The sequence below is a fragment of the Dyella sp. 2YAF14 genome (assembly GCF_052114725.1).
Classification (GTDB): Bacteria; Pseudomonadota; Gammaproteobacteria; order Xanthomonadales; family Rhodanobacteraceae; genus Dyella.
The window spans coordinates 1-115,343 of sequence record NZ_JBFRFH010000011.1 but is presented as its reverse complement, the minus strand read 5'-3'; the positions used below and the strand labels follow the sequence as shown (position 1 = coordinate 115,343).

Genomic DNA, 115,343 nt, shown 5'->3' with positions numbered 1-115,343 from the left:
CGCTGCAGGAACAGCTGGTCCAGCGCGATATTCCGCTCTATCTCAAGCTCAATGGCACCGAGGCCAAGGTGGCCCTGGCCAAGGGCCGCGGACGTTACCTGTGTCCGCGCAATCTGGCGATGGCGAGCAACAGCCTCAATGAAACCGCGCAGATGGGCCTGGGTTTCGATGCCGATCTCGCGCTGTGGAGCAAGCCGCCGCAGGAGCGCGACAAGAAAGCGCTGACCAAGCTGATGGACTTGTTCGACCGGCACGAGTGGGACGGCGACATCGACGTGGCGCCCGAACCCATCAGCGACGTGCTGCGTCCGATGATCACCACCAGCGCCGGCGGCTGCACCAGCCGCAAGTGCGCGCATTTCATGCAGTGTCCGTTCTTTGCCGCGCGCCGCGCGGTGGGCGATGCGGAGATCATCGTGGCCAACCAGGATCTGGTGCTGGCCGATCTCACCATGCCGCGCGAAGAAGACGGTTTCGGTGGCGTGATCCTGCCCAAGCCCGATGAAACGCTCTACATCTTCGACGAAGGCCACCACGTGCCGGCCAAGGCGATCGATCGCGGTGCGGCCGAGGTCTACATGAACGTGGCGGTGCGCCAGCTGAGCCGTCTGGGCCGGCAGACCCACGCCGCCTATTCGCTGACCGACAAGGAAGTGATCGGCAAGCTCTCGCTCGACGCCGGCGACCAGAAGCTGCAGGACCTCAGCAATGGCCTGGAGGAACTGGAGCGCGAGATCCGCCTGAGCTGGCTGCCGTCGCCCGACGATCAGGAGCCGATGTACCGCGGCTCGCTCGGTCAGTTGCCCGAGGCCTGGGTGGAACACGCGCGCGCACTGTATGTCTTCACCGGCGAGATCGAACGCTGGGTCGGCGCCGTGCGCCGCGCCGTGCTGGAGATGACCGAGACCGGCCCCACCCATGAAGCGCTGTCGCGCGAACTGGGCATGGCGCTGGAGCGCATCGACCGCCAGGTGCGCACCTGGCGCGCGTGGTCGGCGACCGATGGCGACAACGCGCCGCCGCTCGCCCGCTGGGTCACGCTGAGCGGCGACCAGCAGCTGGTCTGCCATGCCTCGTCGGTGTCCGCCGGTGGTCTGCTGCGCAGCGTGCTGTGGGGCAATGCTAGCGGCGTGGTGATGACCTCGGCGACGCTGAGCGCGGGCGGCAATTTCCGCGGTTTTGCCGACTCGGTGGGCTTGCCCGACGATGCGGTGACACTGAGCCTGCCTTCGCCGTTCGACCTGGCCATGCAGGCACGCCTGGAAGTGCCGGCGATGCGCTCGCTGCCCGATGCTCGCGAGGAACACGTGCAGGAAATCTGCGACTGGCTTGCCGAGCATCTGGACTGGAGCGCCGGCAACCTCGTGCTGTTCACCTCACGCGTCAAACTCGACCGCGTGCTGCAGAAACTGCCCATCGAATTCGTACGCAAGGTGCGCGCGCAGGGCTCGCTGGGCAAGGCGCAATTGGTCGCCGAGCACATCGTCGACGTCGAAGCCGGCAAGGGCAGCACGCTGTTTGGCCTGGCCTCGTTCGGCGAAGGTCTCGACCTGCCCGGCAAGCTGTGCGAAACGGTGGTGATCACGCAGCTGCCGTTCGCCGTGCCGACCGATCCGGTGGGTGCGACCTACGCCGAATGGCTGGAATCGCGCGGCCGCAATCCTTTTATCGAAGTCACCGTGCCGGAAGCGACGCGGCAGCTCACGCAATATTGCGGCCGCCTGATCCGCACCGAAACCGACCGCGGCCGCATCGTGCTGCTCGACCGCCGCGTGGTGCTCAAGCGTTACGGCGAGCGCATGCTGCGCGCGCTGCCTCCGTTTACCCGTGTCATCGAGAAAGTTGCATGAGTTTCCGCATCCTTCGTGCCGCCGACATGAAACCCCAGCCGTGGAAGAACGGCATGGGTGTCACGCGTGAAATCGCCCGCTTTCCGGCCGATGCCGGCAGCGATGATTTCATCTGGCGCATCAGCGTGGCCGAGGTGAACAGCGCCGCGCCGTTCTCCATCTTTCCCGGTATCGACCGCCAGATCGTGCTGCTCGATGGCGACGGCTTCACCATGACGCTGGATGGCAAGCAGCAACACGCGCTGACCACGCCACTGGAGCCGTTTGCTTTTGCCGGCGAAGCACAGGTGGATGTGGCGATGGCCGGCGGTGCCACGCGCGATTTCAATCTGATGGTGCGGCGTGCGGCGGCCAGCGGTCGCATCGAGGTGATTGCCGGACTCTGCAGTCACGTGATGCCGCCCGAGGGCATCCTGGTTTACCTCGCCCGCGGCACGGCGGACACGCTGGACGGGCCGTTGAGTGCGGGCGACGCGTGGCAGCCCGATACCAGTCCCATTGAGTTGCATGAGGGCTCGGTGGCGCTCGTCGCCTGCGTCGTCCAGCAGGGCGGCTGACAGCTCAACCTTCGGCGCATGCGGCCGGCCCTCGATGCGTGCCATGATCGGAACACTCCGCCCGTCTAGGTGATCCGCATGGCACTGCTCATCCTCGGCCTGGTGTTGTTCCTCGGCGTCCACTCCCTGCGCATTTTTGCCGACCCATGGCGCACGCAACGTCGCGCGCAGCTGGGCGAGATGCGCTGGAAGGGGCTTTATTCCGTCGTATCGATCATCGGTTTCGTGCTGATCGTGATGGGCTTTGGCCTGGCGCGACAGCAGCCCGTACTGCTCTACGTGCCGCCGCTGTGGCTGCGCCATCTCAACGCGCTTTTCACTTTGCTGGCCTTTGTGCTGGTCGCGGCAGCCTACGTGCCGGCCAATCACTTCAAGGCCAAGCTCGGCCATCCGATGCTGGCGGGCGTGAAGGTCTGGGCGTTCGGCCATCTGCTGGCGACCGGCATGTTGCATGACGTCGTGTTGTTCGGCGCCTTTCTGCTGTGGGCCATCGTGGATTTCGTCAGCGCGCGCCGCCGCGATCGCGCCGCGGGCGTGGTTTACCCGGCCGGCACGGCCAAGGGCGACATCATCACCGTGGTGGCCGGCGTGGTGGGCTGGTTCGTATTCGCCTGGTGGCTGCACACATGGCTGATCGGCGTGAATCCCATGGGGTGAAACTAGTCATCTACGCCGCCCAGGCGGGCTGAGCTAGAGTGGCGCTGTTTTCGGCATGAGGATCGGGCCATGGTTGCCTTCCTGCTTTGGCTGTTGCTGCTGGTGTTCTGCTGGCCGCTCGCGCTGCTGGCGCTCGTGCTCTATCCCATCGTGTGGCTGATTGCGCTGCCGTTTCGCCTGGTGGGCATCACCGTGGGCGCCGTATTCGCCTTCCTGGGCGCCATGTTGATGCTGCCCGCTCGCGTGCTGCGCGGGCGGCCCGCCTGAGTGGATAAACCCAACGCGCCCTCCTGCGAGCGCAATCGCGCCCCCATCCTCGAGGTATTGCGCACGCATTTCGCCGGCTGCCGGCAGGTGTTGGAGATCGGCAGCGGCACCGGACAGCATGCGATCCACTTTGCATCGGCCATGCCAGATCTGCTGTGGCAATGCACGGATCGCAGCGAGTACCTGCCCGGCATCCGGCTATGGCTGGACGAGGCGCAGCTTCCCAATACACCCGCTCCCTTGGTGCTGGATGTGAATGGGCCGTGGCCGCCCCGTCGCTATGACGCCGTGTTCAGCGCCAACACCTTGCACATCATGAGCTGGGACGAAGTGGAGCTGCTGTTCTCGCGTCTGCCTGAGGTAACCACGGACGACGCGACGCTGGCGATCTACGGTCCGTTCAACTACGACGGCCACTACACCAGCCAGAGCAACGCCGCGTTCGACGACTGGCTGCAGGAGCGCGGCAGCCATATGCGCATCCGTGATGCCGAAGCGGTGGATGCGCTGGCCGAGATCGCCGGCTTCGAGCTGATCGACGACGTCGCCATGCCGGCCAATAATCGCCTGCGCATCTGGCGGCGCGCCCGCTGAACGGATTGGCCGTCCAATCATTGGCATTTTTGCCGCGATCGCGTCAGGATGCGCATCAGAGGGCGCCCCTGCTCGCGCCCGCCCCACGCCATGCGCCCTTACGTCCAAGCCATCGACACGCTCACGCCCTGCCCCTGCGGCAACAACGACGGCTATGCGCGCTGCTGCGGCCTGCTTCATGAGGGTGCCGCGGCCACTACTGCCGAACAACTGATGCGCTCGCGTTACAGTGCCTACGTGCTCAAGCGCGAAGACTATCTGCTGGCCACCTGGCACCCCAGTACGCGCCCCGCCCATCTCAAGCTCAGTGCGCAGCAACCGGCGCCGACGTGGCTGGGTCTGGCCATCAAGCGGCATGAGAGCGACGGCGATCAGGCGGTCGTCGAATTTGTCGCCCGTCTTCGCCTGGGCGGCGGCAAGGCACAACGCATGCATGAGGTCAGCCGCTTCGTGCGGGAGCAAGGGCGCTGGTATTACGTAGACGGCGAGTTTCCCGAGAAATCGGGCGAGTAACGACGCCGCGCTGTGTGTGTGGGAGCGCACCCTGTGCGCGACAATCCAACGGAGCAATGCACCCAGGCGTGGCCGTCGCGCACAGGGTGCGCTCCCACAGAGAGTGGCTAGAACGGAACCGCAGTCTCGCCCTCGTCGCTTCCATTCGGACCAAACCGCCGCTCCACTACTAGACCGCGCCCGTCGTGGCCGATCGCCACCACGGTGCTGGCACGCGTGCCATAGCGATCACCGCGGATGAAGGCCGACGACAGCCAGCGCTCGCGTTCCACGCCAACACCGGTATCAGGCAGCTGATCATCCGGATACACATGCGGATCGGCCAGCGCGGCAAACAGCGGCGCGAATTCATCATCCTGCCCCGCCGCTATCCACGCGCTCAAATGATCCATCAAGGCGCGCGTCTTCGGCCACGGTGTATTGAAGTCGGCATTGGACAGCCCATGCACGCCGGGTTGCACCGCTTGCGCGCGCGAATCCGGACGGTTGCCGATATAGAACGCGTGGGTGGCGTCGAACGTCAGCAGATTGAACGGCCGATAGTCGGCCGCTGTGTGCAGCAGCGACGCGGCGTGGGCTACGGCATCGTCGCGGCCGGCGAGATAGTCGAGCGCGAGCAGGCCGCGGGATCGTCCCAACTGCGGGTCGCGCGGATCGCGCACATTGGTCACCACGCTGCAGCGTCCGTCGTCGGCCACGCCCAGCCAGGTGCCCCCGGCTTCCAGATCCTTTCCGGCGACGATGGACGGCTGTTCCCAGCGCGCCAGCGGCAAGCTGGGACGCGCATGGAATTCATCGCGGTTGCCGATCAGAACAAGCCGCCAGCGCGGATGCGCCTGCCAGGCGAATGCAATCACGCACATGGGAATACCTGCTCCACGATCACGACGCGACGAGTGCGCCAGTATGCACCCCTCACCGATCAGCGGCTCGCTCGCCGCTCCACGGCGGCGGCCCAGCGCGCTGCGACCTTGGGTGTGGTCATGCAGACTGCGTCGTCGGTTCGCGTGGTGACAGCACGCTCGAGCAGCTGGATGTCGGCTTCATGCTGGCGTGCCACGTGCGGGTCTTCAAAAAAGATCGCGCGCTGGCAGCGGCGTTCGAGCACCAGATCGGCAATCTGCGCGTCGCCGCCCAGTGGGCCGCTCTGGTAACGCTCCACCCATGCCTGGTCCTGCGGCCAGCCGCGGCTCCACGCCAGTTCATTGAGGCGCTGGCCGGTGGTGCCGGTAGCCACGCGATGCACAAAGCGCGACAGCACGTCGAAGTGTTCGGCGGCATAGGCCAGCATCTGCGGCTTCATGGCGTCATGTGCAATCAGCGCCAGCGTCTGCGATTGGAGATCGTGAAATATCTGGGCGCCGGGGTCAGGCAGAAGTCCCGCGTGGATGCGCTCCATCTCGATCCAGTCGCGTGCCGTGGCGACGGTGGAAATAAAGGGCTTGCCGTGGATCACGCACTGGCGCTTGAGCGCGATCGCCTCGGGAAAAATCGAAGACGGGTCGACCGGATCGATCAGGTAGATGGCGCCATCGAGCACGCGCTCATCGCCCAGACCTACGACCTCGGCCACCAGCTTCATCAGGCCGCCTTCGCGGCCATAGGGATAGCGCCGCAGCGGAAGATAGCGCTCCAGGTAACCGGCGCGATGAATCGCATCGTAGGTGCGTCCCACCGCATGCAGGCCCAATTCCAGTTCGCGGATGCCCGCCTCGCACGCATGCAGCCAGCGGAACAGCGCGGCGTTGGCGTGGGCGTGGTGCAGCTGGTTGGCGGCTAGGCCGAGGCGCATGAGTGCTGTTCCGTGACGAGGTCGCCGCGCAGTGTCGCATTGGGGTGTTGCGCTGCGCTACATCGATGCCGTGCCGATGCACCCTTCCCTGTGGGAGCGCACCCTGCGCGCGACTGACATTGCCCCGAGGCAACGGGCGTCGCGCACAGGGTGCGCTCCCACAGGTGGGGGGTGAGGGGTTAATGGTCAGGCGTGCGCGAGCGCCGGCGCATCGACCTGCTGCAACAGACAGACGATCGATCCGGCAGCTTCTCGGCCGTCGTACACGGCACGCACCACCAGATCCGCGCCACGCACATTGTCGCCCCCGGCAAAAATCTGCGGATGACTGGTTTGCAGCGGCAGCGCACCGTTCGCGCCGGTGATCACGCGGCCGGTCCTGTCCAGCGCCACGCCATGCGTGCGCAGCCAATCGGGCGGACTGGGCAGGAAACCGAACGACTGGATCACCACGTCGGCGTCGATCACATACTCCGTGCCCGGCACGTTCTGCGGACGCATGCGCCCATCGCCGTCATCGAGCAACGCCGTTTCCACTACGCGCACGCCGCGCACATTGCCGCGCGCGCCGCCCAATATCTCCAGCGGCTGGCGCTGGAACAGGAAGTTCACGCCTTCCTCGCGGCTGTAGTTCACCTCGCGCGCCGAGCCGGGCATGTTCGCCTCGTCGCGGCGATACACGCAGGTCACGCTGGCGGCGCCAAGGCGGATCGCCGTGCGATTGCAGTCCATCCCGGTATCGCCGCCACCGAGCACGACGACGTGCTTGCCGCGGAAATCGAAGGCCGGCGAGACCGCGCCATCGCGCAGCAGGCGTTCCGTGTTGGCGATCAGGAACGGCAGTGCATCGTGCACACCATGCAGCTCGCGGCCCGGCAGTTGCGCATCGACATAGGTGTACGCACCGGTGCCGACGAAGACCGCGTCGTATTCGTCCAGCAACTGACCGAACTCGATATCGCGCCCCACCTCGCGGTTGAGCAGAAAGCGCACGCCCATGCCTTCCAGCAATTGGCGACGCGTGCGCACCACACTCTTGTCGAGCTTGAAGGGCGGGATGCCGAACGTGAGCAGGCCGCCGATTTCGCTCTGGCGGTCGTACACATCGGCGGCGATGCCGGCGCGGCGCAGTCGATCCGCACAGGAGAGGCCGGCCGGTCCGGCGCCGATGATGGCCACGCGCTTGCCGGTCTCGCGCACGGCGGAGAGATCCGGCTTCCAGCCTTGGCGCAACGCTTCGTCGGTCACCCAGCGTTCGATGCTGCCGATGGTGACCGCACCGAACGCGGTCTGCTCCAGCGTGCACGCGCCCTCGCACAGACGATCCTGCGGGCAGACGCGTCCGCAGATTTCCGGCAACGGATTGGTTTCGTGCATCAAGGTCGCCGCTTCCATCAGGCGACCGTCCTGCACCAGCTTCAACCAGTTCGGAATGTAGTTGTGCACCGGGCACTCATGCTCGCAGTACGGATTGCCGCAATCGATGCAGCGCTCCGCCTGGGTGCCCGCCTGCGACGCGCCGAAATCGCCGGAGATCTCGCCATAGCCGAGCACGCGGATCGACACCGGCACCGTGCGCGGCGTCTGTCGCTGCACGTTGAGGAACTGGAAGGTCTTGGAGTCTGCGCTCATGCAGCGCTCCTCAGCTCTTCGGCCAATGCCGCCAGGCTTGCCGCCTTGGGTTTGACCAGCCAGAACTTGTATTGCAGGCCGCGGAAGTCCGCCAGGATCCGACGACCCCAGTCGCTGCCAGTCAGCTCGACATGACGTGACACCAGGGAACGTAGGTGCTGCATGTAATGCTCCATGCCTTCCGGCGAGATGCGCAGGATGTCGACCAGCTCGTGGTTGTAGCAGTCCACGAAGCTGCGCTCGATATCGAGCACATAGGCGAAACCACCGGTCATGCCCGCGCCAAAGTTCAGGCCCACCTTGCCCAGCACAGCGACGACGCCGCCCGTCATGTATTCGCAGCAGTGATCGCCGGCGCCCTCGACCACGGCGAGCGCGCCGGAATTGCGCACCGCGAATCGTTCGCCGGCCCTACCGGCCGCAAACAACTCGCCATCGGTGGCACCGTACAAACAGGTGTTGCCGATGATGGAGGCATCGTGACTGGCAAACGGCGAATCCGCTGGCGGACGCACCACGATGCGTCCGCCCGCCATGCCCTTGCCCACGCCATCATTCGCCTCGCCCACCAGGTCGATATGCACGCCGCCGGCGTTCCAGGCGCCAAGACTCTGCCCGGCGGCACCGCTGAGTTTCAGCAGGATCGGGCTTTCGTCCATGCCGTGGTCGCCATGCAGGCGCGCCACTTCGCCCGACAGCCGCGCACCAATGGCGCGATCGGTATTGGCGATCTCGAAGGCGAACTCGCCACCTGCCTTGCTCGCCACGACCGCGCGCGTCGCCTCATCGATGCGCGTCGCCAGTGCGGCGTCATCGCGCATCGGATTGCGCGGCAGCGTACAGGCGAAGTCCACGTTATCGGCCAGCGCTCCCGAGCCGAGTAGCGGCGCAAGATCGAGCTTGTGCTGCACCGGCGTGGTGCCGTCCACCTGTTCCAGCAGATCGGCGCGACCGATGATGTCATCCAGGCTGCGCGCGCCCAGCGAAGCCAGATGCGCACGCACGTCCTCGGCGAGGAAACCGAAGTAATTCATCACCATCTCGGGCAGGCCGATAAAGTGTTCCTTGCGCAGCACCGGATGTTGCGTTGCCACCCCGGTGGCGCAGTTGTTGAGATGGCAGATGCGCAGGTACTTGCAACCCAGCGCCACCATCGGGCCGGTGCCGAAGCCGAAGCTTTCCGCACCCAGCATCGCCGCCTTGATCACGTCGAGACCGGTCTTGAGGCCACCATCCGTCTGCAGGCGCACGCGGCCGCGCAAGTCGTTGCGGCGCAGGGTCTGCTGCGTTTCCGCCAGTCCCAGTTCCCACGGCGTGCCCGCGTACTTGATCGAGGTGAGCGGGCTCGCACCGGTGCCGCCGTCGTGGCCGCTGATGGTGATGAGATCTGCGCCGGCTTTCACCACGCCGGCCGCCACCGTGCCGACGCCGGCGTGACTGACCAGCTTGACCGACACGAGCGCGTCGGGATTGACCTCCTTGAGGTCGTGGATCAGTTCGGCTAGGTCTTCGATCGAATAGATATCGTGGTGCGGCGGCGGCGAAATCAGGCCAATGCCGGGCTTGGCGTAACGCAGTCGCGCGATCGTGCTGTCCACCTTATGGCCCGGCAGCTGGCCGCCTTCACCGGGCTTGGCGCCCTGCGCGATCTTGATCTGCAGCACCTCGGCATTGACCAGATACTGCGGCGTGACGCCGAAGCGACCCGAGGCGACCTGCTTGATCTTGGACGTCTTCTCGGTGCCGTAACGCGCCGGATCTTCGCCGCCTTCGCCGGAATTGCTGCGCGCACCAAGCCTGTTCATCGCGATGGCCAGCGCCTCGTGCGCTTCGGGCGACAACGCACCCAGCGACATGCCGGCCGAATCGAAACGACGCAGGATGCTTTGCGCCGATTCCACTTCCTCGATCGGCACGGCATTGCCTAGCGGCTGCGGCGACAGCAGGTCACGCAGTGCCGACGGCGGACGATGGTCGACGAAGTTTGCGTAGTTCCGATAGTCGGCCTGACTGCCCGTGCGCACGGCCTTTTGCAGCGTACCGATCACGTCCGGGTTGTACATGTGGTACTCGCCGCCGTACACGAACTTGTACAGGCCGCCCGCACGCAACGGCGAGGCATCGCTCCATGCTTCGGCAGCGAGGATCTGCTGGTCGTGTTCCAGTTCGGCAAAGCCCGCGCCGCCGATGCGCGACGGCGTGCCCGGGAAGCACAACGCCACCACGCTCGGGGCGAGACCGACGATCTCGAACAGCTGCGCACCGCGATAGCCGGCCACGGTGGAGATGCCCATCTTGGACAGGATCTTCAGCAGTCCTTTGCGGATGCCGCGGCGATAGCTGCGACCGATCTCGAAACGGTCGCTGGCGATATGCCCTTCGCGACCCAGCTCAAACAGGCTCTGATAAGCCAGCCACGGATAGATCGCGGTCGCGCCAAACCCGAGCAGACAGGCGAACTGATGCGGATCGCGCGGCGTCGCCGTTTCCACCAGGATGTTGCACTGGCAACGCAAAGCCTGATCGATCAGATGCGCATGCACCGCACCCACCGCCAGCAGCGAATGGATCGGCAACAAGTCCTGCTGCGGATAGCGGTCGCTTAGGAAAACCAGCTGGCAGCCCTCGCGCACCGCCTTCTCCACCTCGCGGCAGAGGCGCTGCAGCGCGGCTTCGAGGCCTTCCTCGGGCGCATACATCAAGTCGAAGCGTGGCGTGCCCACGAACTGCGGCAGTCCCAGCAACTGCCGCAGCTTGCGCTGCGAAAGCACCGGCGAATTGATCAGAATCTGCTTCGCGTTCTCCGGCGTGAGGTCAAATACATTGCTCTCCGGACCGATCTGCGTCACCAGCGACATCACCAACTTTTCGCGCAACGGGTCGATCGGCGGATTGGTGACCTGGGCAAAGCCCTGGCGGAAGCGATCGAACAGCGGACGCACCTGGCGCGACATGGCGGCGATGGGCGTGTCATCGCCCATCGAACCAGTCGCTTCCTGCTCCAGCTCCACCATCGCCTTGAGCACGGTTTCGCGCTCTTCGCGTGAGAGGCCGTAGAGCTTCTGGTAACGGCGCAGTTCGTCGGCCGGCAGCGGCTCTGCAGCGAGCGAAGGATCGATCAGGTCCGACTCTAGATAACTAACTCCCGCACGTAGCCAGTCGCGGAACGGTGCGCGCTTGCGGTTGATATCGTCGATGTCGGCGTCGCGCAGCAAGCGATGCTGCTGCAGATCCACCGCAATCATTTCACCGGGGGCGAGGCGGCCCTTGGCCACAACCTGCGAGGACGGCACATCCCACAGGCCTGCTTCGGAGGCGACAATGAGGTGATTGTCCGCCGACAACGCCCAGCGCGCGGGACGCAGGCCGTTGCGATCGAGCGTGCACGCAGCGTAATGCCCATCGCACATCACCAGACCTGCAGGGCCATCCCACGGCTCGCTATGCAGCGCGTAATACTCGTAGAACGCAGCGAGGTCTTCATCGATGCCCTCGCGCGCGGCAAACGCCGGCGGCACCAGCACACGCATCGCGGCAAGCAGATCGAGGCCGCCGGCGATCAGCACTTCCAGCGCGTTGTCGAGGCTTTCCGAATCCGAGCCCGTCTGGCGTACCAGCGGGCCGATATCGGAGAGGTCGACCAGCGGCGAATGCAGGATGGATTCGCGCGACTGCATCCAGCGGCGATTGGCGCGGATGGTGTTGATCTCGCCGTTGTGCGCCAGCAGGCGGAACGGCTGGGCGAGCCGCCATTGCGGCGTGGTGTTGGTGGAGAAGCGCTGGTGGAACACCACCGCATCCGCGCTCAGCGCCGGATGCACGAGATCGGCGAACACTTCGCGCAGGCGACCAGGCGCCGCCATTGCCTTGTAGCCAATAACTTGCGCGGACAGCGTCACCACATAGAAATGCTCGTCGGCCGCAAGCGCCGCTTCGGCACGACGGCGCGCGCGGAACAGCGCACGCTCGAACACGCCCTCGTCCATCGATGCCGCCGGTTCCACAAAGACCTGGCGCACGCGCGGCTTCGCTGCGGCAGCGAGGGGACCGCAGGCCTCGGCATTCACCGCCACATCGCGCCAACCGGCAACGTGCAGCCCTTCTTCGCGCAGATAGTCTTCCAGCGTAGAGGCCGCGGCGTCATCGCCCTTCGGATCGAGGAACACCACGCCCGCAGCGAAACGCTCGCCCAACGCGATGCCCGCTTCATCGGCAAGCGCTTTCAACCAGCCCAGCGGACGATGAAAGAGCACGCCGCAGCCGTCGCCGCTCACGCCGTCGGCATTCACGCCGCCGCGGTGGGAAAGTTTGGCCAACGCATTGAATGCGGTGTCCACTACCCATGCGCTCGCGCGACCGTCGATCTGTGCGACCAGACCAAACCCACAGCTGTCGTGCTCGAACGCAGCGTCGTATAGCGTCGCTGGACCTGCCTGCGCCATCTTGCCTCCCCGGCCGATGGTGGGAGACGCGTCGTCCCAACGGTGCCGAGGGCGCCGCTGTCACGCATCCATAAGTGTGGCCTCGACTAAAGCACATATGGTGCGTCGCGTCAAAGACATCTTTACGTCCAAATGAAAGTTTCAACTGGAAGCTTTTTTTGTCGGCAAGACATCGCGCGCACCGCGAAGACACCATGTATCCATCGATGACGTCGTCGCTGCTTGTTGCCGGTGCACGCACTTGTATCAGCGTGCGCATACACCCGATCGATCGTCGCGGGCATACCAGTGATCGCACCGGCCTTGCGATGAAGAGCACATGACCGGGACCAGCGGGCGATGCAGACCCGCTCGCACGCCGTCATCGCGCTCTGTGATAATCGCCCGATGCCAATACCACTCCGTCGTGCCCGCCCCCTTGCCTGCGCCGTGACCGGCGCGCTCGCCCTCGCCATCGCGGCCCAGCCGGCGTGGGCCCTGCAGGACAGCAAGACCAAGGCCGAGCAGGCCGAGGCTCAGAAAAAGCTGCAGGAGCTGCACAGCAAGATGGATGCGCTGGCCAAGGAACAGGCCGAGACCGCCGCCAAGCGCGACAGCGCCACCGCCGAGCTGGCCAAGCAGGCCAATGCCGTGGCCGGGGCCGCCAAGGCCGTGCGCGAGACCGACACCCAGCTCTCAGCCAAGCAGAAGGAGCTGGCCGACCTGCAGGCCCAGCGCGCCGAGCTGCAGAAGAACCTCGAAGGCCAGCGCGCCGCCATCGCCGACTTGCTGCGCGCCACCTATGCCCTGGGGCGCGGCTCGGACCTGCGCCTGCTGATGGGCGACGACGACGTAACCCGCATCGCCCAGGCGCTGGCCTATTCGAAGTATTTCCAGGAAGACCGCGTGGCCCGCGTGCAGAAGCTGATGGGCGACCTGGCCAAGCTGCAGGACCTGGAAACCGAGATCACCGCCCAGCAACAGGCCCTGCAGGCCGCGCGCGCCGAGCGCGAGACCCAGGCCAAGGCATTGGAGCAACAGCGCGCCAGCCAGGCCAAGCTGGTGGCCGAGACCGATGCCCAATACAAGGACCAGGCCGGCAAGCTGGCCGCCCTCAAGCAGAACGAGGCCTCGCTGAACTCGCTGGTCGCCACGCTTCAGAAGGCGATCGATGAGGCCGCCCGCGAGGCCGAACGCGCCGCCAAGGCCAGCGAAGGCAAGGCCGCGCCGCCCGCCGGCAAGGGCCTGGCCAATATCCGCGGCAACCTGCCCTGGCCCGCTGCCGGCGTGGTCAACAGCTACGGCAGCGGCGTGCTGATCAAGGCGCCGGGCGGCAGCGAAGTGCGCGCGGTGGCAGCGGGTCGGGTGGTCTATGCCGCCTTCCTGCGCGGCTACGGGATGCTGGTCATCGTCAGCCACGGCGGCGGCTGGATGAGCATGTACGGCAACAACGAGACCGTCCTGCACGGCGTGGGCGACCAGATCACTGCCGGCGAGGCCGTGGGCACGGCCAGCGCGCCCACCGGGGTCAATACCGGCGTCTACTTCGAGCTGCGCCAGAACAACCAGCCGGTGGACCCGCGCACCTGGCTGGGCAAGAAAGGTTGATCCAGGGATGTTCTGATCTATTCCACGATTGACGCCGCCTACGCAGCGTCGCAGGCTAACCTGCGTACCATGTTGAATTTTGGCGACATCCGGCGGTCAAAGCGGCAACGCGGCCCGCTGCCGGGCACGCCCCCACGGCTATACCGGAGTCCCCCATCCATGCGGTTTCCCACCTTGAGCCTGGCCGTCCTGCTGCTGGCGGCGCCGCTGGTGCAGGCGCAGACCGCGCCCACCCCGGCCAGCCCCGCCAAGAAGGCCGCCGACGTCGCACCGGCCAAGGCCTCGTCCGCCCCCGACCGCGTAGACCTCGACGACGTGCGCAACTTCAGCCGCGTCTATGAAATTGTTCGTCAGGCCTACGTGGAGCCGGTGGACAACAAGACCCTGATGAAGGCCGCCATCAGCGGCATGCTCAGCGGCCTCGATCCGCACAGCGAATACCTGGACAAGGCAGGCCTGGACGAACTGAGCGAGGACACCACCGGCCAATACGGCGGCCTCGGCATCGAAGTGCTGCAGGTCGACGGCACGCTGCGCATCATCGCCCCCATCGACGACACACCCGCCTCGCGCGCCGGCATCAAGCCGGGGGATACCATCGTGAAAGTCGATGGCAAGGTGGTGGACCCGGAGAACATCGACGACATGTTCAAGGCGCTGCGCGGCGATGCAGGCAGCAAGGTGACGCTCACCATCCTGCACGAGAAGAGCGACAAGCCCATCGACATGCCGCTGGTGCGCGAGAAAATCTCGGTCACCAGCGTCAAGACGCGCGAGATCCAACCCGGCTACGCCTATATCCGCATCAGCCAATTCCAGGATGACACCGCGCCGGATCTGGAAAAGAAGCTCGGCGAGCTGATCCGCAAGAACGGCACGCAAAAGGGCGCCATCCTGGATCTGCGCTCCAATCCGGGCGGCCTGCTCACGGCAGCGGTGGGCGTGAGCGATGATTTCCTCAACGCCGGCACCATCGTCACCACGCGCGGTCGCCTGCAGGATTCCAATCTCAGCTTCGAGGCGCACGCCGGCGATTTGCTCAATGGCGCGCCCATGGTCGTACTGGTGGACAACGGCACCGCCTCGGCCGCTGAAATCGTGGCTGGCGCACTCAAGGACAACCGCCGCGCGCTGATTGTCGGCCGCCGCACGTTCGGCAAGGGCGTCGTGCAGACGGTACTGCCGCTGGACAACGAACACGCGGTGAAGATCACCACCGCCCGCTATTACACCCCCAACGGCACCTCGATCCAGGCCGAAGGCATCAAGCCCGATATCCCCCTCGCCGACCTCGCGGTGAACAAGGCCGACAGCGCCGCCGTGCTGGTGAGCTCGGAAGCCGACCTGCCCAATCATCTTGCCAACGAAGATTCGAAACTGGGCAAGGACATCGACAACGACGGCAGCGCCGAGAATGCGAAGCTGGCGACGCAGGACTATGCGTTGTCGCAGGCGTTGAATGTGTTGAAGGGGTTGGCGTTGAATCGCGGGCCCTATGCGGCGCCGGTGCCGGCGACGGCTGCGCCGAGCAAGCATTGATCCGTCTTAGCTGATCGTTTGTGGGGATGACCTGTGAGGGTTGTTCCTGGGTGGAGCGAACGATGTGGATGTTCTGGAGGAGCCGCCTTGTTTGAGGCGGCTTTTCTTTTTGGGCGGTGCGGGGTGGATCGGTTTTGATCGTCATCCCGGTGCGGGGACGCCTTCGCTTTTCATCCCTGCGCCATAACACCCGCAGCATGGTGCTGGGATAAGCCCGAACGCTCGAGGCGAGTCGTTGTGGGACAACCTTCGAGGGTACAGAGGGGGTACTTCAAAGCGCTGCGCAACGCGCCCGAGTCGCTGAGGACTTAAAGCCGGGCCTCGCTGCGCATCGGCTTTAGTCGTCCCGCATTCCCTTTGCCACGCGTGCTTGTCTGTGGGAGCGCACCCTGTGCGCGACAGCCACGCTGCGGTGCACCGCTCCGTAGGTTTGTCGCGCACAGGGTGCGCTCCCACAAAGAGCCGATCGGTACCGGCCTGCGCGATCCCTTGTAGGAGCGCACTTGTGCGCGACCGCAGCGCATGGGTGTAACGCTCCGTCGGCTGGTCGCGCACAAGTGCGCTCCTACAAAAGAGGCGCGCGGCAACGGCGGGCGTTGTTTGGCTCGTGATGTAGCGCTTGCCGCCCGGGTGCCCGTCTGACGCGACGGGCGAGGCAGATCGCGACAACGTTACAAACAGTACAACCCGCCAGCGATCTCCCCCACATCCCCCATGCGATCGATCAACGCCCCATCCTCCTCGCACAGGACAATATGGCTGACCTCATCGTCTGGATCCGCCGCCTGAGGCGCCACGTCGGCCGCCATCAGCAGGGCGCCCTTCGAACCCACGACACGCGAGACATAGCGCTCACACACATCCATGGCGCAATGAGCCGCGTATTCGCTCAAATGGATGTTCTCCACCCGCGATACATCGCCGATTCGATCGGCGATAGGCGGCAATTCGCGCGCCGCGAATTCCAGGCTGCTTCCAATCCTGTGCTGGGTCCAGGCGAACGCCGCGCCACCCAGGATCATCAGTACCGCCAACACCACCAGAGATGCTTTCACGAACTTGCTCACGCCTAGCCACTCCTTGCAGACCCAACCGGGCACGGGACATCACGTCCGCAGCCCTTCGGACCCAAACTGCAACTATGGAGCGACCATCCGAGGCAGACCATCGGATCAGTCTTGGAAGTAGATCGAAGCTCTCTTCGTCGCGAAGACGAGCAACCGCACGTGGCCGCTCAGGACAGCGGAATTTCCGGAGCCAGGCCCGCCAGATGACCAGCCAATGTGGCGTCCTCGGAGAGGATCTCAAAGCCCTCATATTCGAACGCAGGCGCCACCAGGCAAGTCACCAGGGTGTAACGGCCGAGCGGTCGAGCTGCCTGCCAGGCGCCGGCCGGTACGACGGCCAGCGTGTCCACGCCTGGCGCCAACGGCCCGAGACAGCAACGCTCCAGGCGCTTGTTGGCCGCGTGGTAGATCAGCAGCTCCAGCGGTTCGCCTTCGACGAAGTGCCAGGCTTCCTCGGCATCGACCCGATGCCAGTGGCTGAATTCGCCCGCCTCGAGCAAGTAGTGGATCGCGCTCAATGCGTGCCGGGCGCCGGCGCCGTCGCCACCCGCCTTGGGCGGATGGATGCGGCGATAGTGGCCGCCTTCCACGTGCGGCTGCAGCTGCAGCGCCTCTTTCAGTTGAGCAGCGCGGGCAGCGGCATCGCTCATGTGGCTGGCGCGTCGGTGGGCTTGATCAACCAGCGTACCGCCAGCATGCCCAGCTCATAGAGCAGGCACATCGGAATGGCCAGCATGATCATCGAGGTGATGTCAGGCGGCGTGATGAAGGCGGCAATGGCGAACGCGCCGACCACGGCATAGCGACGACCGTTGCGCAGCTGCTCCAGGTTCACCACGCCGATCGCGGCGAGGATCACCACCGCCACCGGCACCTCGAAGCACAGGCCAAACGCGAAGAACATCAACATCACGAAGTCGAGGTAGTGCGTGATGTCGGTCATCATTTCCACGCCCTGCGGCGTCACCGCCGTGAGGAAGCGGAACGCCGCCGGCAGCACCAGGAAATACGCGAAGGCGCAGCCGAGATAAAACAGGAACAGCGCTGCCACCAGCAGGGGGCGCGCCAGTCGCTTCTCGTTGCGGTACAGGCCGGGGCTCACGAAGGCCCACAGCTGGTAGACGATCATCGGCATGCTGATGAACAGCGCCGCATAGAAGGCCAGCTTCAGCGGCGTGACGAACGGACTGGCCACCTCGGTGGCAATCAGATGGGCGCCCTGCGGCAGGCGCGACACCAGCGGCGCGGCCAGCTCCGTGTACAAGCGGTTGGCGAATGGCACGAGGGCGCCAAGCACCAGCAGCACGGTCACGATCGCGCGCATCAGGCGCGAGCGCAGTTCGATCAGATGCGAAAAGAGACCTTGTTCCAGGTCATCGGCCCCGGGGCCTTCGAGCTCAGGCGCCGCCATGCGGAGCTTCCTTGGTCGCGGTGGCGGTGGCGGCGGCCACGTCCGCTACCGGCTCGGCAACGGGTGGCTCGGACGGTTTGGACGGCACGCCTTCAGGACGCATCTTGCGCAACGTCTCGTCCAGCTCGGCCTGGGCGGCTTCGGCTTTGGAGGCCACTTCGCGCGCCTGGCGGCGGATCTCTTCCACCTGCAGCTCGCGCTCCACTTCCGCACGCACGCTGTCCCAGCCGGTACGCACGCGCCGCAGGAACACACCCGCGGTGCGAGCGGCATGCGGCAGCTTTTCCGGGCCAAGCACGATCAGCGCGACGAGCGCGAGCAAGACCAGCTTGCCGAAGCTGATTTCGATCATGACCCTCGAGCCGCCTTACTTGGGTTCGGTGGTGTCGTGCTGGTTCTGCGTCTGGCTGGGGCCAGCGGGCGGCGGATCGGCGCGCAGGGTCGCGTTCGGATCGTTCGGCTTGGGGGCTTCGTCGCCGCCATCCAAACCCTTCTTGAAATCGCGGACGGCGCCGCCGATGTCGCCGCCGATATTGCGCAGCTTCTTGGTGCCGAAGATCAGCACGACGACGACCAGCAGGATGAGTAGATGGGTGATGCTCATTAGAATCAGGCCTCGAATGGTAAGCGGCGGAACGAAACTGTCACGCCGTCGCGCCGCCGCTCCCTATCATCGCTGAGTGTACTCCTCAAGGCGATCCCTGAAATCGACCACCTGGGTCGGCACGTTGCCCACGCCACCCTCGAAGATGCGGCGCGGGGTGATGCCCTTGCCGTAAATGGCCTCGTTGGCGTCGTAGTCGATGCGCAGGGCCGAGCCGTCCAGGGCCACGCCCGCAAACAGGCCGCGCGAGCGGGAATAGGAGTAGATCTCGGCCTTGAAGTCGCTGTCGGTGGAGGCCTGGGCCGTACGGCCCACCGGGCCGGCCGCGGCGGCGGCGTCCGCGCCGATCGTGAATTTGCCGTTGACGATGCTGTCCACGCCGCGCTGGGTACGGAACACCAGGATCACGTCGGTCGACGAGGCGCCGGCCTGGAAGCCCACGCTGCCGCCTGTCATGGTGATGAAGCTGGGGTTGGACCAGGTGCCGTCCGGCCCCTTCACCGAGATCAGGCCCTCGCCGCGACGGCCGCCGAACACGAAGCCCACCTTGAGCAGGTCAGGGATCACGGCGATGGCCTTGGCTTGCTTGAGCAGGTCGGTCGGGATCGACTTGTCCGGCGCCTCCATGATGTCGCTCAACACGCGCACGGCGTTCTGGGCGCGCACCAGCGGCGGGTCTTCCGCATGCGCGGCCATGGCCGGCAGCAACAGAACCAGGGACGCGAGCAACAGACGGTGCAGCGATGCTTTGAACATGGACGACTCCTTGGCTTGAATTCGGGGTGGCAGCCTGCGGCGATGATGTCCACGGCGGCTTCTTTGGCTTGTGGCAGACTTGCGGCGGATTTCTTCCGTCTGAGCCACGATGCCACGCAGCGATGACTATACCGGCGTTGCCGGCGCTTCCCGAGACCTTCCCGTTCAGGCTGCAGTGCTGTTGGTGAACCTGGGCACACCAGAGGCGCCCACGGCCAAGGCGGTGCGCCCGTATCTCGCCCAGTTCCTGGGCGACCGCCGAGTGATCGACTATCCGCGCTGGCTCTGGTGGCTGATCCTGCACGGCGTGATCCTGCGTGTGCGCCCTGCGCGTTCGGCCCACGCCTACCAGCGCATCTGGACGGCGCAGGGCTCGCCGCTGCGCGTGGGCAGCGAGGCACTGGCCGCGCGACTGCAGGACAAGCTTTCGGAGACATGTGCGGAACCCGTGCGCGTGGCGTTGGCGATGCGTTATGGCCAGCCCTCGGTGCCCGCGCAAATCGAGCGGCTGCAACGCGAGGGCGTGCGTCACCTGTTAGTACTGCCGTTGTATCCCCAATATTCCGCCACCTCCACCGGCTCGGTGATCGACGCCGTGGCCGAGTCCATGCAGTCGTTGCGCTGGCCGCCCGAGCTGCGGCTGGTCAACGACTATCACGACGACCCGGGCCATATCGAAGCGCTGGCGCGCAGCATCGAGCAATGGTGGGCGGCGCACGGTCGCGGCGACAAGTTGCTGCTCTCCTTCCACGGCATTCCCGAGCGCTATGTGCGCGAGGGCGATCCCTACTTCGACCAGTGCCAGGCCACCGCACACGCGTTGCGACAGCGACTGGCGCTGGAGGAGCCGCAGCTGCTGGTGAGCTACCAGTCGCGGGTGGGACGCGAGTCCTGGCTGCACCCCTATACCGACGCCACCGTGCGCGAGCTGGCGGCGAGCGGCATCAAGCGGCTCGACGTCGCCTGCCCGGGTTTCGCCGTGGACTGCCTGGAGACGCTGGAAGAAATCGCCATGCAGAACCGCGATTTTTTCGTCGAGGCCGGCGGCAGCGAACTGCGTTACATCCCAGCGCTCAATGACACGCCCGAGCAGATCGACAGCCTGGCCGCGCTGGTGAGACGCCACACCGGCGGCTGGTCCGCCTTCGCCCCACGCGTCGGCACGCCGGCATGAAAGCCCCGGTCGAGCGCGAGGTACGGCTGCCGCATCTGCGCCTGAGCGCGCAGGTGTGGGGCGACGAACAAGCGCCGCCGCTGCTGGCCCTGCACGGCTGGCTGGACAATGCGTGGAGCTATGCGCGACTCGCTCCGCTGCTGGCCGAACGCTGGCAGGTGATTGCGCTCGAACTGCCGGGTCATGGTCATTCCGATCATCTGCCGCCCGGCATGCAATATCACCTGGTCGACTACGTGCGCTCGGTGCTTGGCGCGATCGATGCGCTGGGACTGACGCGTTGCCACCTGATGGGCCACTCGCTGGGCGCGGGCATCGGTTCGATGGTTGCCGCGGCCAAGCCGGAGCGCATCGACCGACTGCTGCTGATCGAAGGGCTGGGCCCGATCGCCGACGATGGTCACCACACATTGCGCCAATTCCGCGATGCGATGGCGAGCGAGGCCACCGGCCGTTCGCTGCGTTCGTTCCCGTCCATCGACATGGCGATCAGCGCGCGCACCATGGCCAGTGGCCTGCCCGCCGATCAGGCGCGTCCCATCGTCGAGCGTGGCCTGCACAAGAGCGAGCACGGCTGGTACTGGCGCAGCGATGCACGAGTCAATCGCCCCTCCTCCATCCGACTCACCGAAGAACAGGTGCGCGCCATCCTGCGCGGCATCGAAGCGCCCACCGCGCTGCTGCTCGCCCGACCCGACACGCCCTACCTGCCCGGCCCCCGCATGCAGGCACGCGCCGCCTGCGTGGCCGATATCGCGGTGACGCATCTGGATGGCGGCCACCATCTGCAGCTGGAACACCCCGAAGCCGTCGCCCGCTGGGCGAACGCGCATCTGGACGGCGAGCACGCCTGACCGACGGCACATGCCCCGGCGCGGCAGCGGTCTAGACTGGCGCCATGCAACATCTACAACGCGCCAACTACGGTCAACCCGAACGGCTGCGGCAACTCGGCGACCTGCAGGTGTCCGCCACGCCGTATGCCGGCGGCAGCGCCTTGCCGTGGCATGAGCACGACGAGGCGTATCTGTGCCTGGTCGCTACAGGCGGCTATACCCAGCAAGCGGGCGAGCAGGAACTCGAATGCCGACCGGGCGCGCTTCTGACGCATCCGCAGGGCCATCGACACGCCAATCGCTTCGGGCCCGAAGGCGCGCGCTGCATCAGCATCTTTCTCGACGATATGGCCGGCGACGGGGTATCGCGTCTGCTTGGCGAACATCGCCAACTGCGACTGCCCGATGCGGATCGCCTGCTCGCCCGCATCGAACGCGAATTGCGCGCGACCGATGATGCCGCCGCGCTCGCTTTGTCGTCAGCCGTGTTGGAGCTGGTGGCGCTCGCCTGTCGTGCTGACGACCAGCGACGCCCCGCCTGGCTGCAGCGCGTCCTGGATCGCCTGCACGATGACCCCCTCGCCACGCCGTCATTGCAGGAACTGGCGGCTTTGGCAGGCGTCCATCGCTCTCATCTCGCGCGCGGCTTTCAGCAGGCCAAGGGCACCTCGATCGGCGAATACCAGCGCGGCTTGCGCATCGCGCTCGCGCGCAAGGCGCTAGGCGAGTCGCAGCGCTCCATCGCCGAAGTGGCCGCCATGGCCGGCTTCAACGACCAGAGTCATTTCGCTCGCGTGTTCCGTCACCTCACCGGTGAAACGCCGCGTGACTACCGGCACAGAACGCAACGCACGTGCTGATACGCCACGCACGTCCTAGACCGGGCGCGCCAACCGACGGACCATGACGACACCCGACCACGGAGTGTCCCCCATGCTGCATCGCGCCCGTCCCCTGCTCGTGTTGTTGCTCGCCGGTGCGCTGAGCCAGGCTTTCGCTGCACCCGCTGATGACAGCGCCGCCGTACTTGCCAGTCTGCGCCAGGCCCACGGTGGCGACCGCTGGCAACACGTCGCCGCACTGCAGGCCGAAGGCCGCGAAGCAGGCGACGGACTGACCGGCCCCTGGCAGGCCACGGTGGACCTGCGTAGCGGCCATTACCTCACGCGCATGCACAACGATGTGTTCGGCACTGCCGAGGGCATCGATGCGCAAGGCCACTGGCGCGAAGACATCACCGGCATGATTCATCCGTTGGATTCGGATGAGGCACGCACCGTCGACGTCACCGCTAGCTGGCTGCGCCGCTACGGCTTTCTCGATGCGGATTCCTCCGTCCAATACCATCACCTGCCCGACGCCCAGGACAACGGCCACACCTATCAGCGCATCGAAGCCACGCCGGCCGGCGGGCGTCTCGTCACGCTGTGGATCGATGCCACTACGCATCGGCTGGATCGCGCGATCTACGCGACTTCCTTCCTGATCGCCACCGAACGCTACAGCGACTACCGCGATGTGGACGGCCTGCCGCTACCCTTCCGCATCGCCAGCTCGCGCGCCAACCTCGCCGGCAATGCCGATGGCGAGAGCGTGGATACCGTCGAACGCTATCGCGTACTCAGCAATGTTCCGACAACCGATCTGCAGCGTCCCGATGGCAAGGTCCGCGACGTCACCATGGTCAACGGTGCGACGGAGGCGGTGACGCCCATGCAGCTCGAAGGAGGCATCCTGATCGTCGATGTGAGCATCGACGGGCGTGCGCCGATGCCCTTCATCCTCGACACCGGCGGCCATGCGATTCTCACCAGCGACGCGGCCAAACAGCTGGGTTTCCAGACACAGGGCCAGGGCGTGAGCGGCGGCTCGGGATCAGGAACGATGAGTACGTCGTATACCAAGGTGCATGACACTGGTCTGGGTAACGCGCATATCCGCGATCTCACCTATACCGTGCTGCCCTACCCCTACAGCTTCTACGAGCGCGGCAACGGTGCGCCGATCGCCGGCATTCTCGGCCTGGAAATGTTCGAGCGCTTTGCGATCACGTTCGACTACGACCACCATCAGCTGCACCTCAAGCCGTATGACCTGGGCGAAGCACCGCCGATCAAGCAAGGCGACGTCGTGGCGCTGCGCTTCACCGATGACATGCCGCTGGTGGAGGCCAATCAGGACGGCCATAACGGCATGTTCGGCATCGACACCGGCAACGCCGGCTACGTGCTCACCTTCCCCCAGTGGGCTCAACGCAACGGCATCGCGGCACGCTACGAGCAGGGCCTGCCGATACCCACCGGCGGCGTCGGCGGCCTCTTCACCGCACACATCGCCCACGCCAAGGAGTTCACCCTCGGCACGCAGCGCATGGACAACGTCGTCGCCATGCTCACCCGCAACGACGCCGGCGCCACAGGCAACCCGAGCGAAGCAGGGAATATCGGCCAGGACATCCTGTCGCGCTACAACGTGCACTTCGACTACCGCCACCAGCAGATGGTGCTGATGCCACGCGACCCTGTCCCCGTGTGGCACTACGGCATGGCGGGCTTTCGCGCTGAGAAATCCCAGGACCATCCGGATCGCTTCAACGTCATCAACGTCACGCCGGGCAGCCCCGCGCAGCAGGCTGGACTCAAGAAGGGCGACGCGATCGTGGCAGCGAATGGAAAAGCGGCAGCGAGCATGAGCTTTGGCGCGCTGCGCGATCTGAGCATGCATCTACCTGATGGCACACCGTTGGCGTTGAAATTGGCGGATGGCCGGGAGTTGAAGATGGTGCTGAGGGATATCGCACCGCGGTAAGAGCCCCCTCTCCCTTGTAGGAGCGCACTTGTGCGCGACAACCCGGCGGAGCGATACATCCCAGCGCTGCGATCGCGCACAAGTGCGCTCCTACAGAGGGAATGGCGAGCTACAGCCAGATGCAATTCCAATAGGGGTAATCAAGCACGCTATCCACCAGGCCCGCGCGCAAGGGATTGGCAACGATGTACCGCGCCACCGTCCTGATATCGTCCTCATGACGAAGCGCGCGGTCATGGTAGCCGCGCCCCCATACGACCGCAGTCCGCGTGCAATTCAATTGCCGCGCCACGGCTGCCTTGAAGCGATTCATGACCATTGGCAGCGAATCGCGATGCCCGAGCTGCACGAGTCCATGCCAGTGATCCGGCATCAGCACCCAGCACAGCAGAGACGCATCGCCCCAATTCTCCCGCTCATGGATGCAGCGACAGGCGGATCTAGCCAGCTCGCTGTTCTTGAACAGCGGCCGGCGATAAGCCGTCACCGTTGTCAGGAGGTAGATGTGGCCCGGGTGGGAAATTCTTCCCGCGCGCAGAGCTCGATGTCCCGGAGGAGAGGTCATGCGCGGACGGTTGCATCGTCAGCGCGGGATGGATAGCGGGGCCTTCGCTGCCCTTTCGTAGGGGCGTGCCTGGCATGCAATAGACAACGACCTGGCGATGGGGCGGGTTGTGTTCGCGCACAAGTGCGCTCCTACAAGGTTGTCGCGTTCGTCAGGGTTTTTGCAGCCCCAACGTCTCCAACCCCTGCTCAAACGTTACATCCACCGGAATCTTCGCCTGATCCAGCCGCTTCAGATCACCAGCCAGCGCGGCGTCGACATTGCCCATGCGATCGGTCAGCTGCTTGGCGGCATCGTAATCACCATCGCCCTGGATGGTGAGCAATTTGGCGGACAGCGCGTTCATGGCAGCCGTCATCTTGTCGAAGTCGACGCGATAGCGCCCCGTCGTGGCGTCACGGCTGAAAGCACCCTGCTGCTGGAAGAAATTGAAGCGCACCATGTTGGCCTTGGCGTGCGCATCACTGGCGCCAAAACGCACCGAGCGCAGGATGCCGGCGAGGAAGGTGACGTAGTTGTCCATCAGCTTGGACTTGTCCAGCTCACCCTTGTCGGCGAGCTTGCTGACCATATAGAGGCCGAGGATATCGGCCTTGCCTTCCTCGAAGCTCGATGCCTGGTCCTTCAAGGCCGTGCGCACCATGCCCTTGCCGTTGAGCGTGTTCTTGATGCCCAGGCCGTGCGCGACTTCATGGAACATGGTGTTCTCGAAGAAGGCATCGAAGGTGAGGTGCGACTGCTGATCGTCTGCCACCAACGCCTTGGCGATCGGCAGCATGATCTTGTCGAACTTCGCCTGCATCACGTTTTCCAGTTGCAGGCGACGCGTGCCCTTTTTCAGCTGCACTTCTTCGTCGTTGGGCAGGTTGATCGCGATGGTCTTGGCGCCGACGTTGGCGTCGCCCGCGTAGTACACGGCGAAGTAGGCATTGAGATCGGCATCGGCGCCGGGCTTCTCGGCCTTGTATTTGTCGCCCACCGGCAGCTCGCGCTGCAGTTCGGGCAGGTATTTGGTGAAGCGCGCGAGCTTGGCGCTCCACGCCTGGTCCTTCACCAGCACATAGCTTTCGTAGCTGGCCTTGTAGCCGAACAGTTGGTCCTCATAGGTTTCGATGGGACCGATCACGATGTCGACCGGATTATTCTTCATCGACATCCAGGCGAAATCGCTGGGGCGATAATCGTCGCTGAGCAAGGCATCGGCGCGCTTCTTGAGATAGCCCGCGAATTCCTTGTCGGCTGACAGATCCGCCGCCTGGCGCAGCAGTCCGGCGGCGCGCTGCAGGTCGGCCTGGTAGGCCTCGTGATAAGGCACCACCGCCAGTGCGTTCTGGGCATTTCGACGCAGCACGGTGTAGAGGCCGGCCTTGTCCTTGAGATCGGACTTGTCGAATTCCTCTTTGGTCATGTCAGCCGGATAGAACTGGGCGCCCGGCGGGCGAGGACCCACGCCGGCGACGAAGGGCTGGTCGTTGTTCAAGCGATCCCATGGGCCGTAGTTGATCTGGGCGTACTGGCGCGTGACATCGTCGGGAATGCGCGCCATCAAGGCAGCCTTGTCGCCCCACGATTGCTGCCAGTAGATGTCGTTGGTGACATCGGCCGCCTCGATCAGCAGCGCGATCATCTGCTTCTGCTTGTCGTCGAAGCCGGAGAGATCCGCCGTGAGCTTGACCGACGCGTAGTTGGCCAAGCCCTGGGTGGCGATGTCCGCATCCGTGGACGGCGGCGGCACGGTCGGCGTGGTGCTGGCCGGCGCGGGCGCGGAAGCAGCTCCGGCAGGCGCGTTGCTATCGTGCGAGCTGCAGCCGGCCAGGATGGCGATAAGACTCAGGGCAAGCAGATGGCGACGCATGGCGCTTTCTCGATAGAAGGAAAGCGCCATGGTAGCGCGCGGCGAGTTACGCGCGTCTACCTCCATTTTCGTCATTCCGGCGCAGGCCGGAATGACGAGCTAAAAAACAGCGCCTACCTCACCCCGAAATCGCCAGCCGCTCGGACTGATACAAATGCGCCGTCGCCAGCACCCCCACAATGGAGGCGGCCAGGCTACCCGCCAGGCACAGGCCGAACTGGTCCGCCGTGACGCCATCGCCACGCAGCAATTGCATGATGCCCAGGTGCTGCCCGAGCAGCGGCACGGCGTACATCCATTCCTGTGCCTTGATGGGCATGGTGGACAGAAGGATGCTGGGCAGCACCGGCACGAACATCAGCAGCGAAACATAGGTTTGCGCTTCGCGATAGCTCTTGGCGAATGCCGCCACCATCGACTGCAGCGCGGCCAGCAACACGATCAGCGGCAGCATCAGCAACAACACCTGCCCGCTGAAGCGCAGGCCGAGATCCAGCTCCATGCCGAGTTTTTCCGTCGGAATGAAACGGCCCACCACGGCGAACGCCAACAGGCTGATCAGCAGGCTGATCGCCGAGAACGTGCAGATGGCCGCCAGCTTGCCGGCAAGAATCTTCCAGCGCGCCACCGGATTGGCGAACAGCGGTTCCAGCGATTGCCGCTCGCGTTCGCCCGCAGTGAGATCGATCGCCAGATACATGCCGCCCATGAACACGGTGAGCACGAAGAAGTACGGCAGGATCGAAAACACCAGTGCGGCACGCGCCTGCGCCGTGGCCTGGTCGCGCTTGGCGGCAACCACCGGCCACGCGGTACTCGGCGAAAGTCCGCGCGACACCAGACGCATCGCACCCTGCTGGCGTGCATAGGTTTCGACCACTTGCGACAAACGATCCACCGCAGCATTGGCATCGCGTTGCGAGGAGTCGTAGATCAACTCCACCTGCACGGCCTCGCCCTTGCGCCACGCCGTGGCATAGTCGGGCGAAATGCGCAGCACCACATCGGCATCCTGCTTGCGCACGGCCAGTTCGGGATTGGCGATGGGCGGCTTGGGTACGATGCCTTCGGCCTTCAAGGCGTTGATCAGGTTGGGGGCGTACTCGGCCCCGGCCACCGGCACCGGCAGCGGCTTCTCGGCCTTGTCCAGCTGACGGTTGAGAGTGATGTTGAGCAACATCACCATGATGATCGGCCCCAGCAGCGGACCGGTGAGGAACGCACTCATGATGGTGCGTCGGTCGCGCAGGTTCTCGCGCACCTCCTTCATGTACACGGTGAGGAAGGCGCGCGTGCGTGCCACCGGCGTGATAGTTTTCATGTTCATGCGGCGAGGCCCTCTTCGCTGCCGATGATCTTCACGAAGGCATCCTCGAGGTTAGCCTCGCCTGTCTGGTCGCGCAGCGCAGCCGGCGATTCGTCCGCCACGACGCGGCCGTTGGCGATGACCACGATGCGATCGCACAGCGCCGCCACCTCCTGCATGATGTGACTGGAGAACAGCACGCAGCGCCCCTCGCTTTTCAGCTGCTGCATGAACTGCCGCAGCGCTCGCGTGGCCATCACATCCAGGCCATTGGTCGGTTCATCGAGAATGACATTGCGCGGATCGTGGATCAGCGCGCGCCCGATCGCCGTCTTCACACGCTGGCCCTGGGAGAATCCTTCGGTACGGCGATCGGCGAAGTCGCTCATTTCCAACGCCTTCACCAGCGCCTCGCGGCGACTGACGATCAAGTCCTCGGGCAGACCGTGCAAGCGAGCGAAATAATCGATGTTTTCGCGCGCACTGAGGCGCTTGTACAGTCCGCGTGCATCCGGCAGCACGCCCAGCTGGCGTCGCACGGCAAGCGCGTCGCTGGCGGCATCGATGCCGTCCACCAGCACCTGGCCGCGATCGGGCTTCATCAGCGTATACAGCATGCGCAGCGTGGTGGTCTTGCCTGCACCGTTGGGACCGAGCAGGCCGGTGATCTCGCCATCGCGAGCCTTGAAGCTGACGCCATCCACCGCTTTGACGGTGCCGAACGCCTTGTGTAAATCCTTTACCTCGATCATGGCGTCGCTCCGTTGAAGTCGATGAAGGTCGGCGTGGGATGCATCCGCTCCAGACAGGTGGTGTCCAGTACCTTGGGCTTGAGGTCTTCGATGAAGTGCTTGACGATCTGCGGCGCGCAGCCCGCGTTGATCACGTTGTGACCCTGGCCGGCGAGCACGAGGTGGCGCGAGTTGGGCAGGTTCTTGGCCACCTCGTCGCCGTAGCGCGGCGGCGTGACCGGATCGAACTGGCCGGAGAACAGCAGCACCGGCGTATCGGTTTTCAGCGGCTCGTGGAAATCGGCCGGCCGCGAACCCTTGGGCCACACCGAACAGGTGTTGCGCAGCGTATCGACCATGCGCGTGCCCAGGATGCTGTGCGCATCCTCTTCGCGCGGCGTCAGCAGATCGGCATCCTCACTGCAGATCACCGCGAGCTGCATGCCGCCGTTCATGGTGTCGGAAAGATCGCCCGACAGCAGCTTGGCCTGCCCCAGCAGCGGGCCGACGTCGCCATGCGCCGCGGCATCGATGGAAAGCGGCAGCAGTGCGGCCGTGAGCGGTGAATAGGCGAACATGCGCACGACGCTGGCCAGCGAGTATTCGCTGAGGGTGCGCTGCACGCTCTGATAGGTTTGCGGATCGCGGAAGCTCACCTTGTGCGGATTGGCGCGCAGCGCGTCGCGCAGCTGGAACAGCGTCTGGTACGGATCGTTGAAACGCTTGCGGCAGGCCTCGTTGGCCGTGCACTGCGCGAACTGCGCCTTGAGCGCATCGTCGAGGTTGCGGGCAAAGTCTTCGCCGAGCACCAGTTCGTTCGGCACCACGCCATCGAGCACCAGGCTGCGCACGGCCTGGGGATAACGCATGGCGTACTGCTGCGCCATGCGCGTGCCGTAGGACACGCCGACCAGATCAAAGGTCGGCGAACCCAGCGCCTTGCGCACGTCTTCCAGATCCTGTGCGGCGATGGTGGTGGTGTAGTAGCGAGGATCTGCCTTGCCGTCGAGCTGCTTGAGGCAACGTTCGGTTTCCTGCTTCTGCCGCTCAGGACTGGCGTCGACATCTTCGGAGCCGCCTTCCGTGCCCTCGCCTTCATCCTTGCAGGTGAGCGGATTGGAGCCGCCGGTGCCACGCTGATCGAGCAGCGCCACATGGCGATGCGCGAGCAGCGGCTGCAGGGCCGTCGACACGCCCGGCCACGATTCCGTGGCCGCCTGTCCCGGCCCGCCCGCCAGCATCACCAGCATGTCCTTGCTGGCGACCTGTGCACTGCTGCGGATCACCGCGAGCTTGAGGTGGATCTTGCGGCTGTTCGGATCGTCGCGATTCTCGGGCACTTCGAACGGTACGCACCACGCGGCAGTGGAAAGCCCGCTGTTGGGCTCCCCCAGCTCGCACGGCGTGAGCGTGAGCGAGCCCAGCGTCCACGTCTGCGGTTTAGCGGCTTTGGCGGGCGCCTGGGTTGTGTCGGCGGAAGCGGCGGTGTCTTGCGCGCCTGCACTCGCCTGCGGATGAAATTGCTTCCAGCCCAGTATCGCCAGTGCGATGACCACGATGCCTAGGCGAAAGGCGGTTCGTCCTTTGCTTGCCATGGGTGTACTCCCCTCACTCCATTGGATGTCGCGAAATCGCCGGTAGCGTCACCGGCGGTTCCGGTTCGAAGATCGATTCGATGGAAAGGCCAAACAGCCGCGCAATCTTGAAGGCCAGCGGCAGACTTGGATCGTACTTGCCTGTCTCGATCGCGTTCACCGTCTGGCGCGATACATCCAGACGATCGGCCAGGTCGGCCTGCGACCAGGCGTGCTCGCCGCGCAGTTCACGGATACGGTTATTCACGGTACGCCCACCAGGGCACGACGATTCCGGTTAGTCATCGGGCAGCCCACGCGTGCGCCAGCGCGCCATGCCCAGCAGCAGCCCGAGCACCGCCGACGCGCCCGCCATGCCGCACAACAGCCCGATGCGGAAGCTGTCCCAGTCATGTCGCCATGCGTAAAGCGCTGCCACGCCCGTGATCAGGGCGAGCAGCAACAGACGACCGGCCGGCGCGAGGCCGCTCTCGCCTGTGCAGGCCGCGTCATGCCCATAGGCGCGCGCCACGTACCAGCGAGTGATTCCGTAGCTGGCCATCATCAGTGGAAAGACCCAGATCAGCACCGAACCATCCAGCGGCAGCACCTGCGCAATCGACAGGAAGCCACCCAACAAGCTCAGCGCCGCGGTTACCCCGGTCGCCACGCCCAAGGCGATCAGATGGGTGCGCTGCTCCAGCTCATCGCTGTCGCGGATAAGCCGGGCCAGCTGGGCCAGCACGTAGAACATGGGAAGCAGCGGCGCCAGCGCGAGCAGGATCTTCAGGGGCAGGCTGCCGACCGTATGGACGATCGGCCAGACGGACAGCATGAACACCGTATAGAGGGTGATCGCGAACAGCGTGCGCCGCTGGTATTGCCGATAGGTGAGGCGAGACATAGAGGCCCTGAGTCCAGTGTCAAGCTGACTTGACACAGGCTACGTCCAGCCCCTGAGGCGTGTCAAGCACGCTTTACACAGAGGCCTGTATCGGCCGGCCCGGCGCAAAACTTAACGGTCCTGGCCATCGGACATCTCCGAAAATGTGACCCAATTTGCACATTGAGCTGCCCATAGCGTCGGATGTGACCCAGCTCGACTCACAAAATTCGTCACTTGCATTTAACAACTACATCTCACTTTCGGCAGATTGCGGGGTTTTTAGCGTCTCGCTGTCGTTGGCACGGGGGTTGCTTTGAGGGCGGTAAGCGAACTGGAAGACCGACCCGAGGGGTGGGGGCCAGAAGCCTAAAAGGCGCTGCGGGGGGCGATGTCCCATTTGGTCCGAAAGCGCATGACTCGTTGCTTGCTCAAAAACTTACGTCAATCAAAGGACATCGTATGAAGAAGATTCTGGTTTCCGCCGCTCTGGCCGCCATCCTCGGCACCGCTGCCTTCTCGGCCTCGGCCGTCGACGGCACCATCACCATCAGCGGCAACATCAACGCCTCGACCTGCAAGATCAACGGCGCCAACAGCCCGGCCGCGATCGCCGTGACCCTGCCGACCGTGTCGACCACCTCGCTGAATGCCGCAGCCGCTGTTGCCGGCCGCACCCCGTTCTCCATCGCCCTGACCGGCTGCGGTTCGCTGACGAAGGCCACCACCTTCTTCGAGCCGGGTCCGACCGTGATGGGCGACGGCAACCTGAAGAACGCCACCGGCACCGCCACCGGCGTTGAAGTGCAGCTGCTCAATGGCGCTGATTTCTCGGCCATCGCGCTGAACAGCGCTTCGGGCGCACAGAACTCGACCCAGGCCACGCTGACCGGCGGCGCCGGCACGCTGAACTACTACGCCCAGTACTACGCCACCGCCGCTGCGGGTGCCGGTACGGTCGCCACCAGCGTCCAGTTCACGATGCTTTACCAGTAAGTCGCAACACGCGCCGGAGCCACCTGGCTCCGGCGCACTCCCGCTGACAACATCAGCGGCCCTGATCCCACTGAGGTAATTCCCGATGAGGAAGTTAGTCTGCGCAATCGGCGCGGGCCTGATGGCCCTGTGTCTCAGCGCTCCCCAGGCCCAGGCCAATGTGTTGATCGGCGGCACCCGCGTGGTGTTCCCCGCGAAGGACGGCGAAGTCACCGTCCGTCTGACCAACGACAACGACCACCCCGTGCTGGTGGAATCCTGGATCGACCGCGGCGACGTGCATTCCACGCCCGAGTCAGTCGATGTGCCGTTCCTGATCACCCCTCCTCTGTTCCGCATGGAGCCGAAGAAGGAACAGAGCCTGCGCGTTGTCTTCACCCATGAGCAGCTGCCGGCTGACCGGGAATCGCTGTTCTGGCTCAACGTGCTCGAAGTGCCGCCCAAGCCCACCGGCCCGCAAGCGGAAGGCCAGAATCTTCTGCAGCTGGCGCTGCGTTCGCGTCTGAAGCTTTTCTACCGTCCGACCGGCCTGCAGGGCGACCCGCTCAAGGCACCGGGCGCGCTTACCTGGAAGATCGTGGCCGACGGCAAGGGCTTTGCGCTTGAAGCGCACAACCCCACGCCCTACCACGTAACGATCTCCGAACTGTCCGTCGCCAGTGGCGGTAACAACGTCGGTGCCGAAATCGGCATGGTCGCTCCGCTGTCGGACCTGCGCCTGCCGCTGCATGGCAACAGTCAGAAGCCGGCGGCCGGTAGTGTCGTGTCGTTCTCGGCCATCAATGATTACGGCGCAGCCGACAGCTACAAGAGCACGGTGTCGCCGTGATTCATCTGCGCGCCTGCCATAGCCACCGCACGAGCACCAACGGCCTCGCCGTCGGCGCCCGCGTGGTGCTGAGCGTGGCTATCGCCGGCGTGCTATTTGGCCTGAGTGCTTCTTCCCATGCGGCTGCCGCCGCAGCCGCCTCCGGTGCCGATGCATCGGCAGCGATCGATGCGAACTTCGATCGCAGCCTGCTCTCCGGCGCCGGCAGCAACACGAACGACCTCTCGCGCTTCGAGCGCGGCAACGTGGTGATGCCTGGCGTGTATCGCACGGATATCTTCGTCAACAACGCCTGGATGGGCCGCGCCGACGTGCGCTTCGCTTCGCCCTCGGCGGATGCGCCGGCCATCGCATGCCTGACCAAGGCCATGTTCGAGCAGTTCGGTCTGCCGATGCAGAAGCTCAGCGCCGAACAGCAGGCGAAGCTGGCCAACGACGCGGGCAGCTGCGTGGCAATCGGCGACCTGATTCCCGCCGCCACGATGAATTTCGATCAGCCGAACCTGCGACTGGACGTGAGCATCCCGCAAGCCTGGCTGGGTACCCGCGCGCGCGGCTACGTCAGCCCCGAGAACTGGGACCGTGGCGTCAACGCCGCCCTGCTCAACTACAACTTCAACAGCTACCGCAATCACAGCAACGGCGTCACGCAGACCTCGTCGTTCCTGGGCCTCAATGCGGGTCTGAATCTGGCTGGCTGGCAGTTGCGCAACGATTCCACGGTGGTGATGCAGTCGGGCGGTGCCGCGGGCACGCCCTCGACCACGCACTGGCAGAACATTGATACCTACGTGCGCCGTGACATTCCTTCCATGCGCTCGCAGCTGACCATCGGCGATTCCTACACGAGTGGCGATCTGTTCGACGCGGTGAGTATCCGCGGTGTCCAGCTGACCACCGACGACCGCATGCTGCCCGATTCTCTGCGTGGCTACGCACCGACGGTGCGCGGCGTGGCCGAAACCAATGCCAAGGTAACCGTTCGCCAGAACGGCATCGTGCTGTACGAAACCACGGTGGCACCGGGCCCGTTCACCATCAGCGACCTGTACGCCACCGGTTACGGCGGCGACCTGGCCGTGACCGTGACCGAAGCGGATGGGCGTGTGCGTTCGTTCGCCGTGCCATACGCCTCGGTGCCGCAGTTGCTGCGTCCGGGCGTGATGCGCTTCTCCGTCGCCGCGGGCGAACTGCACGACGCTTCGATTCACGCACATCCGGCGCTGGTAGAGGCCACCCTGCAGCGCGGCATCACCAACATGCTCACCGGCTACGCGGGCGTGGTCGGCACGAATGGCTACGGCGCGGTGCAGATCGGCACCGCACTCAATACCAAGTACGGTGCACTGGCGCTCGACCTGACCGACGCACGCACGGAGATCCCGGGCCAGTCCACGCAGAACGGCCAGAGCGTGCGCCTGAGCTACAGCAAGATGCTGCCGGACACGAACACCTCGCTGACGGTTGCCACCTACCGCTACTCCACCAGCGGATACCTTGGCCTGCGCGACGCGATGACCATGCGCGACATCGCCAACGGTTATCGCTACGTCGACCCGTCCACGCAGACCACGATCGACGGTGTCACCACGACCAACCTGCTCACGCCGGACCAGATCCGCGCGCTGCAGGGCAACCAGGGCAACTTCAGCACCTACACCAGCCAGCTCGATCGCCAGCGCAGCCGTTTCGACATCAGCTTGAACCAGCGCCTGGGCGACCACGGCGGCACGATCTATGTCACCGGCTCGGCCATTGACTACTGGAACCGCAACGGCACGGATGTGCAGTTCCAGGCCGGCTACAACAATACGTTCCGCCGCCTGAGCTACACGATCTCCGCCACGCGTACCCGCGATGCGTTCTCGCGCATGAGCAACCAGATCTTCGCCAGCTTCACGCTGCCGCTCGGCAACAGCGTGCATGCACCGAACTTCGGCGCCAACCTCACCCACGACAGCACGGGCCATACGCTGGACCAGGCGACGATCAACGGGACCCTGGGCGTGGACAACCAGTTCAGCTACGGCGCCACGGCCTCGCACGACAACGGCCAGGGCGACGGTGGCAGCGGTGGCAATGCCGGTACGGTCTACGCGGGTTACCGCAGCCCCTATGCACAGTTCAACGGAAGCGTGGGTGCAGGCAACGGCTATTCGCAGGCGTCGCTTGGCGTGTCCGGCGCCGTCGTTGTTCACCCCGGCGGCGTCACCTTCGGCCTGCCGATGGGCGACACGGTAGCCGTTGTCGAAGCCAAGGATGCCGCCGGTGCGCGCGTGCTCAACTCCTCCGGCGTCCGCATCGACCGCTTCGGCTATGCACTAGTGCCGTACATGACGCCTTACGGCCTCAACACGGTGCAGATCGATCCGAAGGGCCTCCCGCTGAACGTGCAGCTGGAAGCCACCAGCGCCCAGGTTGCTCCGCACGCCGGCGCGGTGGTGATGCTCAAGTTCAAGACGGAAAACGGCCGCACGGTGCTGCTGCGCATCCGCCAGTCGGACGGCAAGGCCATCCCGTTTGGCGCCGACATTGTCGATGAAAAGAACCAGCCCATCGGCGTGGTAGGCCAGGGCGGTCGCGCGCTGGTGCGCGGTGCGAAGGACGAAGGCCGCCTCAACGTGCAGTGGAAGCTCGATGACAGCTCACCGATCAGCTGCGGCTTCTCTTATCACCTCAAGCCATTCGACAAGAAGAGCGCCAAGATGGACGGCCTGGAAACGATCGACGCCACCTGCTCGCCCATCGCTTCCAGTGGAAACGCGTCATGAGCCAACTTCGTTCCGCATTGACCCTCCTGGTTCTGCTGTCACTCGCGTTTCTGCCGATGACGTCGTTCGCCTCGTGCACGCTGACGGGCAACAAGGAACTGGTCAACATGACGCTTCCGGCCACGATCATCCTTGATCCCAGTGCCCCGGTAGGCACGGTGCTGGCCACCTCGCCCGCGGTCGACCCCAGTCCCAAGACCTCCTCGGTCGACTGCGGAAGCACAACGACAATCGGCGTGATCAATCTTCTCCCCGGCGGTCAGCCCAACGGCAGCTCGACGATCTATCCGACGGGTGTCGCTGGCGTGGGTTATCGCATCCTGCACCCCGACTCCAGCAAGTTCCTGCCCCCGTGGGGTTTCGACACCATCGCCTCGGGCACGTACGCGTTGTCGGTGCAGTCGGCCATCCAGTTGGTCAAGACCGCCCCTATCACCGCCGGGTCCACGCTCAACGCCGGAACGGTTGGCTTCTGGCAGTACCAGGGGTCACGCAACACTTTGCGCGTAGAGGACTTCGTCCTGGCCAACAACGTGAAGTTCGTGGCGCCCACATGCACGGTCACCACGCCGAGCATCTCGGTAACGCTGCCCACCGTCTCCAATACCGCGTTCAACGTGGCTGGAGCCACAGCCGGCGCCACTGCGTTCAATATCGGACTGAGCTGCTCCAGTGCCGCGTCTGGCCAGGACATCGCCATCCAGTTCGACACGAACAAACAGCCGAACGGAACCACTGGCGTAATCACACCGACTGGTACGGCGAAAAACGTCGGCGTGCAACTCGTTGACAGCAAGTTCAATCCCATCACCTTCGGCGCCGCTGCCGATGCCGGCACGACACCTACCGGCGCCCTCAACCTAACCTATTACGCGCGCTACTACGCCGTCACGACGGGCGTCACCGCCGGCACGGTGAATGCCACGGCCACTTTCACAATCAGCTATCCATAATTCGGTCGCAGGGGAAATCCTTCGATGCGCTAATAATGCGCGTCACGGAGGTGTTCTGATTTCCTGGAGGTTTGCGACATGTCGCCGTTACATCATGACCGGGGCCGGTTTGCGCATCGCGCCGTTTGGCTGCTGCTTGTGCTGCCCTGCCTCGGCTTCATGCCGAGGTATGCCGCGGCGGCGACCTGCTCGGCCAGTCCGGCCGGCGCAGCGCTCAGCGTTGCCGGCGTGACGGTCACCACGGGCACGCCCGTGGGCACGAAACTCGGTACGCCCGGTACCATCGGCATCACCTTCACTTGCAGTGGCCTGGCGACCTCGGACACGGCCACCATCCAGGTCGGCAACCTTGCGCCGCGCGATGCTTCCGATCCTCCGGCCGGTGGCGGCATCAGTTTCGCAACCAACGTTCCCGGCATCGCGCTCGTACTGACGGCGTCGCCAGTGCAGGCGTCAGACAACAGTTGCCTGCGTTGCGGCCCCGGATCCACGCCGGGTTGGGAGGCGGCCTCGATGACGAAGGCCCAGAACTCCACCACGGTGACGCTGACCGGACAATTCATGAAGACGGGGGCCGTGACAGCAGGCACGGTGTCGTCGATCCAGCTCGCGCAGTTCTGGTGGTACATCTACGGATCGACGAACAGCGTGGGGCCACTGTCGACGCTCACGCTCAACTCCGCGGCGATCGCCGTGCAAGCCTGCTCGGTCAATACCGATTCCACAAATCTCACGGTGACGCTGCCCACGGTAAGCACGCAGGCGCTGAAAACCAACGGCGCGGTTGCGGGTCGTACACCGTTCAAGATCAACCTGACGTGCCAGTCGGGCGCGAACGTATCGATCACCATGATCCCGTCCACGGCCGGCGTTGCCACGGGCACCATCGCCAATTCGGGTACAGCCGCCAACGTCAACGTGCAGTTGCTGGACGGTACGTTCAACCCGGTGACGTTCAATACCTCTAAGTCGCTGGGCGCGGCGCCAAACGGTACGTTGTCGTTGCCCTACTACGCGCAGTATTACGCGACGGGCGCTGTGGGCGCAGGCAGTGTGAAAGCCACGGCCACTTTCACCATGACATATCAATAGCGATGGCGCGCAATTGGCACTCAAGCGGTGCGGGTTGCCGCCGATAAATCAATCGTACGCTTGAGTGACCAAGTTCATGCGAGCGTCCGCATGGCCAGACGCTTTCACATAACCGGAAAAGTACCCGATCAGACGATCGGCGCTCAGGGAAGACGACTCCAGCGGCTCCACCGTCAACGTATAGGACGAGGGAAAAGCATGCGAGGCAGTGCCGGGCAAACCATCGCCACCGCATTCGAGTCGTCGACGCGATGTCGCCGCCTGTTGCGCTGGCAACATCGCGGTCATGCTCTCGCTGCTGGCGGCACAGGTGGGCGCCACCACGGCTCCGGAGAACGTGATCGTTCCCCCATCGGCGTGGGCCACCGGCACACCCAATGACACGGCGACAACGCAACCCATCCAGGTCTTGCGAATCCAGCCCTTCATAATCGCCCCTTCCCGTACCCCCTTTTTGGGGATACCTGATGGGATCTATCGGCGTGGGCCCCTTGCGCTTGATATCGAAAACCCGCGCAGGTCTTCGCAACGTGAACTGCGTCACGCTTTTGGCGGGTGTCGGGAAGGCGACCCGTGGAACGGCGGATTGGGCAGTGGCGAAGGGCGTCGCCGGGCTGATCCGGTTAGCGGCCGGTCTCAGCCGAACTTGAGCGTCTTGTTGGGCAACGGTTTAGGATCGGTTGCGCGACTTAACGTGAGGAGACGTACTTCTCGCGGCGGATATGCGCCACCGGCAGGCCGAAATCCTTCAGGGCGGTAAACGCCGCATCGACCATGTTCGGGTTGCCGCAAAGATAGGCGATGTCCCGCTCGGCGCTGGGCGCCAGCTCGGCCAGCACCTGCTGCACGTGGCCGGGGCGATCGTTCGGACGCGGCACCTCGCGGGGCTGGCGGCTCAGGCAGCCATGGAAGGTGAAGCCGGGGTTAGCCTGGGCAAAGGCCTCGAACTCCTCGCCGTACAGCAGCTCGGTTTCGTTGCGCGCGCCGTACAGCAGCACCACCTCGCGGCCCTGCTTCACCAGCTCGGTGATCTTGGGCAGCATGGCGCGATACGGCGTCACACCGGTACCGGTGGCCAGCAGCAGATAACGGCCATTGCTGTCGTTCGGCTGCAGGCAGAAGCGGCCGTAGGGGCCGCTGGCGCTGATTTCGCCGCCGATCGGCAGCTCGCCCAGCAACTTGGTGGCGGCGCCGCCTTCCACATAGCTCACGGCAATTTCGATGCGCTGCACCGGCGAGGAGCCATCGCCCACCGTACCCACCGAATAGCTGCGCTTGGTGGCGCTGCCATCGTCGTAATTGAAGTGGATCTGCAGGAATTGCCCCGGCGTGAAGGCCAGCGGCTGGCCGTCAGCGCGCTCGAAAGCCATGTGCCTGACGGTGGGCGCCAGCATGGTGCTGTCGACGAGACGGAGCTGAAAATGATCTGCCATGGGGTTTTCCGGGAAACAGTGCGTGCGTCGGCCGAGGCCGGGCGAGAGAGCAAGCCACGTATAATAGAAGGCTGGCCCCTTCGGTGCAGCCCATGTCCCCCTCTTCAACACCCGCGCTGGTAGTCGAAAACCTGCGCAAGACCTATAACAACGGCGTCGAAGCCCTCAAAGGCATCAGTCTCACGGTTCAGCCCGGCGATTTCTTCGCCCTGCTCGGCCCCAACGGCGCCGGCAAATCCACCCTGATCGGCATCCTGTCCTCGCTGGTGAACGCCACCGACGGCGACGCCAAGGTGTTCGGCGTCTCGGTCAACAAGCAGCGCGGCAAGGCCATGCAGCTGATTGGCCTGGTGCCGCAGGAAATCAACTTCAACCAGTTCGAGAAGCCCTTCGACATCTGCGTGAACGAGGCCGGCTTCTACGGCATCCCGCGCAAGGTCGCGATGGAGCGCGCCGAGAAGTACCTCAAGGAACTGCGCCTGTGGGACAAGGCCCACCATCAGGCACGCATGCTCTCCGGCGGCATGAAGCGTCGCCTGATGATCGCCCGCGCGATGATGAACGAGCCCAAGCTGCTCATCCTCGACGAACCGACCGCCGGCGTGGATATCGAGATCCGCCGTTCGATGTGGCAGTTCGTCAGTGGCATCAATGCCGCCGGCACCACGGTGATCCTCACCACGCATTACCTTGAAGAAGCGGAAACGCTCTGCCGCAACATCGCCATCATCGACCACGGCACCATCATCGAGAACACCTCGATGAAGCGCCTGCTGTCCTCGCTGGATGTGGAAACCTTCGTGCTCGACGTGAGCGACGCGCCGACCGACCTGCCCAACATCCCCGGCATCACCCTGCGCCGCGTCGACGACCACACGGTAGAGGCGGAAATGTCCCGCTCGCATGATCTCAACTCGCTGTTCGCGGGCCTGAGCGAGCGCGGCATGACGGTGACCTCGATGCGCAACAAGACCAATCGTCTGGAAGAACTGTTCGTGCGACTCGTCGAGAACGGCCGAAAAGACACCACGGAGAAGGCCGCATGAACGGCACGGGCAACCTCGTTGCACTCAACACCATCGTCCGACGCGAAATCGTGCGCATCATGCGCATCTGGACGCAGACGCTGATTCCGCCTGCGATCACGATGACGCTGTACTTCGTCATCTTCGGCAAGCTGATCGGCAGCCGCATCGGCCAGATGCACGGCTTCACGTACATGCAGTACATCGTGCCCGGCCTGGTCATGATGAGCATCATCACCAATAGCTACGGCAATATCTCCAGCTCGTTCTTCGGCGCCAAGTTCAGCCGCGCCGTGGAAGAAATGCTGGTGTCGCCCATGCCCAACTGGGTGATCCTGCTGGGCTACGTCACCGGCGCAGTCACCCGCGGCCTGGTCGTCGGCGCGCTGGTCTTGCTGATTGCGCTGTTCTTCACCGACCTGCACGTGGCACATCCCGTCATTACCTTCCTCTCGGTGCTGCTCGGTGCCACGGTGTTTTCGCTGGCAGGCTTCGTCAATGCGGTATTCGCCAAGAAATTCGACGACATCGCCCTGGTACCCACCTTCGTGCTCACCCCGCTCACCTATCTCGGCGGCGTGTTCTATTCGGTGGACCTGCTGGGCGAACCGTGGCGCAGCATCTCGATGGTCAACCCGATCCTCTACATGGTGAACGCCTTCCGCTTCGGCGTACTCGGCGTGAGCGACGTGCAGATCGGCGTGGCGTTCGCGGTGATGCTGGTGTTTGTGGTTGGCCTCGCGGCTGTTGCGCTGCACCTGCTCAAGCGCGGCATCGGCCTGCGTTCGTAATAGCGAAAACCTTGTAGGAGCGCACTTGTGCGCGACCGCAGAGTTGCGATGCACCGCTTCGCCTGGTTGTCGCGCACAAGTGCGCTCCTACAAAAGGAACCAAAGATCCATCCATGCGCGTCAACAAATACATCAGCGAAGCCGGCATCTGCTCCCGCCGCGAGGCGGACGAGCTGCTGCTGGCCGGCCGCGTCACCATCAACGGTGAAGTCGTCAGCACCGGCGCCAAGGCGCTGGAAGGCGACGAAGTGTGCGTGGACGGCGAGATCGTCAAGGCACGCGTGCTGGCAGCGACGCCGGCAGCCAAGCGCGCCGTCTACATCGCCCTGAACAAACCGGTCGGCGTCACCTGCACCACCGACCAGACGGTGAAAGACAACATCGTCGATTTCGTCGACCACAAAGAACGCATCTTCCCGATCGGCCGACTCGACAAGGATTCCGAAGGCCTGATCCTGCTCACCAGCAACGGCGATATCGTCAACGAAATCCTGCGCGCGGAGAACAACCACGAGAAGGAATACCTCGTGGCCGTAAACAAGCCCATCACCGACGAATTCCTCAAAGGCATGGCGCGCGGCGTACGCATCCACGGCCAGATGACCAAGCCATGCAAGGTGCGCAAGATCGCCAAGTTCGGCTTCGGCATCATTCTCACGCAGGGATTGAACCGGCAGATTCGTTTGATGGCTGCGGAGTTTGGCTATCGCGTGACCCAGTTACGGCGCGTGCGCGTGATCAACGTGAAGCTTGGGCACCTGAAGGTGGGCCAGTGGCGCAACCTGACCGAGATGGAGCTCAAAGGCTTGTTGCCAGGGCGGACGCAGTGGTGAGCTCGTTACACCGCAGCGCGGCGAGGATTTAAAGAAGAACTCGCTGCGCGCCGGCTTCGAAGCTCACCCTTTGTCGTGCCGGCTCGTCTGTGGGAGCGCACCCTGTGCGCGACAGCGACGCTGGGGTGTACCGCTCCGTAGGCTTGTCGCGCACAGGGTGCGCTCCCACAAAGAGCGATCGCAAGATTGAATGGGCGCCACAGCGTGCGAAATCCTTGTAGGAGCGCACTTGTGCGCGACCGTAGCGCCTGGGTGCTCCGCTCCGTCGGCTGGTCGCGCACAAGTGCGCTCCTACAAATAGCGGAACGGCACCCTCACTTCGCCGGCCGCGCCGCCTCCTCCACTTCCCTCGGCTTCCCCTGCTGCGGCGAATCCAGCTTCTTGATATCCACCGGCCGGATCTGCTTGATGAAGCACGGCGCATCGGCACCACCCGTGATGACGCGGTCGAACTTCGCCGACACTTCGCTGGCGCTCGAGGTCAGGGCGATGTGGTTTGTGAATTCGAGGTTGCGGCAGCGGCCGTCCAGATCGATCAGCCACGCTTCGTTCGAACGCGTATAGACGGCCAATTCCGTATCGCTCAACGGCTCCCACGACCACAGGCTGAAGTAGTGGAAACTGCTGACCGGTGCGCCGGCGGCAGCGGCGTAGGCCTGCTGGCGGGCTTGCATGCGCGAGGTGTAATCCTTGCCCACGCGGGTGCAGGCGCTGAGCGCTGCGATCACCGCGACGGCGGCAAGTAGGGATTTGGCTGCCATGATTTTCATCTCCATCAGTGCTGGTCTTGCAAACGCATGACGCGCAAGCGCGTGGACCTTATTTCTTTTTGCCGGACGACTTGCTGACTGGCTGCCACTTGGCCGGGTCGAAACCACCGGTTTCAAAAACCAGCGTCACCTTCTTCTCACCGTCCTGCAAGGTCACGTCCATGGTGATTTTCTTGGCCTTCTCCAGATGGGCGATGAAGCCCTTGTCGTCCTTGAACAACAAAGCCGGCTCACCCGTGGTCGGCGCAAACGCGGGGATGCTGCCGGGCTTGCCGTCGAAGGTGGCCTTGATCGAACACACGCCCTTGCACACGAAGCCATGCGGGCCGCCATTGAACAGGAAGGCATTCTGCCCCCACTCGGTATGACGGCGCAGCACCAGTCGCACGCGGTCCTCGCCCGCAGGCTGGCTGGTGTAGATGGTGGCGGTGGACTGCGTGCCGCCCTGCATCGGCGAGACCTGATACAGCCACAGGCCGGCGAGGCGGTTCTTCTCGCTGTTTTCCTTGTAGCGCTGTTCGATCGCCGGGAGGCTCTGCTGCACTTCCTTGGCCGCCTCGGTGTTGGGATAGCGCTTGAGGATCTCATTGCCCATCGTCACCGCCATCTCGTCGTTGCCGATGCGCTGCAGCTGGCGATAGGTGTCGAGCTTGCCCGCGGATTCGTCGGCCGGCGCCTGGGCCTGTTGCGGTGCCTGGGCCTGGTCGCCCGACTGGGAGCAGCCGGCAAGCATGAGCACGGTGCCGAAGGTGGTGGCGGCGAAGCGGAGGCGCTGGTTCATGGGCAAGGTCCTGTTGCGGTTAGGCGCTTAGAGTGGAACGAGGGTGAGTGGCGGCGCAAGCTGGGTGGCTTTGGGCATGACCGGGTCGCGCACAGGGTGCGCTCCCACAGGTGACAGGTCTCAGGCGCTGACGGGGGTGTCGCCGAAGCGTTCGCGCAGTTGGGTGCGGAAGCGTCGGCTGCACGGCAAGGTGGCGCCGTCGCGCATGGTCAGGCGCGCGTCGCCGGTTTCCAGCGGCTCCATTTCAGAGAGGTAGTCGAGGTTCACCAGATAGCTGCGATGCACGCGCACGAAGCGCGTGGGATCGAGCCGCTCCTCGATGCCAGCCATGGTGGCGCGCAGGGGATAGTCGCGGCCGCGCACATGCAGGTTCACGTAGTTGCCCGAGGCTTGCAGCCATTCGATCTCGCGTGCGGCGACAAGGAATTCCCTGCCGAGCTTGCGCACCAGGAAGCGTTCGGGGCGGTCGACTGGCTCGACCGGCGGGCCCTCGTCGGGTTCGGCCAGGAGGCTGGCCTCGCCCTGCAAGCGCAGGAGCAGCAGCCGATAGCCGCCGATGGTGGCCAGGAACAGGAAATAGGTGCGGATGTCCTTGAGGTATTCGTAGCCCAGTTGCCGCAGCCAGTCGTCACCGAAGTGGTACTGCCAGCCCAGCAGCGCCCGGTAGGCAACCATGCGCAGCACGATCATCAAACCGACATGCACCAGGCAGAACGCCACGCTCAGCGCCAGATGGATCTTCAGGTTCTGCCGCCAGTTGTCGAAGCGCAACGTCCAGCGGCGGCTGGCCATCACCACGAACGGCACCAGCGCCAGCATGACCAGGCTGCTGGTGGCCTCCCAGATCCACGGCTCGATGCTCTCGGCACGGTGGGTGCGATAGCTGTCGTCGAACCATGCGACGACCCCGTTGAACACGGTGTTGACGGTCATCATGACGACCCAGAAGCCGATCTCGAAGGGTCGGCGCCAGCGCTGGAAACGGGCGAAGTCGAAGGACGGCTTGGGTCTCATGTGCGGATTCTACGTGCACGGCGGCCGAACCCGCTCTTTTCGTCCCTCGCTGCCCCCTGCTCGTCCCTGTTTCAGGTCGATCAGTCACTTAGCGGCAGACGGCGACTGTGGCGCGACGGAGCATGCGTCATCCCGACCATGGAGTCCGCCGCTCATGAACCGCCGCCACGACATCGACGCCCTGCGCGTCCTGGCCTTCGGCCTGCTGATCCTCTACCACCTGGGCATGCTCTACGTGGGCCCTGCCGACGACTGGACGTTTCACCTTAAGAGCAGCTACATCGCCGACTGGCTGAAGTACCCGATGCTGGCCTCCAACTTCTGGCGCATGGATCTGCTGTTCCTGATCTCGGGCATGGCGATGCATTTCCTGCGCGGTCGCCTGAGCCTGCCGGCGCTTGCGTGGAAACGGACCGTGCGGCTGATGCTGCCCTTGCTGTTCGGCATGGCAGTGGTCGTGCCGATCCAGCCGTACGTGCAGGGCGTCGACAGAGGACTGGTGGCGCCGGGGTTCGGGCACTTCCTGTTGCACTACTGGACCGGTGGCCCATGGCCGGCGGGGGCGTTCGACGGCTGGCAGTACGGGGTCACCTGGAACCACCTGTGGTATCTGCCGTATGTGTGGAATTTCACGCTGGTGCTGATCGCGCTGATGCCGGCGCTGGAATCGGCGCCCGGGCAGCGCATGATTGCGACCCTGCACCGGCTCCGCGGCTGGCCGCTGCTGGTACTTCCCGCACTGCCCATGCTCGCTTTGAACCTGTTGCTGGCTGCCCGCTTCCCGCAGAACCACGCCGTGATCGGCGACTGGTACGCCCATGCCAGCTACGCCACGATGTTCTTCTACGGGTATGCCATCGGCAGGCATCCGGCGATGTGGGAAGAACTGGCGCGCCTGCGGCGTCGTTCGCTAGGCTTGGCCGCGTTCTGCTTCGCCGCCTTCGTGTTACTGGATCGGCTCGATGCCATCGTGGACATCAGCGGGTGGTCGTCCACCGTATTGGCCGCGGGGCATCACGTAGTCCGCGTACTGCGATTCATCTACATGTGGAGTGCCATCGCCGCAGTGCTTGGCTGGGGCCATCAATACCTCAACCGCCCTTTCCGCTGGCTGCCCTATGCGCGCGAAGCGGTGTTTCCCTGGTACATCCTGCATCAGAGCGTGCTGCTGGCAGTGGCTTACTGGCTGATCCCACTGAAGCTCGGTCCGGTGTTGGAGCCTACCCTGTTGCTGCTTGGCACTGTGGGTGGCTCCGCAGCGCTGCACGAGTGGGTGATCCGTCGCACGCCGTGGCTGCGTCCGTTGTTTGGTCTAGACGCTAGGCCGCGCACCGCACGATCGCAAGCGAATCTGGCGGCGCAGACGCAAAGCGCCTGAACCTGGTGCGGCAGCGGGAGCTCAGCTCTCGCTGCCCATCGAATCAAGATGCTCCACACGATGGATATCGCCCAGCCACAGGTAACACGTCCACGCCGGCGCATCGGGCCGCTCGAGGCGCACCACACCATTGATGCCCTCATTTTCCTGCGCATCGCGAAACACCTGCACATTCGGGCGTTCGCACACGACGCCGTCGTAGCTGGTGCCGTCCCTCATCTGCAAGACCACGTGGCCCTGGGTCGGCAATTGGTCGACCAGGTCTTCCAGGCGGCGGATCCTGGCGGGATCGGTGTATACGCGTTTGGCTAACTGGCCCATGCTTCACCTCAACGACTCGGTGACATCGCGACGCTAGGGCCGGCGTCGCCAACAGCCGGTCACACTCGTGTGAAGCTGCAGTGCTTTGCCTCGGCGCTTCAGCTGCCGATAATGGTCTCGCCCCCGCAAGGATCCCCTCATGCCCCCTGCTCCCGCGCAAGCTTCTGCGGAATCGCTGCGCTCGCACCCTGCATTCGTGCAGTTCTGGTTTGCCCGCATCTGTTCGGGCTTCGGTTTTCAGATGTTGTCGGTAGCGGTGGGTTGGCAGATCTACGCCATCACCGGCCGCGCGCTCGACCTGGGTCTCATCGGCCTGGTGCAGTTCTTTCCGTCGGTGATGCTGGCCTTGCCCGCGGGGCATGTGGCCGATCAATTCGAGCGTCGTCGCATCGTGATGTTCGGGCAGATCGTGGACATGCTTGCGATTGCCGTGCTCGCGGTGATCAGCCTGATGTACCTGGCGCAGGAGACGACGATACTCGCGCTGGTGTTCGTGATCGGCGTCGCCAAGGCCTTCGAATTCCCGGCACTGCAATCGATGCTGCCGGCGCTGGTGCCGTCGTCCATCCTGCCACGCGCGATGGCAGCCAGCGCATCGGCGGGACAGGCGGCGATGATCATGGGTCCTGCCGTTGGCGGCCTGCTCTATGTGGCGGGCGCCGGCGTCGTGTACAGCGTTTGCGCGGTGTTGTATCTGATCGCGGTCGTGCTGATGGCGCGCATGCGTTACGAGCAGGCGCAGCCCAGGCGTGAACCAGCCACGCTGAAGAGTTTGTTTGCGGGTGTGCATTTCATCCGCCGCCGGCCGGACGTGCTCGGCGTGATTTCGCTTGACCTGTTCGCCGTGCTGCTCGGCGGCGCCACCGCGCTGCTGCCGATTTTCGCCAAGGATATCTTGCATACGGGCCCCTGGGGATTGGGCCTGCTGCGCGCCGCGCCGGCAGTGGGCGCGCTGCTGATGTCGCTGTGGCTGGCACGCCACAGCATGGAGCGGCGCGTCGGGCCGATTATGTTTGCCTCGGTAGCCGGCTTTGGCGTGGCGACCCTGGTGTTCGCCTTGTCCAAAGTGCTGTGGCTTTCGCTGATCGCCCTGTTCGCGCTCGGCGCGTTCGACATGGTGAGCATGGTGATCCGCGGCGCGCTGGTGCAGCTGGACACGCCTGACGACATGCGCGGCCGCGTGAGTGCGGTCAATGCCATCTTCATCAATACGTCCAACCAGCTCGGCGAATTCGAGTCGGGCATGCTCGCCGCGTGGCTGGGTGCGATCAACGCCACGGTGATTGGCGGGATCGGCACGCTGGTGGTGGTCGGCCTGTGGATGGCGATGTTTCCCAGCCTGCGTCGTCGCCAGAGCCTGCGCGCCGAACCGCTGCCGGTGGTGGAGCCGACAAGCGCGGAGACGACCATCTAGGCATGCCCAGCGCCATCCGGCGCACCGTGCTTTGATCTACATCAAGTGCGGCCTGCAGCGGCTCCTTAGCATGGCGCTGTCTCCAGTCCGGCCCCACATCCCATGCACGTCGATATCGCGATTGTTGGCGCAGGCCCTGCGGGGCTGTGCTTTGCCCGAACGCTGGCACACCGGGGCCTGAGCGTCCTGCTGGTCGAGCAGCAGTCGCTGGCGTCGCTGCGCGACCCGCCGTTCGACGGGCGCGAGATCGCCTTGACGCAACGCTCCGTGCGCATCCTGCATGAGCTCGGCATCTGGCAGCGGCTGGGACCCGCGGACGTCTCACCGCTGCGCAGCGCACGCGTGCTCAATGGACAGTCCCGGCACGGCCTGCGCGTCTCGCCGAACTCCGAAGCTGAGGATGCTCTGGGCTATCTCGTCCCCAATCACCGTATTCGCCGCGCCGCCTACGCCAGCATCGAGCACGAACCGACCATCACGTTCGCGTGCGATACCTCGGTCGAAGCGGTGACGCTCGGTGATGACGCCGCACGCCTGCGCTTGTCGAACGGTGGCGAGGTGACCGCGAAACTCATCGTCGCCGCCGATAGCCGCTACTCGCGCGTACGACGCGACGTGGGCATCGCCGCCGACATGCATGACTTCGGCAAGACCATGCTGGTTTGCCGGATGGCACTGGAGAAGCCACATGGCGATGAAGCGCTGGAATGGTTTGGCCACCACCAGACGCTGGCTGCCCTGCCGTTGAACAACGCAGAGGCTTCGATCGTGCTGACCTTGCCCCCGCACGATATCCAGCGTGTGATGGCCATGGATGACAGGGCCTTCCAGGCCGACATGCGTCGCCGCTTCGATGGGCGCTTCGGCGAAATGCGGCTCACCTCCACGCGACATGCTTATCCCCTGGTCGGTGTTTATGCGCGCCGCTTCATGGCGCAACGCCTCGCCCTGATCGGCGACGCCGCCGTGGGCATGCATCCGGTGACCGCACACGGATTCAATCTCGGCTTGCGCAGCGTGGAGGCGTTGGGCGGTCTGGTCGCCCAGGCTGCTGCCAACGGTGGCGATATCGCCTCCGCCGATCTGCTGCGCCGCTATCAAGGCAGGCATCGCCGCGCCACCTGGCCGCTCTACGCAGCGACCACCGCCATCGTGGCGATCTACACCAACGAGGGACCTGCCGCGCGGCTCACCCGCACCGCGCTGCTGCGGGCCAGCCAGGCCTTGCCGCCCGTGCGGCGCGCCATCGCGCATGCACTGACCGCGGGGCATCCGGTCGCCGCTGAGGTGCGCCGACATCGCAGCTGAACAAACCACCTGATTATTTACGCATCGCTCACACCACCGCTGGCAACGTGAACCAACTTATTGCAGGAGGACGCCATGAGCCGTCACCACGACCTCGAAAATACCGTCAACGGCGTCCGTGACCGCGTACGCCACTACGCTGGCGAGGCCGCCGACCGCGCGGATGAGCTGGTGGAACGCGGCCGCGATGCCACCCGTCGCTTCGGTCGCAACCGCACGACGTACGCACGCCGCATTGGTCATGCCGCGGAAGATTTCGCCGACGAAGCCAACTACCAGTATCGCCGCCTGCGTCGCCACGTGAACCGCCATCCGGTGGCCACCACCGCCATCATTGCGGGCACGGTAGGCGCGTTCTTCCTGTTGCGACATCTGTTTCGCGGGGACGACGATTGAGGTTGCTCATCGCATAACAGGAACCCGCCGCAAGGCGGGTTTCTTTTGGATGGCCATTTGATCGATTCATTACCCCCTGTGGGAGCGCACCCTGTGCGCGACGCTCTGCATGTTGCGCCGTCGCGCACAGGGTGCGCTCCCACAGGGAGGAGATGAAAAAAAACGCCGCGGAATTCCGCGGCGTTTTTTGCTCAACTCAGCAACTTCAGACCGACTCAGGATTCGGCTTGTCCGGATCCAGCTTATAGGTCTTGATGGCGCGAGCGACGTCCTTCGCATTGACCTTGCCGTCCTTCGCCAGCGCAGCCAGGGCGGCGTGGGCGATCCAGTAGCGGTCGACTTCGAAGAAGCCACGCAGGTGCGCGCGCGTATCCGAGCGGCCGTAACCGTCGGTGCCCAGCACGGTGTAACGCATGCCGTCCGGCATGAAGGCACGGATCTGGTCGGAGTACTCGCGCACGTAGTCGGTGGCGGCGACGGCCGGGCCCTGACGGCCCTGCAGCAGGCCGGTCACGTACGGCACGCGCTGTTCCGCTTCCGGATGCAGGCGGTTCCAGCGCTCGGCGTCGAAACCGTCGCGACGCAGTTCGCTGAAGCTCGGGCAGGACCAGATGTCCGAGGTCACGCCGAAATCCTTCTCCAGCAACTCGGCGGCAGCGATCACTTCGCGCAGGATGGTGCCCGAACCCAGCAACTGCACGCGCGTCTCGCCCTTCTTCGGCTTGCCGGCGTCCTTGAACAGGTACATGCCCTTGATGATGCCTTCCTCGGCACCGGCCGGCATGTCCGGGTGCTGGTAGTTCTCGTTCATCACGGTCAGGTAGTAGTACACGTCCTGCTGTTCCTGCAGCATGCGGCGCGTGCCGTCCTGCAGGATCACCGCGACCTCGTAGGAGAACGTCGGGTCGTACGACTTCACGCTCGGGATCGCACCAGCGAGCAGGTGCGAGTGACCGTCTTCGTGCTGCAGGCCTTCACCGTTGATGGTGGTGCGGCCGGCGGTGCCGCCGATCAGGAAGCCGCGCGCACGCATGTCGCCCGCCGCCCAGGCCAGGTCGCCGATGCGCTGGAAGCCGAACATCGAGTAGTACACGAAGAACGGCAGCATCGGCTGGTTGCTGATGCTGTAGCTGGTCGCCGCAGCCATCCAGGCAGCCATGCCGCCGGCCTCGGAGATGCCTTCCTGCAGCACCTGGCCCTTCTGGTCTTCGCGGTAATACAGCAGCTGGTCGGCATCCTGCGGACGGTACTTCTGGCCGAACGGCGCGTAGATGCCGATCTGGCGGAACATGCCTTCCATGCCGAACGTGCGCGCTTCGTCGGCCACGATCGGCACGATGCGCTCGCCGATCTGCTTGTCGCGCAGCATCAGGTTCATGCCGCGCACCAGCGCCATGGTGGTGGAGATTTCGCGCTCGCCGGTGCCCTTGGTGATCTGCTCGAAGGCCGACAGTTCCGGCGCCTTGAGCTTCACATCGGAGGTACGGCGACGCTGCGGCAGCGAACCGCCCAGCGCGCGGCGACGCTCCAGCATGTACTGCACTTCCGGCGAGTCCTTGCCCGGGTGGTAGTACGGCACGTCGGCCAGCTGATCGTCCGGCACCGGGATGTTGAAGCGGTCGCGGAAGTGGCGCACGGCGTCGGCGTCCAGCTTCTTCTGCTGGTGCGTCGGGTTCTGCGATTCGCCGGCGGCGCCCATGCCGTAACCCTTCACCGTCTTGGCGAGGATCACGGTCGGCATGCCCTTGGTCTTCACGGCCTGGTCGTACGCCGCGTACACCTTGTGCGGATCGTGGCCGCCGCGGTTCAGGCGCCAGATGTCGTCGTCCGACAAGTTGGCGACCATCTCGCGCGTTTCGGGATACTTGTTGAAGAAGTGCTCGCGCGTATAGGCGCCACCGAAGGCCTTGCAGGCCTGGTACTCGCCGTCGACGGTTTCCATCATCAGCTTGCGCAGCACGCCCTTGGTGTCGCGCGCGAGGAGCGGATCCCAGTAGCTGCCCCACACCACCTTGATGGCATTCCAGCCGGCGCCGCGGAACACGCCTTCCAGTTCCTGGATGATCTTGCCGTTGCCGCGCACCGGACCGTCCAGGCGCTGCAGGTTGCAGTTGATCACGAACACCAGGTTGTCCAGGCCTTCGCGGCCGGCCAGCGAGATGGCGCCGAGCGACTCGGGCTCATCGGTTTCGCCGTCGCCCAGGAAGCACCAGATCTTGCGATCGGTCTTGGGCATCAGGCCGCGGTGTTCCAGGTACTTCCAGAACTGCGCCTGGTAGATCGCCTGGATCGGGCCCAGGCCCATCGACACCGTCGGCACCTGCCAGTAGTCCGGCATCAGCCAGGGATGCGGGTAGGACGACAGGCCACGGCCATGACCGGCCACTTCCATGCGGAACAGGTCGAGCTGGTCCTCGGCGATGCGGCCTTCCAGGAAGGAGCGCGCATACACGCCCGGGCTCGAATGGCCCTGGTGGAACACCAGGTCGCCCGGATGATCGGCGCTCGGAGCGCGCCAGAAATGGTTGAAGCCCACGTCATACAGCGTGGCCGACGAGGCGAAGCTGGCAATGTGGCCGCCCAGCTCGCCCGGCTTGCGGTTGGCGCGCACCACCATCGCCATCGCATTCCAGCGGATCAGCGTGCGGATGCGCCATTCCATCGCGGCGTCGCCCGGCATCTTGGCTTCGTTGGCCGGCGAGATGGTGTTGACGTACTCGGTGGTCGGGTTGAACGGCAGGTAGCCGCCAGCCCGGCGCGTCGAATCGACCATCTTCTCCAGCAGGTAATGCGCACGCTCGGTGCCATCGTGATTGATGACCGCGTTGAGCGATTCGACCCATTCCTGGGTTTCGGTGGGGTCGAGGTCTTGCTGGAGGATGTCGTCGAGCTGATCCATGGGGAGCTTCTCTCCGCGGCGCCGGGGGGATGGCGCGGCTGTAAGTGGACGTCTCCGCGGGGGGAGACGGGGAACCTTCCGAGTTTAGCTCCGACGGGGTTTTTCGCCAATTGGATCGAGACAATACGGGGGCGAATGGGGGTGGGGGAGGGGTTCGACTTTGGTCGGGAGGGGGTGGCAGGGTTTTGCTTTTGTTGGTCATTCCGGCACGGGCCCGCCTTCGCTTGTCATCCCTGCGCTGCACGAGAGGGGGCAGGGGTGCTCGTCGTTGCAGCGTAGGTGGCGTTTTGTTTGCTATGCCGACGCAGACCGGGGGCGCGCTTCAACAGCCGAATGGCTGGTCATTCAGTTTCGTCAGTCTTCGGTTGTTGCCTCGAGGCCAGCTTGCCGCCTACGCGGCGGGCGTTTCGATCGGCTGCCGCCGACCGAGTCACTTTTCTCTTGCTGGCCCAAGAGAAAAGTAACCCAAAGAGAATGGCCTGATGACGCCCGCAGCATTGTGTTGGGATAAGCCCGAGCGCTTGAGGCGCGTCGTTGTGGGACAACCTCCGAGGGTACATAGTGGGTACTTCCAAGCGCTGCGCAACGCGCCCGAATCCCTGAGGACTTAAAGCGGAGCCTCGCTGCGCTTCGGCCTTGGCCGTGCATCGCGCACTCGTGTCTCGCCTCGCGCTTGGCTTGTCTGTGGGAGCGCACCCTGTGCGCGACAGCCGCGCTGCGGTGTACCGCTCCGTAGGTTTGTCGCGCACAGGGTGCGCTCCCACAGAAGAGCCGACCGGCAAGGTTGATCCTCAACCCACGAACCTGCRTAACCCTTGTAGGAGCGCACTTGTGCGCGACCGCAGAGCTGGGATGTACCGCTCCGTAGGCTGGTCGCGCACAAGTGCGCTCCTACAAAAAGAGCCGCCCAACAGCGTCGGACGTTGCGTGGCTCTTGATCTGGCTCGCCGCTCTCCGCTCTTGGCTCTCCGCTCTTGGCTTTCCGCTCTCGGGGTCCCCGCAACCCGCCCGCGTACCTGGAGGGCCGCAGGCCCGGAAGGCGCGTCATCCGGGGGGCCCTTTCTTTTGGTTACTTTTCTTTGGGCAAGCAAAGAAAAGTAACCGGGCCGCGGCAGCGGCACGGAAGCCCGCGGCAGGCGAGCCAGATCGCCCTATCGCAACAATCGAAGCGCACCGCTACTGGATCCCGGCCTGCGCCGGAATGACGAACAGAAACGTTCCCGCGAGCACCCGCCCCTCACCCCAACCCTCTCCCCGGAGGGGAGAGGGAGAGAGTCGCCGGCACGTCATCGCAACCCGCACAAACGCAACCCAAACAACAAAAAACGGGGCCCTCAAGGCCCCGTTCTCAAACGCTCAAAAGCAAAGGCGAAACCTCAGCTGCGCCGCTCACCCTGCGCCTGACGAATCTGCGCATCCACCGCCGCAATCGCCGTCATATTCACCACACGACGCGGCGTCGCCGCCGGCGTGAGGATATGCGCGGGCTTATTGATGCCCATCAGGATCGGGCCAATCGCCACGCCGTCCGTCATCACGCGCACCATGTTGTACGTGATGTTCGCAGCGTCCAGATTCGGCATCACGAACAGATTGGCGCGACCGCTCAGCGTGGTATTGGGGAACATGCGCAAACGCAGTGCCTCATCCCACGCGGTGTCGGCCTGCATCTCGCCGTCCATATCGAGCTTGTGCCCACGCTGCACCAGGATCTCGCGCACCTTGCGCATCTTGGCCGCGCTGGCGTTCTCGTGGCTGCCGAAATTCGAATGCGACAGCAGCGCGATCTTCGGCTCGATGCCGAACAACTTCAGGCGATAGCTGGCCTGCAGCGTCGCTTCGGCAATCTGCTCGGCGGTGGGATCGCACTGCACGTGGGTGTCGAGGAAGAACCAGGCACCCTGGTCGTTGATCACGCCCGTCATCGCCGAGGTGCACGACACGCCCGGATCGAGGCCGAACACGCTGCGCATATAGCCGAGCTTCTTGTGGAAGCGCCCGACCAGGCCGCAGATCATCGCGTCGGCTTCGCCGCGCTCGACCATGATCGAAGCGATCAGCGTGGGACGCGAGCGCAGCAGGTTCTTCGCCGCTGCCGGCGACACGCCGCGGCGCTCGGTGAGTGCGTGGTACTGCTGCCAGTACTCGTTGAAGCGCGGATCGTCGTCGATATTGGTGAGTTCGAAATCCACACCCTGGCGCATGCGCAGGCCCAGGCGCTCGATGCGTGTCTCGATCACGCTCGGGCGGCCGATCAGGATCGGGAACGCCAGGCGCTCGTCGATCACCGTCTGCACCGCGCGCAATACGGTCTCTTCCTCGCCCTCGGCGTAGACCACGCGCTTGAGATCAGCGCGCGCGCGCTCATACACGGGCTTCATCAGCAGGCCGGTGCGATAGATGAACTGGCCGAGCTTTTCCTTGTACGCCTCCATGTCCACGATCGGACGCGTGGCCACACCGGAATCCATCGCGGCCTGCGCCACGGCCGGCGCCAGCATCACCAGCAGGCGCGGATCGAACGGACGCGGAATCAGATAGTCGGGGCCGAACGTCGGCACGTCGCCGCCGTAAGCGCTGGCCAGGTCGCCGGCTTCCATGCGGGCCAGCTCGGCAATGGCGCGCACGCAGGCGGTCTTCATCGATTCGTTGATGACGGTGGCGCCCACGTCGAGCGCACCGCGGAAGATGTATGGGAAGCACAGCGCGTTGTTGACCTGGTTCGGATAGTCCGAACGGCCGGTCGCGATGATGCAATCCGGGCGCACCATCTTGGCGTCTTCTGGCGAAATCTCCGGATTGGGATTGGCCAGCGCTAGGATGATCGGCCGCGCATTCATCGTGGCGACCATTTCCGGACGCAGGATGCCACCGGCCGAGAGACCGAGGAACACGTCCGCGCCAACGACGATGTCCGCCAGCGTGCGCTTCTCGGTATCGCGCGCATAGCGCTGTTTGTCCGGGTCCATGTGGTCGCGGCCGGTATACAGCACGCCTTCGCGATCGAACGCGAGGATGTTCTCGGGCTTGAGGCCCAGCGCCACCAGCATGTCCAGGCAGGCGATGCCCGCGGCGCCCACACCGGTGGTGGCGAGCTTCACGTCCTGGATTTTCTTGCCGACTACTTCCAGTGCGTTGACGATGGCCGCGCCCACGATGATCGCGGTGCCGTGCTGGTCGTCGTGGAACACCGGGATCTTCATGCGCTCGCGCAACTTGCGCTCGACGATGAAGCACTCCGGCGCCTTGATGTCTTCCAGATTGATGCCACCGAAGGTGGGCTCGAGCGAGGCGATGATGTCGACCAGCTTGTCCGGGTCGCGCTCGTTGATCTCGATGTCGAACACGTCGATGCCGGCGAACTTCTGGAACAGCACGCCCTTGCCTTCCATCACCGGCTTGCCGGCGAGCGGACCGATGTCGCCCAGGCCCAGCACGGCGGTGCCGTTGGTGATCACGGCGACGAGGTTGCCGCGCGCGGTCATTTCGCTGGCGGCGTTGGGATCCTCGACGATGGCCTCGCAGGCATAAGCCACGCCGGGCGAGTAAGCGAGCGCGAGATCGCGCTGCGTGACCATCGGCTTGGTCGCGCTCACCTTGATCTTGCCGGGGCGCGGGAGGCGGTGGTACTCGAGAGCGGCGAGGCGCAGTTCTTCGGTAAGGGCCATGGGATAGGAATCGAGTGATGGGGAGTCGGGTGCCGCGAGGCGGCATCTTCGAATGGTATCACCGCCGGCCACCCTTCCCCGACGATGCGCTGCAGCATGGTGACGTTATGGTTCACACAACTGGTATGCAGACGACAACCTGCCTGTTGTGGGAGCGCACCCTGTGCGCGACAAGCCAACGGAGCGATACATCCACGCGTGGCATGTCGCGCACAGGGTGCGCTCCCACAGGAGGTCAGTTACAGACTCAGCGAAAGCGCCTCCGCCTGCACCTTGCCCATGTGTATGCGATTGACGAACAACGAGAATGCCAGCTTGCCCGCGAGTCCGTGCGCATGCTGCATCCAGGGCGGCAGCCAGCGCGGCGCGGCAATCACGCCCGATTCGAAATACGGTTGCAGGCTGATGACATCGTGCAAGGCCAGCTTGCCCGCAAAAAGATGCCGCAGCATATCCATGCGACGTTGCTTCAGTGCCCAGCGAAAGAACGTGTGCACGGTGAGCAGGCCGGACAGATAGACGTTGTCCTTGGCGAACGCCGCGCCGCCGGTGAGCGGCACGCCGCGGAACACGCGCTGGGCGGAGTGGAAACTGTCCGCCGGGTACTGTCCGCACTCGCAGAAGAAGCGGTAGACCTCGACGAAATCCGCACCGCTCAAGGCCATGTCGATGGCCAGGATGCGCAGGCTGATGCGTTTGAGGCGCGAGATATCGATGGCGCCGGACATCAGCTCGGCAAACACGGCCAGCCCTTCCTGCGTCGCCGTGACGCGCGGCGAGGTGCGCCCGAACGACGCCAGCAGCGGCTGCGCACGGCCATTGAGCGCGGTGAGCGAATGCACCAGCGCTTCATGCGCCAGCAATTGATGGCGGTCGTAGTCGGTAAAGCGCGTGCCGCCGCGAAGACGGATGCGGGTGGCGCCAGCCGCCGCTTTGGCAGTCAGTTCCGGGTCCACTTCCACGGAAATCAGCGGTGCGCCGAAGAATTCGTCCAGCGTCTTGCTCAGGTCCGCGCGCAGATCCTCGGCAGAGATGGCCACCAGCACGTCGTCGGCAATCAGATCCGAACCGAGCTCGTCGGCGAGCTCCACGAAATAACGCGCCGCATCCAGGTTGCTGCGATCGCTGCCGGAAATCAGGTCGCCGGGGCGGCCATACAAGACGATGGAGGGCGCGGTGACCTGGTCGGTGCCAACCGCCTCGAGCATTTCGGCGGCGATGCGCCACGACTCCGCCGTGCGGGACAGGTACTCGCCCAAGGGATCGTCATAGCCCGCTTCGCGCTCGATCGCGGCCAGTTCGGCGCGCTCGGCGGAGAGGTCGGGCACGGTGTATTGCACCTCGGGCAGGCTGTACTGGCCCCTGGCGTAGGCCCCGATCATGCGGTCTTCCAGCGAGGCGGGCCACGCCACCGTGGACAGGATGCGGATGCCCCTCACTGCCGCCAGCAGGCGCTGGTCGAGGTCGGCGTAACGTTGCAGGTCCGGCGGAAGCGCGGCGCCATGGCTATTCATGCCGGCCTCCGTTGACGCACGCTGTCGATGCGCTGGATCAGCTCGGCGGCGATCGGGCTGGGCTTGAATGCCGCGAGCAAACTCGTACGCCCGATCGGCATGAAGCTGATGTCCTTGCCAAGGACGGGCGACTCCTGGCGCAGTGACAAGGTGATGCGCGGTGGGCTGACCATCACGGTGGCATTGACGTTGGTGACGTTGGCCAGTGGAACACGCGATTGCTCGCCCCTGTTCCTGACCAGCAACTGGTCGCCTTCGAGCCACACTTCATCGACCAGGCCAAACAGCAGCCACTTGAACAGTGCGTAGCCGAACAAGGCCATGATCAGCGGGCCGGGCAATACCGCCAGCATCTTCATGTCGTGCGTGACCAAGGCGCTGCCAGCCCATACCACCGTCCACAGCGCCAGGAAACCAAACCAGAACGCGGGAAACACCCGCTTAAAGAAGAACGTCGAACGCGACGACAGCCGCTGCATGCCCGCTTCCCCAACCAAGACGGTCCGATAGTAGTCCACCCGCTGGGCGAGGACAGCGCCCCGCTCGACTATTCGCGGTCGCGCGTATGGCGGTTCGTATGCGGCCGCGTGGCCGGACGCCCACCACGCTGGCGGCGCAGCTTGGCTTCCAGGGTGGTCGCCTGCTCTTCGCGTTCGTCGCGCAATTTCAAATAGTTGCGCCAGCGCTCGGCCGACAGGTCGCCGCTGTCGAGCGCTGCCTGCACCGCGCAGCCGGGCTCGCTGCCGTGGCCGCAGTCGGCGAAGCGGCACTGCTCGGCGAGTTGCTCGATATCGGCGAACAGGTCCAGATTTTCTTCGCCGGTGAGCTTGAGCTCGCGCATGCCGGGCGTGTCGATCAGGCAGCCGCCGCTCGGCAGCTGCAACAGCGCTCGATAGGTGGTCGTGTGCCGGCCGCGGCTGTCATGGCCGCGCACTGCGCTGGTGGCCATGCGCTCGCTGCCGAGCAGCGTATTGGTGAGGGTGGACTTGCCGGCGCCGGACGAACCTACCAGCACCGCGCTGTCGCCGAGCTGCAGATACGGCAGCAGCAACGCGATGCTGGCCGGATCCTTGCCGTTGATGGCATGCACGGGTGTGCCCTGGGGCAGGCGTTCGCGCAAGGCGGCCAGCACCGCGGCGGCATCCTCGCGCGTGTCGAGCTTGCTCAGCAGCACGACCGGCTGTGCGCCCGAGCCTTCGGTAAGCGACAGATAGCGCTCGATGCGCGCCGGATTGAAGTCGCCATCCAGCCCGGTCAGCACCAGCACGTAGTCGATGTTGGTGGCGATGAGCTGGCGTTCGTAACGCTCGCCGGCGGCGGCGCGGGAAAGCACGGTACGGCGTGGCTGCACTTCCACGATGTGCGGCGGCTTGCCGGCTTCGATTTCCACGAAGTCGCCCACCGCGGGCCGATCGGACGGATCCAGGCTGCGCTTGAGGAAATGGCCGGCCGGCTGGGCACCAAACAGGTGCTCGCCGTCGTGCAATTCGTAGCCGGCGCGGTGCTGCGCCACTACGCGTGCCAACTGCCGGCCTTCGGCGGGCAGGGTGTCCCCACGCCAGCCGATCCGGCGCAGTCGCTCGATGGTTTCGGGGTGCGTCATGGGTGGCCATTATGCCCTGCTCCAGGGCCTGCCCGAAAAATGCCCGAAACTAAGCGATTTTTGGCTCCCCAACCGCGCCGGGACGCTGTTAGCATGCAATGGCGGTCAGATTCTTGCGCCGCAACAACACCAAGACGAAGGACGCTTGCGTTGGCCTCGATCAAACCCAGTGCGCACCTGGCGGACGTGCGCTATGAAATCCGTGGCGCGCTCACCCGGCGATCCCGTGAGCTGGAGGCGGCTGGCCTGCCGATCATCAAGCTCAATATCGGCAATCCCGGCCGCTACGGCTTCGAAACGCCGGCCCATCTGCGCGAAGCGATCGCCCGGCATCTGCACGACAGCGAAGCCTACGGACACGAGCAAGGCCTGGAAGAAGCCCGCGAGGCCATCGCCGCCCAGCAGCGCCATCGTGGCGCGCGTGGCGTCGAAGTGGAGCGCATCTTCGTCGGCAACGGCGTGAGCGAACTGATCGACCTGAGCCTGCGCGCCCTGCTGGCGCCGGGCGACGAAGTGCTGCTGCCCAGCCCGGATTACCCGCTGTGGAGCGCCGCCACCATCCTCAACGACGGCAAGCCGCGCTATTACCGCTGCCTGGCGGAGAACGGCCACCTGCCCGATCCGGCGGAAGTCGAAGCGCTGATTACCCCGCGCACCCGCGCCCTGGTGCTGATCAACCCGAACAATCCCACCGGCGCCGTGTATCCGCGCGAGCTGCTGGAGCGCATGGTCGACATTGCCGCCAGGCATCGCCTGCTGCTGCTCTGCGACGAGATCTACGACGAGATCCTGTACGACGGCACCGTCTTCCAGCCGCTGGCCGAAGTGGCCGGCGACGTGCCCTGTGTCAGCTTCGGCGGACTCAGCAAAGTGCACCGCGCCTGCGGTTACCGAGTGGGTTGGATGAGCCTGTCGGGCGATCCCGCCCGCACGGCGGACTATCGCGACGCCCTGCAACTGCTCGCGGCGCTGCGCCTGTGCGCCAACGTGACCGCGCAGTGGGCCGTGCGTCCCGCGCTGGAAACTGCGCCGACCATCAACGCGCTCACCGCGCCGGGCGGACGCCTGCACGAAGCGCGTCGCGCCGTACTGGAGGGCGTCGCCGCCAGCGAATTCCTCGACCTGGTGTCGCCGGCCGGTGCGTTGTACGCCTTCCCCCGCGTTCGCGCCGATCGCCTGGCCGACTTCGACGACAACGCGTTCGCGCTGCGCCTGCTGGAAGAAGAATCTGTGCTGGTGGTGCCGGGCAGCAGCTTCAACGTGCCGCACAGCCGCCACCTGCGCCTGACGCTGTTGCCGCAACCGGAGCAGTTGCGCGAGGTGTTCGTGCGCATGGAGCGCGTGCTGGCGGGTATGGCCGCCACGCAGAAGCCCCGCACGGCCGCGATCGCCTGACAACGCATGCGTTATCTCGCCCTGGGTGATTCCTATTCGGTCGGCGAAGGCGTGCCCGAAGCGGGCCGCTGGCCGGTACAGCTGGCCGTGCGTCTGCGTCGCGAAGGCGTGGCGCTGGACGATCCCACCATCGTTGCCACCACGGGCTGGACTACGGACGAGCTGTCGGTCGCGATGGATGCAACGAGTTTTACGCCGCCATATGAGCTGGTGAGTCTGCTGATAGGCGTGAACAACCAGTACCGCGGACGCAGTGCGGACGAGTATCGCGACGAATTCCGCCGACTGCTCGAGCGGGCGGTAGATCTTGCCGGCAGGCGCAGCGGGCGCGTGCTGGTGTTGTCGATCCCCGACTGGGGCGTCACGCCGTTCGCGCATGGCAGCGGCCGCGACGTGCTGCGCATTGCCAGCGAACTGGATGCCTATAACGCGATCGCCCGCGAGGAAAGCGAGCGCCGCGGTGCGCATTTCGTGGATATCACCGGCATCTCGCGCCAGCATCCCGCCTTGCTTGCTGACGACGGGCTGCATCCTTCCGCTGCGCAGTATGCGTTGTGGACCGAGGCGGCCGTGCCGGTGGCCGTGGCCATGCTTGCCGGCTAACGATCCCCTTGTAGGAGCGCACTTGTGCGCGACCGCGACGCCAAATCCGGCCTCGGTCTCCGGCGTAGCGAACAGCATTGGCGCGACAACCCCGTGACATGGCGTCACCGGTCGCGCACAAGTGCGCTCCTACAAGGGGGCTGTGCATTCGTGCTGACGGAAACCACACTGCAACCTCACCGCCATCGTGCGGTGACGTAACCGCGGCACTCTGAGATCCCGGTAACCACCGGGAGAGACAGCCATGGCGACCTTCCACTGCCGCAGCGCCTTCATCTCCGACGTGCACTTGGGCACGCCAGACTGCAAGGCCAGTTATCTGCTCGATTTCCTGCGCAAACTGCGTTGCGAAAAGCTGTATCTGGTCGGCGACATCATCGACATGGAAGCGCTGGCACGCCGCACCTGGTGGCATGTCGACCACGGCGCGGTGATTGCCGAGGTGCTTGATCTCGCCCGGCGCGGTGTCGAGGTCGTCTATATCCCCGGCAATCATGACGCCCCGATGCGCGGCCTGGCCGGCCAACAGTTTGGCGGCGTGAAAATCGAGCTGGACGCGGTGCACGAAGGCGCCGATGGCCGCCGCTACCACGTCAGCCACGGCGACGAATTCGATCCGGAGCAAGTCGGGCGCACATGGATGGTGCACCTGGGGGAAGTGATGCATCGCTTCATCTGCTGGACCAATCGCCGGGTCCACGCGATGCGCCGCCGCCTGGAACTGCCCTATCTGCCGCTGTCGATCATCGTGAAATCGCACATCGGCAAGGCGCTGGCCTATATCCGCGCCTATGAGGAGCGCGTGGCCAACGATGCCCGCGAACGCGGCTTCGACGGCCATATCTGCGGCCACATCCATTTCGGCCACGTGCGCGAGATGGACGGCGTCCTTTATCTGAACGACGGCGACTGGGTGGAGCACTGCACGGTGCTGGTGGAAGATCACACCGGCGCGATGGAGTTGATCCATTGGAGCGAGCAGTACGCGCCGCTGGGTCGGGCCAGCCGCGAGCTGGTGCTGCCCTCGCCCGCTGCCGCCCTGGCGCTGGCGCCGCTGACGCGGGCAAAGCTGGATTTGACGGAGTTGCGGCCGGCGGCTTGAGACAGCCTCTCCAACCCGTCATACCAGCGAAAGCCGGAATGACGGTGCCCTTGAGGGTTGTCGCCAGCTTTGGATCGAGCCCCCTTGCATCCCCAAAATCCGCCGGCATATCCACAGGCGCTACAATTCGCCTTCTTTGCCGGAGCCACCGCCCCCATGTCCCTCGACAGCGCCACCCGCGAACGTATTGAATCCCTGCTGCAGAACCACCGCGTGGTGCTGTTCATGAAGGGCACCCGCCAGCAGCCGATGTGCGGTTTCTCCTCGGCAGCCACCAACACGCTCAACGAGCTGTTGCCGGACTACCACACGGTGAACGTGCTGGAAGACCCGGAAATCCGCGAAGGCATCAAGGCTTACGGCGACTGGCCGACGATTCCCCAGCTGTATGTGGGCGGCGAACTGGTCGGCGGCGCCGACATCATTCGCCAGATGTACGCCAGCGGCGAGCTGCACCAGCTCTTCGGCGCGACCGCCCCGGATCGCACGCCGCCTGAGATCACAATTACCGACAAGGCCGCGGAAGCCATCCGTCAGGGCACGGCCAATGCCCAGGGCCTGGCCCTGCATCTGGAGATCGGTCCGGACCATAGCGCCGGCTTCCAGCTGGCGCCGGGCGGCGAGCATGACATCGTGGTGTCCTCCAACGGCATCGAAGTGCACTTTGACCCGGGCAGCGCCCAGCGCGCCAAGGGCATCGTGATCGACTGGGTGTCCACCGTGCAGGGCGAAGGCCTGAGCCTGAAGTTCCCGGGCGCGCAGGAGATCGGCACGCTCACCGTGCAGCAGCTCAAGGAGCGCCTGGCCGCCGGCGACATCACCCTGGTGGACGTGCGTCCGGCCCACGGTCGCGCAGCCGCCGCACCGCTGCCGCAGGCCCGCATCCTGGAAGAGGAAGGCTACGACGCCCTGGCCAACCTGCCCAAGGACGCCCCGATCGCCTTCATCTGCCACCACGGCGTGTCCAGCCGCGGCGTGGCCGAGCGCTTTGCCGCGCACGGCTTCAGCAAGGTCTATAACGTCGAAGGCGGCATGGATGCGTGGGCGCAGCAGATCGATCCCACGGTGCCGCGCTACTGAGCAGTTAGCCCCGGACCTCGCGGTTCACCAAAAGCGCCTGCCCCCGGCAGGCGCTTTTTTGTTTGTTCGGCCCTCAGCCAGTCGAAGCCTTCAACGACGGCGAACTGAAAGGCGTGCCTGTTAGCATATTGCGACCATCTCACTTTCGTGCCCTATGCGCATTCTGCTCGTCGAAGATGATTCCCTCGTATCCGACGCCATTTCCCGTGGCCTGATCGGATCCGGTTATGTAGTCGACGCAGTGGGCGACGCCGAATCGGTGACGTCCCGCCTGGCCGATACCCATTACGACCTGGCCATCGTGGACCTGGGCCTGCCGGGCGAAGACGGCCTGTCGCTGGTGCGCCGCCTGCGTCGCGGCGGCAGCTCGCTGCCGTTGTTGATCGTCACCGCCCGCGATGGCCTGGACGACCGCATCAATGCGCTGGACCTGGGCGCGGACGACTACCTGGTCAAGCCGTTTGCCCTGCCCGAACTGGCCGCCCGTTGCCGCGCCCTGATCCGCCGCGCCACCGCCGCTGCCGCCAACGAGATCGTGATCGGCGGCCTGCGCATCGACCTGGCCGGTCGCCGGGCGCTCAACGAAAAGGGTGAAGCGCTCGAACTCACCCGCCGCGAGTGGTCGATCCTGGAATGCCTGGCCCATCACAGCGGCCGCGTGGTGAGCAAGGAGCGGCTGACCCAGGCCATCACCGGCTGGAGCGAAGACATCTCCGGCAACGCCATCGAGGTTCATGTGTCGCGTCTGCGCAGCAAGCTGGGCAGCGCCGCCACGGTGCGCGGTATTCGCGGCCTGGGCTACCGGCTCGAAGACGCCTGAGCCGCGCCAAAGTTCTGATCCAGCCGCTGCGGGTGGCATGATGCCGGGCAGGTGTGCGGGGTAAGGAAGTGCATCGCCTGGATCAGGCCACTTCCACGACCCCTGCGCTTTCTCGATATCACCCGCGGGGCCGGTTCGGTGACACCCAATTTCAAGCAATCAGAGCAGGCCAGCCGCCCGACCAGCGTGCACCGGCGACTGCTGAGTTATCTGCTCGCGCCGCTGCTGTTGCTGCTGGTCGCGGGTGTGGCGGTTGATCACCATGTGATCGTCAGCCCGATCCACAACGCCTTCGATCATTCGCTGTCGCGCTCGGCGCTGGCCATCGTTGCGCGCATTCATCCGGGTGCCGGCGGCAAGCTCGACGTGGCACTGCCTTCGCATCCGCCGCCGCCGCTGCGCGCGATGCCCGATGAGCACTTCTTCTATCGCGTCAGCCTGCCCGACGGCACTACCATCGCCGGTTCGCCGGAATTGCCGGTGGCACCGGACAGCCAGTCGGAAGACGGTTTCAGCTACACCAACATCACCTTCCGCGCCGAAGACTTTCGGCTGGCCAGCTACCGCACCAGCGAAACCGGCGAGCCGCTGGTGGTCACCGTGGCCGAAACGCCCGCACGTCGCGACCGCGCCGTGCATCGCCTGGACGTGGCCTTCCTGATCAACGACACCTTGCAGATGGCGGCGGTGCTGATCATCGCCCTGGTCGGCATCCGCATTGCCCTGCGGCCGCTGCAGCGGCTGAGCCGGCAGATTGCCGGGCGCCCGGCGGTGGCCTTGAACCAGTTGCCGACCGACGGTGTGCCCACTGAAGTGTTGCCGCTGGTCGTGTCGCTGAACTCCCTGCTCGGGCGCGTACGCGACTCGGTGCTTTCGCAGCAGCATTTCCTTGCGAATGCCGCGCACCAGCTGCGCACACCGCTGACCGGACTGAAGGCCCAGCTCGAAGTGCTGACCCGCGAAACGGCCGACACGCCGCTGCAGGAACGCATCAAGCTGCTGCAGGGTGGCGTGGATCGCCTTGCCCACACGGCCAACCAGCTGCTGACCTTGGCGCGTGCCGAACCATCGGCGCATCGCGCCAGTCATTTCACTGCGGTCGACTTGCCGCGGCTGATCGGCGAAGTGATCGACAGCTCGCTGGACCGCGCCCTGGCCCGCGGCATCGACCTGGGCGCCGACAGCCGCCCGGTGCAGGTCACCGGCGTGTACTGGCTGCTGCATGAGGTACTCAACAACCTGATCGACAATGCCATCCGCCACACACCGGTCGGCGGCAACATCACCATCCGCTGCGGCGTGGAGCATGGCCGTCCGTTCCTGGAAGTGGACGACAGCGGCGTCGGCATTGCCCCCGAGGAGCGGCAGAAGGTCCGCGAGCGCTTCTACCGCAGCGCGGGCAGCAGCGCCGATGGCTGCGGCCTGGGCCTGGCCATCGTGGACGAAGTGTCACGTGTGCATGGCGCCCAATTGAGTATCCTCGATGGGTCTTCCGGGCGGGGGGCACGGATGCGCATCGACTTCCCTGCCGTCGCTTAAGGACGCGCTGATCCTGGTCAGGGCGCCCTAATTTCAAAAGTTCGGATAATCGGCACTTTGAATTAGGATGCGTCACCCCCAGAGTGGTGGCACCCTCGCAAGGAGTTCCCCGTGTCCATACCCAGTGCCGTCAAGAGCACGCCCATCGGCAGCCGCCAGCAACTCACCGACTACCTGGCTGCGGGTGAAAAACCGCGTGATGCCTGGCGCATCGGTACGGAGCACGAGAAATTCGGCTTCCTCACCGACACCCTGCGCCCGCCCACCTTCGACGGTGACCGCGGCATCCGCGTCCTGCTGGAAACCCTGGCCACGCGCTACGGCTGGGACGTGGCGCGCGAAGGCGACAACCCGGTGGCGCTGTCGCGCGACAAGGCGTCGATCACGCTGGAGCCGGCCGGTCAGCTGGAGCTTTCCGGCGCGCCGCTGGAGACCATCCACGACACCTGCAGCGAGGTCAATTCGCACCTCAAGGAAGTCCGTTCGATCGCCGAGGACCTGGGCATCGGCTTCCTCGGCATGGGCTTCCAGCCCAAGTGGCGCCGCGACGAAATGCCGTGGATGCCCAAGGGCCGCTACAAGATCATGCGCGAGTACATGCCCAAGGTCGGCAACCTCGGCCTGGACATGATGACGCGCACCTGCACCGTGCAGGTGAACCTGGACTTTGCCAGCGAAGCGGACATGGTGCGCAAGTTCCGCACCAGCCTGGCGCTGCAGCCGATTGCCACCGCGCTGTTCGCCGATTCGCCGTTCACCGAGGGACGTCCAAACGGCTACCTCTCCTACCGTTCGCACGTGTGGGAAGACACCGATCCCCATCGCACCGGCATGCTCGACTTCGTCTTCCAGGACGGCTTCGGCTACGAGCGCTACGTCGACTACATGCTCGATGTGCCGATGTACTTCAGCTACCAGAACGGCCAGTACATCGACCTGTCCGGCCAGGACTTCAAGCGCTTCATGGCCGGTGAACTGCCGGCAGTGCCGGGCGTGCACGCCACCATGAAGGACTGGGCCGATCACCTCACCACCGCGTTCCCGGAAGTGCGCCTGAAGCAGTACCTGGAAATGCGCGGCGCCGATGGTGGCCCGTGGAACCGCCTGTGCGCCCTGCCCGCGCTGTGGGTTGGCCTGCTTTACGACGATGAAGCCCTCGATGCCGCCTGGGACCTGGTCAAGGACTTCAGCCGCGAGGAACGCCACGCGCTGCGTGACGGCGTACCGCGCCAGGCTTTGAAGCTGCCCTTCCGTTCGCACAGCGTGCGCGAGCTGGCCGCTGAAACGCTGAAGATCGCCTCGCATGGCCTCAAGCGTCGTGCGCGCCTCAACAAGAGCGGTGCGGACGAAAGCATCTTCCTGGAGCCGATGATCGAGATCGTCGAAGCGAACCAGACGCCGGCCGAGCGCAAGCTCGAACTGTTCAACGGCCCATGGAACGGCAGCGTCGATCCGGTGTTCCGCGAATTCGCTTATTGAGCGTAGCGCACGGCAAAACCACAAGAGCCCCGCCATCGTGCGGGGCTCTTTGCATCGGCATGAGCGTCAGGGCGATCCCGCCATTTGGGCGTCGTCGCTCTTGAGCGGTGTTGAACGACCCGTACGTGTACTTCCCACCGCCAGCCGCAGACCATCGTGGCGGCATACATCCAGATTCCGATAAAGCAGGCTGCGGTCGCCACGGAAGGTCACGCGCACATCGCGATGGCATGTGCCGGGCGGTACATCGACCAGGATGGACGCCTGACCACCAGGCAGCGGTTGCGCCAGCGTGATGTTCTGGAAGTCGGCGCTCCCACTGGGCGCGATGGCCAGCGCAGTCACGCCATCGAAGGTGGCGTTGACGACGCGCAGCGGACGCCGCGACTCAGCTTGTGTACCCGCAGGCGTTGCACACGCGGCCAAGCTGACGAGCATGGCGCCGACTAACAACAAGGGTGCGACAAGACGGGGGACATGCATGGCTGCTACTCCGGCAGGAATGGGCGTTCGCCATCCACTTTCCCGTGGCGAACGACCGCATCGGACGCCTTTGCGGCCGTTTCGTGGAAGCGATCCGGGACGAATCGTCGTTACGCGATGACGAATCGTAGTGATTGCCCGCCGTGCTTCTCTCCATGGAATCAGACGCCTAAGATGGTTCCACGATCCATTCGGATACACGGCGATGAAGGTGCGGCTCGGCAACGCGACCATTGGCCTTTGGCACTATCTCGGCCTCTGGACGGCCGTGGCTGCCGTGTTCGGCGCGCAGGAACTGCTGCGCGACATCGTGGACGATCATCACATTTGGTCGCTGTGGGATTACACCCGCTGGGGCATGGTGCAGTGGTATACGTGGGCCGCGCTGGCGCCCTGGGTGTTCCGCCTGGCCGAGCGCTACCCGATTCGTGCGCCGCTGCGCCTGCGCGGCCTGGGCAAGCAGGCGCCGTTGAGCATGGGCGTGACCATGCTGGCGATGGTGATCGGCGCCCTAGTCTCGACCCTGTTCGAACCCAGCGGCTTCACGCAACAGCTGTGGTATTTCGTAGGCCAGCACTTCGCCACCGGGCTGCTCACTTATTGGGCGCTGTTCGCGATCCAGCAGGCGATGGCTTTCCACGCCGAGAAATCCCGTCGCGAACTTGAAGCGAGCAAGCTCACCGCGGAACTGGCGCAGTCGCGCCTGCGTGCACTCAAGTCGCAATTGCAGCCGCATTTCCTGTTCAACACGCTGCATGCCATCGCCACCCTGCTCGATGAGGATGCGCTGTCGGCCGAAGACATGCTGCTGCGCCTGAGCGATCTGCTGCGCGCTTTTCTGGAAGACTACGACGGCCAGGAGATCAGCCTGCGACGCGAACTGGTCCTGCTTGATCTTTACCTTGGCATCCAGCGGACGCGCTTCAAGGACAGGCTCACCACGCAGATCTATGTGAGCCCGGACACGCTGCAATGCGCGGTGCCCAGCCTGATCCTGCAGCCCATCGTGGAGAACGCGATCCGCCATGGCATCGGCGAGCGCATCGGGGTGGACTGCGTCGAGATCGAAGCCCGCCGCGATGGCGACAGCTTGTGCATCGATGTGCGCAACCGCAACAGCACGCTGGAGACAGGCGCCTCGCCCAGGTCGGGGCATGGCATTGGTTTGTCCAATACCGCGCTGCGCCTGCGCGAGCTTTATGGCGACGACGCACATGTGCGTCTGGAAATGATCTGGCCGCAAGGGGTGATCTGCCGCCTTCGCCTGCCATTTCGCGAGATCGAGGAACCGGACGAGTCGCCCGAAGTGGTGACCGCATGAGCATCGCCACGCTGGTGGTGGACGACGAACCGATCGCGCGGCGCGCCATCGTGCGCCTGTTGAAGGATGATCCCGACATCATCTTGCTGGCCGAATGCGGCGACGGCGAGTCGGCGGTGCAAGCCATTCGCCAGCATGCGCCCGACCTGGTGTTCCTCGATATGCAGATGCCGGCCCTCGCCGGGCTGGACGTGGTTGCGGCCATCGGCGTTGCGCAGATGCCGGCTACCGTGTTCGTGACGGCATACGAGCAGTACGCCGTGCGCGCATTCGAAGCCAACGCCGTCGACTACCTGGTGAAGCCCTTCAGCCGCGAGCGATTCGCCCAGACCCTGCTACGCGTCAAGCAACGTCTGGCCACTCGCGGCACGCAGGGTGAACCCTCGCTCGAGCGGATCATGCAGGCGCTCGACACGCTCAAGCAGCGCGATAGTTACCTGCAACGACTGCCTGTGCGCATCGACGAGCAGATCCGCTTCGTCGACGTGGACGACATCGTGTGGATCAAGGCCAGCGGCAACACCGTTTTGTTGCATCTCGCCGACGGCGTCCACGAAATGCGCGAAACGATGACGGCACTCGCGGCACGCCTCGATCCACGCCATTTCGCGCGCGTGCATCGCTCGGCCATCATCAACACGCGGCGCGTGCAGGCGATCCATCCGTGGTTCAACGGTCACCATGTCGTCACCATGGATACCGGCCAGAAGCTGCGCATGAGCCGCTACCAGCACGAAGCCTTTTTGCGGCTGGTATCGACGCGGGACGTCCGTCAGAGCGACTAAACCGTTTCAGTGGTGGGCATGGTCGTCGCTGTCGAAGCTGGCGTGGCCACCCATACCACCCATGCCTGCACCCATCCCGCCACTGGCGCCCTTAGCGCCGCCCTCGCCTTTGGCCTCGCCCTTGCCGCGTGTCCCGGATACGCGCGTCGGCCCCTGCTTCGGAATGACCAGATTGGCCGGCACCGCTTCGAGATCCAGCACCTTGCGGATGAAATCGCGCAGGGACACGACCAGTTCGGCGGTGTGCGTGGGGCGCCCCTCTGACAGCTCCGTGGCGGCACGCGCGGCCAGTGCCACCTGCTGCTCCGTGCCCAGCAAGATGATGTCGGACAAGGCCGCCTCCACCGCATCGCGCATGCGCCGCGAACGATCGGAACGCTGCACGGCAGTGCCGGGGGACTCGCCTTCCGCCAACACTCCGGCCTGGCGCAGGTCGCGCAGATGCGTGGGGTCCACCGAGAGATCGCCAGTGAACGAGCCGCCCAGCGTCTTGTACGCCGCGATCAACGTGCGCAACCGTTCGTTGATCTGGCGATTCTCGCGCTCGCGCCGCTTCTGCACGGTATGCATGGCCAGCAGCCGCACGCCGACCATGATCAGCGTGATCAACGCCAGCCCGACCACGGTCGACAACACGGCATGCCAGGAACTGAAATCCAGGTTACGCATGGGCCCGCTCCGCTAGTGCTCGCCGATGATCTCGATTCACGGAAGGCTTATGACGGCCCGGGCGTGACAGCAGCGTCTGCCTTCGGTCATGCGGCCCGCGGTCTCGTCAGCTGCCGGTGGCGCCGTGATGCGGCGGATCGTAGAAAACGGTCACGAAATAGAACGCATGCCCCTGGACATCGCTCCGGAAGAAATTGGCATACACAAACTTGTCTGCGGGCTGCACGACCGGTGCCATCTGCGATTTGCCGGTAGCTTCGGCATTGGCGCCAGCTGCCGCCGCCAACGCTTCTACCGGCAACCCAGCCGCCGGTGTCGTGGTCTTGAGCCAGGGCAGCTCCATGGCTCCGAACTCGGCCTTCATTTGCTGGTAAGTCCTCAGCCACACTTGTGCAGCCGCCTTCGCGTCCTGACCCTCGTAAAGATAGATCCCGATCCGGGCCAGGCGCCCGTTACGGAAGAAGAACTGCACGTTCTCCTTGTGCCCCTGATACACGCCGGCGAACGTCTCAAGGTCGCCGTTGCGAAAAGACTTATAGGGACCGAAATCGGCAAATGCCGTCACCTGATCGGGCGTCATCTGGAATTGCCACGGCGGCAAGCCGTCGAACGAGGCCGCTTTGGCTACTGACGTGGTCGCCAACAGGACCAGAAGAGCCACACCCCATCCTTGCATCCGCTGTCTCATGCCATCCCCTTGTCCGTGATCGACGAAGTACCTGCCGGGTGACAAGACATTGCCGGACAGTTGCTCTTGTGACAATGCTTGACGAGCACCAAGGCGTCCCGCCCGCATGACTTCAAGCACGTCCTTTGGCCAGATCGTGAGCGCAAGAATGACGTGGCGACGGAAGTGCGTCAGTAGCTCGTTCCATTCCTGACAGAAGGATCGGTGAAATGAAGCGTGTAGTCGGCGTGCTGTGCGCGGCCTGTTGCGTCACCGGCCTGGTGGCCAAAGCTTCTGCGCAAACCACCGTTCTTGACGTACCGCAGGTGTTCGCACCTGGCGTCGTATCAGGTCCTGCCAACGAAGATTCCGCTGCCTTCACGCCCGACGGCAACACGGTCTTCTTTGATCGCATCCATTGGCCCAATGCAGCCATCATGGTGTCGCATCGTGTCAACGGGATCTGGAGTGCTCCGACGGTGGCGCCGTTCTCGGGGCAGTGGCTGGATCACGATCCGGCGATGTCGCCGGATGGGACGTTCCTGATCTTCTCCTCGAACCGCCCTGATGCGGAAGATGGCAAGCCGCTCGATGCGGTGATGGCCAATGGCAAGGTGCAGCCGGGTTCCGGCGGACATCTGTGGCGCGTCGAGCGCAAGGGCAACGCGTGGGGAGCACCGGTGCGCCTGCCGGATGCGGTGAACAGCAGTTCACGCACCTATGCGCCCAGCGTGGTGGCCGATGGCAGCGTGTATTTCCAGCGTCCCGCAGAGGATGGCGATTTCCGCCTGTTCCGTTCGCAATACCGCAACGGTACCTACATGCCCCCAGTGCCGGTGATGCTGGGCGAAGCATCGGCGCACAAGCTCGATCCTGCCGTCGCGCCCGATGAATCGTTCATCGTGTTCGACGCGAACTTCACCGGCAAGGACGATCCGGATCGCCTCTACATCGCGTTCCGCGAAGGCGACGGCTGGGGCAAGCCGACCGACCTGGGCAAGGACATCAACGTAAAGAGCCCGTGGGGCTCGCACCTTGGCCCCGACCATCGCACGCTCTACTTCAGCAGCACGCGTTCGATCCCCGTGCACTATCCGCGCACGCCGCAGCAGGCGCAGGACGACATCGCCCGCATGCAATGGGACAACGGCAACGACAACATCTGGTCCGTGTCGCTGGCACCGTGGCTGGATGCGCATCACGCAAGCGGTGGTTGATCGCGCGTACTGATCTCACGGAGAAGTGGAAAGACCGCCACGATTCACCGCCTCTGAATTCGCCGCACAAAAAAAGGGCCGGCATAACCGGCCCTTTCTCGATTCACCACGAAGAAGGTGTTACTTCTTCTGCGGCGCTTCCTTCAGACCACGGTTGAGCAGCATCGGCTCGATGCTCGGGTCCTTGCCGCGCCAGTTCTTGTAGAGCGTGGCCAGATCCTGCGTGTTGCCCTGCGAGAGGATCATCGCGCGGAAGCGATCACCGTTCTCGCGGGTCATGCCGCCCTTGTCGACAAAGCCCTGGAAGGCGTCGTCGGCCAGCATTTCGGTCCACAGGTAGGCGTAGTAACCGGCGGCGTAGCCGTTGCCCCAGATGTGCTGGAAGTAGCTGGAGCGGTAGCGCGGCGGCACGTAGCTCAGGTTGATCTTGGCCTTGGTGAGCGCATCCATCTCGAACTTGTCCGGATCCTGCTTGGGCGCATCGGCGCTCAGGCTGTGCCAGCTCATGTCGAGCAGCGCGGCGCCGACCAGTTCGGTCATGTCGTAGCCCTTGTTGAAGGTCTTGGCCTTCTTGAGCTTCTCGACCAGTTCCTGCGGCATCGGCTCCTTGGTCTGATAGTTCTTCGCGTAGTTGGCGAAGATCTTCGGATCGGTGGCCCAGTGCTCGTTGAACTGCGACGGGAATTCCACGAAGTCGCGCGCGGTGTTGGCGCCCGACAGGCTCGGGTACTGCGTATTGGCAAAGATGCCATGCAGGCCGTGGCCGAACTCGTGGAACATGGTGATCACGTCGTCAAACGACAGCAGGGCCGGCTGGCCCGGTGCCGGCTTGGTGAAGTTGGCGACGTTGAAGATCACCGGCTTGGTGCCCAGCAGCTTGGACTGGTCGACCAGGTTGCTCATCCAGGCGCCGCCGTTCTTGTTGTCGCGCTTGTAGTAGTCGCAATAGAACAGCGCCATCGAGGTGCCGTCCTTGTCGAACACTTCGAACACGCGCACGTCAGGCTGCCAGACGGGGATGTCCTTGCGCTCCTTGAAGGTCAGCCCGTAGAGCTGGTTGGCGGCGTAGAACACGCCGTTCTGCAGCACGTTGTCCAGCTCGAAGTACGGCTTGATCTGCGACTCGTCCAGGTCGTACTTGGCCTTGCGCACCTGCTCGGAGTAGTGGTTCCAGTCCCATGCCTCGACCTTGAAGCCACCCTTCTGCTGGTCGATCACGTCCTGGATGTCCTTGGCCTCGCGCTCGGCGCGTGCCGTGGCCGCCGGGGCCAGCTTGTCCATGAAGGTGATCGCCGCTTCCGGCGTCTTGGCCATCTGGTCTTCCAGTTTCCAAGCGGCGTAGCTGGAGAAGCCCAGCAGCTTGCCCTGCTCGGCGCGGATCTGCGCGATGCGGGCGATCATGTCGCGCGTGTCGTTGGCGTCGCCCTTCTCGGCGCGATCCCAGGAGTTCTTGAACAGCTGCTCGCGCGTGGCGCGATCATTGAGGCTCTGCAGCGCCGGCTGCTGCGTGGTGTTCTGCAGCGGCACCACCCACTTGCCGTCGAGCTTGCGCGCCTTGGCCGCTTCCACCGCGGCACCGATGTCGCCATCGGACAGGCCGTCAAGCTTGCTCTTGTCGTCCACCACCAGCGCACCGGCCTTGGTGGCGGCGAGCAGCTTGTTGGTGAACTGCGTGCTCAGCGTGGACTCTTCCTTGTTGAGGTCCTTGAGCTTGGCCTTGTCGGCATCGGACAGCTTGGCGCCGCCATGCACGAAGTTGCGATAGGTCACTTCGACCAGGCGCTTGGATTCCGGATCGAGCTTGAGCGTATCGCGCTGGTCGTAGACCGTCTGGATGCGCTTGAACAGCTTGTCGTTCATGAAGATCGCGTCCTGGTGCTCGGCGAGCTTGGGCGCTTCTTCTTCCTGCACTTTCTGCAGGGTTTCATTGGTGTTGGCGCCGCTGACGGCGTTGAACGCCTGCATCACGCGCTGCATCAGCCGGCCCGACTTCTCCATCGGGACGAAGGTGTTCTCGAAGGTCGGCGCATCCGTGTTGTCGGCGATCTTTTCGATCTCCGCAAGGTGCTGCTTCATGCCTTCTTCGAAGGCCGGCTTGTAGTCGCCGTCCTTGATCTTGTCGAACGGCGGGGCCTCGAACGGCAGGGTGCTGGGCTCGAGGAACGGATTGACCGCACTCACTTCGCCGCCGGGTGCGGCGACCGTGGAAGCCTTGGCCGGCGCGGTGCTGGCGGGAGCGGGCGCGGGCTGCGAGGCCTGCTCGTTCGACTGCTGCGAGCAGGCGGCGAGCGCAATGGACGTGGCTATGACAAGCGTGCGAAGACGAAGCATCGGGGTTCCCCATGGAAACAGACAAACGGACGCCGAGACTAACCACAGCCCGGCACGGGTGCCAAGGGCTGGAAGTACTGGGTCGTTGGACCGTACGCGGCGGCGATGACGCAACCGCAGCATGGGGCGGCCGCGTCAGGCCTTGCGCATGTCGCGCAGCTGCCAGCTGTTGCCGATCAGCAGGTTGAGGCGCTGCCGCACGATGCTCATCGGCAGGTCGGTGATGAGATCCATGTCGATGTGCAGGTCGCTGACCCGCGCGCTGGCCGTGGCCTGCGGGTCGATTGCGCCCAGCGCCGGGTCCACATCGTCCGGCTCATCCTGCATGGCACGCCAGCGCTCGAATAGATCGGTGCTGCGCATGGCGTTCTGCACCGCAGCAGCGAGATCGTTGGGACCGGCTCCGTCATAGCTCAGCGTGGCGACCGGCCCGCGCGCATGGGCGAGGTCGGCGACCGAAAGATAGAAGTGGCTGCGTATGGCCATGGGTGCCTCCTGCGGTGATGGCCCGTACATCCAAGCACGGACCATGTGAACGTCATTCCAAGACCAGTGTGAGATCCAGATGAGCGGCGGCGGCGGACGGTGCCACGCCATACGGCAGGATGCCCAGGCAGGGCGCCGGCAGGTGGTGGCGCAAAGTGGCGATATTTTCGTCGACGGCGTCCATGTCCGGATCGATCTGGTTGCCGATCCAGCCCACCAGGCGGCAGCCATCGGTGGCGATCGCGCGTGCGGACAGCAAGGCGTGATTGATGCAGCCCAGCCGCAGGCCCACCACCAGCACCACCGGCAACTGCCATTGACGTGGAATATCCGACGCCAGCAGGCTGCGCGACAGCGGCACCAGCCAGCCACCGACGCCTTCCACCAGCACATCGTCATGCATGCCACGCAGACGCTCGAAGGCCTCGTAGAGCGGCGCGAGACGGATCTCGACGCCCTCGTGCGCCGCCGCCAGGTGGGGCGACAAGGGCTCGCGCAAGGCCACCGGATTGATCCATTCGTAAGGCATCGGCGAACTGCTGGCCGCCTGCAATGCGAGCGCGTCGTCGTTGCGCAAGCCCTGCGGCGTCTCCACGCAACCGCTGGCCACCGGCTTCATGCCGCAGGCCTGATTGCCGCGACTGCGCAGCAGATGCAGCAGCGTGCAGGTGGCATGGGTCTTACCGACACCCGTGTCGGTGCCTGCAATAAACAGTGTCGACATAGCCATCCCCTGAATGGTCGCGCCCGGCATTCCCGTGCCGCCCGGCAGGCGCATAATACGTGCTTTACGGCGGCCCGCCTGGACAGATCCCCGCGATCCACGGGCGCCACAGGAGTCGATCGATGTACGAAGTGAAGACGCAGGCCTACGCCAGCAAGCGCGAACAATACGAAGATCTGTGCGCCCAGGCCCGCGGGCTGCTGGAAGGCGAGCCCGACGTGATCGCCAACGCCGCCAATTTCGCCGCGCTGATCTATCACAGCCTGCCCGACTTCAACTGGAGCGGTTTCTACCTGTATGACGGCACCGAACTGGTCGTCGGTCCGTTCCAGGGCAAACCGGCCTGCATCCGCATCGCGCTCGGCCGCGGCGTGTGCGGCACCGCGGCGCAGACGCGCCAGACACAGGTGGTGCGCGACGTGAATGCGTTCGATGGCCATATCGCCTGCGACGCCGCCTCGCAATCGGAAATCGTGGTGCCGCTGGTGCGCGACGACGGCAGCCTGTTTGGCGTGTGGGATGTAGACAGCCCGTCCATCGCCCGCTTCGACGAGGACGACCGCGCCGGCATGGAGGCGCTGTGCGCGATCTTCATGGCCGCCGTCGACAAGCGCTGAGCTTGCCGAAAAGCTCGCGCCGGGTGTCCGGCGCGTTGCTTACTCTCGCGGCGTATTGAGCAGCGTCATCACCATATCGCGCGCTTCCTCCACGCCGGTGGGCGTCTGCGAGGAAAAAATCTGCGCCGTGGCCTGGGTTTCGCTGGCCGACAACACCTTGCGAAGCGCCATCAGCGCCTGTGCCGCCGCGCTCCGCGACAATTTGTCCGCCTTGGTCAGCAACACGTGGCAAGGCAGGTGGGTGGCGAAGCAAAACTCCAGCATCATCCGATCGAAGTCCTTGAGCGGATGGCGAATATCGGTGATCAGCACCACTCCGCGCAGGCTGCGACGCTGATGCAGATAGGCATCGATTTCCTGCTTCCAGTGCTCGCGCAAGGCCTCGGGCACCTTGGCGTAGCCATAGCCGGGTAGGTCAATTAGCCGCGCCGGCAGCGCGTCCGGGCCCTCGCCGAGGGTCTGCGGTGGCAGCGAGAACGCCACCATCTGCTGGGTTCGACCTGGTGTTTTCGACGTACGCGCCAGACCGCGATGCGCAGTCAAGGTATTGAGCGCGCTCGACTTGCCGGCATTGGAGCGACCCGCAAACGCCACCTCCGCGCCGCTGTCGGTCGGAAGTTGAGAAATTCGGTGGGCAGCCAGTACGAACTGGGCGCCTTGCAATGGATTGGACATGGTTTGACCGGCTATGGTGGCGCAGAGATAATCCGGTAGTTTCTGCCAGTTGCGGACGCGCTGGCCAGCGCGAACCGTGCAGCCATAGCAGTTTTTCGGGAGACAAGTGTATGAGTTTTCGGCCTGCCGGTTTTCGGCCCGCTGTTGTTCGTTATGCCGTAGTCCTCGTCTTTGCGTTGTCTTCCGGAGCAATCCTGGCGCAGGAAGCCAAGAATCCGGCGCCCGCAACCACCGCCGCCAAGCCGGCCGCAGCCGCCACGGCACCTGCCGCCGCTGCTGCTGAAGCCGCCGCCAAGCCGGCTGAGGCGACTGCCGCCGTGAAGCCCGGCGATGCCACCGCAGGCCAGGGCAAGTCGGCCGCGTGTGGCGCCTGCCACGGCATCGACGGCAATTCCGCCGATCCGCAGTATCCCAAGCTGGCTGGCCAGAGCGAGGCGTACATCGTCCACCAGCTCAACAGCTTCAAGTCCGGCAAGCGCCAGAACCCGATCATGATGGGCATGGTGGCACCGCTGTCCGAGCAGGACATGCGCGACATCGGCGCCTACTTCGCCAGCAAGACCTCGCTGCCGGGCGTGGCTGACCAGGCACTGGTCGAGCGCGGCGAGCAGCTCTACCGCCAGGGCGACAGCACCAAGGGTGTGCCTGCCTGCATGGCGTGCCACAGCATCGATGGCCGCGGCAATCCGGGCGCGATGTACCCGCAGCTCACCAGCCAGCATGCGCAGTACATCGAAGCCACGCTCAAGGCCTGGCACGACGGCACCGTGTGGGGTGACGACGCCCACTCGCAGATCATGCCGGGCATCGCCGCCAAGCTGGACGCCAAGGACATTGCCGCGATCGCCAGCTACGTCGAAGGCCTGCATGCCGCCGAAGGCGCGGGCACTTCTGCCGCCAAGTAAATGTCTATGACACGCCGGCCATGGGCCGGCGTGTCCGTTCCGAGCCAAGACTCTGTATTGAGGATCACCATGCTGAAGCGTCTGTCGTTCCTGTGTGCCGCCCTGCTCGCGCTCGCCGCCTGCAGCAACAACAACGACAACGCCAGCCAGGCACCGCAGCCGACCCCGGCTCCGGCAGCCACCGCGCCCGCCGCCCAGCCGGCTGCTGCCGCAACCACCGCGGCTCCGGCCGCCGCCAGCACCGCCGCCGCTCCGGCGGCTGCCAGCACCACCGCGCAGGCTCCGGCGGCGCCCGCCGCAGCGGCCACGCCGTTCGTGGACGATGGCAAGTGGGTGGAAGGCAAGCACTACTTCCGCATCGAACCGGCGCAGGCCAAGGTCAGCAGCACCGACAAGATCGAAGTGACCGAGGTGTTCTCCTACGGCTGCCCGGCGTGCAACCAGTTCCATCCCACCATGAACAAGCTGGTGCAGGAGCTGCCCGCCAGCGCCGCCGTGGCTTATCTGCCGGCCTCCTTCATGCCGCAGGAAAACTGGCCGATGCTGCAGCGCGCCTTCCTCACCGCGCAGGCGCTGGGCGTGGCCGACAAGGCCAATGACGCGATGTACGACGCCGTGTGGAAGTCGCAGGAGCTGAGCGCCATGCAGGGCACCGGCCTCAAGCCCGCTTCGGCGCTGCCCACCATCGACGACGCCGCCAAGGTCTACGCAAAGTTCGGGGCCGATCCGAAAGAATTCGCCGCTGTGGCCAACTCGTTTGCCATCAACACCAAGGTCAAGCGCGCCGACGAAATGCTCAAGGCCTATGGCGTGGAAGAAACCCCGACCATCGTGGTCGACGGCAAGTACCGTTTCACCGCGCGTTCGGCCGGCGGTTATGAGCAGGCAGTGGAACTCGCCAAGTGGCTGGTGTCCAAGGAAGCCGCAGGCAAGTAAGCCGCGCGCATCGACATCCACCTGACGCCATTCGACGAGACCCGCCCCATGTTCAAGCGTTTTGCCTCCCTGCGCGCCTTCAGCCTGATCGCCGGCCTGTTGCTGGCCACGGCGTGCACCGCCACCGGCTCCAACGATGCCGCGCCCTATACCGAGGGCACCGAGTACGTGACGCTGCCGGCACCGGCGCACCGCCTCAGCAATGAGGGCAAGGTCGAAGTGGTCGAAGTGTTCTCCTACGGCTGCATCCACTGCGCGCATTTCGCGCCGATCGCCGAGCAGATGCGCAAGCAGCTGCCGGCCGGCGTGACGTTCAAGCTGATGCCGGCCGTGTTCAGCGACGAATGGCTGCCGTTTGCCCGTGCCTATTACGCCGCCAAGAAGCTGGGCGTGCTGGAACAGACGCACCTGGAGCTGTTCAAGGCCAAGTTCGACGACCACTACCCGATCTCCACCCTCGATGAGCTGGCCGATTTCTACGCCATGCATGGCGCGAAGCGCGAGGAGTTCATGCGCATCGCCAGTTCCGACGAGGTGACCCAGCAGATCCGCAAGGATGCCGAGCTGGTCAAGCAGTGGCAGGTGGACGGCACGCCGACCATCGTCGTCGACGGCAAGTACCGCACTGCCAATGTGAAGACCCTGGCCGAACTGTCCGCCGTCGCCCAGTGGCTGGCCAAGCGCGACCTCAGCGGCGCCAAGTAAGCCCCGGCGGCGACGCGGAACTTTCCCCGCGTTCACAACCGACCGGGCATGCTCAGGGTCTGTCTCCAGTCTGATCGCCGCCACGATGGCGGCGTTCACCCTTTTGCGACTACCCTTTCCGCCCGATGAAGCGTGCCGAACCCACTCCCGCCCCGGCCACCGAACGCCGTTTGCGTCTGCTCAGCTGCAATATCCTGGCTGGCGCCAGCGTGCAGCGTTACAGCGAATACGTCACGCGCAGCCTCAATGCCGTGCTGCCGGGCCGCAGCAAACTGGACAACCTCGACCGCCTCGCCGAAGTACTGCCGCAGTTCGACCTGATCGGCCTGCAGGAAGCGGACGCCGGCAGCCTGCGTTCGGGCTTTCTCAATCAGACGCGCTACCTGGCCGAAGCGGCCGGCATGCCGTTCTGGAGTCATCAGCCCAATCGCCCGATGGCGCGGCTGGCGCATTCGGCGAACGGGTTGATCAGCCGGCTCGAACCCAGCAGCGTGCTCGACTATCCGCTGCCCAGCCGCATTCCCGGCCGCGGCGCCTTGCTCGCGCGTTTTGGCGACGGCGACGATGCGCTCGCCGTGATGATCGCGCACCTCTCGCTCAGCGCACCGGCACGTGCGAAGCAGCTGGGCTTCATTGCCGAAGTGCTGCAGGATTTCCCGCATGCCGTGCTGATGGGCGATCTCAATACCGAAGCGCGCAGCGCGGAGATGAAGCACCTGTTCGCCAAGTCCAGCCTGGTGCCGCCCGATCAATCGACGCCGACGTTTCCCAGCTGGAAGCCGCGTCGCGCGCTCGATCACATCCTCACCTCCGAGAAGATCCAGCTCGACAAAGTGTGGGCGCTGCCGCAGGCGTTCTCCGATCATCTACCCATAGCGGCCGAGATCCGCTTGCCCAGCCATATCACCCCACGCCTGCACCGGATCCGTCGATGAAACGCGCTGTACTGCTGACCCTGCCCTGGTTGACGCTGATCCTGCTCGGCGCGCTTGCGTATGCGCTGCGTTATGGCCTGGTCGAGTCGGTCGACGTGGCGCACCTGTGCGACACCGCGCGCTCGCTGACCTGCGATGCGCGCCATGCCGCGGTGATGGGATTTGTATTGGCACCGCTGCGCATGTCTGCCAGCTACAGCTATCAGATGGGCATCTACGGCTGGGTGGCACTGGCCGCCGCCGTACTCGCACTGGCCTGGAAGCACCCGTTCGCGGCCTGGCTTTCCGCGGCGACCGGCGTGGTCGCCGTGGTGCTCTACTGTTTTGCGCCGGGTGCGTTCGCGTTACTGGTGGGTTGCCTGCGGCTGGTACGTCTGCAGTCGGGCGGCGCGGCGCCATTCGATCATCACCGCACCGGCGGTCGCGAAGTTCACGGCCAGCCATAGCCAGGTCGACGGGTTGAGCCCGATCTCCTGCGCCACCACCACGGCAGTGAGCAACGGCAGCAGGCAGGCCATGAAGCGCTCCTCGATGATCGGCACCACGCAGTTGTCGGCCGATTCCATCAACGCCGCAATCATGAAGCCCACCGCCGGCGGCCAGAACAGGCCCAGCGGGAAATCGCGATAGCGGCCGTCGAAGACCAGCAGCAAGTCGTAGAAGGCCAAGCCGAACATCCACAGGAAACGCACGCGGCGATCCGGCAACTGGATGGCCGCGCCGGCCAGTCGTGCAGCGATGCGGCGCGCCAGATAGACGGCCGAAAGCAGGGCCAGCGCGCAAAGCAGGCCGGAAAACACCCATTCCAGCTGGTTGCGGCAATCGAACAGCATGCGACGGCCCTGCCATGCAATCGACGTGGCGGTGGCGAAGCCAGCGAGGATCAGCGCAACGCGACTGCGCGTATTGGCCAAGCCGCGACGCCAGATGCCCGACAGCAAAAACAACACGGCACCTGCCACACCGGCGAACCAGCCGGCGATCCAGTTCGGCTCCTCGACCACCGGTCCCTGCATGCTGAACTTGGGCTTTGCATTGACATCGAAAATGCCCCAATAGCCGCCGACCGTGCCTTCCTGATCGCGCTTCCACGGCTGGTCGAACGCTTCGATCACGTTGTACGGCATGTCCACGCTGCCGGCATAGAGCAGGAATTCGCGCAGATAACGCGCCTCGTTCACCAGGCTCGCACTCGCCTCGCGGCGCGGACGGCCCTGGCTCGGCCAGCCGGTCTCGCCAATCATCACGGCACGACCGGAGAAGTGCGCCTTCATCTGCGCATAGACGTCCGCGACATGCTTGAGTGCATCCTGCGGCGGCACCGGATCGTCCTCCCAGTACGGGAGAATGTGGATGGTGATGTAGTCGACCACGTTGGCCATCTGCGGATAGCGCAGCCAGAACTCCCACACATCGGCATAGGTGACCGGCACGTGCACATCCTGCAGCGCGCTGCGCACGCGCGTGATGTAGGCGGCGATCGCTTCGGGCGATTGCTCGCCGCGCAGCAGCACTTCGTTGCCGACGATCACGCCGCGGATCACCTGCGGATACGCCTTCGCGGTGGCGATGCCCATCGTCACTTCGCGGTCGTTGAGCGCGAGATCGCGGCCCAGCCAGATGCCCATCAGCACCTTCATGCCGTATTTCTGGGCGATCGCGGGCACAGCGTTCAAGCCAAAGCCCTGCGAATACGTGCGCACGCAATCGAAGCGCTCGGACAATGCCTTCAGATCCGCGTCGATACGCTCGGGGCTGACAAAGGCATGCGGATCGAGCGGCGTCTCGCCCGGCTTGCGGAACGGTGCATAGGACACGCAGGCGATGCGTGCGGTCGGCGCATCCGGCAGCGCCACCGGGCGTCCAATCTGCCACCACCACGCGGCGCCTGACAGGGTGGCCACGACGAGGATCAACCATGCCAGCGGGGCAACACGGGATGACGGCGAGGGCGATGGCGACATGCGCTTCCTAAGAGCGTGGCTCAAGCGCCGGATGCGGCGCCTCGTGGGTGGCGAATTCTAACAGGGGCTGCGCCCTCGCCATGTGCGCGGGCAGGGCCGCGCCCTCGGTTTCACGTCACGCTCAGCGGGGATTGGCCATTCTGCGCAGTCCCGCGCAGCGCGCCGCCCCTGCGGAACCGCGACTATCACTGCGTCGGTCTTGGCAAAGGAGTCGTCATGTCCCTGCACGCAGCACCGCGGCAAGTTGCCCGCCGCCTGCTCATCCTGGTGGCCGGCCTGTGGCTGGTCGGCGCGGCCTCGGCCGCCGAGCCCACGGAAGCGCAACGCACGGCATTCAAGCAGGCGTACGCCGCGGCCCAGCAGGGCGGCGATGGCTGGCGCACGGCGGCCAGCACACTGCAGGACTACCCGCTCTATCCCTATCTGGAAGTGACCTCGCTCACGCACGATATCCGCCAGGTCCAGCGGCCGCAGGTCGAGGACTATCTCAAGCGCTATCCCGGCCTGCTGCCTGCCGCGGACTTGCGCCGCGACTTTCTCACCGAACTGGCGCGCCGGCAGGATTGGGACACGTTTCTTGCGATGTACCAGCCGGGTCTCGGCGATGCGCTCACCTGCAACGCGTTGCAGGCGCAGCTGAGCAAGGGTGCGCAGCTCGATTTCGATCGCGACCTTGCCGCGCTGTGGAGCAAGCCCAAACTGCCGGGTGCCTGCGATCCGGTGTTGAGCGCCGCGCACGACCAGGGCCTGCTCACCGAACCACGCCTGTGGGATCGCATCGACCGCGCCGCGGATGCCGTGCAGCCGGGCACCATCAACGCCATCGCCGGCTGGCTGCCGGCGGACCAGGCGGATTCCGCAAGACGCATCGCCTCCGCACTCAGCGATCCCGGGGCTGCGGTGGTGGCAGCCAATCAGTGGCCCGATACGACGCGCAACCGGCAGGCCGCGACGCTCGCGCTGGAACGACTTGCGCGGCGCCAGTCGGTCACCGCGGACATCGCCTGGCAAAAACTGCAGAGCCATTTCGCCTTCACTCCCGAGCAGCGCAATCGCGTGATGTATGCGCTGGCCTTGTTCCATGCCACCGACTACGACGCCGATGCACTCTCGCGCCTGATCGCGCTGCCGGCGTCCGTGCAGACCGACACCAGCCGCGAATGGCGCGTGCGCGCCGCCCTGGCACAACAGGACTGGACTGCGGCGCTCGCCGCCATCGATGCGATGCCGGCGACGCAACAGCAGGACGGCGAATGGCGCTGGTTCCGCGCACGCGCTCTGGCTGCCACCAATCGCAATGCCGAGTCGCAACAGGTACTCAGCAGCCTGGCGCAGGAGCCGACGTTCTTCGGATTCCTTGCTGCCGATCGCATCAAGGCGCCGTACGGCATCTGCCAGACGGACCTGAAAGGCAACCCGCAGCGCGAACGCGCCCTGCTCGCCAACCAGGGTTTGTTGCGCGCGTTCGAGCTTTATGCCGTGGGCCTGCCCAAGCAGGCGCGTCGCGAATGGACGCAGGCACTCGATGGCGCTGATGCGGATACGCTCAAGCAGGCGGTCGCTCTCGCCTATCGTCGCGGCTGGTACGACCGCGCGGTGTTCACCTTCAACACCGGCGATGCGTTGCGCTATTACGAGCAGCGCTTCCCGCTGGCCAGCCAGGACGGACTGGTACCGCAGGCCGAACAGGCAGGGATCGATCCGTCGTGGGCGTACGCCATTCTTCGCGCGGAAAGCGCCTGGATGGCCGATGCACGCTCCGGTGCGGATGCGCGCGGCCTGATGCAGTTGCTGCCGTCGACGGCCGCGCTGGTGGCCAAGCGCAACGGCGTCACCTGGACTGGCGGGGACTCGCTGTACGACCCGATCACCAACATCATCCTGGGCACGCGCTATCTCGCGCAGATGGCAGCGCGCTTCAACGGCGCGCCCTGGCTCGCCAGCGCGGCCTACAACGCCGGCCCCGGCAAGGTGGACCAATGGCTGGAGGCGCGCAATTCGCTGCCGCCGGACCTGTTCATCGCCACCATTCCGTTCAAGGAGACGCGCGAATACGTGGCGCGCGTGATGTCCTTCGCGGTGATCTACGACTGGCGCCAGCATGGCAATGCCGTCACGCTGTCGCAGCGACTCACGCCGATCGGCCAGACCTATACGCTGCCGGATGCCCGCAGTGAGCGTAAGCTGGTGACCTGTCCGGTGGTGGCGCCGCCGACGCCTGCGGAGGCAGGTTCAGCTGCTCCCGCCAGCAGCATGGCAGCACCGGCTGCAGCCAGCAGTACGCATTGAGGCGGAGACACTGAGTGACACTGAAATCCAAACAACTGGTCGTGCTCGGCGGTAGCGGCTTTGTCGGCTCGCATTTGCTGCCGCGCCTGATCAGGGACGGCCATCGCATCGTGCTGCTATCGCGCAACCGCGAACAGCGGCGTGCGCTGGGCGTGCTCCCCGGCGTGAGCATCCACAGCGTGGATGTGTATGACGCCAATGCGCTGCGCCGGCAGTTCGAGGGCGCCGATGCGGTGATCAACCTGGTCGGCATCCTCAATGCGTTCGGCGAGCAGACCTTCCAGCGCGCGCACGTGGACCTGGCCCAGCGCGTGCTCGGCGCCTGCCAGGCGGCCGGCGTGTCGCGCCTGCACCATATGAGCGCGCTCAAGGCCGGCCAGGGCTTGTCGCAATACCTCAAGAGCAAGGGCGAGGCGGAAGCGCAGGTGCGCAACTCCTCGATTGACTGGACCATCTACCAGCCGAGCGTGATGTTCGGCGCGGATGGCGGCCTGGTGTCGCGTTTCGCCACGTTGCTGCGGCAGATGCCAGTGCTGCCGCTGGCGCGCGCACCGTCGAAGATGGCGCCGACCTGGGCCGGCGACGTGGCCGAAGCGATGGCTCGCTGCATCGGCGACGACAAGCTCGGCATCGACCGCAGCTTCGAGCTCTACGGCCCGGATGTGCTCACGCTCGGCGAGATCGTGCACATGATCCGCGACACGATGGGCGTGCGCACACCCATCATGGCGCTGCCGGACGGCCTCGGCCGGCTGCAGGCACAAGTGGCGCAAATGCTGCCGGGCAAGCCGTTCTCGCTGGACAACTTTCGCTCGCTGCGCACCGATTCGGTGGGCAAGGTGGATGGTTATGCCGCGCTGGGCATCACCCCGCAGCCGCTGGCGGCATGGCTGCCGGTGCTGTTGAACATACCGGCGCGGCAGCGTCGGCTGGACCTGGCGAGATCGGCTGGGCGATAACTCGTCCACCCCTTCCCTGTGGGCGCTTCCCTGTGAGAGCTTCCCTGTGGGAGCGCACCCTGTGCGCGACTGAGGGTGCCTCACCGCCTGAGGCCGTCGCGCACAGGGTGCGCTCCCACAGGGTTAGCCTCCCAGATGGCTAGCCCCGGTTAGCCGGCCGCTTCGCATCACGTGGCAGAATCCCCCGCATGCGCATCTATCTCGTCGGCGGCGCCGTCCGCGACAAACTGCTCAATCGACCGGTGACCGACCACGACCACGTGGTGGTCGGCGCGCGTCCCGACGAGATGCTCGAGCAGGGCTTTCGCCCCGTCGGCAAGGACTTCCCGGTCTTCCTGCACCCCAAGACCAACGAGGAATACGCCCTCGCACGCACCGAGCGCAAGACCGGCCACGGCTATCACGGCTTTGCTTTCCAGGCCGATCCCACGGTGACGCTGGAGGAGGATCTCGCGCGGCGCGACCTCACCATCAACGCCATCGCCGAGGCCGAGGACGGCCAGCTGGTCGATCCGTTCAATGGCGTCCGCGACCTGGAACAACGCCTGCTGCGGCACGTATCTGCCGCTTTCGTGGAAGACCCCGTGCGCCTGCTGCGCGTGGCGCGTTTCGCTGCCCGCTTTGCGCCACTGGGTTTCACGGTGGCGCCGGAGACCATGGCGCTGATGCAGCAGATGGTGCGCGATGGCGAGGTCGATCATCTGGTGCCCGAGCGCGTCTGGCAGGAAACCCGCAAGGCCCTGGGCGAGGCCCAGCCGTCAGCCTTCCTGCGCGTACTGCGCGAATCGGGTGCGCTCGCCGTGCTGTTTCCCGAGGTGGATGCGTTGTACGGCGTGCCGCAGCGCGCGGAGTTCCATCCCGAAATCGATACCGGCGTGCACGTGGAAATGGTGCTCGACATGGCTGCAAAGCTGGCGCCTGGCAACGACGTGGTGGGCTTCTGCGCGCTCACCCACGATCTGGGCAAGGCGCTGACGCCCGCCGATGTATTGCCGCGCCATCTTGGCCACGAGCACGCCGGCCTCGCGCCCCTGCGGCGTCTCGTGGCACGCCTGAAGGTGCCCACCGAGCATGCCACCCTCGCCGAACTGGTGTGCCGCGAGCATCTCAATGCGCACCGCGCCTTTGAGCTGAAGCCATCGACGGTGCTGCGTCTGCTGACCTCGCTGGATGCGCTGCGCCGGCCCGAACGCCTCTCGCTATTCCTCGCCGCCTGCGCGGCCGACAAGCGCGGACGCCTGGGCCACCAGGAGGACGCCTACCCGCAGGCAGGCTATCTCCAGCGTGCGCGCGACGCCGCCGCAGCGGTGCGCTCGGAATCGATAGTGGCGCAAGGCCTGCAGGGCCCGGCGATTGGCGAGGCCATGACGGCGGCCCGCGTCGCGGCCATTGCGGCACTGAAACGCAGCGCGGACTGATACGGCCAACAAAGCCTGATGAAAGCCACTACCCAGTAAGGTAACTGGCTACAAATCTGTCCGCTTGTCGCTAGTCGGCGGCTTCCGTGTATAAACGCGGTCGCCCATCCCGCCCGGCCACTTCGCAGCCAGGCCTTCGTTTCCCAGCTTTTCCGGAGTTTTCCGTGCCGACTGCCAATCCATCGACCTCGCCGCTGCGCCAGCGGTTTCGCCCGTTATGGTGGCTGGCCATCAGCTATGTGCTGATCGGCGCGCTGACCCGCATCGTGCTGCTTTACATGTCCGGTAGCGGCGTGCCGCACAACCCGCTCTATTGGGGTTATGCATTCGGCGTCGGGCTGGGCTACGACCTGATCGTGTTCGTCTTTCTTGCCTGGCTGCTGATGCTTTATCTGTGGCTGGTGCCGCAGCGCCTCTATGTGTCGCGCGCAGGCCAGTGGGCGATGTACATAGGCGGCGCGGTGATGCTGTTCGGGCTGCTCTTCGTGGCGGCCTCGGAGCTGGTGTTCTGGGCGGAATTCGGCACCCGCTTCAATTTCATCGCAGTCGATTACCTGGTCTACACCACCGAGGTGATCGGCAATATCCGCGAGTCCTATCCGCTGGGCACCTGGATCAGTCTGCTCGCCATCGCCACCCTGGTTGTCGTGTGGCTCAGCCGCGGCGGCCTGCAGGCGCGCGACAGCGGCACCCGTTTTCTTCAGCGCAGCAAGGTGGTGCTGGTGTGGCTGGTGATCACGGTGGTCCTGGCGGTCGCCGTCAAGGGCACCTTCAAGGATCGCACCGACAACACCTATGTGAACGAACTCTCCGGCAACGGCGTGTTCGAGTTCTTCGCCGCGTTCCGCTCCAGCCATCTGGACTACTCGCGCTTTTATCGCACCCTGCCCGACGACGAGGCGTTCAAGCGCGTGCGCGAGCTGGTGAAGACGCCTGAGGCCACCTACGTCAGCAGCGATCCGCATGACCTGACGCGCGAAATCCGCCATGCCGGTCCGGAGAAGCATCTCAACGTGGTGCTGATCAGCGTGGAGAGCCTGTCGGCCGACTTCCTCTCGGAGTTCAGCAACAAGCGCGGCAACATCACGCCCAACCTGGATGCGCTGATCGACCAGAGCATGTTCTTCGACAACCTCTACGCCAACGGCACCCGCACGGTGCGCGGCCTGGAAGCGTTGTCGCTGTCGGTGCCGCCCACGCCGGGCGACTCCATCGTGAAGGCGCACAACAACGAGAACCTGTTCTCGGCCGCCAATGTGTTCAATGCCCGCGGCTACCAGTCCGACTTTGTCTACGGTGGCTACGGCTACTTCGACAACATGAACTACTTCTTCGCCCATAACGGCTATCGCGCGGTGGACCGCAACGATATCGGCAAGGGCGAGACGATCCATCACGAAAACGTGTGGGGCGTGGCGGACGAAGATCTCTACACGCTGGCGCTCAAGCAGATGGACGAGGCGCAGGCGCAGGGCAAGCCGTTCTTCCTGCACATCATGACCACCTCCAACCATCGTCCGTTCACCGTGCCGGCCAATCGCGTGCCGCAAAAGAACGGTACGCGCGAGGCAGCGGTGGCGTATACGGACTGGTCCATCGCCGATTTCATCAAGCGCGCCAGAAGCAAGCCCTACTTCGACGACACGGTGTTCGTGATCACCGCCGACCACTGCGCCTCCAGCGCGGGCCGCAGCAGCGTGCCGATCAACCGTTATCACATCCCGCTGTGGATCTATTCGCCCAAGCACATCCAGCCGCAGCGCGTGTCGCGGCAGATGGCCCAGGTGGACATCATCCCCACGGTGATGGGCCTGCTCAATTTCAGCTACCGCAGCCGCTTCTTCGGCGCTGACATTTTCCAGCTTGAACCGGGCCGCGAACGCGCCTTCCCGGCCACCTACGAGAAGCTCGGCTACCTGCATGGCGACGCACTCACCGTGCTCGAACCGCAGCGCAAGCTGGAGCAGGTCAAGCCGAACTTCGACAACGGCGATGCCGTGCCCAATACACCGGTGGACCAAGGACAGGTGGACGATGCCACCGCCTATTACCAGGTCGCCGCGTCCCTGTTCAAACACGGTCAGTTGATCAAGCGGCCGGACGACGACACACCGGTGCAGCCTGCGCCTGCACCAGCTGCCGCTTCCAGCACGCACTAAGCAAAACGCCCGCGGACGACGCGGGCGTTTTCTTTTGGCGGGCTGATTTGTCGGAGCGTCAGAGCCGGTCGCCCTGGTCCGCCTCCAGCACGTCGGCCGGCAACGGCAACACATCCATGCCCCGTGCAAACAACATGGCCTGGAAGCGTTCGCCCATCTGCTCGGGCAGCGTGAGTTTCTTGACCTGTTGTGCCAGGTCATAGCGCGCGGCTTCGTCTGCGGCCGCTTCGTACGCCACGCCAAAGATGTCCTGCAATCCACTGCCGATCAGGAACTGCGCCTGCGGCATATAGCCGGCCACGCCGAAGCCTGCGCTATTGCCCGCCTCGGCCAGCGCGGTGAAATCGACCGACGCAGTGAGGTCGTTGAGGCCTGGCAGATACAGCGGATCGTTGTGCGAGCGATGGCGGTAGTAGGCTCGCAAGGTGCCATCGTTGCGCTCGGGCAAGTAATACTCGCGACGCACATAGCCGTAGTCGATGAACAGCATCACGCCGGCGGTGAGCGAACCGGCGATCGCCTGGATCCAGTACGGCAGCTGCGGCAGGATTTCCGAGCGATAACCTTCGGGAAATTCCGCCTCCAGATCGCGTTCGACATGACGCACGGCGCCGGACACGAGGGCATCGGCGGGACGATCCACGCGCATCAGACGGCCTTCGCCATCGAGCGCGACGTATTCTTCATAGACTTCACCGGCGCGCAGGGTGAAGCGCGTGGTCGGCAGTGCGTCGATCACCTCGTTGGCGAACAGCACGCCCTGCCAGTCCTGCTCCGGCGGACGATCCAGCCACAGCACGTGCGCAAACAGCTCCGAGGGCAGCGCTGCCGCAAGCCGGTCGCGCTGGCGTTCGCGCAGATCGGCGCTGGGTTCGAGGATGTAGTAGCGACGCGGGACGGCGCCGTTCGCGGCGAAGGCCTTGAGCGCCGCTTCGGCAAATGCGCCGCTGCCGCCACCGAGCTCCAGGAAGTCGGCCGAGTCGCCCAACATCTCGAGCACGGGATAGGTGGCATTCACCACGCAACGTGCAAACAACTCGCCCAGTTCGGGCGCCGTGATGAAATCACCCGCTTCGCCGAACTTGGTCTTGCCGGCACTGTAGTAACCCAGGCCCGGCGCATACAGGCAGCGCTCCATGTACTGCGAAAACGGCATCGGACCATGCGCGGCGATTTCCTCGCGCAGACGCGTCAGCAGTCGGTCGGAATGGGCGCGCTCGTCGGCGCCGGGATCGGGGAGTCGGGAAGACATGGGGTTGCCTGCGGGGAAACAGGCGAAGTCTAACCCATGCCCCGCCATAGCCTCGTGAGGGAGGGGAGACCGGCTATGGCGGGGACATCGGCCCAGCTGACTGGGTGCGACGGCCAAAGCGGCTGCGCGCTTTGGCGGCAACGTTCAATTAGAAATTGAAGTCTTTCTGCAAGCTCAGGAACACGCCACGACGCGGACCAAACTGCGGCGCGCCCACACCGATGCCGGTGCCGCTGCGCAACTCGTAGGTGCGATCCAGCGCATTGATCAGCGCCAGCTGCGTGTGGAACTTGCCGGTGCTGTCAAAGGTGAAGTCGTGCGACACGCTCAAATTGAGCTGGAAGTAGTACGGCAGCGACAAGCCATTGGGCGTCAGGCCGTCCTCACGCAAACCGCTGCCAAACAGGTAGTCGGCGCCGACCTTGGTGGTGTCGTTGATGGCGTAGTTGATGCCGCCCGACGAGGTCAGTTTCTGGTCGTGGTCGAGATGGATGAAGTTGTCCGCGATATAGGCCAGGTCATCCGGATTGAAGTTGTACTGGCCGGTGATCACATCCTTGCCCATGGCACGGCTATAGGCAAAGTTGAAGTACGCCGTGATCGGTCCGTTGTCGTAGTTGACCGTGAGCTCGGTGCCGCGGATGCGCCCGTAGCGGTAGTTGAACGTCGAGTACACCAGGGCGGTACCGAACTGCCCTTCATCCTGCAGGCGGCTGACATCGCGGTAGTACGCATCCAGACCCACCGTCCAGTTCGAACCGATGTTCTGCTGCACACCCAGGTCGTAATAGTTGGAGCGCTCGGCCAGCGGCGTGTTGTTGCCGTAGTTCTGCACGGCGTTGGTGGTATTGGCGAACGCATTGATATCCTCGTTGGAAATCAGCTCGTTCGCGGGCGGCGTGAAATAACGCGAGTAGCCGGCATGCACGGTCGTGCTGTCGGTGGCCTGCCACACCACGCCGATGCGCGGACTAAGTTGGCTTTCGGTACGGAAAGCCTGGTACTGGTCGCCACGCAAGCCGTAGTTCAGCGTCCACTTGTCGCTGATGTTCCACTCGTCCTGCACATAGGCGGCCCAGGTTCGGGCGGTAATCTTGTCGCCGGTGAAGATATTGAACGGCACCGTGCTGGCCTGGCTGCCGTCCGGGTTGGCCGGGAACACCAACGAGTTCGTGTTGGTGGTGGCCTGATCGAAGTTGCCGTACAGGCCGTAACGCAGCGTATGGCTGCCACCCCACGGCATCGAGAAGTCGGCCTGCAACGTGCTGGCACGATCGCTCTGGTTGATGGCAGCGGCCACGCCATTGAACATCAGGTCGCCGATTTCGTCGGGCATGTACTGCAACCCGCTGAAGCGCTGGCCGAGCGACACCTGATACGCCGTATCGCCGAACTTGCCCTGCAACGAGAGCACGCCAAAGCGCGTCTGCTCGTTCTGGCGGTCGTTGAGGTCGGCAGAGTTGAAATTGACGGTATCCAGATAGCCGAACTGCGGCTCCTGGTTGGGGTTGTTGGGAATCTGGAAGCGGCTGTTGCTCGCGCCGAATATGAAGCTGATGCGCGTGTCGTTGTCGATCAGGTAGCTGATGTCACCAAAGGCCTTCACCTGGTTGGTGTGATCGTGGATCGGCGTACGGCTCGGCGTCGGATTCTCGATGCCGACGTCGCTCTCCATGTAGTTGGCGGTCAGGAACCAGCTCCAGCGATCGTTGCTGCCCCACAGCGAAGCATTGGGATTGACCGTGCCGAACGAGCCACCGGTGATGCCCACGCTGCCGCCATTGCCCAGCGACGAACCCGCCTTGGTGGTGATATCGACGACGGCGGCGGTGCGCTCACCGTACTGCGCCGGCAGGGCGCCATCGAGCAGGGTCACGCTCTGGATGGTGCGGGCATCCAGCACCTGGCCGAAACCGGAAATCGATTCGGGCAGCATCACGCCATTGATGCGGTACTGCAGGTTGGCGTGGTCTCCGCGTACATGCAGGCCACCGTAGGAATCCTGGACCACGCCCGGCGCCTGCAGGATCACCTGGTTCAACGGCGTCGAGTCGCCAAGCGGCAGCGCCTGGATGGCCTTCTGGTCGATCACGTACTGGCTGCTGCCGGTGTCCGGCGACAGCGAATTGCGCGCCTGGTCGAGCGCTGCGCTCACGTCGATCGTGCCCAGTTGCTTCACCTTGCCAGCAGGCTGGTTGCGCGTGACACCCGTGGAGCCCACGTCGCTGCCATCGGTGGGCGTGGGCGCGTTGACGGTGCTGGTATCTGGGGTCGAGCTGGTCTGGGCGTAGGCGGCGGGGAAGGCGCCAAAGGCAACGGCAAGACTCACGGCAAGCAGGCTACGTTTCATTGGGTGTCCGGGAAGGGGGCGGTCGTTGTTATTTTCGATACGTTATAACATTGCCATTCTAGACCAGACCCCGCCTGCCCCAGAAGTCATGCTTGGTCGGGCAAGTTCCTGCGTTCAGGTCCGGCCCGGTCCCGGGGCTCAGCGGGTTTTCACGCGCGCGGCCTAGACTGGGGCGTCGCGCGGCATCCGCCGCCCTGCCGAGCCCGGTCCATGTCCCCGTCTTCTAACCAGCTACCGGCCGTCATCGCCGACCATGGCCGCGTGACCCAGGCCATCCTGGATTTCGTGAGCCAGATTCCCGATAGCCAGGTGCCCGGCGCCCGCGATCCCGAGAAGGAAGCCCGCCGCCTCGCCACCCGCGCGCAGCAACGCGCCGGCCTTACCGCCGGCTCGCTGGCCCTGCCGCCAGGCCCGCTGGGCTGGCTCACCGTGCTGCCGGAAGTCGTGGCGATCTGGAAGATCCAGGCGCAGATGGTCAGCGACATCGCGGCCGCCTATGGCCAGCACTCGGAGCTGGGCCGCGAGCAGATGCTGTGGTGCCTGTTCCGGCACACGGCCGCGCAGGCGTTCCGCGACCTGGTGGTGCGCGTCGGCGATCGACTGCTGTTTCGTCGCGTCACCACCTCGCTGATCGAGCGCGTGGCCAAGACCGTCGGCATCAAGGTGACCCAGCGCGCCGTAGGGAGTGGCCTCTCGCGCTGGATCCCGGTGGTCGGTGCGGTAGGCGTGGGCAGTTACGCGTATTACGACACCGGACAGGTGGCGCGCACCGCCATCGCCATGTTCAGCACGCCATTCGAGACGCAGGCCACTGACGCCGACGCCGCTTCCGCGGACACCACGGCGCCGGCGGGATGACGTCGCCAGTGCTTTGGGGCAAGCTCGCGCCCTGGTTGCGTCACGCAGGAGCCCACGCATGAATACTCAGCACGAGCGCCCGGTGGCCCTGATCACCGGCGCGGGCAAACGCGTCGGCGCCGTGATTGCCCGGACTCTGCATGCGGCAGGCTACGATCTGGCGCTGCACTACCGCCACTCGGCCGCCGACGCCGAATTGCTGGCCGCCTCGCTGGAACGGCAGCGCAGCAACAGCACGTGCATCGTGCAAGCGGAACTGGCCGATCTCGGTGCATTGCCGGGCGTGGTGCAGCGCGCACTCGATCGCTTCGGACGTCTGGATGCGCTGGTCAACAATGCGTCGGCGTTCTATCCCACGCCGGTGGGTACGGCGACACCGGCGCAGTGGAACGAACTGTTTGCCTCCAACGCGCAGGCGCCGTTCTTCCTCGCCCAGGCGGCCACGCCTGCCCTGCGCGCCGCACGCGGCGCCATCGTCAATCTCGTGGACATCTACGCGGAACGCCCGCTCGCCAACCATCCGGTCTATTGCATGGCGAAAGCAGCGCTGGAAGCGATGACGCGTTCGCTCGCCCTTGATCTGGGCCCCGATGTGCGCGTCAACGGCGTGGCGCCAGGCGCCGTGATGTGGCCGAGTGATGGCAAGGCCTACGACGACCAGCAGGCCATGCTCGCGCGCACGCCACTGCAGCGAGCCGGCTCGCCCGAGGACGTCGCCGGCGCAGTGCTATGGCTGCTGCGCGACGCGCCGTTCGTGACGGGCCAGATCATCCGCGTGGATGGCGGACGCACGCTTTCCGTGTGAGCAAGAAAAAGGGCGCCGCAGCGCCCTTTCCTTTCATGCATCGACTCAGACGATTTACTTCTTCTTGGGCCTGAAGGCCTGCTCGAGCATCGCCTGGTCAAAGCCGTAACCCACTTCGCCCTCTTCGGCGTAGCGATACAGCGCAGCGGCGTAGATGCCTTGCAGCGAGGCCTGGACCAGGCCGAGCATGGTCAGGCCCACCACCACGATCACGATGGCCGCAATGATGGCCGTGATCGACTGCGTGGCAAAGGCGCCGCCGACGAGCAGCGCGGCCACCAGGATGGCGACGAACATCAACAGGCCGAACACCACGCCGATGCCGGCGTTGCCGATGATGTTTTCGCCCCAGGTGCGCTTGAGCAATTCCACGCTGCGCGAGATCGCTTCGGTCGGACCCACGTCCTGGCTGGCCAGCACCGGCACGACCAGGAAGGTCGCCACGGTCCAGGCCAGACCAAGGAAGCCGGCGACCAGGCGACCGATCAAACCGAGGCGCTCCTGCAAGGCACGCAGCACCAGACCCACGGTGGCGGCGATCAGTGCATAGCCGAAGATGTTGACGATGCGCGAGCGTGCCACTGCCATGCCCTCGCCAAAACTGGTGGGCTCACCGCGCAAGCGGGCCAATGCAGCGCCGGCCAGTGCGGTGTTGAAGAAGATGATCACGAAGTACTGCACGAGGTAGAACAGAAACAACAGCACATAGCCGCCGACGGTCATGCGATGACCTTGCTCGACAGCTGCGCCGGACGCCATCAGTGCAACGATGATCGGCACCAGGAAGCTGGCTGCCACGAGCAGGCAGCAGATGCTGGAGGCCAGCGGGAACATCAACAGCGACTTGTCCGAACGCAACACTTCCGCACTGGCCTTCATCAGGCTCCAGCTGCGCGAAAAACGACCTGCCATATCCCTACCCCCATTCCATGTTAGGTGGAAAGGTTTCTAGCATTAGTTGTGTCGCCGGGACAGTGCTGGCGCCGCTGGTGTCAGGCAGATGTCAGGCCGGGCCGGCGTGTTACCAGGAGCGGCGCTTGGGTCGGAACACCACGCGCTCATCGAATGCCTCGCACAGCAGGCTCAGCACGCCGCCGGCCGCAATGATGGCGAGCAACAGCACCAACAGCCAGGAATCGTAGAAGAAGCGATGCGCCTTGAAGCCCAGCCACGCCGCCGCCGCGCACGTCACGATGACGAGTACCAGCGGCGTACCGTAACTCACGACGGCATCGCAGCCGGAACAACTGCGGATGCCGTGCGCGGCCGCGCTCTGGCAATGCGGACAGATCACATAGCGGATCGATGCAACATCTTTGCGCGGGTTCGACATGCTTCCCTGCTGACTCTGCTTGCGTTCACTGCATGCCGGTATGGCGGATGGAACGGCAAAACGGCGCCCGCGAAACGCGCAACGCCAATGGGCCGACTTGAAGGCCACAGCGTATTTCACGGGAAATTTGCAGGAAATCGGACGAGTCCGAAAAGCCATCGCCAGCAAAGGAACGAGGCGCGCGGATTGGTCACCGCAAGTCGCGCACGCGAGCGCTTAAAGCGGCTCGACCACCAGCGGTTCGCTATCGGCGGGAAACGACGACCACAGCGCGGCCATGGTCTGGCCGGTCAGCGGATGCTTGAGCTGCGGCGCAATATCGGCGATGGGCTTGAGCACGAAGGCGTGGCGCAGCTCTTTGCGCGGGATATCCAGATGACCTTCGCCCTGCCGCACCAGGTCGTCGTACAAGACGATGTCGACATCGAGCGTGCGGTCGGAATAGCGCGGCACGTCACGACGGCGACCATGACGGTCTTCCAGCGCGTGCAACCAGTCGTTGAGCGCTTCGGGAGAAAGATCCGTGTCCAGCCCCACGGCCAGATTCACGAAATCCGCGCCATCAAAACCCACCGACTTGCTGCGGTAGGCGGGCGACACCGAGAGCGCGCCGAAGCGCGCGCGCAGCTCGTCGATGGCGGCACGGAGATAATGCGCGGGTTCGAGGTTGGAACCCAGGCTCAGATAGACGCGTGCCATCAGATCAGCGCGTCACTGCGGTCGCGTACCGCGTTCGATGCGCACGCCCACCGACTTGGCGCCGCGCACGGCGCCAGGCTTGGAGAGCTTCAACCGCACCCACGACACGCCGAACTCTTCGCGAATGATGGCGGCGCATTTTTCCGCCAGCGTCTCCACCAAGCCGAAGCTGGACGCGCCGACATAATCGATCAGGCGCTTGGACACGTCCTTGTAATTGAGCGTAAGCGCGATGTCGTCGCTGGCGGCAGGCACGGTGTTGTCGAACGCCATTTCGATGTCGAACGACAGCGTCTGCCGCACGCGGCGCTCCCAGTCGTAGATGCCGATGACGGCATCGATGCGCAGGTCTTCGATGAAAACGATATCCATGCGGGTAGGGTAGCGATCTCTCTGTGGGAGCGCACCCTGTGCGCGACTGCGGCGTATCGTCGTCACCGCTCCGTTGGCTTGTCGCGCACAGGGTGCGCTCCCACAGGGTGGGTGTCGTTACGTGGCCGGCGGCAGCGTTTCCAGGTCCCAGCGCGGATACACCTGCACGGTCTCATCCTGATGCTGTCCATGCGCAAGACGGATGGCGCCGGCCAGGGCGATCATGGCGCCGTTGTCCGTGCAGAACGCCAGGCGCGGGAAATACACCTGGAAACCATCCTTCGCACCCGCTGCCGCCAGTTCGGCCCGCAGATGCTGGTTGGCGCCCACGCCACCGGCGATCACCAGCCGCTTGGCGCCGCTGGCCTGCAGGGCGCGACGGCACTTGATGATCATGGTGTCGACGATCGCTTCTTCGAATGCACGCGCCACGTCGGCGCGGGTCTGCTCGGTCTGGTCCGAGTTCTGCCAGGCCAGCAGCACCTGGGTCTTGAGCCCGGAGAAGCTGAAATCCAGGCCGGGGCGGTCGGTCATCGGGCGGGAGAAGCGGAACACGCCGGGACGACCCTGCTGCGCCAGCTTGGCCAGCGCCGGACCGCCGGGGTACGGCAGACCCATCAGCTTGGCGGTCTTGTCGAACGCTTCGCCGGCGGCGTCGTCCAGGGTGTCGCCGAGGATCTTGTATTCGCCAATGGCTTTGACTTCCACCAGCATCGAATGGCCGCCGGACACCAGCAGCGCCACGAACGGCGGCTCGGGCGGGTTGTCCTCCAGCAGCGGGGCCAGCAGGTGGCCTTCCATGTGGTGCACGCCGATGGCCGGCACACCGAGCGCCCAGGCCATGGCACGGGCCGCGGAGGCGCCGACCAGCAGCGCCCCGACGAGACCTGGACCGGCGGTGTAAGCTACCCCTCCCAGGTCGGCCGGCGTCAAGCCAGCCTGGGCCATCGCTTCGCGCACCAAAGGCAGCAGTTTGCGCACGTGGTCGCGACTGGCCAGCTCCGGCACGACCCCGCCGTATTCGGCGTGGAGCTTGATCTGGCTGTAAAGCGTATGTGAAAGCAGGCCATGGCCAGGCGCGCCCGGTTCCCAGCGCAGCAGGGCTACGCCGGTCTCGTCGCAAGAGGTCTCGATGCCCAGTACCGGCTTGTTTGCCGGCGGCTCGTACTGGGGCTTTGAAATTGCTGTCGTTTCCACGTTATACTTCGCGGCTCACCGTATTCAAACGGCTCGTTCAGGCGAGCCAGTCTAACACTTGGAGTCTCCATGCCCAGCGTAAAAGTCCGCGAGAACGAGCCGTTCGAGCTTGCCCTCCGTCGCTTCAAGCGCACCTGCGAAAAGGCCGGCGTCCTGGCTGAAACCCGCAAGCGCGAGTTCTATGAGAAGCCGACCCAGGAGCGTAAGCGCAAGCGCGCTGCCGCGGTGAAGCGTCACCTGCGTCGCCTCTCGCGCGACACGTCGCGTCGTACGCGTCTGTACTGAGCCTCCTCGTCCGCCCTGCGGACGATCCGAGGTTCTCGTGGCGCCCAGGCGCCATGACAGGTAGCCAGGCAGCTGGCGCGTCCATCCGCTGCCGCTGTGTCTTCGCAGACCTACACTAGCCGGCGTTGCCCAGTGCAACGCCGGCTTTTGTGTTTCCCAAGGAAAATCCTCATGACCCTGAAGCAGCAGCTCACCGACGACATGAAGACCGCCATGCGTGGCGGCGAGAAAGATCGCCTGGGCGTGATCCGCCTGATCCTGGCCGCGATCAAGCAGCGCGAAGTGGACGAGCGCATCGAGCTCGACGACGTGCAGACGCTGGCCGTGCTGGAGAAGATGGTCAAGCAGCGCAAGGATTCGATCACCCAGTTCGAGGCCGCCAACCGCACGGACCTGGCCGACATCGAACGCGCCGAGATGGTGGTGATCGACACCTACCTGCCGACCAAGCTTGGCGATGAGGAAATCGACGCGCTGATCACCGCCGCCATTGCCGAAACGGGCGCCAGCTCGGCGCGCGACATGGGCAAGGTGGTGGCCGCCGTAAAGGAAAAGGCTGCCGGCCGCGCCGACATGGGCGTGGTGTCCGGCCGCATCAAGGCGCGCCTGGCCGGCTGATCGCCTGGCTTCGACGCCCGCTGGCGTTACACCTCATCGAACAGCGCGCCCCGCCTGCGGGCGCGCCCCGGTGCATCGCCTGGCGCGATGCCCCGGCACTTGCACTACCTCCACAACGAAGCTGCACGGCCTTCACAGTCGGGCCCCTAAAACGGCACGGCCACCGGCTGCGCCGGTGCCCTTCGTCAATGGGAGTGACACATGCTTAAGTGGGCCATCATCCTCGCCATCGTCTCGCTGGTGACCGGCTGGCTGGGTTTCGGCACCTTGTCCGGCGCGACCGGCGCGATCGCCAAGGTGCTGTTCGCGATCTTCATCATCCTGTTCTTGCTGGCCCTGCTGGCCGTCATCGGCGTCATCCACATGGTCTAGGGCCGGCTCGCGCCCTAGTCGATGATGCGTTCCATGCGCCGGTGGTCGGGCACCCGGCCGCGTTCGTTGGCGAGTCGTGACATGCGCTCGCCCACGACCTTGAAACCGGCGCGCCGGTAGAGGGCCTCGGCCCTGGGATTGCTTGCGGCAACATCCAGCGTGACGCGGCTGCGTCCGGTCTCGCGTGCGGCGCCCACCAGCTGATCGATGAGTGCGCGGCCGATGCCGTGGCCACGTAGCTCGGGCAGCACCGCGAGATGCGCCAGGTAGTGCATATCGTCCTGGGGCGGCTGGATCACCGATTCCACGCGCAGCCCACGTGCCATGACGCCCAGCCCCCGGCGCAGTCCGTAGTGGCGGATGATCTGCCTGGCCGCGGCCAGGGTAAACGGCCATTTCGCATCGGCGCCAAAGCCCGCGCCCACCGCCACCACCTTGCCCTCGGCAACGCCCACCCAGTGGTTGCGCCAGCCAAACTCGCCGGCGCCATCGACAAAACAGTGCTGCAGGAAGGCCTGCGCATCGCCGCCATCGCGGGTGGTGAACACGTAATCGAACGCCACCGGGCCCGAGCTGTAGATCAATGGCACGGCTACCGCGGCGTCTTCGGGCGCAGCCGGTCGAAACCGTACCTGCAGGCCCGATCTGGCCATTTCCAGCACATTTCCCATGGCACCCCCGGCCATCGCAACGCTTCGATCGGAGCATAAGGCAGCCCGATGACAGGCGCAGTGGCTGGCGAGGCCCGAACTGGGGGTGAAAGCGGCCATCGACGTGCGCAACCGATAGACTACGTAACTATGCGCGGACGTATCCCTGACAGCTTCATCGACGAATTGCTGACTCGCGTCGACATCGTCGACGTGATCGAGCGACGCGTGCCGTTGAAGAAGGCGGGACGCGAGTGGACGGCCTGCTGTCCGTTCCACAACGAGCGCACGCCGTCGTTCTACGTGAGCCCCGCCAAGCAGTTCTTCCACTGCTTTGGCTGCGGCGCGCACGGCAGCGCGGTGAAGTTCCTGATGGACTATGAGCGCCTGGAATTCCCCGATGCGGTGGAGGAACTGGCGCAGTCAGTGGGGCTCACCGTGCCGCGCGAAGGCGGCGACGACCGCGTCCAGCGCGAGGACAAGACCGACCTCTACGCCCTGCTTGATGCAGCGGCGGGCTGGTACGAAAAAGAGCTGCCCAAGAACGCCGACGCGCAGGCCTACTGCAAGAAGCGGGGGCTCGATGCGCAGACCATCCAGCGTTTTCGCATCGGCTGGGCACCGGCGGGTTTTGACGGCGTGATCAAGGCGCTGGGCGGCAGCGATAAGCGCATGCAGCTGCTCAACGAAGCGGGCATGGTGGCGAGCAGCGAACGCGGCAGCCGCTACGACCGATTCCGCGAACGCTTGATGTTTCCGATCCTTGATCGCCGCGGTCGCGTGATCGCCTTTGGCGGCCGCATTATTTCCAGCGCGCCTCCTGCGCGCGAAGGTCAAGAAGCGGGCATCCCTGCCCGCACTCCTCAAAAAGAGCCCGGCCCCAAGTACCTAAATTCGCCCGAAACGCCGCTATTCCACAAGGGCCGCGAACTGTTCGCGCTGTGGCAGGTGAAGCAGGCCAATCCCAGCCTCACGCGCATCGTGGTGGTCGAGGGTTATATGGACGTGATCGCCATGCATCAGGCGGGGCTGCCGATCGCAGTCGCCACCCTGGGCACGGCCACCACGCCCGAGCACACCGAAGTGCTGTTCCGCGCCGCGCCCGACGTGGTGTTCTGCTTCGACGGCGATCGCGCGGGTCGCGCTGCCGCATGGAAGGCGCTGGAAGCGGCGCTGCCGCGACTGCGCGACGGACGCCAGGCGTACTTCCTGTTCCTGCCCGATGGCGAAGATCCCGACACGCTGATCCGCAAGGAAGGCAAGGATGGTTTCGAGAGGCGCCTCAAAGCCGCCACGCCGCTCTCCGAATATTTCTTCGGCGAACTGGCGCACGACGTGGATACCGCCAGCCTCGACGGCCGCGCCCGCCTCGCCGAACGCGCGCGTCCGCTGATCGCCCGGCTGCCCGATGGCGCGTTCCGCGATCTGATGGCGCAGGAGCTGGAGAAGCGCACCGGCGCACGCGCCACGCTGGACACCACGCCCGCGCCGCGCTCTGCGCTGCAGCGGCCCACCGTGGCGCAGCGCTCGCTGGTACGCAGCGCGATCGCTTCGCTGCTGGCACAGCCGGGCATGGCCGACCAGGTGGAACGACCCTATGGCTTCCTGCGCCTGGACAAACCCGGCGTGGAACTGCTGGCCGAACTGATCGACACGGCCCGCTCGCGTCCGGGCATCAACCCCGCCGTGCTGGTGGAACATTTCGCCGAACGGCCCGAATACCCCGCCCTGCAGAAGCTGATGGCGGCCCTGGTGGTCGGCGAGCCGGAGGCCCAGCGCGCGGAGTTCTTCGGCGCACTGCAACGCATGGAAGAACAGGCCGTGATCCAGCGCCGGGACTGGCTCACCGCCAAGAGCCGCGATGGCACGCTCGACAGCGCGGAAAAGGCTGAACTGCGCGAGTTGCTGGCCCGGCGCGTGGTCACTCCCCCGGCGTAACCTGCCTGACACAGTGGCCGCTGCATGCCGCCTCGGCATGAAAAGAACAGGGTTCTAACTATTGGCCCTGCAAGATTGCGCCTCAGCCCACAGGGAGCGTAGCGAGGTGCGCCAGCGCAAGCGTACGGACGTCTTCATATGGGATCATCGACCCTTAGTGAGGCATGGGTAGTCCGCCCGGGCATGGATGGTGATGGAACTACTTGAACGACTGGTCACGGTGTTCGCCGAAAACGGCTACCTCGCGGTATTCATCGCGTTGTTGCTGTGCGGCGCCGGCGTACCCTTGCCCGAAGACATCACCCTGGTCGCCGGTGGCGTGATCGCCGGTCTGGGCTACGCCAATGTGCACACCATGTTCGGCGTCGGCATGGCCGGCGTGCTGATCGGTGATGCCGGCATGTTCCTGCTCGGCCATCATTTCGGCGCACGCATCCTCAAGATCCGTTTTGTCGCGCGCGTGCTCACGCCGGAGCGCTACGCCAAGGTGCAGGAGAAATTCGAGCGCTATGGCAATCGCCTGATGTTCATCGCGCGCTTCCTGCCGGGCATGCGCACCGCCGTGTTCATCACGGCCGGCTCCACGCATCGCGTGTCGTTTCTGCGCTTCTTCCTGCTCGATGGCTTGGCCGCGCTGATCAGCGTGCCGATCTGGGTTTATCTCGGCTACCTGGGCGCCGACAACCACGAGTGGCTGGCCATGTGGATCCACCGTGGCCAGAACGGCCTGTGGCTGGTCGGCGGCGCCGCCCTGATCGTGGCGCTGGTGCTGTGGTGGCGGCACAAGCGACGCGTGGCGTGCGAGTCCGGTTCACGCTGAAGCCTTCAACGCATGGCCGATCACGTCCTCAGCGAACGCGAATATGACGATGAGTCGTTGGCGGACCTCGATCTGGTCGGCGCCACCCTCGATGGCATCCGCTTTCGCGACTGCAGCTTCACCCGCTGCAACTTCAGCGAGGCGACGCTCGCCCGGTGCCGCTTCAGCGACTGCGAATTCCAGGACTGCAATCTGAGCCTGGCCGTGCTCACCGGCAGCGGCTTCGACGGTACCCGCTTCACCGACTGCAAGATGGTTGGCATCAACTGGACGAAGGCGCACTGGCCACGCCTACGCACGGCCAAGGCATGGGTGTTCAAGCGCTGCGTACTGAACGACTCGTCATTCTTCGGGCTGGACCTGCGCGAGTTTGCCTTGATCGATTGCCGCGCGATCGATGTCGATTTCACCGATGCCAATGGTGAGGACGCGGACTTCAGCGACACCGACCTGCGCGACAGCGTGTTCGCCCGCACCCGGCTGGTCGGCGCCAATTTCAGCGGCGCGCAGAACTATCGCATCGACATCTTCAACAACGACATCAAGCGCGCACGCTTCTCGTTGCCCGAGGCGGTGGCCCTGCTCGACAGCCTGGACATCGAACTGCAGGACTGACGCTGCCAGCGGCGGAACTCAAGGTGACTTGGCATCCGCCACATTGCCCGCATCCTGCCTGTGCCACCAGCCGCCACCCAGCGACTGGAACAGCGCCACCGTATCGGAATAACGCGCCGCCCTCGCCTGCACCAGGCTCAACGCCGCCTGCTGCCAGGTGAGCTGTGCGTTGAGCATGGCGCTTTCGCTGATATCGCCGAGCGTCAACTGGCGTTTTGCGATGTCGAGGCTGCGCGCCGCCGCTTGTTCGGCGCGCTCGGCAGCAACGAGTGTGCGAGCGTCCGCGTCGATGGCGTGCAAGGTATCGGCCACGTTCTGCACGGCGCCGAGCACGGTGCTGCGGTATTGAGCTGCCGCCTGTCGATACGCCGCTTCCGCGCCGCGCTGCTTGTGCTTGAGCGTGCCGCCGTCGAACAGCGGCTGCGTCACCGAGGCGCCCACGGCCCAGAAGCCGCTGGCCGCGGTGAACAATTGGCTGGTCTTCTCCGACGCCGTGCCAAGCGACGCATTGATCTGCACATTGGGGAGACGATTGGCGATCGCCACGCCAACCTGCGCACTGGCCGAATGCAGCTGCTCTTCGGATGCGCGCACATCGGGGCGCTGCTCGACCAGCTGGGCCGGCAGGCTCAGTGGCAACTGAGTGGGCAGCTGCAGGCCGTCAAGGTCGAACTGCGCATCGATGCGCTGGTCCGGCGTGCGTCCCGTCAGTGTTGCCAGCAGGTCACGCTGTTGCGCGAGCTGCTTGTCCAGCGGCGGCAGGCTGGCACGACTCTGTTCCAGCGTGGCGACCTGCGCGGCAATGGCCGCTTCGGATACATCTCCCAGCGCCTGTTGGCGCTGCAAGGTGCCGAGGATCTTTTCCTGTTCGTCGATGATCTTGTGGGTCAGTTCGATCTGCGCTCGCAGCGAGGCTTCCTGGATGGCCGTGTTCACCACATTGCTGGTCAGGCTGAGGTAGGTCGCCTCCAGCTGAAAGCGCTGTTGATTGGCCTGTGCCGTGAGCGATTCGACCTGTCGGCGGTTGGCGCCCCAGATATCGAGCACATAGGACACACTCACCTGCGCCGTGGTCAGCGTGTACAAATCAGCGTTCGATGCCACGCCGCTGGCCACGTCGTTGGCAAAGTCCTGACGCGTGGGATTCGCGCTCGCGTTGATCGTGGGAAAGTATGCCCCGCGCTGCGCATACACCGACTCCCAGGCCGCCTGCAGCGATGCGTGCGCGGCTTCGATATCGGCATTGTGCCTGAGCGCGTCATCGATCAGGCCGTTGAGCGGCTCGGAGTGAAACAGCGTCCACCACTGCCCGGGGATATCCATCGAGGCGAGCACATGCTGCGCTTCGCCGCCCGGTCCAGCGACTGATGCTGTATCGCTGGCCATGGGCGTGGGCGAGTACGACTGACCCTGCGACGACACTTGTGGCCGCTTGTAGTCCGGGCCCACGGCGCAGCCGGTCAAGGCGATGGCCACGGCAAGGGCAAGCGTGCCGTGTAGCGAACGACGAAACGTGGTCTTGATCATGTTCACAGCTCCCGCGAGGGATGCGGACGGTGCTTGCGACGATGGCGCTCGATGCCACGCTCAACAGCGAAGTAGAAGCCCGGAAGGATGAACAGCGTCAGCAGCGTGGCGATCGGCAGGCCGCCCACCACGACAGTGGCGAGACCGCGTTGCACGTCGGTGCCAACACCGGTGGCGAGCGCCGCGGGCAACATGCCGACGCTGGCCACGGTGGCCGTCATCAGCACGGGACGAAAGCGTTCGGTCGCACCTTCGAGAACGGCATCGCGCAACCCATGCCCGTGCTTACGCACCCGGTTGATGTTGGCGATCATGATGATGCCGTTCTGCACCGCCACGCCAAACAGTGCGATGAAGCCGACCGCGGTGGCGATGTTCAAGGTCTCGCCGCGCAGGTGCAGCGAAATCAATCCGCCCACGGTAGCCAGCGGCACCACTGCCAACACCATCACCGCCTGATGCAGCTTGCCGAACTCGGCAAACAGGAACACCAGCATGATGCCCATCACCAGCGCCATCACCACCACCAGCCGCGCCTGGGCGCGCTTCTGGTTTTCGAACGTGCCGGCCCACTGGAGGCTGTAGTTCTGCTTGTCGAAATGCACCTTGGCGTCGATCTGCTGCTGCGCGTCGGCCAGATACTCGGAAAGCGCGCGATCGCGGTTGTCCACGCGGATGGTCAGCTGGCGCTTGCCCTGCTCGTGCGCAATGGTGCTCTCGCCGGTCTTGAAACGGATATCAGCCACCTGCTTCAACGGCACCTGCGCGCCGCTGGCGGAACTCAACGGCAACTGGCCGATCGCTTCGAGGTTGTTGGCGGTCTCGTTCGACACGCGCGTGGTCACGTTGTAGATGCGGTCGCCGACATAGACCTGGGTCACCGGCGTGCCGCCAATAGCCGTCTGGATCAGGTTGCTGATGTCGCCGATATTGATACCGTAGCGCGCTGCCGCGTCGCGATCGGCGGTGATCGCCAGCTGCGGGATCGGCGGCTCCTGGAAGATCGACGCCTCGGCCGTGCCGCGCACGCCGTGCAGTACATCGACAATCTGGTTGCCCACGCGCCGCAGCTCGGTGAAGTCGTCGCCATAGATGCGCAGCACCAGCGGACTGTGCGCGCCGCCGATCATGTCGTTCTCGCCATCGACGATGGGCTGGCTGATGCCCACCGACACGCCGGGTATCTGCTGCATGCGTGCATTGAAGCGGCGCAGGAAGACCGCCTTGTCCTCGCCATGCGGCCAGGTGTCGTACGGCTTGAGCCCCACGCCGGCTTCCACGTGCGACGGCGTCCACGGATCGGTGCCGGTATCGTTGCGACCCAGCTGCGTCACCACGTACGACACTTCGGGAAACTCGCGGATCACGCGACGCAGCTCGGCCGTCATCTCGCTGGCCTTGTCCAGTGACAGGCCCGATGGCATCTGCACCTGCAGCCAAAGCGAACCTTCGTCCAGGTCCGGCAGGAATTCGCGACCGATGGTGGCGCCCAGCAGCAGCACGCCGACCAGGGCGACGCCCGCCACCGTGTAGACCACGGGCAACTTGCCGAGCAGCTTGCCAAGCCAGGCCGTATATCCCGCCTGCAGGCGCTCAAGTGGCTTGTTGCGGAACAGCTTGCGCGGTTTGCGCAGCGCAAAGTACGCCAGACCGGGCGTCAACGTGACCGTGCACAGCAGCGCCGCCAGCAGGGCATAGCCCACGGTGAACGCCATCGGCCGGAACAGCTTGCCCTCGGCATGCTCGAACGCGAACAGCGGCAGATACGCCGTGATGATGATCAGCGTGGCGAAGAAGATCGAGCGGCCCACGTGCTTGGTCACCGTCATCACATCGTCTTCGGTGAGCACCGAATTGGGCCTCTCCTCGCGGCGCCGCAGGATGGCCTCGGTCACCACGATCGTGCCGTCCACGATCACGCCGAAATCGATCGCACCCAGCGAGAACAGATTCGCCGGCATATGCGTGAACTGCATCAGGATGAACACGGTCACCAGCGACATCGGAATCGCCACCGCAGCCACCATGGCCGAGCGCGGGCTGCCCAGGAACAGGATGAGCACGATGCACACCAGGCCGACGCCTTCCATCACGGTGTGCAGCACTTTTTCCTTGGTCGCGTTCACCAGGTCGTCGCGGTCGATGTACGGCACGATGCGCACATCCTGTGCGGCCAGCTGCCTGTTGAGGTCGGCGACGGTGGCGTGGATGTTCTCCAGCACGCGCGACGGGTTCTCGTACTTCAGCAGGTCGACGATGCCTTCGATCGTGTCCGGATTGCTGTCCTTGCCCAGAATGCCCTGGCGCACCTGATGACCGTATTGCAGCTTGCCCAGGTCACGCACCAGCACGGGGACGCCGTTGCTCTGGGTGACCACGATGTCGCCCAGTTCCTTCAGCGTGTGCACCATGCCGATGCCACGGACGATGTACGACTGATCGCCGCGCGTGATGCGTCCACCGCCGGCGTTGGCCGTGTTGGAGGAGATCGCGCCGGTCACCTGGTTCACGCTCACGCCGTAGTGCAGCAGCTGCGCGGGGTCGAGCTCCAGCTGGAACTCCTTGGTGAAGCCGCCAAAGATATCCACGTTGGCGACGCCCGGGATCTTCTGCAGCGCGGGTATCACCACCCAGCTCTGCAGCTCCGACAGCTGCATCAGATTCTTGCTGTTCGATTCGAGCGTGTAGCGATAGATCTCGCCCGCTGGACCAGATACGGGATCGAGGCTGGGCGTGATGCCGGACGGCAGCGTGGCTTGTGCGATGCGCTCCATCACGCGCTGGCGTTCCCAGTAATCCTCGGCGCCGTCCTTGAACACCAGGGTGATCAACGACAGGCCGAACGTGCTGCTCGAGCGCATGGCCACCAGACCCGGCGTGCCGGCCAGCGCGCGCTCCAGCGGCGTGGTGATCTGCTGCTCGATCTCTTCAGCGGCTAGGCCCGGCACCTGGGTGGTGACCTGCGCGGTGACGTCGCTCAGTTCCGGGTAGGCCTCGATGGCCAGCTGCGTCCACGAGTAGTAGCCGAAGCACAGCACCAGCACCGACACCACCAGGAAGATCACGCGCTTCTGGAAGCAGAAGTGGAAGATCGCGTTAATCATTGAGCAGGACTCCGCCCTTCACCACCACGCGATCGCCAGCCTTCAGCCCCTTGACCACGCGTGCATCGGTCGACTCGTCGTAGCTCAGCACGATCGTGCGACGCTCGAATGCCCACGGCGACACTTCCACGAACACCGTGGTGTTGTCGTTGTTCATCAGCAAGGCGGACTCTGGCACGAACACTTGTGCCGGTTGCGCCACGGCGATGCTGGCCTTCGCGAACATATTGGGCTTCAGCCGTCCATCCGTATTGGCGAACACCGCGCGCACCATGTCGCGACGCGTATCCGCCTGCAGCACCTGGCTGACGAACCCCACCTGGCCGTGGAACACCTGATCGGGATAGGCCGACAGCGTCGCATCGACGGCCTGCCCCCTGGCGATGCCGCCCACGTCCACCTCCGGCACGTTCGCCGTGATCCACACCGAATCGAGATCGGCGATCGTCATCAACGGCGTGGTGGTGTCGTTGGCATAGGTGCCGGGCGCGGCGGACAGCGCCGTCACGTAGCCGCTCACCGGTGCGGTGATGCGGATGCTGCGCGAGGGGCCGGCCTGCCCGGCGACATTGATCGATTGCAGTCGCGTCTGCGCGCGTTCGAGTTCGGCCTGGGCCTGGCTGTAGGTGCTTTGTGCGGCTTCCAGGTCCTTTACCGCGTTGCCACCGGCCTGTTGCACGCCGCGCGCGCGATCGAGCCCTTTCTTTGCCAGCGCGAGTGCGTCCGTGGCCTTGGCGACATCGGCATACGCCTGCGCCATATCGCCGGATTCGATCACCGCCAGCAACTGGTTGCGCGCGACATGATCGCCCAGCCCGACCTTGAGCTCGGTGATGCGACCGGTGAGCGGCACCACCACGTTGGCCGTGCGCGCAGGATCCGATTCCACCGTGGCGGGAAACACCATCGTATGAGGCGCGGCGCGCATCTCTACCGGTGCGATGCTGAGCGCCTTGCGCAGCGGGGAGTCAGCGGGAACACGCAGCATGCCGTGGTCTTCCACGAACGGCGGCGACGGTGCCTGATCGTCGGCGCGGTGCGAACACGCAACCAGGGACAGACCGGCGAGAGCGATGAAGAACGAGGTGAGGCGTAGCGTCATGGGTATTCCCCTTGCAGTACTTGGCATGCCTGCCCGCCACGGTCATCGACCATGAGGCAGTGTTTGCGAAGGGGATGGCGCGCGTCTCTTCAGGAGACCGAGCGCATGACCCGCTCGCGGACTGGCCGTTGCCGGCCGCCGCGTGCGGGTGTCACTCCAGGGGGAGTGAACGCAGTAGCGGGGTCGACTCGGTCAGCAAGAATTTTCGATGTCAGTCGATGGGTCCGGGTCCAATGTGCCGCTGCTCCGTTACAAGTTGAGTACGTTATCCAATGAGGCTTACGTCAGGTCGTCGCGGGCTCGCGAACAAGGCGATCCTGCAGCAAACCGGCGCGCTCCAAAGGCAGGTAAGCGAGTGCTGCCAGGTGAGAGTGAATACGCTTGAGATCGCGCAAGATGCGCAGATAGACGTCTCCACCGCCGCCGCCATCGCGACGTTCGCGCAGCGCACGGATATGGCGCTCCGACGCTTCGTTCTCCAGCTTCCACAGCACCTCCTTGCGCGCCATCAGCTGCTGCGCTGCACGCACATCGCCGCGCAGGAACACGGTGAGGCCCAGGCGCAGGCTTTCCATCACCTGCGTGTGCATCAAGGCCAGGTCCTGGATGTCTTCGGCCGAAAAATCCTGGCCGCGCTCTGCCTTTTTGGCGGCGAACTCCATCAGGTTGTTGGCGGTGATGTCGCCGATGTGCTCGATGTTGATCACGAACGCGAGGATCTCCTGGCTACGCTCGCCGTCCTCCTCGTTCAAGGCTTCGCCGTTGAGGTCGGCGAGATACTCACGGATGGCCATGCCGAGTCGATCCAGCGAGGTGTCCATGCGGCTGATCGCCGTGGCCCGCGCGCGGTCGTCCTTGCCGAACACTTCCACCAGCCCCGTGAGCATGCCTTCCACCATGTCGGCCATGCGCATCGATTCGCGCGCGGCATTCGCCAGCGCGACGTTCGCCGTTTCCAGCGCACCCTCGTCGAGGTATTGCGGCACGCCGGGATCGTTCGGCTTGGGCGGATCGGGCAGCAGGCGCACCAACAGGCGCGCCAGCCTTTCCACCGGCACGATGAAGAGCAGAGCGAGCGACAGATTGAACGCCGTATGGAAGTTCACCACGATGCGCGCCGGCGAGGCGCCCAGCGGTGCCAGCCAGTGCGCCAGCAGCGGCAGCATCGGCAGGCACACGATGCAGCCGAAGGCTCGCACCATCAGGTTGCCCATCGGCAGGCGACGCGCCACCGGCGTGTGCGCTTCCATCAAGGCAGGAATGGTGCCGCCGAGATTGGCGCCGAGCACGAGCGCGAGTGCACCGGAGGCATCGACCACACCCGCATTGGCCAGCGAGACGATCAGCAACACCACCGCCACGCTCGAATGACAGGCCCATGTGAGCAGCGCGGCCACCAGCATCGCGAGCACCGGCTCGCTGGCCAGGCTCTGCAGGATGGCGCGCAGCACCTGCGCGTTTTCCACCGGCGCCATCGCCCCCACCAGCAGGTGCAGCGCCAGCAGCATCAGCCCAAGACCAATGGAGACGCGGCCGATGTTCTCGTAACTCACATCGTCGGTGCGGCGATGGATGGTGAAGCCGATCAGGATAAGCACCGGCGCCACCACCGCGATATCGAACGACATCACCTGCACGATCAGCGTGGTACCGACGTTGGCGCCGAGCATCACGGCAAGACCCGGCGCGAGACCGAGAAAGCCGCTTGCGGCAAACGACGTGGCCATCAGGCCGGTGGCCGTACTGCTTTGCAGGATCGCCGTGACGCACACGCCGAAACCCAGCGCGGCCGGACGATGACCGAGGTAACGACCCATCCAGCGGCGCAACGCGCTGCCGTAGCCACGCAGCACGCCGCTGGTGACCATGTGCGTGCCCCACAGCAGCAGGGCGACGTAGCCGGCGATATCGAGCAGAGCGAAGGTGCCTTTCATGGCGCGACCTCCTTGGGTAGGCGGAATGCATGAAGCATCCGCGGACTTCCTTGCGGGAGTCTTTGGTGTGGAGCGAAACGCCTCGGCGTCGCACTGAAGGAAACGCTGGTGACTGCCCGTCAAGGGCGAAATTTCGCGTTGCATAGCTGCCGTCATTCCGGCAAACCGCAATGACGAATTAGCGAGGCGCGGCAGACTCTACCGCCGCGCCCTCACCTCACAACCAGCGTCCGTACCGCTTGATGTAAACCAGCTTCACCAACTGCGTCAGCACGCAATAGGTGAGCACGGTCAGCGCGAGCCAGCCGAAATAAATGCCCGGCAGCGGCACCATGCCCAGCTTGCCGCCGATCGCCGTGAACGGGATCAGCATGCCGATGATGATGATCGCCGTGGTCAGGGCCAGCACCGGTGCCGAGGCGATGCTCTGCAGGAACGGGATGCGGCGCGTACGGATCATGTGCACGATCAGCGTCTGCGTGAGCAGGCTTTCGATGAACCAGCCCGACTGGAAGAACGACTGGTGCGCGTTCGAATTGGCGCCGAACAGATACCACAGCAGCAGGAAGGTGGTGATGTCGAAGATCGAGCTGACCGGTCCGATCCACACCATGAAACGGCCGATATCGCTGGCATCCCACTTGCGCGGCTTGCGCAGGTACTCATCGTCCATGCGGTCGAACGGGATCGACAGCTGCGAGATGTCATACAGCAGATTAAGCACCAGGATCTGCAACGGCAGCATCGGCAGGAACGGCAGGAACGCGCTCGCCACCAGCACCGAGAACATGTTGCCGAAGTTGGAGCTGGCGGTCATCTTGATGTACTTGATGATGTTGCCGAAGGTGATGCGACCTTCGATCACGCCTTCTTCCAGCACCATCAGGTTCTTTTCGAGCAGGATGATGTCCGCCGATTCCTTGGCGATATCGGTGGCGGTATCCACCGAGATGCCCACGTCTGCTTCGCGCAGCGCGGGCGCGTCGTTGATGCCGTCGCCCAGGAAACCCACGGTGTGGCCCTGGCGCTGCAGCGACTTCACCACGCGTGCCTTCTGCAGCGGCGACATCTTGGCGAACACGGTGGTGCGCTTGACCAGCGCGTCGAGCTCGTCGTCGTTCAACGGCTCGATGTGCTTGCCCTGCGCGGAGTGCTCCACGTCCAGGCCCACTTCGCGGCAGATCTTGCGCGTCACCGCCTCGTTGTCGCCGGTGATGACCTTCACTTCGACGCCGTGGTGATGCAGCGCCGCGATGGCGGTGGCCGCGCTGTCCTTCGGCGGATCGAGGAACGCCAGGCAGCCGACCGCGATCAGGTTGCTTTCGTCCGCCACGCCATAGGCACGGCCGGCCGGCGGCTGGCGCTTGATGGCGACCACGAGCACGCGCAGACCATCTTCGTTGAGGCCGCGCGTCATCGCCTTGATGTCGGCACGCATCTCGTCCGTCATCGGCAGGATCTCGTCACCGGCCTTGGCCGACGCGCAGATCGACAGCATTTCCTCGACGGCGCCCTTGCACACCAGCAACTCGTTGCCATCGCCATTGCCCAGCACTACCGACATGCGGCGGCGCTGGAAGTCGAACGGGATCTCGTCGACGATGCGGTAGTGCTGCGCGACCACTTCCAGGTCGCGATGGGTCAGCACCGCCTTGTCCATCAGGTTCTTCAGGCCGGTCTGGAAGCGGCTGTTGAGATAGCCGTATTCCAGCGCCTCGTCCGACTCCTCGCCGTACAGATCGAGGTGACGTTCCAGCACGATCTTGTCCAGCGTCAGCGTGCCGGTCTTGTCCGTGCACAGCACGTCCATCGCACCGAAGTTCTGGATCGCATTGAGGCGCTTGACCACCACCTTGCGCTTGGACATCGCCAGGGCGCCCTTGGCCAGGTTCGCCGTGACGATCAGCGGCAGCATCTCGGGCGTCAGGCCCACTGCCACCGACAGCGCGAACAGGAAGGCTTCCCAGAAGCTGCCCTTGTCGTACCAGTTGATCGCCAGGACGATCGGTACCATCACCAGCATGAAACGGATCAACAGCCAGCTGACGCTGTTCACGCCGCGATCGAAGCTGGTCTGCACGCGCTCGCCCACGATGGTGCGCGCCAGCGAACCCAGGTAGGTGCGCGAACCCGTCGCCACCACCACCGCAGTGGAGGTGCCGCTCACCACGTTGGTGCCCATGTAGCAGACGGTGGGCAGATCCAGCGGATTGTCAGCGTGCTGGCCGCCTTCCATTTCGTCGGCGCCATGCAGGTGCGCGGGCGCGGACTTCTCCACCGGCAGCGATTCACCGGTGAGGATGGCCTGGCTGATGAACAGGTCCTTCGCCGATACCAGGCGAAGATCCGCGGGCACCATGTCCCCGGCGGCGAGATGCACGATGTCGCCGGCGACCAGTTCGCTCACCGGCACTTCGATGCGCTCGCTATGGCCGTCCGACGCGCGACGCGTCACCGTGGCGGTGTTGCGCACCATGGCCTTGAGCTTTTCCGCGGCCTTCGACGAACGGTATTCCTGGGTGAAGCTGAGCAGCACGCTGATGCCCACCATCACCGCGATGATGATCGGGCCGGTGAGATCGGAGCTGTCCGTCGCCAGCTGGACGATGGCCAGCACCAGCAGCACGATGATGAACGGGTTCTTGAACGCCGTGAGCAACTGCACCGACCAGTGCGGCGGCTTCTCGTGCGACACCTCGTTGAGCCCGTCGCGATCCAGGCGCTCGGAGATCTGCTCTTCGTTCAGACCGGCGGCACTGGTGTCCAGCGCCGCATACAGCGCCTCGTTGTGGCGGAACGCTTCCTGCGCCACGGCCACGCGCACCGGCGCGGCGGCGCTCGTGCCGGCCGCCTTGCCTGCGACGGTCTGGGTGGAGTGCTTCAACATGACTCGCTTCCGTGAAATCGGTGACATCTGAGCCGGACCAGCGAGCCGGCGGGACCTGTCCCGCGCGTGACGCCAATGCCTGCGCTACGAACTTCGTCGCAATCGACGCCCGCGGACTGGTGGGGGCCAGCCCTTGCGCGGCAGCTCGAGGCGCGGCGAGGTTTTCATCAGTGACTGGATACCAGTTGCAGATGACGATGCGCTTGCGAAATAGCATGTTCCTGCCAACGCGCGGCCTGGCGGCCGTGCGGGGCATCGGAATGACGAAGGTCGGACGACGGGGAAGACTGCGCCTCGCCCAGCGGGGCAGGCACAGTGATCGTCCAGGAACGGCGGGTATCCGCACGACGGCTTGCCAGCGCGCGGGGTGCGACGCGCAGGCGGAAGAATTCGCGAAGGAGCTTCATGGCCCTTTCTCCTCGTTAACGGCGCCAACAGCGCCGTCAGAGGTGGGCCGGTCTTCCCTAGTCCAGGAAAGCGCCAGCCGACCGCAGGCGGTCGCCGCAGCAGATCAGCTTGTTATGCAATGCCGGCACCCGATGCTCGCGGATGTCGACGTTGCGACTAGGGTAAACGTCCATATGCCTTGGGTTGATAGGACAGAGGCCACTGAGGGCGCGTAACGCCCGGTAGCGGGCGAATTGTCTTGCTGCGGTGCGCAAGTGTCAACCCTGTGACGGGGGTTTGGGGGGCGAAAGTTGTTGCGGTGAGGTGGGTGTGTTTTTGGTGTGAGCCCAGCGCAGGTAGGTTTTGGTCGTCACCCAGGCGCACCCAGAAAGGACGGGGATCGGTCGCGCCTTTCGACAGCCGACTGGCTGATCATCCATCGCCCCGGTGTTTGGTTTTAGCGATACGGCGATCTGGCTCGCCTGCCGCGGGCTTCCGTCCTCCTGCCCGCGACGCAAAGCTAGTCCCCTTTTTGGGAAGGCCGGGAGAAGGCCCCCCCCCGGATGACGCGCCTTCCGGGCCTGCGGCCCTCCAGGTGCGCGGTCGGGTTACGGGGACCCCGAAGGTCACGAGCGACATCAAGAGCCGGGCAGCGTCCCGTGTTGCAGGCCCGGGCCGGCAGATCTTTTGTAGGAGCGCACTTGTGCGCGACCAACCGGAGCGATCCACCGCGGCGCTGCGGTCGCGCACGAGTGCGCTCCTACAAGGGTTTCGCACGCTGTGACGCCCATTCAATCTTGCGATCGCTCTTTGTGGGAGCGCACCCTGTGCGCGACAAACCTACGGAGCGGTACACCCCAGCGTGGCCGTCGCGCACAGGGTGCGCTCCCACAGACAAGCGGCAGGCGCGGCAAAGGACGGAGCGATGCCCGAAGCCGATGCGCAGCGAGGCCCCGCTTTAAGTCCTCAGCGATTCGGGCGCGTTGCGCAGCGCTTTGCGGTATCCCCTGTGTACCCTCGGAGGTTGTCCCATCAGACGCGCCTCGAGCGTTCGGGCTTATCCCAGCACGATGCTGCGGGCGTTATCAGGCCATTTTCTTTGGGTTACTTTCGACGCGAAGCTAGTCCCGAGGGATCTTTTGGGCCAGCAAAAGAAAAGTGACTCGAGCGGCGGCAGCCGTTCGAA

General features: G+C 64.9%; 102 protein-coding genes (1 of these 102 running past the window's edge). 52 read left to right on the top strand and 50 right to left on the bottom strand.

All coding sequences use genetic code 11. From position 1 onward, the window contains the following. The 6 genes from dinG to AB4Y82_RS15950 form a co-directional block, all read left to right on the top strand. Positions 1-1,850 carry the 3' portion of an ATP-dependent DNA helicase DinG gene (gene dinG / locus AB4Y82_RS15975; protein ID WP_441605555.1) on the top strand. It extends 253 nt beyond the left edge of the window, so the window shows 1,850 of its 2,103 coding nt (coding positions 254-2,103); its start codon lies off the left edge, out of view; it ends in the stop codon at positions 1,848-1,850. Beyond that, positions 1,847-2,407: a HutD/Ves family protein gene (locus AB4Y82_RS15970; RefSeq protein ID WP_441605508.1), complete on the top strand. Its 561-nt coding sequence runs from the start codon at positions 1,847-1,849 to the stop codon at positions 2,405-2,407. The genes dinG and AB4Y82_RS15970 overlap by 4 nt, the downstream gene beginning before the upstream one ends. A 78-nt stretch (positions 2,408-2,485) precedes the next feature. Beyond that, complete coding sequence (locus AB4Y82_RS15965) at positions 2,486-3,064, top strand: NnrU family protein (protein WP_441605509.1); 579 nt, start codon at positions 2,486-2,488, stop codon at positions 3,062-3,064. A 69-nt stretch (positions 3,065-3,133) separates the two neighbouring features. After that, entirely contained in the window at positions 3,134-3,331 is a 198-nt protein-coding gene (locus AB4Y82_RS15960) for a hypothetical protein (protein WP_441605510.1), read from the top strand. Continuing rightward, the gene (locus tag AB4Y82_RS15955; RefSeq protein WP_441605511.1) at positions 3,332-3,925 is read left to right on the top strand and encodes a DUF938 domain-containing protein; all 594 of its coding nucleotides are present in this window, start codon (positions 3,332-3,334) and stop codon (positions 3,923-3,925) included. 90 nt (positions 3,926-4,015) lie between these two features. Then, positions 4,016-4,438 carry a YchJ family protein gene (locus tag AB4Y82_RS15950; protein WP_441605512.1) on the top strand — a complete coding sequence of 141 codons (423 nt, stop codon included), beginning with the start codon at positions 4,016-4,018 and terminating at the stop codon, positions 4,436-4,438. Between the two features lie 107 nt (positions 4,439-4,545). Here the strand turns inward: AB4Y82_RS15950 and AB4Y82_RS15945 are convergent, their stop codons facing one another. The 4 genes from AB4Y82_RS15945 to gltB form a co-directional block, all read right to left on the bottom strand. Next, on the bottom strand, positions 4,546-5,301 hold the full coding sequence (locus tag AB4Y82_RS15945; RefSeq protein WP_441605513.1) for an NRDE family protein: 756 nt from the start codon (positions 5,299-5,301) through the stop codon (positions 4,546-4,548). A gap of 59 nt (positions 5,302-5,360) precedes the next feature. Beyond that, positions 5,361-6,230, bottom strand: a complete 870-nt coding sequence (locus AB4Y82_RS15940; protein WP_441605514.1) for a methylglyoxal synthase — start codon at positions 6,228-6,230, stop codon at positions 5,361-5,363. 186 nt (positions 6,231-6,416) lie between these two features. Then, positions 6,417-7,862, bottom strand: a complete 1,446-nt coding sequence (locus AB4Y82_RS15935; protein WP_441605515.1) for an FAD-dependent oxidoreductase — start codon at positions 7,860-7,862, stop codon at positions 6,417-6,419. Continuing rightward, on the bottom strand, positions 7,859-12,304 hold the full coding sequence (gene gltB / locus AB4Y82_RS15930; protein WP_441611470.1) for a glutamate synthase large subunit: 4,446 nt from the start codon (positions 12,302-12,304) through the stop codon (positions 7,859-7,861). The genes AB4Y82_RS15935 and gltB overlap by 4 nt, the downstream gene beginning before the upstream one ends. 387 nt (positions 12,305-12,691) lie before the next feature. Between gltB and AB4Y82_RS15925 the strand changes: the two genes are divergently transcribed. Both AB4Y82_RS15925 and AB4Y82_RS15920 read left to right on the top strand, forming a co-directional pair. Then, on the top strand, positions 12,692-13,891 hold the full coding sequence (locus tag AB4Y82_RS15925; RefSeq protein WP_441605517.1) for a murein hydrolase activator EnvC family protein: 1,200 nt from the start codon (positions 12,692-12,694) through the stop codon (positions 13,889-13,891). A 159-nt stretch (positions 13,892-14,050) separates the two neighbouring features. Beyond that, positions 14,051-15,430, top strand: coding sequence for a S41 family peptidase (locus AB4Y82_RS15920; protein WP_441605518.1), 1,380 nt, complete (start codon positions 14,051-14,053; stop codon positions 15,428-15,430). A gap of 671 nt (positions 15,431-16,101) precedes the next feature. Here AB4Y82_RS15920 and AB4Y82_RS15915 read toward each other — a convergent pair. The 6 genes from AB4Y82_RS15915 to AB4Y82_RS15890 form a co-directional block, all read right to left on the bottom strand. After that, positions 16,102-16,497, bottom strand: a complete 396-nt coding sequence (locus AB4Y82_RS15915) for a hypothetical protein (protein ID WP_441605519.1) — start codon at positions 16,495-16,497, stop codon at positions 16,102-16,104. 167 nt (positions 16,498-16,664) lie between these two features. Continuing rightward, the gene (locus AB4Y82_RS15910; RefSeq protein WP_441605520.1) at positions 16,665-17,147 is read right to left on the bottom strand and encodes a cupin domain-containing protein; all 483 of its coding nucleotides are present in this window, start codon (positions 17,145-17,147) and stop codon (positions 16,665-16,667) included. Next, positions 17,144-17,908, bottom strand: a complete 765-nt coding sequence (gene tatC, locus AB4Y82_RS15905; RefSeq protein WP_441605521.1) for a twin-arginine translocase subunit TatC — start codon at positions 17,906-17,908, stop codon at positions 17,144-17,146. The genes AB4Y82_RS15910 and tatC overlap by 4 nt, the downstream gene beginning before the upstream one ends. Continuing rightward, positions 17,895-18,260, bottom strand: a complete 366-nt coding sequence (gene tatB, locus AB4Y82_RS15900) for a Sec-independent protein translocase protein TatB (protein WP_441605522.1) — start codon at positions 18,258-18,260, stop codon at positions 17,895-17,897. Before tatB ends, tatC begins: the two co-directional genes overlap by 14 nt. Before the next feature lie 15 nt (positions 18,261-18,275). Then, positions 18,276-18,512 (bottom strand): twin-arginine translocase TatA/TatE family subunit, encoded by a 237-nt coding sequence (tatA, locus tag AB4Y82_RS15895; RefSeq protein ID WP_441605523.1) that lies wholly within the window; start codon positions 18,510-18,512, stop codon positions 18,276-18,278. 66 nt (positions 18,513-18,578) lie between these two features. Next, a complete protein-coding gene (locus tag AB4Y82_RS15890; protein WP_441605524.1) occupies positions 18,579-19,268 on the bottom strand; it encodes a lipid-binding SYLF domain-containing protein in 690 nt (229 codons plus the stop codon). 109 nt (positions 19,269-19,377) lie between these two features. Between AB4Y82_RS15890 and hemH the strand changes: the two genes are divergently transcribed. The 4 genes from hemH (at position 19,378) to AB4Y82_RS15870 (ending at position 24,086) form a co-directional block, all read left to right on the top strand. Further along, positions 19,378-20,442 carry a ferrochelatase gene (gene hemH, locus AB4Y82_RS15885; protein WP_441605525.1) on the top strand — a complete coding sequence of 355 codons (1,065 nt, stop codon included), beginning with the start codon at positions 19,378-19,380 and terminating at the stop codon, positions 20,440-20,442. Further along, positions 20,439-21,296 carry an alpha/beta fold hydrolase gene (locus AB4Y82_RS15880; RefSeq protein WP_441605526.1) on the top strand — a complete coding sequence of 286 codons (858 nt, stop codon included), beginning with the start codon at positions 20,439-20,441 and terminating at the stop codon, positions 21,294-21,296. The genes hemH and AB4Y82_RS15880 overlap by 4 nt, the downstream gene beginning before the upstream one ends. Positions 21,297-21,340: 44 nt before the next feature. Then, the gene (locus AB4Y82_RS15875; RefSeq protein ID WP_441605527.1) at positions 21,341-22,138 is read left to right on the top strand and encodes an AraC family transcriptional regulator; all 798 of its coding nucleotides are present in this window, start codon (positions 21,341-21,343) and stop codon (positions 22,136-22,138) included. Between the two features lie 73 nt (positions 22,139-22,211). Next, positions 22,212-24,086: an aspartyl protease family protein gene (locus AB4Y82_RS15870; protein WP_441605528.1), complete on the top strand. Its 1,875-nt coding sequence runs from the start codon at positions 22,212-22,214 to the stop codon at positions 24,084-24,086. A gap of 109 nt (positions 24,087-24,195) precedes the next feature. On the opposite strand, the gene AB4Y82_RS15865 is transcribed toward AB4Y82_RS15870, so the two are convergent. The 7 genes from AB4Y82_RS15865 to AB4Y82_RS15835 form a co-directional block, all read right to left on the bottom strand. After that, positions 24,196-24,651 (bottom strand): REP-associated tyrosine transposase, encoded by a 456-nt coding sequence (locus AB4Y82_RS15865; protein WP_441605529.1) that lies wholly within the window; start codon positions 24,649-24,651, stop codon positions 24,196-24,198. Positions 24,652-24,802: 151 nt separating this feature from the next. Beyond that, on the bottom strand, positions 24,803-26,506 hold the full coding sequence (locus AB4Y82_RS15860) for a dipeptidyl-peptidase 3 family protein (RefSeq protein WP_441605530.1): 1,704 nt from the start codon (positions 26,504-26,506) through the stop codon (positions 24,803-24,805). A gap of 118 nt (positions 26,507-26,624) precedes the next feature. Beyond that, positions 26,625-27,827, bottom strand: coding sequence for an ABC transporter permease (locus AB4Y82_RS15855; protein ID WP_441605556.1), 1,203 nt, complete (start codon positions 27,825-27,827; stop codon positions 26,625-26,627). A gap of 2 nt (positions 27,828-27,829) precedes the next feature. Beyond that, positions 27,830-28,564 (bottom strand): ABC transporter ATP-binding protein, encoded by a 735-nt coding sequence (locus tag AB4Y82_RS15850; protein ID WP_441605531.1) that lies wholly within the window; start codon positions 28,562-28,564, stop codon positions 27,830-27,832. Further along, positions 28,561-30,138, bottom strand: coding sequence for an alpha/beta hydrolase (locus AB4Y82_RS15845; RefSeq protein ID WP_441605532.1), 1,578 nt, complete (start codon positions 30,136-30,138; stop codon positions 28,561-28,563). The genes AB4Y82_RS15850 and AB4Y82_RS15845 overlap by 4 nt, the downstream gene beginning before the upstream one ends. A 13-nt stretch (positions 30,139-30,151) precedes the next feature. Further along, complete coding sequence (locus tag AB4Y82_RS15840; RefSeq protein WP_441605533.1) at positions 30,152-30,385, bottom strand: helix-turn-helix transcriptional regulator; 234 nt, start codon at positions 30,383-30,385, stop codon at positions 30,152-30,154. Positions 30,386-30,415: 30 nt separating this feature from the next. Beyond that, complete coding sequence (locus tag AB4Y82_RS15835; RefSeq protein ID WP_441605534.1) at positions 30,416-31,021, bottom strand: hypothetical protein; 606 nt, start codon at positions 31,019-31,021, stop codon at positions 30,416-30,418. 441 nt (positions 31,022-31,462) lie between these two features. On the opposite strand from AB4Y82_RS15835, the gene AB4Y82_RS15830 reads away from it, so the two are divergent. The 5 genes from AB4Y82_RS15830 to AB4Y82_RS15810 all read left to right on the top strand — a co-directional run bounded on the left by AB4Y82_RS15830 (position 31,463) and on the right by AB4Y82_RS15810 (position 37,641). Beyond that, the gene (locus tag AB4Y82_RS15830; protein ID WP_441605535.1) at positions 31,463-31,996 is read left to right on the top strand and encodes a fimbrial protein; all 534 of its coding nucleotides are present in this window, start codon (positions 31,463-31,465) and stop codon (positions 31,994-31,996) included. 85 nt (positions 31,997-32,081) lie between these two features. Then, positions 32,082-32,825: a fimbrial biogenesis chaperone gene (locus AB4Y82_RS15825; RefSeq protein WP_441605536.1), complete on the top strand. Its 744-nt coding sequence runs from the start codon at positions 32,082-32,084 to the stop codon at positions 32,823-32,825. Further along, entirely contained in the window at positions 32,822-35,596 is a 2,775-nt protein-coding gene (locus AB4Y82_RS15820) for a fimbria/pilus outer membrane usher protein (protein WP_441605537.1), read from the top strand. Before AB4Y82_RS15825 ends, AB4Y82_RS15820 begins: the two co-directional genes overlap by 4 nt. Then, entirely contained in the window at positions 35,593-36,549 is a 957-nt protein-coding gene (locus AB4Y82_RS15815; protein ID WP_441605538.1) for a fimbrial protein, read from the top strand. Before AB4Y82_RS15820 ends, AB4Y82_RS15815 begins: the two co-directional genes overlap by 4 nt. A 78-nt stretch (positions 36,550-36,627) precedes the next feature. Further along, entirely contained in the window at positions 36,628-37,641 is a 1,014-nt protein-coding gene (locus AB4Y82_RS15810; protein WP_441611468.1) for a fimbrial protein, read from the top strand. Between the two features lie 48 nt (positions 37,642-37,689). Here AB4Y82_RS15810 and AB4Y82_RS15805 read toward each other — a convergent pair whose 3' ends face one another. Beyond that, complete coding sequence (locus tag AB4Y82_RS15805) at positions 37,690-38,070, bottom strand: hypothetical protein (protein ID WP_441605540.1); 381 nt, start codon at positions 38,068-38,070, stop codon at positions 37,690-37,692. Between the two features lie 260 nt (positions 38,071-38,330). Next, the gene (locus AB4Y82_RS15800) at positions 38,331-39,074 is read right to left on the bottom strand and encodes an FAD-binding oxidoreductase (protein WP_441605541.1); all 744 of its coding nucleotides are present in this window, start codon (positions 39,072-39,074) and stop codon (positions 38,331-38,333) included. Between the two features lie 92 nt (positions 39,075-39,166). On the opposite strand from AB4Y82_RS15800, the gene AB4Y82_RS15795 reads away from it, so the two are divergent. The 3 genes from AB4Y82_RS15795 to rluF all read left to right on the top strand — a co-directional run bounded on the left by AB4Y82_RS15795 (position 39,167) and on the right by rluF (position 41,723). Beyond that, positions 39,167-40,120, top strand: coding sequence for an ABC transporter ATP-binding protein (locus AB4Y82_RS15795; protein WP_441605542.1), 954 nt, complete (start codon positions 39,167-39,169; stop codon positions 40,118-40,120). After that, positions 40,117-40,890: an ABC transporter permease gene (locus tag AB4Y82_RS15790; RefSeq protein WP_441605543.1), complete on the top strand. Its 774-nt coding sequence runs from the start codon at positions 40,117-40,119 to the stop codon at positions 40,888-40,890. Before AB4Y82_RS15795 ends, AB4Y82_RS15790 begins: the two co-directional genes overlap by 4 nt. Positions 40,891-41,003: 113 nt before the next feature. Continuing rightward, on the top strand, positions 41,004-41,723 hold the full coding sequence (gene rluF / locus AB4Y82_RS15785; protein ID WP_441605544.1) for a 23S rRNA pseudouridine(2604) synthase RluF: 720 nt from the start codon (positions 41,004-41,006) through the stop codon (positions 41,721-41,723). 314 nt (positions 41,724-42,037) lie between these two features. On the opposite strand, the gene AB4Y82_RS15780 is transcribed toward rluF, so the two are convergent. From AB4Y82_RS15780 to AB4Y82_RS15770, 3 genes are all read right to left on the bottom strand, one after another. Further along, a complete protein-coding gene (locus tag AB4Y82_RS15780) occupies positions 42,038-42,484 on the bottom strand; it encodes a DUF6491 family protein (protein WP_441605545.1) in 447 nt (148 codons plus the stop codon). A gap of 58 nt (positions 42,485-42,542) precedes the next feature. Further along, positions 42,543-43,274: a hypothetical protein gene (locus AB4Y82_RS15775; protein ID WP_441605546.1), complete on the bottom strand. Its 732-nt coding sequence runs from the start codon at positions 43,272-43,274 to the stop codon at positions 42,543-42,545. Between the two features lie 120 nt (positions 43,275-43,394). Beyond that, positions 43,395-44,288, bottom strand: a complete 894-nt coding sequence (locus AB4Y82_RS15770; RefSeq protein ID WP_441605547.1) for a LytTR family DNA-binding domain-containing protein — start codon at positions 44,286-44,288, stop codon at positions 43,395-43,397. Between the two features lie 154 nt (positions 44,289-44,442). Between AB4Y82_RS15770 and AB4Y82_RS15765 the strand changes: the two genes are divergently transcribed. Beyond that, the gene (locus tag AB4Y82_RS15765) at positions 44,443-45,666 is read left to right on the top strand and encodes an acyltransferase family protein (RefSeq protein ID WP_441605548.1); all 1,224 of its coding nucleotides are present in this window, start codon (positions 44,443-44,445) and stop codon (positions 45,664-45,666) included. A 21-nt stretch (positions 45,667-45,687) separates the two neighbouring features. On the opposite strand, the gene AB4Y82_RS15760 is transcribed toward AB4Y82_RS15765, so the two are convergent. Further along, positions 45,688-45,987: a DUF3247 family protein gene (locus AB4Y82_RS15760; RefSeq protein WP_441605549.1), complete on the bottom strand. Its 300-nt coding sequence runs from the start codon at positions 45,985-45,987 to the stop codon at positions 45,688-45,690. A 139-nt stretch (positions 45,988-46,126) separates the two neighbouring features. Between AB4Y82_RS15760 and AB4Y82_RS15755 the strand changes: the two genes are divergently transcribed. The 3 genes from AB4Y82_RS15755 (at position 46,127) to AB4Y82_RS15745 (ending at position 49,105) form a co-directional block, all read left to right on the top strand. Beyond that, on the top strand, positions 46,127-47,401 hold the full coding sequence (locus AB4Y82_RS15755) for an MFS transporter (protein WP_441605550.1): 1,275 nt from the start codon (positions 46,127-46,129) through the stop codon (positions 47,399-47,401). Between the two features lie 102 nt (positions 47,402-47,503). Further along, entirely contained in the window at positions 47,504-48,709 is a 1,206-nt protein-coding gene (ubiM, locus tag AB4Y82_RS15750) for a 5-demethoxyubiquinol-8 5-hydroxylase UbiM (protein ID WP_441611466.1), read from the top strand. Between the two features lie 75 nt (positions 48,710-48,784). Beyond that, positions 48,785-49,105 (top strand): hypothetical protein, encoded by a 321-nt coding sequence (locus AB4Y82_RS15745; protein ID WP_441605552.1) that lies wholly within the window; start codon positions 48,785-48,787, stop codon positions 49,103-49,105. 205 nt (positions 49,106-49,310) lie between these two features. On the opposite strand, the gene aceE is transcribed toward AB4Y82_RS15745, so the two are convergent. The 5 genes from aceE to rsgA form a co-directional block, all read right to left on the bottom strand. Further along, positions 49,311-52,004 carry a pyruvate dehydrogenase (acetyl-transferring), homodimeric type gene (aceE, locus tag AB4Y82_RS15740; RefSeq protein ID WP_441605553.1) on the bottom strand — a complete coding sequence of 898 codons (2,694 nt, stop codon included), beginning with the start codon at positions 52,002-52,004 and terminating at the stop codon, positions 49,311-49,313. Between the two features lie 1,376 nt (positions 52,005-53,380). After that, positions 53,381-55,672: an NADP-dependent malic enzyme gene (locus AB4Y82_RS15735; RefSeq protein WP_441605240.1), complete on the bottom strand. Its 2,292-nt coding sequence runs from the start codon at positions 55,670-55,672 to the stop codon at positions 53,381-53,383. Between the two features lie 239 nt (positions 55,673-55,911). Further along, positions 55,912-57,186, bottom strand: coding sequence for a flavohemoglobin expression-modulating QEGLA motif protein (locus AB4Y82_RS15730; RefSeq protein WP_441605239.1), 1,275 nt, complete (start codon positions 57,184-57,186; stop codon positions 55,912-55,914). After that, positions 57,183-57,665 (bottom strand): hypothetical protein, encoded by a 483-nt coding sequence (locus tag AB4Y82_RS15725; RefSeq protein WP_441605238.1) that lies wholly within the window; start codon positions 57,663-57,665, stop codon positions 57,183-57,185. The genes AB4Y82_RS15730 and AB4Y82_RS15725 overlap by 4 nt, the downstream gene beginning before the upstream one ends. Positions 57,666-57,733: 68 nt before the next feature. Further along, positions 57,734-58,789: a ribosome small subunit-dependent GTPase A gene (rsgA, locus tag AB4Y82_RS15720; RefSeq protein WP_441605237.1), complete on the bottom strand. Its 1,056-nt coding sequence runs from the start codon at positions 58,787-58,789 to the stop codon at positions 57,734-57,736. 150 nt (positions 58,790-58,939) lie between these two features. On the opposite strand from rsgA, the gene AB4Y82_RS15715 reads away from it, so the two are divergent. From AB4Y82_RS15715 to AB4Y82_RS15685, 7 genes are all read left to right on the top strand, one after another. Next, on the top strand, positions 58,940-60,184 hold the full coding sequence (locus tag AB4Y82_RS15715; protein WP_441605236.1) for an aminotransferase class I/II-fold pyridoxal phosphate-dependent enzyme: 1,245 nt from the start codon (positions 58,940-58,942) through the stop codon (positions 60,182-60,184). A 6-nt stretch (positions 60,185-60,190) separates the two neighbouring features. Next, a complete protein-coding gene (locus AB4Y82_RS15710; protein WP_441605235.1) occupies positions 60,191-60,787 on the top strand; it encodes an SGNH/GDSL hydrolase family protein in 597 nt (198 codons plus the stop codon). Positions 60,788-61,031: 244 nt separating this feature from the next. Continuing rightward, positions 61,032-61,889 carry a UDP-2,3-diacylglucosamine diphosphatase gene (locus AB4Y82_RS15705; RefSeq protein ID WP_441605234.1) on the top strand — a complete coding sequence of 286 codons (858 nt, stop codon included), beginning with the start codon at positions 61,032-61,034 and terminating at the stop codon, positions 61,887-61,889. A gap of 156 nt (positions 61,890-62,045) precedes the next feature. Then, positions 62,046-62,969: a Grx4 family monothiol glutaredoxin gene (gene grxD, locus AB4Y82_RS15700; RefSeq protein ID WP_441605233.1), complete on the top strand. Its 924-nt coding sequence runs from the start codon at positions 62,046-62,048 to the stop codon at positions 62,967-62,969. A 154-nt stretch (positions 62,970-63,123) separates the two neighbouring features. Beyond that, positions 63,124-63,789, top strand: coding sequence for a response regulator (locus AB4Y82_RS15695; protein ID WP_441605232.1), 666 nt, complete (start codon positions 63,124-63,126; stop codon positions 63,787-63,789). Positions 63,790-63,927: 138 nt separating this feature from the next. Beyond that, entirely contained in the window at positions 63,928-65,328 is a 1,401-nt protein-coding gene (locus tag AB4Y82_RS15690; RefSeq protein WP_441605231.1) for a sensor histidine kinase, read from the top strand. A gap of 111 nt (positions 65,329-65,439) precedes the next feature. Then, the gene (locus tag AB4Y82_RS15685; RefSeq protein WP_441605230.1) at positions 65,440-66,807 is read left to right on the top strand and encodes a glutamate--cysteine ligase; all 1,368 of its coding nucleotides are present in this window, start codon (positions 65,440-65,442) and stop codon (positions 66,805-66,807) included. A gap of 66 nt (positions 66,808-66,873) precedes the next feature. Here AB4Y82_RS15685 and AB4Y82_RS15680 read toward each other — a convergent pair whose 3' ends face one another. Beyond that, positions 66,874-67,290 carry a hypothetical protein gene (locus AB4Y82_RS15680; protein ID WP_441605229.1) on the bottom strand — a complete coding sequence of 139 codons (417 nt, stop codon included), beginning with the start codon at positions 67,288-67,290 and terminating at the stop codon, positions 66,874-66,876. Positions 67,291-67,495: 205 nt separating this feature from the next. Between AB4Y82_RS15680 and AB4Y82_RS15675 the strand changes: the two genes are divergently transcribed. Both AB4Y82_RS15675 and AB4Y82_RS15670 read left to right on the top strand, forming a co-directional pair. Next, complete coding sequence (locus AB4Y82_RS15675) at positions 67,496-68,611, top strand: sensor histidine kinase (RefSeq protein WP_441605228.1); 1,116 nt, start codon at positions 67,496-67,498, stop codon at positions 68,609-68,611. After that, positions 68,608-69,396, top strand: coding sequence for a LytR/AlgR family response regulator transcription factor (locus tag AB4Y82_RS15670; RefSeq protein ID WP_441605227.1), 789 nt, complete (start codon positions 68,608-68,610; stop codon positions 69,394-69,396). Before AB4Y82_RS15675 ends, AB4Y82_RS15670 begins: the two co-directional genes overlap by 4 nt. A 6-nt stretch (positions 69,397-69,402) precedes the next feature. Here the strand turns inward: AB4Y82_RS15670 and AB4Y82_RS15665 are convergent, their stop codons facing one another. Beyond that, positions 69,403-70,065 (bottom strand): hypothetical protein, encoded by a 663-nt coding sequence (locus AB4Y82_RS15665; RefSeq protein ID WP_441605226.1) that lies wholly within the window; start codon positions 70,063-70,065, stop codon positions 69,403-69,405. Between the two features lie 106 nt (positions 70,066-70,171). Beyond that, on the bottom strand, positions 70,172-70,726 hold the full coding sequence (locus AB4Y82_RS15660; protein ID WP_441605225.1) for a hypothetical protein: 555 nt from the start codon (positions 70,724-70,726) through the stop codon (positions 70,172-70,174). A gap of 236 nt (positions 70,727-70,962) precedes the next feature. Between AB4Y82_RS15660 and AB4Y82_RS15655 the strand changes: the two genes are divergently transcribed. Further along, complete coding sequence (locus AB4Y82_RS15655; protein WP_441605224.1) at positions 70,963-71,949, top strand: TolB family protein; 987 nt, start codon at positions 70,963-70,965, stop codon at positions 71,947-71,949. A 120-nt stretch (positions 71,950-72,069) separates the two neighbouring features. Here the strand turns inward: AB4Y82_RS15655 and dcp are convergent, their stop codons facing one another. From dcp to bioD, 3 genes are all read right to left on the bottom strand, one after another. Continuing rightward, complete coding sequence (gene dcp / locus AB4Y82_RS15650; RefSeq protein WP_441605223.1) at positions 72,070-74,280, bottom strand: peptidyl-dipeptidase Dcp; 2,211 nt, start codon at positions 74,278-74,280, stop codon at positions 72,070-72,072. A 135-nt stretch (positions 74,281-74,415) separates the two neighbouring features. Further along, a complete protein-coding gene (locus tag AB4Y82_RS15645) occupies positions 74,416-74,766 on the bottom strand; it encodes a hypothetical protein (RefSeq protein ID WP_441605222.1) in 351 nt (116 codons plus the stop codon). A 52-nt stretch (positions 74,767-74,818) separates the two neighbouring features. Beyond that, positions 74,819-75,490 (bottom strand): dethiobiotin synthase, encoded by a 672-nt coding sequence (bioD, locus tag AB4Y82_RS15640; protein WP_441605221.1) that lies wholly within the window; start codon positions 75,488-75,490, stop codon positions 74,819-74,821. Between the two features lie 122 nt (positions 75,491-75,612). Between bioD and AB4Y82_RS15635 the strand changes: the two genes are divergently transcribed. Continuing rightward, positions 75,613-76,107 carry a GAF domain-containing protein gene (locus tag AB4Y82_RS15635; RefSeq protein WP_441605220.1) on the top strand — a complete coding sequence of 165 codons (495 nt, stop codon included), beginning with the start codon at positions 75,613-75,615 and terminating at the stop codon, positions 76,105-76,107. A 39-nt stretch (positions 76,108-76,146) separates the two neighbouring features. Here AB4Y82_RS15635 and yihA read toward each other — a convergent pair whose 3' ends face one another. Continuing rightward, positions 76,147-76,782 carry a ribosome biogenesis GTP-binding protein YihA/YsxC gene (gene yihA, locus AB4Y82_RS15630; protein WP_046972401.1) on the bottom strand — a complete coding sequence of 212 codons (636 nt, stop codon included), beginning with the start codon at positions 76,780-76,782 and terminating at the stop codon, positions 76,147-76,149. Positions 76,783-76,892: 110 nt separating this feature from the next. Between yihA and AB4Y82_RS15625 the strand changes: the two genes are divergently transcribed. From AB4Y82_RS15625 to AB4Y82_RS15605, 5 genes are all read left to right on the top strand, one after another. Further along, on the top strand, positions 76,893-77,687 hold the full coding sequence (locus AB4Y82_RS15625; protein ID WP_441605219.1) for a c-type cytochrome: 795 nt from the start codon (positions 76,893-76,895) through the stop codon (positions 77,685-77,687). A gap of 69 nt (positions 77,688-77,756) precedes the next feature. Further along, positions 77,757-78,623: a thiol:disulfide interchange protein DsbA/DsbL gene (locus tag AB4Y82_RS15620; RefSeq protein WP_441605218.1), complete on the top strand. Its 867-nt coding sequence runs from the start codon at positions 77,757-77,759 to the stop codon at positions 78,621-78,623. A 48-nt stretch (positions 78,624-78,671) separates the two neighbouring features. Next, positions 78,672-79,328, top strand: a complete 657-nt coding sequence (locus AB4Y82_RS15615; protein WP_441605217.1) for a thiol:disulfide interchange protein DsbA/DsbL — start codon at positions 78,672-78,674, stop codon at positions 79,326-79,328. A 125-nt stretch (positions 79,329-79,453) separates the two neighbouring features. Beyond that, complete coding sequence (locus AB4Y82_RS15610) at positions 79,454-80,263, top strand: endonuclease/exonuclease/phosphatase family protein (protein ID WP_441605216.1); 810 nt, start codon at positions 79,454-79,456, stop codon at positions 80,261-80,263. Next, on the top strand, positions 80,260-80,709 hold the full coding sequence (locus AB4Y82_RS15605; protein ID WP_441605215.1) for a hypothetical protein: 450 nt from the start codon (positions 80,260-80,262) through the stop codon (positions 80,707-80,709). The genes AB4Y82_RS15610 and AB4Y82_RS15605 overlap by 4 nt, the downstream gene beginning before the upstream one ends. Here the strand turns inward: AB4Y82_RS15605 and AB4Y82_RS15600 are convergent. After that, entirely contained in the window at positions 80,608-82,227 is a 1,620-nt protein-coding gene (locus AB4Y82_RS15600) for a glycoside hydrolase family 17 protein (protein WP_441611464.1), read from the bottom strand. The two genes, AB4Y82_RS15605 and AB4Y82_RS15600, sit on opposite strands and share 102 nt — an antisense overlap. A 216-nt stretch (positions 82,228-82,443) precedes the next feature. Here AB4Y82_RS15600 and AB4Y82_RS15595 point away from each other — a divergent pair, with 216 nt between their 5' ends. The 4 genes from AB4Y82_RS15595 (at position 82,444) to AB4Y82_RS15580 (ending at position 89,052) form a co-directional block, all read left to right on the top strand. Next, positions 82,444-84,516: a transglycosylase SLT domain-containing protein gene (locus AB4Y82_RS15595; RefSeq protein ID WP_441605213.1), complete on the top strand. Its 2,073-nt coding sequence runs from the start codon at positions 82,444-82,446 to the stop codon at positions 84,514-84,516. Between the two features lie 20 nt (positions 84,517-84,536). Further along, positions 84,537-85,475, top strand: coding sequence for a complex I NDUFA9 subunit family protein (locus AB4Y82_RS15590; protein ID WP_441605241.1), 939 nt, complete (start codon positions 84,537-84,539; stop codon positions 85,473-85,475). A gap of 188 nt (positions 85,476-85,663) precedes the next feature. Then, positions 85,664-86,893 (top strand): multifunctional CCA addition/repair protein, encoded by a 1,230-nt coding sequence (locus AB4Y82_RS15585; protein WP_441605212.1) that lies wholly within the window; start codon positions 85,664-85,666, stop codon positions 86,891-86,893. Between the two features lie 164 nt (positions 86,894-87,057). Further along, positions 87,058-89,052 carry an LTA synthase family protein gene (locus AB4Y82_RS15580; protein WP_441605211.1) on the top strand — a complete coding sequence of 665 codons (1,995 nt, stop codon included), beginning with the start codon at positions 87,058-87,060 and terminating at the stop codon, positions 89,050-89,052. 58 nt (positions 89,053-89,110) lie between these two features. Here the strand turns inward: AB4Y82_RS15580 and AB4Y82_RS15575 are convergent, their stop codons facing one another. Further along, complete coding sequence (locus tag AB4Y82_RS15575) at positions 89,111-90,304, bottom strand: class I SAM-dependent methyltransferase (RefSeq protein WP_441605210.1); 1,194 nt, start codon at positions 90,302-90,304, stop codon at positions 89,111-89,113. 148 nt (positions 90,305-90,452) lie between these two features. Then, positions 90,453-92,654 (bottom strand): TonB-dependent receptor, encoded by a 2,202-nt coding sequence (locus tag AB4Y82_RS15570; RefSeq protein ID WP_441605209.1) that lies wholly within the window; start codon positions 92,652-92,654, stop codon positions 90,453-90,455. A gap of 210 nt (positions 92,655-92,864) precedes the next feature. On the opposite strand from AB4Y82_RS15570, the gene AB4Y82_RS15565 reads away from it, so the two are divergent. Further along, positions 92,865-93,512 (top strand): hypothetical protein, encoded by a 648-nt coding sequence (locus tag AB4Y82_RS15565; protein WP_441605208.1) that lies wholly within the window; start codon positions 92,865-92,867, stop codon positions 93,510-93,512. A 58-nt stretch (positions 93,513-93,570) separates the two neighbouring features. After that, positions 93,571-94,317, top strand: coding sequence for a pteridine reductase (locus AB4Y82_RS15560; protein ID WP_441605207.1), 747 nt, complete (start codon positions 93,571-93,573; stop codon positions 94,315-94,317). 54 nt (positions 94,318-94,371) lie between these two features. Here AB4Y82_RS15560 and AB4Y82_RS15555 read toward each other — a convergent pair whose 3' ends face one another. The 5 genes from AB4Y82_RS15555 to tsaD form a co-directional block, all read right to left on the bottom strand. Further along, the gene (locus AB4Y82_RS15555; RefSeq protein WP_441605206.1) at positions 94,372-95,229 is read right to left on the bottom strand and encodes a DUF6159 family protein; all 858 of its coding nucleotides are present in this window, start codon (positions 95,227-95,229) and stop codon (positions 94,372-94,374) included. Between the two features lie 109 nt (positions 95,230-95,338). After that, on the bottom strand, positions 95,339-95,650 hold the full coding sequence (locus tag AB4Y82_RS15550; protein WP_441605205.1) for a hypothetical protein: 312 nt from the start codon (positions 95,648-95,650) through the stop codon (positions 95,339-95,341). 216 nt (positions 95,651-95,866) lie between these two features. Continuing rightward, positions 95,867-96,349, bottom strand: a complete 483-nt coding sequence (folK, locus tag AB4Y82_RS15545) for a 2-amino-4-hydroxy-6-hydroxymethyldihydropteridine diphosphokinase (RefSeq protein ID WP_441605204.1) — start codon at positions 96,347-96,349, stop codon at positions 95,867-95,869. 12 nt (positions 96,350-96,361) lie between these two features. Beyond that, complete coding sequence (gene folB / locus AB4Y82_RS15540; RefSeq protein ID WP_046972384.1) at positions 96,362-96,721, bottom strand: dihydroneopterin aldolase; 360 nt, start codon at positions 96,719-96,721, stop codon at positions 96,362-96,364. 117 nt (positions 96,722-96,838) lie between these two features. Next, positions 96,839-97,918, bottom strand: coding sequence for a tRNA (adenosine(37)-N6)-threonylcarbamoyltransferase complex transferase subunit TsaD (gene tsaD / locus AB4Y82_RS15535; RefSeq protein WP_441605203.1), 1,080 nt, complete (start codon positions 97,916-97,918; stop codon positions 96,839-96,841). A 69-nt stretch (positions 97,919-97,987) separates the two neighbouring features. Between tsaD and rpsU the strand changes: the two genes are divergently transcribed. From rpsU to AB4Y82_RS15520, 3 genes are all read left to right on the top strand, one after another. Beyond that, positions 97,988-98,203, top strand: coding sequence for a 30S ribosomal protein S21 (gene rpsU, locus AB4Y82_RS15530; RefSeq protein WP_014404075.1), 216 nt, complete (start codon positions 97,988-97,990; stop codon positions 98,201-98,203). Positions 98,204-98,374: 171 nt separating this feature from the next. Beyond that, on the top strand, positions 98,375-98,821 hold the full coding sequence (locus AB4Y82_RS15525) for a GatB/YqeY domain-containing protein (protein WP_441605202.1): 447 nt from the start codon (positions 98,375-98,377) through the stop codon (positions 98,819-98,821). A 201-nt stretch (positions 98,822-99,022) separates the two neighbouring features. Continuing rightward, positions 99,023-99,193: a DUF1328 family protein gene (locus tag AB4Y82_RS15520; RefSeq protein WP_046972381.1), complete on the top strand. Its 171-nt coding sequence runs from the start codon at positions 99,023-99,025 to the stop codon at positions 99,191-99,193. A gap of 14 nt (positions 99,194-99,207) precedes the next feature. Here AB4Y82_RS15520 and AB4Y82_RS15515 read toward each other — a convergent pair whose 3' ends face one another. Next, the gene (locus AB4Y82_RS15515) at positions 99,208-99,846 is read right to left on the bottom strand and encodes a GNAT family N-acetyltransferase (protein ID WP_441605201.1); all 639 of its coding nucleotides are present in this window, start codon (positions 99,844-99,846) and stop codon (positions 99,208-99,210) included. Between the two features lie 147 nt (positions 99,847-99,993). Between AB4Y82_RS15515 and dnaG the strand changes: the two genes are divergently transcribed. The 3 genes from dnaG to AB4Y82_RS15500 all read left to right on the top strand — a co-directional run bounded on the left by dnaG (position 99,994) and on the right by AB4Y82_RS15500 (position 103,216). Continuing rightward, positions 99,994-101,781 (top strand): DNA primase, encoded by a 1,788-nt coding sequence (gene dnaG, locus AB4Y82_RS15510; protein ID WP_441605200.1) that lies wholly within the window; start codon positions 99,994-99,996, stop codon positions 101,779-101,781. 193 nt (positions 101,782-101,974) lie between these two features. Beyond that, complete coding sequence (locus tag AB4Y82_RS15505; RefSeq protein WP_046972420.1) at positions 101,975-102,601, top strand: DedA family protein; 627 nt, start codon at positions 101,975-101,977, stop codon at positions 102,599-102,601. Between the two features lie 12 nt (positions 102,602-102,613). Next, the gene (locus tag AB4Y82_RS15500) at positions 102,614-103,216 is read left to right on the top strand and encodes a pentapeptide repeat-containing protein (RefSeq protein ID WP_441605199.1); all 603 of its coding nucleotides are present in this window, start codon (positions 102,614-102,616) and stop codon (positions 103,214-103,216) included. Between the two features lie 18 nt (positions 103,217-103,234). On the opposite strand, the gene AB4Y82_RS15495 is transcribed toward AB4Y82_RS15500, so the two are convergent. The 6 genes from AB4Y82_RS15495 to AB4Y82_RS15470 all read right to left on the bottom strand — a co-directional run bounded on the left by AB4Y82_RS15495 (position 103,235) and on the right by AB4Y82_RS15470 (position 114,177). Beyond that, entirely contained in the window at positions 103,235-104,743 is a 1,509-nt protein-coding gene (locus tag AB4Y82_RS15495) for an efflux transporter outer membrane subunit (RefSeq protein WP_441611462.1), read from the bottom strand. A gap of 2 nt (positions 104,744-104,745) precedes the next feature. Further along, positions 104,746-107,847: an efflux RND transporter permease subunit gene (locus AB4Y82_RS15490; RefSeq protein ID WP_441605197.1), complete on the bottom strand. Its 3,102-nt coding sequence runs from the start codon at positions 107,845-107,847 to the stop codon at positions 104,746-104,748. After that, positions 107,840-108,949: an efflux RND transporter periplasmic adaptor subunit gene (locus tag AB4Y82_RS15485; RefSeq protein WP_441605196.1), complete on the bottom strand. Its 1,110-nt coding sequence runs from the start codon at positions 108,947-108,949 to the stop codon at positions 107,840-107,842. Before AB4Y82_RS15485 ends, AB4Y82_RS15490 begins: the two co-directional genes overlap by 8 nt. A 284-nt stretch (positions 108,950-109,233) precedes the next feature. Further along, a complete protein-coding gene (locus tag AB4Y82_RS15480) occupies positions 109,234-110,883 on the bottom strand; it encodes a Na/Pi cotransporter family protein (protein ID WP_441605195.1) in 1,650 nt (549 codons plus the stop codon). Positions 110,884-111,100: 217 nt separating this feature from the next. Further along, positions 111,101-113,770 (bottom strand): magnesium-translocating P-type ATPase, encoded by a 2,670-nt coding sequence (gene mgtA / locus AB4Y82_RS15475; protein ID WP_441605194.1) that lies wholly within the window; start codon positions 113,768-113,770, stop codon positions 111,101-111,103. Between the two features lie 167 nt (positions 113,771-113,937). Continuing rightward, on the bottom strand, positions 113,938-114,177 hold the full coding sequence (locus AB4Y82_RS15470) for a hypothetical protein (protein ID WP_441605193.1): 240 nt from the start codon (positions 114,175-114,177) through the stop codon (positions 113,938-113,940). Positions 114,178-115,343 lie beyond the last annotated feature (1,166 nt).

Coding starts and splice junctions, on each gene's coding strand:
- AB4Y82_RS15970 (WP_441605508.1), top strand. CDS start 1,847: ATGAGTTTCCGCATCCTTCGTGCCGCCGACATGAAACCCCAGCCGTGG.
- AB4Y82_RS15965 (WP_441605509.1), top strand. CDS start 2,486: ATGGCACTGCTCATCCTCGGCCTGGTGTTGTTCCTCGGCGTCCACTCC.
- AB4Y82_RS15960 (WP_441605510.1), top strand. CDS start 3,134: ATGGTTGCCTTCCTGCTTTGGCTGTTGCTGCTGGTGTTCTGCTGGCCG.
- AB4Y82_RS15950 (WP_441605512.1), top strand. CDS start 4,016: ATGCGCCCTTACGTCCAAGCCATCGACACGCTCACGCCCTGCCCCTGC.
- AB4Y82_RS15945 (WP_441605513.1), bottom strand. CDS start 5,301: ATGTGCGTGATTGCATTCGCCTGGCAGGCGCATCCGCGCTGGCGGCTT.
- AB4Y82_RS15940 (WP_441605514.1), bottom strand. CDS start 6,230: ATGCGCCTCGGCCTAGCCGCCAACCAGCTGCACCACGCCCACGCCAAC.
- AB4Y82_RS15935 (WP_441605515.1), bottom strand. CDS start 7,862: ATGAGCGCAGACTCCAAGACCTTCCAGTTCCTCAACGTGCAGCGACAG.
- gltB (WP_441611470.1), bottom strand. CDS start 12,304: ATGGCGCAGGCAGGTCCAGCGACGCTATACGACGCTGCGTTCGAGCAC.
- AB4Y82_RS15925 (WP_441605517.1), top strand. CDS start 12,692: ATGCCAATACCACTCCGTCGTGCCCGCCCCCTTGCCTGCGCCGTGACC.
- AB4Y82_RS15920 (WP_441605518.1), top strand. CDS start 14,051: ATGCGGTTTCCCACCTTGAGCCTGGCCGTCCTGCTGCTGGCGGCGCCG.
- AB4Y82_RS15910 (WP_441605520.1), bottom strand. CDS start 17,147: ATGAGCGATGCCGCTGCCCGCGCTGCTCAACTGAAAGAGGCGCTGCAG.
- tatC (WP_441605521.1), bottom strand. CDS start 17,908: ATGGCGGCGCCTGAGCTCGAAGGCCCCGGGGCCGATGACCTGGAACAA.
- tatB (WP_441605522.1), bottom strand. CDS start 18,260: ATGATCGAAATCAGCTTCGGCAAGCTGGTCTTGCTCGCGCTCGTCGCG.
- tatA (WP_441605523.1), bottom strand. CDS start 18,512: ATGAGCATCACCCATCTACTCATCCTGCTGGTCGTCGTCGTGCTGATC.
- AB4Y82_RS15890 (WP_441605524.1), bottom strand. CDS start 19,268: ATGTTCAAAGCATCGCTGCACCGTCTGTTGCTCGCGTCCCTGGTTCTG.
- hemH (WP_441605525.1), top strand. CDS start 19,378: ATGCCACGCAGCGATGACTATACCGGCGTTGCCGGCGCTTCCCGAGAC.
- AB4Y82_RS15880 (WP_441605526.1), top strand. CDS start 20,439: ATGAAAGCCCCGGTCGAGCGCGAGGTACGGCTGCCGCATCTGCGCCTG.
- AB4Y82_RS15875 (WP_441605527.1), top strand. CDS start 21,341: ATGCAACATCTACAACGCGCCAACTACGGTCAACCCGAACGGCTGCGG.
- AB4Y82_RS15870 (WP_441605528.1), top strand. CDS start 22,212: ATGCTGCATCGCGCCCGTCCCCTGCTCGTGTTGTTGCTCGCCGGTGCG.
- AB4Y82_RS15865 (WP_441605529.1), bottom strand. CDS start 24,651: ATGACCTCTCCTCCGGGACATCGAGCTCTGCGCGCGGGAAGAATTTCC.
- AB4Y82_RS15860 (WP_441605530.1), bottom strand. CDS start 26,506: ATGCGTCGCCATCTGCTTGCCCTGAGTCTTATCGCCATCCTGGCCGGC.
- AB4Y82_RS15855 (WP_441605556.1), bottom strand. CDS start 27,827: ATGAAAACTATCACGCCGGTGGCACGCACGCGCGCCTTCCTCACCGTG.
- AB4Y82_RS15850 (WP_441605531.1), bottom strand. CDS start 28,564: ATGATCGAGGTAAAGGATTTACACAAGGCGTTCGGCACCGTCAAAGCG.
- AB4Y82_RS15845 (WP_441605532.1), bottom strand. CDS start 30,138: ATGGCAAGCAAAGGACGAACCGCCTTTCGCCTAGGCATCGTGGTCATC.
- AB4Y82_RS15835 (WP_441605534.1), bottom strand. CDS start 31,021: ATGTCTCGCCTCACCTATCGGCAATACCAGCGGCGCACGCTGTTCGCG.
- AB4Y82_RS15830 (WP_441605535.1), top strand. CDS start 31,463: ATGAAGAAGATTCTGGTTTCCGCCGCTCTGGCCGCCATCCTCGGCACC.
- AB4Y82_RS15825 (WP_441605536.1), top strand. CDS start 32,082: ATGAGGAAGTTAGTCTGCGCAATCGGCGCGGGCCTGATGGCCCTGTGT.
- AB4Y82_RS15815 (WP_441605538.1), top strand. CDS start 35,593: ATGAGCCAACTTCGTTCCGCATTGACCCTCCTGGTTCTGCTGTCACTC.
- AB4Y82_RS15810 (WP_441611468.1), top strand. CDS start 36,628: ATGTCGCCGTTACATCATGACCGGGGCCGGTTTGCGCATCGCGCCGTT.
- AB4Y82_RS15805 (WP_441605540.1), bottom strand. CDS start 38,070: ATGAAGGGCTGGATTCGCAAGACCTGGATGGGTTGCGTTGTCGCCGTG.
- AB4Y82_RS15800 (WP_441605541.1), bottom strand. CDS start 39,074: ATGGCAGATCATTTTCAGCTCCGTCTCGTCGACAGCACCATGCTGGCG.
- AB4Y82_RS15795 (WP_441605542.1), top strand. CDS start 39,167: ATGTCCCCCTCTTCAACACCCGCGCTGGTAGTCGAAAACCTGCGCAAG.
- AB4Y82_RS15790 (WP_441605543.1), top strand. CDS start 40,117: ATGAACGGCACGGGCAACCTCGTTGCACTCAACACCATCGTCCGACGC.
- rluF (WP_441605544.1), top strand. CDS start 41,004: ATGCGCGTCAACAAATACATCAGCGAAGCCGGCATCTGCTCCCGCCGC.
- AB4Y82_RS15780 (WP_441605545.1), bottom strand. CDS start 42,484: ATGGCAGCCAAATCCCTACTTGCCGCCGTCGCGGTGATCGCAGCGCTC.
- AB4Y82_RS15775 (WP_441605546.1), bottom strand. CDS start 43,274: ATGAACCAGCGCCTCCGCTTCGCCGCCACCACCTTCGGCACCGTGCTC.
- AB4Y82_RS15770 (WP_441605547.1), bottom strand. CDS start 44,288: ATGAGACCCAAGCCGTCCTTCGACTTCGCCCGTTTCCAGCGCTGGCGC.
- AB4Y82_RS15765 (WP_441605548.1), top strand. CDS start 44,443: ATGAACCGCCGCCACGACATCGACGCCCTGCGCGTCCTGGCCTTCGGC.
- AB4Y82_RS15760 (WP_441605549.1), bottom strand. CDS start 45,987: ATGGGCCAGTTAGCCAAACGCGTATACACCGATCCCGCCAGGATCCGC.
- AB4Y82_RS15755 (WP_441605550.1), top strand. CDS start 46,127: ATGCCCCCTGCTCCCGCGCAAGCTTCTGCGGAATCGCTGCGCTCGCAC.
- ubiM (WP_441611466.1), top strand. CDS start 47,504: ATGCACGTCGATATCGCGATTGTTGGCGCAGGCCCTGCGGGGCTGTGC.
- AB4Y82_RS15745 (WP_441605552.1), top strand. CDS start 48,785: ATGAGCCGTCACCACGACCTCGAAAATACCGTCAACGGCGTCCGTGAC.
- aceE (WP_441605553.1), bottom strand. CDS start 52,004: ATGGATCAGCTCGACGACATCCTCCAGCAAGACCTCGACCCCACCGAA.
- AB4Y82_RS15735 (WP_441605240.1), bottom strand. CDS start 55,672: ATGGCCCTTACCGAAGAACTGCGCCTCGCCGCTCTCGAGTACCACCGC.
- AB4Y82_RS15730 (WP_441605239.1), bottom strand. CDS start 57,186: ATGAATAGCCATGGCGCCGCGCTTCCGCCGGACCTGCAACGTTACGCC.
- AB4Y82_RS15725 (WP_441605238.1), bottom strand. CDS start 57,665: ATGCAGCGGCTGTCGTCGCGTTCGACGTTCTTCTTTAAGCGGGTGTTT.
- rsgA (WP_441605237.1), bottom strand. CDS start 58,789: ATGACGCACCCCGAAACCATCGAGCGACTGCGCCGGATCGGCTGGCGT.
- AB4Y82_RS15710 (WP_441605235.1), top strand. CDS start 60,191: ATGCGTTATCTCGCCCTGGGTGATTCCTATTCGGTCGGCGAAGGCGTG.
- AB4Y82_RS15705 (WP_441605234.1), top strand. CDS start 61,032: ATGGCGACCTTCCACTGCCGCAGCGCCTTCATCTCCGACGTGCACTTG.
- grxD (WP_441605233.1), top strand. CDS start 62,046: ATGTCCCTCGACAGCGCCACCCGCGAACGTATTGAATCCCTGCTGCAG.
- AB4Y82_RS15695 (WP_441605232.1), top strand. CDS start 63,124: ATGCGCATTCTGCTCGTCGAAGATGATTCCCTCGTATCCGACGCCATT.
- AB4Y82_RS15680 (WP_441605229.1), bottom strand. CDS start 67,290: ATGCATGTCCCCCGTCTTGTCGCACCCTTGTTGTTAGTCGGCGCCATG.
- AB4Y82_RS15675 (WP_441605228.1), top strand. CDS start 67,496: ATGAAGGTGCGGCTCGGCAACGCGACCATTGGCCTTTGGCACTATCTC.
- AB4Y82_RS15670 (WP_441605227.1), top strand. CDS start 68,608: ATGAGCATCGCCACGCTGGTGGTGGACGACGAACCGATCGCGCGGCGC.
- AB4Y82_RS15665 (WP_441605226.1), bottom strand. CDS start 70,065: ATGCGTAACCTGGATTTCAGTTCCTGGCATGCCGTGTTGTCGACCGTG.
- AB4Y82_RS15655 (WP_441605224.1), top strand. CDS start 70,963: ATGAAGCGTGTAGTCGGCGTGCTGTGCGCGGCCTGTTGCGTCACCGGC.
- dcp (WP_441605223.1), bottom strand. CDS start 74,280: ATGCTTCGTCTTCGCACGCTTGTCATAGCCACGTCCATTGCGCTCGCC.
- AB4Y82_RS15645 (WP_441605222.1), bottom strand. CDS start 74,766: ATGGCCATACGCAGCCACTTCTATCTTTCGGTCGCCGACCTCGCCCAT.
- bioD (WP_441605221.1), bottom strand. CDS start 75,490: ATGTCGACACTGTTTATTGCAGGCACCGACACGGGTGTCGGTAAGACC.
- AB4Y82_RS15635 (WP_441605220.1), top strand. CDS start 75,613: ATGTACGAAGTGAAGACGCAGGCCTACGCCAGCAAGCGCGAACAATAC.
- yihA (WP_046972401.1), bottom strand. CDS start 76,782: ATGTCCAATCCATTGCAAGGCGCCCAGTTCGTACTGGCTGCCCACCGA.
- AB4Y82_RS15625 (WP_441605219.1), top strand. CDS start 76,893: ATGAGTTTTCGGCCTGCCGGTTTTCGGCCCGCTGTTGTTCGTTATGCC.
- AB4Y82_RS15620 (WP_441605218.1), top strand. CDS start 77,757: ATGCTGAAGCGTCTGTCGTTCCTGTGTGCCGCCCTGCTCGCGCTCGCC.
- AB4Y82_RS15615 (WP_441605217.1), top strand. CDS start 78,672: ATGTTCAAGCGTTTTGCCTCCCTGCGCGCCTTCAGCCTGATCGCCGGC.
- AB4Y82_RS15610 (WP_441605216.1), top strand. CDS start 79,454: ATGAAGCGTGCCGAACCCACTCCCGCCCCGGCCACCGAACGCCGTTTG.
- AB4Y82_RS15605 (WP_441605215.1), top strand. CDS start 80,260: ATGAAACGCGCTGTACTGCTGACCCTGCCCTGGTTGACGCTGATCCTG.
- AB4Y82_RS15600 (WP_441611464.1), bottom strand. CDS start 82,227: ATGTCGCCATCGCCCTCGCCGTCATCCCGTGTTGCCCCGCTGGCATGG.
- AB4Y82_RS15595 (WP_441605213.1), top strand. CDS start 82,444: ATGTCCCTGCACGCAGCACCGCGGCAAGTTGCCCGCCGCCTGCTCATC.
- AB4Y82_RS15585 (WP_441605212.1), top strand. CDS start 85,664: ATGCGCATCTATCTCGTCGGCGGCGCCGTCCGCGACAAACTGCTCAAT.
- AB4Y82_RS15575 (WP_441605210.1), bottom strand. CDS start 90,304: ATGTCTTCCCGACTCCCCGATCCCGGCGCCGACGAGCGCGCCCATTCC.
- AB4Y82_RS15570 (WP_441605209.1), bottom strand. CDS start 92,654: ATGAAACGTAGCCTGCTTGCCGTGAGTCTTGCCGTTGCCTTTGGCGCC.
- AB4Y82_RS15565 (WP_441605208.1), top strand. CDS start 92,865: ATGTCCCCGTCTTCTAACCAGCTACCGGCCGTCATCGCCGACCATGGC.
- AB4Y82_RS15560 (WP_441605207.1), top strand. CDS start 93,571: ATGAATACTCAGCACGAGCGCCCGGTGGCCCTGATCACCGGCGCGGGC.
- AB4Y82_RS15555 (WP_441605206.1), bottom strand. CDS start 95,229: ATGGCAGGTCGTTTTTCGCGCAGCTGGAGCCTGATGAAGGCCAGTGCG.
- AB4Y82_RS15550 (WP_441605205.1), bottom strand. CDS start 95,650: ATGTCGAACCCGCGCAAAGATGTTGCATCGATCCGCTATGTGATCTGT.
- folK (WP_441605204.1), bottom strand. CDS start 96,349: ATGGCACGCGTCTATCTGAGCCTGGGTTCCAACCTCGAACCCGCGCAT.
- folB (WP_046972384.1), bottom strand. CDS start 96,721: ATGGATATCGTTTTCATCGAAGACCTGCGCATCGATGCCGTCATCGGC.
- rpsU (WP_014404075.1), top strand. CDS start 97,988: ATGCCCAGCGTAAAAGTCCGCGAGAACGAGCCGTTCGAGCTTGCCCTC.
- AB4Y82_RS15525 (WP_441605202.1), top strand. CDS start 98,375: ATGACCCTGAAGCAGCAGCTCACCGACGACATGAAGACCGCCATGCGT.
- AB4Y82_RS15520 (WP_046972381.1), top strand. CDS start 99,023: ATGCTTAAGTGGGCCATCATCCTCGCCATCGTCTCGCTGGTGACCGGC.
- AB4Y82_RS15515 (WP_441605201.1), bottom strand. CDS start 99,846: ATGGCCAGATCGGGCCTGCAGGTACGGTTTCGACCGGCTGCGCCCGAA.
- dnaG (WP_441605200.1), top strand. CDS start 99,994: ATGCGCGGACGTATCCCTGACAGCTTCATCGACGAATTGCTGACTCGC.
- AB4Y82_RS15505 (WP_046972420.1), top strand. CDS start 101,975: ATGGAACTACTTGAACGACTGGTCACGGTGTTCGCCGAAAACGGCTAC.
- AB4Y82_RS15500 (WP_441605199.1), top strand. CDS start 102,614: ATGGCCGATCACGTCCTCAGCGAACGCGAATATGACGATGAGTCGTTG.
- AB4Y82_RS15495 (WP_441611462.1), bottom strand. CDS start 104,743: ATGATCAAGACCACGTTTCGTCGTTCGCTACACGGCACGCTTGCCCTT.
- AB4Y82_RS15490 (WP_441605197.1), bottom strand. CDS start 107,847: ATGATTAACGCGATCTTCCACTTCTGCTTCCAGAAGCGCGTGATCTTC.
- AB4Y82_RS15485 (WP_441605196.1), bottom strand. CDS start 108,949: ATGACGCTACGCCTCACCTCGTTCTTCATCGCTCTCGCCGGTCTGTCC.
- AB4Y82_RS15480 (WP_441605195.1), bottom strand. CDS start 110,883: ATGAAAGGCACCTTCGCTCTGCTCGATATCGCCGGCTACGTCGCCCTG.
- mgtA (WP_441605194.1), bottom strand. CDS start 113,770: ATGTTGAAGCACTCCACCCAGACCGTCGCAGGCAAGGCGGCCGGCACG.
- AB4Y82_RS15470 (WP_441605193.1), bottom strand. CDS start 114,177: ATGAAGCTCCTTCGCGAATTCTTCCGCCTGCGCGTCGCACCCCGCGCG.